Origin of the sequence: Noviherbaspirillum sp., assembly GCF_035254685.1 — a bacterium.
GTDB lineage: Bacteria > Pseudomonadota > Gammaproteobacteria > Burkholderiales > Burkholderiaceae_D > Noviherbaspirillum.
The window spans coordinates 112,434-213,392 of sequence record NZ_DATFAI010000045.1; the positions used below are offsets into that span (position 1 = coordinate 112,434).

General features: G+C 60.1%; 92 protein-coding genes, 1 tRNA gene and 2 pseudogenes (1 of these 95 cut by a window edge). 65 read left to right on the forward strand and 30 right to left on the reverse strand.

Annotated elements, in window-relative coordinates:
• From VJ698_RS21475 to lpxC, 6 genes are all read left to right on the forward strand, one after another.
• On the forward strand, positions 1-454 hold the 3' portion of the coding sequence (locus VJ698_RS21475) for a sugar ABC transporter permease (protein ID WP_324104853.1). 416 nt of this gene lie to the left of the window's left edge; the window shows 454 of its 870 coding nt (coding positions 417-870); its start codon lies off the left edge, out of view; it ends in the stop codon at positions 452-454.
• A complete protein-coding gene (locus VJ698_RS21480) occupies positions 454-1,257 on the forward strand; it encodes a carbohydrate ABC transporter permease (RefSeq protein WP_324104942.1) in 804 nt (267 codons plus the stop codon). The genes VJ698_RS21475 and VJ698_RS21480 overlap by 1 nt, the downstream gene beginning before the upstream one ends.
• Position 1,258: 1 nt before the next feature.
• On the forward strand, positions 1,259-1,543 hold the full coding sequence (locus VJ698_RS21485) for a DUF2160 domain-containing protein (protein WP_324104854.1): 285 nt from the start codon (positions 1,259-1,261) through the stop codon (positions 1,541-1,543).
• Between the two features lie 81 nt (positions 1,544-1,624).
• Positions 1,625-3,352, forward strand: a complete 1,728-nt coding sequence (locus VJ698_RS21490) for an ABC transporter substrate-binding protein (RefSeq protein ID WP_324104855.1) — start codon at positions 1,625-1,627, stop codon at positions 3,350-3,352.
• Between the two features lie 203 nt (positions 3,353-3,555).
• A complete protein-coding gene (gene glpK / locus VJ698_RS21495) occupies positions 3,556-5,040 on the forward strand; it encodes a glycerol kinase GlpK (protein ID WP_324104856.1) in 1,485 nt (494 codons plus the stop codon).
• Between the two features lie 109 nt (positions 5,041-5,149).
• Positions 5,150-6,085: a UDP-3-O-acyl-N-acetylglucosamine deacetylase gene (gene lpxC, locus VJ698_RS21500; RefSeq protein WP_324104857.1), complete on the forward strand. Its 936-nt coding sequence runs from the start codon at positions 5,150-5,152 to the stop codon at positions 6,083-6,085.
• A gap of 20 nt (positions 6,086-6,105) precedes the next feature.
• Here the strand turns inward: lpxC and VJ698_RS21505 are convergent, their stop codons facing one another.
• Entirely contained in the window at positions 6,106-6,630 is a 525-nt protein-coding gene (locus tag VJ698_RS21505; RefSeq protein ID WP_324104858.1) for a DciA family protein, read from the reverse strand.
• A gap of 51 nt (positions 6,631-6,681) precedes the next feature.
• On the opposite strand from VJ698_RS21505, the gene VJ698_RS21510 reads away from it, so the two are divergent.
• From VJ698_RS21510 to VJ698_RS21545, 8 genes are all read left to right on the forward strand, one after another.
• On the forward strand, positions 6,682-7,626 hold the full coding sequence (locus tag VJ698_RS21510; RefSeq protein ID WP_324104859.1) for a M23 family metallopeptidase: 945 nt from the start codon (positions 6,682-6,684) through the stop codon (positions 7,624-7,626).
• Positions 7,627-7,918: 292 nt separating this feature from the next.
• A complete protein-coding gene (gene secA, locus VJ698_RS21515) occupies positions 7,919-10,684 on the forward strand; it encodes a preprotein translocase subunit SecA (RefSeq protein ID WP_324104860.1) in 2,766 nt (921 codons plus the stop codon).
• Between the two features lie 158 nt (positions 10,685-10,842).
• Entirely contained in the window at positions 10,843-12,081 is a 1,239-nt protein-coding gene (gene argJ, locus VJ698_RS21520; RefSeq protein ID WP_324104861.1) for a bifunctional glutamate N-acetyltransferase/amino-acid acetyltransferase ArgJ, read from the forward strand.
• 1 nt (position 12,082) lies between these two features.
• Positions 12,083-12,958 carry an ATP-binding protein gene (locus VJ698_RS21525; RefSeq protein ID WP_324104862.1) on the forward strand — a complete coding sequence of 292 codons (876 nt, stop codon included), beginning with the start codon at positions 12,083-12,085 and terminating at the stop codon, positions 12,956-12,958.
• Positions 12,959-12,965: 7 nt separating this feature from the next.
• Positions 12,966-13,376, forward strand: a complete 411-nt coding sequence (locus VJ698_RS21530; RefSeq protein WP_324104863.1) for an NUDIX domain-containing protein — start codon at positions 12,966-12,968, stop codon at positions 13,374-13,376.
• A gap of 351 nt (positions 13,377-13,727) precedes the next feature.
• Positions 13,728-14,843 (forward strand): alanine dehydrogenase, encoded by a 1,116-nt coding sequence (gene ald, locus VJ698_RS21535; RefSeq protein ID WP_324104864.1) that lies wholly within the window; start codon positions 13,728-13,730, stop codon positions 14,841-14,843.
• Between the two features lie 233 nt (positions 14,844-15,076).
• The gene (locus tag VJ698_RS21540) at positions 15,077-15,634 is read left to right on the forward strand and encodes a hypothetical protein (RefSeq protein ID WP_324104865.1); all 558 of its coding nucleotides are present in this window, start codon (positions 15,077-15,079) and stop codon (positions 15,632-15,634) included.
• A 185-nt stretch (positions 15,635-15,819) separates the two neighbouring features.
• On the forward strand, positions 15,820-17,388 hold the full coding sequence (locus tag VJ698_RS21545) for a sigma-54-dependent transcriptional regulator (RefSeq protein WP_324104866.1): 1,569 nt from the start codon (positions 15,820-15,822) through the stop codon (positions 17,386-17,388).
• 12 nt (positions 17,389-17,400) lie between these two features.
• On the opposite strand, the gene yacG is transcribed toward VJ698_RS21545, so the two are convergent.
• From yacG to ispB, 9 genes are all read right to left on the reverse strand, one after another.
• Entirely contained in the window at positions 17,401-17,586 is a 186-nt protein-coding gene (gene yacG / locus VJ698_RS21550) for a DNA gyrase inhibitor YacG (protein WP_324104867.1), read from the reverse strand.
• 8 nt (positions 17,587-17,594) lie between these two features.
• On the reverse strand, positions 17,595-18,350 hold the full coding sequence (gene zapD / locus VJ698_RS21555) for a cell division protein ZapD (RefSeq protein ID WP_324104868.1): 756 nt from the start codon (positions 18,348-18,350) through the stop codon (positions 17,595-17,597).
• 118 nt (positions 18,351-18,468) lie between these two features.
• On the reverse strand, positions 18,469-19,095 hold the full coding sequence (coaE, locus tag VJ698_RS21560) for a dephospho-CoA kinase (RefSeq protein WP_324104869.1): 627 nt from the start codon (positions 19,093-19,095) through the stop codon (positions 18,469-18,471).
• 22 nt (positions 19,096-19,117) lie between these two features.
• Complete coding sequence (locus VJ698_RS21565; RefSeq protein ID WP_324104870.1) at positions 19,118-19,984, reverse strand: A24 family peptidase; 867 nt, start codon at positions 19,982-19,984, stop codon at positions 19,118-19,120.
• The gene (locus VJ698_RS21570; protein ID WP_324104871.1) at positions 19,984-21,210 is read right to left on the reverse strand and encodes a type II secretion system F family protein; all 1,227 of its coding nucleotides are present in this window, start codon (positions 21,208-21,210) and stop codon (positions 19,984-19,986) included. Before VJ698_RS21570 ends, VJ698_RS21565 begins: the two co-directional genes overlap by 1 nt.
• A 14-nt stretch (positions 21,211-21,224) precedes the next feature.
• On the reverse strand, positions 21,225-22,958 hold the full coding sequence (gene pilB, locus VJ698_RS21575; RefSeq protein WP_324104872.1) for a type IV-A pilus assembly ATPase PilB: 1,734 nt from the start codon (positions 22,956-22,958) through the stop codon (positions 21,225-21,227).
• Between the two features lie 149 nt (positions 22,959-23,107).
• The gene (locus VJ698_RS21580; RefSeq protein WP_324104873.1) at positions 23,108-24,379 is read right to left on the reverse strand and encodes an HlyC/CorC family transporter; all 1,272 of its coding nucleotides are present in this window, start codon (positions 24,377-24,379) and stop codon (positions 23,108-23,110) included.
• A 34-nt stretch (positions 24,380-24,413) separates the two neighbouring features.
• A tRNA-Pro gene (locus tag VJ698_RS21585) sits at positions 24,414-24,490 on the reverse strand.
• A gap of 29 nt (positions 24,491-24,519) precedes the next feature.
• Entirely contained in the window at positions 24,520-25,509 is a 990-nt protein-coding gene (gene ispB, locus VJ698_RS21590; RefSeq protein ID WP_324104874.1) for an octaprenyl diphosphate synthase, read from the reverse strand.
• A gap of 228 nt (positions 25,510-25,737) precedes the next feature.
• On the opposite strand from ispB, the gene rplU reads away from it, so the two are divergent.
• The 4 genes from rplU (at position 25,738) to proB (ending at position 28,837) form a co-directional block, all read left to right on the forward strand.
• On the forward strand, positions 25,738-26,049 hold the full coding sequence (rplU, locus tag VJ698_RS21595) for a 50S ribosomal protein L21 (protein WP_057290114.1): 312 nt from the start codon (positions 25,738-25,740) through the stop codon (positions 26,047-26,049).
• 41 nt (positions 26,050-26,090) lie between these two features.
• Positions 26,091-26,348 carry a 50S ribosomal protein L27 gene (rpmA, locus tag VJ698_RS21600; protein WP_136413179.1) on the forward strand — a complete coding sequence of 86 codons (258 nt, stop codon included), beginning with the start codon at positions 26,091-26,093 and terminating at the stop codon, positions 26,346-26,348.
• A gap of 135 nt (positions 26,349-26,483) precedes the next feature.
• On the forward strand, positions 26,484-27,596 hold the full coding sequence (gene cgtA, locus VJ698_RS21605; protein WP_324104875.1) for an Obg family GTPase CgtA: 1,113 nt from the start codon (positions 26,484-26,486) through the stop codon (positions 27,594-27,596).
• Between the two features lie 122 nt (positions 27,597-27,718).
• Positions 27,719-28,837, forward strand: coding sequence for a glutamate 5-kinase (gene proB / locus VJ698_RS21610; protein ID WP_324104943.1), 1,119 nt, complete (start codon positions 27,719-27,721; stop codon positions 28,835-28,837).
• A gap of 42 nt (positions 28,838-28,879) precedes the next feature.
• Here the strand turns inward: proB and VJ698_RS21615 are convergent, their stop codons facing one another.
• Both VJ698_RS21615 and VJ698_RS21620 read right to left on the reverse strand, forming a co-directional pair.
• Positions 28,880-29,473: a CNP1-like family protein gene (locus VJ698_RS21615; protein WP_324104876.1), complete on the reverse strand. Its 594-nt coding sequence runs from the start codon at positions 29,471-29,473 to the stop codon at positions 28,880-28,882.
• Positions 29,474-29,483: 10 nt separating this feature from the next.
• Complete coding sequence (locus VJ698_RS21620; protein ID WP_324104877.1) at positions 29,484-30,068, reverse strand: RNA pyrophosphohydrolase; 585 nt, start codon at positions 30,066-30,068, stop codon at positions 29,484-29,486.
• A gap of 198 nt (positions 30,069-30,266) precedes the next feature.
• Between VJ698_RS21620 and VJ698_RS21625 the strand changes: the two genes are divergently transcribed.
• Both VJ698_RS21625 and VJ698_RS21630 read left to right on the forward strand, forming a co-directional pair.
• Positions 30,267-31,991 carry a proline--tRNA ligase gene (locus VJ698_RS21625; protein WP_324104878.1) on the forward strand — a complete coding sequence of 575 codons (1,725 nt, stop codon included), beginning with the start codon at positions 30,267-30,269 and terminating at the stop codon, positions 31,989-31,991.
• A gap of 16 nt (positions 31,992-32,007) precedes the next feature.
• The gene (locus VJ698_RS21630; RefSeq protein WP_324104879.1) at positions 32,008-32,616 is read left to right on the forward strand and encodes a lytic transglycosylase domain-containing protein; all 609 of its coding nucleotides are present in this window, start codon (positions 32,008-32,010) and stop codon (positions 32,614-32,616) included.
• 302 nt (positions 32,617-32,918) lie between these two features.
• Here the strand turns inward: VJ698_RS21630 and VJ698_RS21635 are convergent, their stop codons facing one another.
• Both VJ698_RS21635 and ffh read right to left on the reverse strand, forming a co-directional pair.
• Positions 32,919-33,416, reverse strand: a complete 498-nt coding sequence (locus VJ698_RS21635; protein WP_324104944.1) for an SWIB/MDM2 domain-containing protein — start codon at positions 33,414-33,416, stop codon at positions 32,919-32,921.
• A 543-nt stretch (positions 33,417-33,959) separates the two neighbouring features.
• Complete coding sequence (ffh, locus tag VJ698_RS21640; RefSeq protein WP_324104880.1) at positions 33,960-35,327, reverse strand: signal recognition particle protein; 1,368 nt, start codon at positions 35,325-35,327, stop codon at positions 33,960-33,962.
• A 355-nt stretch (positions 35,328-35,682) separates the two neighbouring features.
• Between ffh and VJ698_RS21645 the strand changes: the two genes are divergently transcribed.
• The 12 genes from VJ698_RS21645 to VJ698_RS21700 all read left to right on the forward strand — a co-directional run bounded on the left by VJ698_RS21645 (position 35,683) and on the right by VJ698_RS21700 (position 50,449).
• Entirely contained in the window at positions 35,683-37,512 is a 1,830-nt protein-coding gene (locus tag VJ698_RS21645; RefSeq protein ID WP_324104881.1) for a sensor histidine kinase, read from the forward strand.
• A 1-nt stretch (position 37,513) separates the two neighbouring features.
• Complete coding sequence (locus VJ698_RS21650; RefSeq protein WP_324104945.1) at positions 37,514-38,848, forward strand: sigma-54 dependent transcriptional regulator; 1,335 nt, start codon at positions 37,514-37,516, stop codon at positions 38,846-38,848.
• A gap of 71 nt (positions 38,849-38,919) precedes the next feature.
• Positions 38,920-39,729: a cytochrome C assembly family protein gene (locus tag VJ698_RS21655; protein WP_324104946.1), complete on the forward strand. Its 810-nt coding sequence runs from the start codon at positions 38,920-38,922 to the stop codon at positions 39,727-39,729.
• Entirely contained in the window at positions 39,726-39,980 is a 255-nt protein-coding gene (locus tag VJ698_RS21660) for a PP0621 family protein (RefSeq protein WP_324104882.1), read from the forward strand. The genes VJ698_RS21655 and VJ698_RS21660 overlap by 4 nt, the downstream gene beginning before the upstream one ends.
• An 81-nt stretch (positions 39,981-40,061) precedes the next feature.
• Positions 40,062-41,759, forward strand: a complete 1,698-nt coding sequence (locus VJ698_RS21665; protein ID WP_324104883.1) for a two-component system sensor histidine kinase NtrB — start codon at positions 40,062-40,064, stop codon at positions 41,757-41,759.
• A 14-nt stretch (positions 41,760-41,773) separates the two neighbouring features.
• The gene (locus VJ698_RS21670) at positions 41,774-43,219 is read left to right on the forward strand and encodes a sigma-54 dependent transcriptional regulator (protein ID WP_324104884.1); all 1,446 of its coding nucleotides are present in this window, start codon (positions 41,774-41,776) and stop codon (positions 43,217-43,219) included.
• Complete coding sequence (gene ampD / locus VJ698_RS21675) at positions 43,216-43,812, forward strand: 1,6-anhydro-N-acetylmuramyl-L-alanine amidase AmpD (protein WP_324104885.1); 597 nt, start codon at positions 43,216-43,218, stop codon at positions 43,810-43,812. Before VJ698_RS21670 ends, ampD begins: the two co-directional genes overlap by 4 nt.
• A gap of 390 nt (positions 43,813-44,202) precedes the next feature.
• Positions 44,203-47,121: a ribonucleoside-diphosphate reductase subunit alpha gene (locus tag VJ698_RS21680; protein ID WP_324104886.1), complete on the forward strand. Its 2,919-nt coding sequence runs from the start codon at positions 44,203-44,205 to the stop codon at positions 47,119-47,121.
• Positions 47,122-47,260: 139 nt separating this feature from the next.
• Positions 47,261-48,478: a ribonucleotide-diphosphate reductase subunit beta gene (locus tag VJ698_RS21685; protein ID WP_324104887.1), complete on the forward strand. Its 1,218-nt coding sequence runs from the start codon at positions 47,261-47,263 to the stop codon at positions 48,476-48,478.
• 521 nt (positions 48,479-48,999) lie between these two features.
• The gene (locus VJ698_RS21690) at positions 49,000-49,506 is read left to right on the forward strand and encodes a histone H1-like DNA-binding protein (protein ID WP_324104888.1); all 507 of its coding nucleotides are present in this window, start codon (positions 49,000-49,002) and stop codon (positions 49,504-49,506) included.
• A gap of 95 nt (positions 49,507-49,601) precedes the next feature.
• On the forward strand, positions 49,602-50,144 hold the full coding sequence (locus VJ698_RS21695; RefSeq protein WP_324104889.1) for a YggT family protein: 543 nt from the start codon (positions 49,602-49,604) through the stop codon (positions 50,142-50,144).
• Complete coding sequence (locus tag VJ698_RS21700) at positions 50,141-50,449, forward strand: DUF167 domain-containing protein (protein WP_324104890.1); 309 nt, start codon at positions 50,141-50,143, stop codon at positions 50,447-50,449. Before VJ698_RS21695 ends, VJ698_RS21700 begins: the two co-directional genes overlap by 4 nt.
• Positions 50,450-50,464: 15 nt before the next feature.
• Here VJ698_RS21700 and VJ698_RS21705 read toward each other — a convergent pair whose 3' ends face one another.
• The 10 genes and pseudogenes from VJ698_RS21705 to VJ698_RS21745 form a co-directional block, all read right to left on the reverse strand.
• The gene (locus VJ698_RS21705; protein ID WP_324104891.1) at positions 50,465-50,914 is read right to left on the reverse strand and encodes a glycine zipper 2TM domain-containing protein; all 450 of its coding nucleotides are present in this window, start codon (positions 50,912-50,914) and stop codon (positions 50,465-50,467) included.
• 49 nt (positions 50,915-50,963) lie between these two features.
• Complete coding sequence (locus tag VJ698_RS21710; RefSeq protein ID WP_324104892.1) at positions 50,964-51,896, reverse strand: carbohydrate kinase family protein; 933 nt, start codon at positions 51,894-51,896, stop codon at positions 50,964-50,966.
• A 63-nt stretch (positions 51,897-51,959) separates the two neighbouring features.
• The gene (locus VJ698_RS21715) at positions 51,960-52,760 is read right to left on the reverse strand and encodes a DUF3426 domain-containing protein (RefSeq protein ID WP_324104893.1); all 801 of its coding nucleotides are present in this window, start codon (positions 52,758-52,760) and stop codon (positions 51,960-51,962) included.
• Positions 52,761-53,012: 252 nt separating this feature from the next.
• Positions 53,013-53,078 (reverse strand): annotated as a pseudogene (locus VJ698_RS24650) (zinc-ribbon domain-containing protein); the annotation flags it as partial.
• Between the two features lie 5 nt (positions 53,079-53,083).
• Positions 53,084-53,995: a 50S ribosomal protein L11 methyltransferase gene (gene prmA, locus VJ698_RS21720; protein WP_324104894.1), complete on the reverse strand. Its 912-nt coding sequence runs from the start codon at positions 53,993-53,995 to the stop codon at positions 53,084-53,086.
• A gap of 13 nt (positions 53,996-54,008) precedes the next feature.
• The gene (gene accC, locus VJ698_RS21725) at positions 54,009-55,388 is read right to left on the reverse strand and encodes an acetyl-CoA carboxylase biotin carboxylase subunit (protein WP_324104895.1); all 1,380 of its coding nucleotides are present in this window, start codon (positions 55,386-55,388) and stop codon (positions 54,009-54,011) included.
• Between the two features lie 87 nt (positions 55,389-55,475).
• Positions 55,476-55,940 carry an acetyl-CoA carboxylase biotin carboxyl carrier protein gene (gene accB / locus VJ698_RS21730; protein ID WP_324104896.1) on the reverse strand — a complete coding sequence of 155 codons (465 nt, stop codon included), beginning with the start codon at positions 55,938-55,940 and terminating at the stop codon, positions 55,476-55,478.
• Positions 55,941-56,020: 80 nt separating this feature from the next.
• Positions 56,021-56,458, reverse strand: a complete 438-nt coding sequence (gene aroQ, locus VJ698_RS21735) for a type II 3-dehydroquinate dehydratase (RefSeq protein ID WP_324104897.1) — start codon at positions 56,456-56,458, stop codon at positions 56,021-56,023.
• An 82-nt stretch (positions 56,459-56,540) separates the two neighbouring features.
• Positions 56,541-57,062, reverse strand: coding sequence for a TlpA disulfide reductase family protein (locus tag VJ698_RS21740; protein ID WP_324104898.1), 522 nt, complete (start codon positions 57,060-57,062; stop codon positions 56,541-56,543).
• Positions 57,059-57,670, reverse strand: coding sequence for a hypothetical protein (locus VJ698_RS21745; RefSeq protein WP_324104899.1), 612 nt, complete (start codon positions 57,668-57,670; stop codon positions 57,059-57,061). Before VJ698_RS21745 ends, VJ698_RS21740 begins: the two co-directional genes overlap by 4 nt.
• A gap of 178 nt (positions 57,671-57,848) precedes the next feature.
• Between VJ698_RS21745 and mpl the strand changes: the two genes are divergently transcribed.
• From mpl to corA, 9 genes are all read left to right on the forward strand, one after another.
• Positions 57,849-59,225 carry a UDP-N-acetylmuramate:L-alanyl-gamma-D-glutamyl-meso-diaminopimelate ligase gene (gene mpl, locus VJ698_RS21750; protein WP_324104900.1) on the forward strand — a complete coding sequence of 459 codons (1,377 nt, stop codon included), beginning with the start codon at positions 57,849-57,851 and terminating at the stop codon, positions 59,223-59,225.
• Positions 59,222-59,803 (forward strand): YqiA/YcfP family alpha/beta fold hydrolase, encoded by a 582-nt coding sequence (locus VJ698_RS21755; protein WP_324104901.1) that lies wholly within the window; start codon positions 59,222-59,224, stop codon positions 59,801-59,803. Before mpl ends, VJ698_RS21755 begins: the two co-directional genes overlap by 4 nt.
• On the forward strand, positions 59,803-60,384 hold the full coding sequence (locus VJ698_RS21760; protein WP_324104902.1) for a chorismate--pyruvate lyase family protein: 582 nt from the start codon (positions 59,803-59,805) through the stop codon (positions 60,382-60,384). Before VJ698_RS21755 ends, VJ698_RS21760 begins: the two co-directional genes overlap by 1 nt.
• Positions 60,385-60,450: 66 nt before the next feature.
• Positions 60,451-62,451 (forward strand): ribonuclease catalytic domain-containing protein, encoded by a 2,001-nt coding sequence (locus tag VJ698_RS21765; RefSeq protein ID WP_324104903.1) that lies wholly within the window; start codon positions 60,451-60,453, stop codon positions 62,449-62,451.
• Positions 62,452-62,521: 70 nt separating this feature from the next.
• The gene (locus VJ698_RS21770; RefSeq protein WP_414691202.1) at positions 62,522-63,415 is read left to right on the forward strand and encodes a TonB family protein; all 894 of its coding nucleotides are present in this window, start codon (positions 62,522-62,524) and stop codon (positions 63,413-63,415) included.
• Positions 63,412-64,242 (forward strand): shikimate dehydrogenase, encoded by an 831-nt coding sequence (aroE, locus tag VJ698_RS21775; protein WP_324104904.1) that lies wholly within the window; start codon positions 63,412-63,414, stop codon positions 64,240-64,242. The genes VJ698_RS21770 and aroE overlap by 4 nt, the downstream gene beginning before the upstream one ends.
• Positions 64,239-64,934: a monofunctional biosynthetic peptidoglycan transglycosylase gene (gene mtgA / locus VJ698_RS21780; protein ID WP_324104905.1), complete on the forward strand. Its 696-nt coding sequence runs from the start codon at positions 64,239-64,241 to the stop codon at positions 64,932-64,934. Before aroE ends, mtgA begins: the two co-directional genes overlap by 4 nt.
• 25 nt (positions 64,935-64,959) lie before the next feature.
• Entirely contained in the window at positions 64,960-65,373 is a 414-nt protein-coding gene (locus tag VJ698_RS21785; protein WP_324104906.1) for a hypothetical protein, read from the forward strand.
• Between the two features lie 362 nt (positions 65,374-65,735).
• Entirely contained in the window at positions 65,736-66,701 is a 966-nt protein-coding gene (corA, locus tag VJ698_RS21790; RefSeq protein ID WP_324104907.1) for a magnesium/cobalt transporter CorA, read from the forward strand.
• Positions 66,702-66,740: 39 nt separating this feature from the next.
• On the opposite strand, the gene VJ698_RS21795 is transcribed toward corA, so the two are convergent.
• From VJ698_RS21795 to VJ698_RS21805, 3 genes are all read right to left on the reverse strand, one after another.
• On the reverse strand, positions 66,741-68,018 hold the full coding sequence (locus tag VJ698_RS21795) for a divalent metal cation transporter (protein WP_324104908.1): 1,278 nt from the start codon (positions 68,016-68,018) through the stop codon (positions 66,741-66,743).
• Between the two features lie 176 nt (positions 68,019-68,194).
• Positions 68,195-69,478 (reverse strand): glutamate-1-semialdehyde 2,1-aminomutase, encoded by a 1,284-nt coding sequence (gene hemL / locus VJ698_RS21800; protein WP_324104909.1) that lies wholly within the window; start codon positions 69,476-69,478, stop codon positions 68,195-68,197.
• A gap of 23 nt (positions 69,479-69,501) precedes the next feature.
• The gene (locus VJ698_RS21805; protein WP_324104910.1) at positions 69,502-70,332 is read right to left on the reverse strand and encodes a hydroxymethylpyrimidine/phosphomethylpyrimidine kinase; all 831 of its coding nucleotides are present in this window, start codon (positions 70,330-70,332) and stop codon (positions 69,502-69,504) included.
• 99 nt (positions 70,333-70,431) lie between these two features.
• Here VJ698_RS21805 and VJ698_RS21810 point away from each other — a divergent pair, with 99 nt between their 5' ends.
• The 6 genes from VJ698_RS21810 (at position 70,432) to VJ698_RS21835 (ending at position 80,633) form a co-directional block, all read left to right on the forward strand.
• Complete coding sequence (locus VJ698_RS21810) at positions 70,432-70,584, forward strand: rubredoxin (protein ID WP_040042419.1); 153 nt, start codon at positions 70,432-70,434, stop codon at positions 70,582-70,584.
• A gap of 161 nt (positions 70,585-70,745) precedes the next feature.
• The gene (locus tag VJ698_RS21815; RefSeq protein ID WP_324104911.1) at positions 70,746-71,147 is read left to right on the forward strand and encodes a response regulator; all 402 of its coding nucleotides are present in this window, start codon (positions 70,746-70,748) and stop codon (positions 71,145-71,147) included.
• Positions 71,148-71,170: 23 nt separating this feature from the next.
• Entirely contained in the window at positions 71,171-71,536 is a 366-nt protein-coding gene (locus VJ698_RS21820) for a response regulator transcription factor (RefSeq protein WP_324104912.1), read from the forward strand.
• A gap of 9 nt (positions 71,537-71,545) precedes the next feature.
• Complete coding sequence (locus tag VJ698_RS21825) at positions 71,546-72,121, forward strand: chemotaxis protein CheW (protein WP_324104913.1); 576 nt, start codon at positions 71,546-71,548, stop codon at positions 72,119-72,121.
• A 54-nt stretch (positions 72,122-72,175) separates the two neighbouring features.
• Positions 72,176-74,503 carry a methyl-accepting chemotaxis protein gene (locus VJ698_RS21830; RefSeq protein ID WP_324104914.1) on the forward strand — a complete coding sequence of 776 codons (2,328 nt, stop codon included), beginning with the start codon at positions 72,176-72,178 and terminating at the stop codon, positions 74,501-74,503.
• 100 nt (positions 74,504-74,603) lie between these two features.
• On the forward strand, positions 74,604-80,633 hold the full coding sequence (locus VJ698_RS21835; RefSeq protein WP_324104915.1) for an Hpt domain-containing protein: 6,030 nt from the start codon (positions 74,604-74,606) through the stop codon (positions 80,631-80,633).
• A 71-nt stretch (positions 80,634-80,704) separates the two neighbouring features.
• Here the strand turns inward: VJ698_RS21835 and VJ698_RS21840 are convergent, their stop codons facing one another.
• On the reverse strand, positions 80,705-82,189 hold the full coding sequence (locus tag VJ698_RS21840; RefSeq protein ID WP_324104916.1) for a deoxyribodipyrimidine photo-lyase: 1,485 nt from the start codon (positions 82,187-82,189) through the stop codon (positions 80,705-80,707).
• A 77-nt stretch (positions 82,190-82,266) separates the two neighbouring features.
• Between VJ698_RS21840 and VJ698_RS21845 the strand changes: the two genes are divergently transcribed.
• The 6 genes from VJ698_RS21845 to VJ698_RS21870 are packed head-to-tail and all read left to right on the forward strand — an operon-like array spanning position 82,267 to position 86,831.
• Positions 82,267-82,932: a YqgE/AlgH family protein gene (locus VJ698_RS21845; RefSeq protein WP_414691204.1), complete on the forward strand. Its 666-nt coding sequence runs from the start codon at positions 82,267-82,269 to the stop codon at positions 82,930-82,932.
• The gene (ruvX, locus tag VJ698_RS21850; RefSeq protein WP_324104917.1) at positions 82,916-83,317 is read left to right on the forward strand and encodes a Holliday junction resolvase RuvX; all 402 of its coding nucleotides are present in this window, start codon (positions 82,916-82,918) and stop codon (positions 83,315-83,317) included. The genes VJ698_RS21845 and ruvX overlap by 17 nt, the downstream gene beginning before the upstream one ends.
• A complete protein-coding gene (gene pyrR / locus VJ698_RS21855; protein ID WP_324104918.1) occupies positions 83,304-83,810 on the forward strand; it encodes a bifunctional pyr operon transcriptional regulator/uracil phosphoribosyltransferase PyrR in 507 nt (168 codons plus the stop codon). Before ruvX ends, pyrR begins: the two co-directional genes overlap by 14 nt.
• A complete protein-coding gene (locus VJ698_RS21860; protein WP_324104919.1) occupies positions 83,803-84,762 on the forward strand; it encodes an aspartate carbamoyltransferase catalytic subunit in 960 nt (319 codons plus the stop codon). The genes pyrR and VJ698_RS21860 overlap by 8 nt, the downstream gene beginning before the upstream one ends.
• A 3-nt stretch (positions 84,763-84,765) precedes the next feature.
• A complete protein-coding gene (locus tag VJ698_RS21865) occupies positions 84,766-86,052 on the forward strand; it encodes a dihydroorotase (RefSeq protein ID WP_324104920.1) in 1,287 nt (428 codons plus the stop codon).
• 11 nt (positions 86,053-86,063) lie between these two features.
• The gene (locus tag VJ698_RS21870; RefSeq protein ID WP_324104921.1) at positions 86,064-86,831 is read left to right on the forward strand and encodes a lysophospholipid acyltransferase family protein; all 768 of its coding nucleotides are present in this window, start codon (positions 86,064-86,066) and stop codon (positions 86,829-86,831) included.
• On the opposite strand, the gene VJ698_RS21875 is transcribed toward VJ698_RS21870, so the two are convergent.
• Positions 86,810-87,634, reverse strand: coding sequence for a symmetrical bis(5'-nucleosyl)-tetraphosphatase (locus tag VJ698_RS21875; protein WP_324104922.1), 825 nt, complete (start codon positions 87,632-87,634; stop codon positions 86,810-86,812). The genes VJ698_RS21870 and VJ698_RS21875 overlap by 22 nt on opposite strands.
• Before the next feature lie 228 nt (positions 87,635-87,862).
• Between VJ698_RS21875 and rfbB the strand changes: the two genes are divergently transcribed.
• The 10 genes from rfbB to VJ698_RS21925 all read left to right on the forward strand — a co-directional run bounded on the left by rfbB (position 87,863) and on the right by VJ698_RS21925 (position 97,878).
• Positions 87,863-88,936, forward strand: a complete 1,074-nt coding sequence (gene rfbB, locus VJ698_RS21880) for a dTDP-glucose 4,6-dehydratase (RefSeq protein ID WP_324104923.1) — start codon at positions 87,863-87,865, stop codon at positions 88,934-88,936.
• Positions 88,933-89,820: a glucose-1-phosphate thymidylyltransferase RfbA gene (gene rfbA, locus VJ698_RS21885; protein ID WP_324104924.1), complete on the forward strand. Its 888-nt coding sequence runs from the start codon at positions 88,933-88,935 to the stop codon at positions 89,818-89,820. Before rfbB ends, rfbA begins: the two co-directional genes overlap by 4 nt.
• Complete coding sequence (gene rfbC, locus VJ698_RS21890; RefSeq protein WP_324104925.1) at positions 89,820-90,371, forward strand: dTDP-4-dehydrorhamnose 3,5-epimerase; 552 nt, start codon at positions 89,820-89,822, stop codon at positions 90,369-90,371. The genes rfbA and rfbC overlap by 1 nt, the downstream gene beginning before the upstream one ends.
• Positions 90,368-91,249, forward strand: a complete 882-nt coding sequence (gene rfbD / locus VJ698_RS21895; protein WP_324104926.1) for a dTDP-4-dehydrorhamnose reductase — start codon at positions 90,368-90,370, stop codon at positions 91,247-91,249. Before rfbC ends, rfbD begins: the two co-directional genes overlap by 4 nt.
• Before the next feature lie 79 nt (positions 91,250-91,328).
• Positions 91,329-92,738: a mannose-1-phosphate guanylyltransferase/mannose-6-phosphate isomerase gene (locus tag VJ698_RS21900; protein ID WP_324104927.1), complete on the forward strand. Its 1,410-nt coding sequence runs from the start codon at positions 91,329-91,331 to the stop codon at positions 92,736-92,738.
• 11 nt (positions 92,739-92,749) lie between these two features.
• Entirely contained in the window at positions 92,750-93,535 is a 786-nt protein-coding gene (locus tag VJ698_RS21905) for an ABC transporter permease (protein WP_324104928.1), read from the forward strand.
• A gap of 106 nt (positions 93,536-93,641) precedes the next feature.
• Positions 93,642-94,685, forward strand: a complete 1,044-nt coding sequence (gene gmd, locus VJ698_RS21910; RefSeq protein WP_324104929.1) for a GDP-mannose 4,6-dehydratase — start codon at positions 93,642-93,644, stop codon at positions 94,683-94,685.
• Positions 94,669-95,589 carry a GDP-mannose 4,6-dehydratase gene (locus VJ698_RS21915; protein ID WP_324104930.1) on the forward strand — a complete coding sequence of 307 codons (921 nt, stop codon included), beginning with the start codon at positions 94,669-94,671 and terminating at the stop codon, positions 95,587-95,589. The genes gmd and VJ698_RS21915 overlap by 17 nt, the downstream gene beginning before the upstream one ends.
• Positions 95,586-96,728, forward strand: coding sequence for a glycosyltransferase family 1 protein (locus VJ698_RS21920; protein WP_324104931.1), 1,143 nt, complete (start codon positions 95,586-95,588; stop codon positions 96,726-96,728). The genes VJ698_RS21915 and VJ698_RS21920 overlap by 4 nt, the downstream gene beginning before the upstream one ends.
• 13 nt (positions 96,729-96,741) lie before the next feature.
• Complete coding sequence (locus tag VJ698_RS21925) at positions 96,742-97,878, forward strand: glycosyltransferase (protein WP_324104932.1); 1,137 nt, start codon at positions 96,742-96,744, stop codon at positions 97,876-97,878.
• A 10-nt stretch (positions 97,879-97,888) separates the two neighbouring features.
• Here VJ698_RS21925 and galE read toward each other — a convergent pair whose 3' ends face one another.
• The gene (galE, locus tag VJ698_RS21930) at positions 97,889-98,914 is read right to left on the reverse strand and encodes a UDP-glucose 4-epimerase GalE (RefSeq protein ID WP_324104933.1); all 1,026 of its coding nucleotides are present in this window, start codon (positions 98,912-98,914) and stop codon (positions 97,889-97,891) included.
• Between the two features lie 187 nt (positions 98,915-99,101).
• Between galE and VJ698_RS21935 the strand changes: the two genes are divergently transcribed.
• Positions 99,102-100,196: a glycosyltransferase gene (locus tag VJ698_RS21935; RefSeq protein ID WP_324104934.1), complete on the forward strand. Its 1,095-nt coding sequence runs from the start codon at positions 99,102-99,104 to the stop codon at positions 100,194-100,196.
• Between the two features lie 34 nt (positions 100,197-100,230).
• Positions 100,231-100,959 (forward strand): annotated as a pseudogene (locus VJ698_RS21940) (phosphomannomutase/phosphoglucomutase); the annotation flags it as partial.

A 100,959-nucleotide genomic window follows, 5' to 3' on the forward strand; every position in this document is an offset into this window, starting at 1 on the left:
CAACTACAACTACACAGGTGAATCCATCGACGCCTGGATCACGGTGCTGGTGATGGACATCTGGCACTGGACGCCGCTGGTCGTGCTGCTGTGCTACGCCGGCCTGCGCGCCATCCCCGATGCCTACTACCAGGCCGCGCGCATCGATGGCGCCTCGCGCTGGGCGGTGTTTCGCTTCATCCAGCTGCCGAAGCTGCGCAACGTCCTGATGATCGCCGTGCTGCTGCGCTTCATGGACAGCTTCATGATCTATACCGAACCCTTCGTCCTGACCGGCGGCGGGCCGGGCAATGCAACGACCTTCCTGTCGCAATACCTGACGCAGAAAGCGGTCGGCCAGTTCGACCTCGGACCGGCGGCGGCCTTTTCGCTGATCTACTTCCTGATCATCCTGCTGTTCTGCTTCGTCCTCTACAACTGGATGCAACGCCTCGGAACGGGAGACAAGAAATGATGAGCAAACGCCTCACGGCGCCCATCCTCGCGATCTATCTGCTGCTATCGCTGCTGCCGATCTACTGGATGCTGAACATGGCGCTGAAGACGAACGAAGAGATCATCGGCGTGCTCACCCTGTGGCCAAGCCATCTGACTTTCGACAACTTCAAGACCATCTTCACCGATGCCTCCTGGTATGACGGCTACATCAATTCGATCATCTACGTCGTGATCAACATGGTCCTGTCGGTCACCGTCGCCTTGCCGGCAGCCTACGCGTTCTCGCGCTATTCCTTCCTCGGCGACAAGCATCTGTTCTTCTGGCTGCTGACCAACCGCATGACGCCGCCCGCGGTGTTCCTGCTGCCGTTCTTCCAGCTGTACTCGACGGTCGGCCTGATGGACACGCACCTCGCCGTCGCACTGGCGCACATGGTGTTCAACGTGCCGCTCGCAGTGTGGATCCTGGAGGGTTTCATGTCCGGCATCCCGAAGGAAATCGACGAGACCGCTTACATCGACGGCTACAGTTTCCCGCGCTTCTTCATCCGCATCTTCCTGCCGATGATCAAGTCCGGTGTTGGCGTCACGGCTTTCTTCTGCTTCATGTTCAGCTGGGTGGAACTGCTGCTGGCGCGCACGCTGACCTCGGTGAATGCCAAGCCCATCGCGGCCACGATGACGCGCACGGTGTCCGCAGCGGGCATGGACTGGGGCGTGCTTGCGGCAGCCGGCATCCTGACCATCGTGCCCGGCGCGCTGGTGATCTGGTTCGTGCGGCATTACATCGCAAAAGGTTTTGCGATGGGGAGGGTGTGACATGGATAGCCTGTTCGGATGGATGGCGTGGACGCCGCCTATCGCCATTTTCTTTTCCGCGATCGTGCTGATGCTGCTCGTCATGACCTTCTGGGAACTCAAGTCGCCGACCACGGAGCGCAAAGGCTTCCTGCCGATCAGCACGACGCGTGGCGACCGGCTGTTCATCGGCCTGCTCGCCGCTGCTTACCTGAACCTCGCCTGGGCCGGACTAACGGAACTGGACCAGGCCATTGGCGCAGCCATCGGATTCATGCTGATGTTGATCGTGATGCGTTGGGGTTGACCCGCGTTTCGATGCGCGGCGGGAAACCTTCCCCTTCGTCGCGCACCACTGTCCGTGGGAAGGCATAACAAAGGTGGAGATATGAGACTTAAACTGACAGCGTTGGCCGCTGCTGCGATGCTCGCTTCAGGATCGTCCTGGGCCGACATGAAAGCGGCGGAAAAGTGGGTAAGCCAGGAATTCCAGCCATCCAGCCTGAACAAAAAGCAGCAGCTGGATGAAATGAAATGGTTCATCGACGCCGCGGCCAAACTTAAGGCCAAGGGCATCAACGAAATCAACGTGGTATCGGAAACCATCGATACCCACGTCTACGAATCCAAGACGCTGGCCAAGGCCTTTGAGGAAATCACCGGCATCAAGGTCAACCACGACATCATCCAGGAAGGTGACGTGGTCGAAAAACTGCAGACCTCGATGCAGTCGGGCAAGAGCATCTACGACGGCTGGATTTCCGACTCCGACCTGATCGGTACCCACTATCGCTACGGTGCGATCCTCCCGCTGTCGGATTACATGGCTGGCGAAGGCAAGGAATTCACCAACCCCGGTCTCGACCTGAAAGATTTCATCGGCACCAGCTTCACCACCGCTCCCGACGGCAAGCTCTACCAATTGCCTGACCAGCAGTTCGCCAATCTGTACTGGTTCCGTGCCGACTGGTTCGCGCGCAAGGACCTGCAGCAGAAGTTCAAGGCCAAGTATGGCTACGATCTCGGCGTTCCGGTCAACTGGTCCGCCTATGAAGACATCGCAGACTTTTTCACGAACGATGTGAAGGAAATCGATGGCAAGCGTGTCTATGGCCACATGGATTACGGCAAGAAGGACCCGTCGCTCGGTTGGCGCTTCACGGATGCATGGCTGTCGATGGCGGGCAGCGCGGACAAGGGCATCCCGAACGGCATGCCGGTCGACGAGTGGGGCATCCGCGTCGCCGACGACAAGTGCACGCCGGTCGGTGCCTCGGTTGTGCGTGGCGGCGCGACCAACTCGCCGGCGGCTGTCTACGCCCTGACCAAGTATGTCGATTGGATGAAGAAGTATGCTCCGCCGCAGGCATCCGGCATGACCTTCTCCGAAGCCGGTCCGGTGCCCGCGCAGGGCGAGGTCGCGCAGCAGATTTTCTGGTACACCGCCTTCACCGCGTCCTACATCAAGAACGGTCTGCCGGTCGTCAACGCCGACGGCAAGCCGAAATGGCGCATGGCACCGTCGCCGCACGGCCCTTACTGGAAGGACGGCATGCAGAACGGCTACCAGGACGTCGGCTCCTGGACCTTCTTCAAGTCCACCCCGCCGGAGCGCCGCGCAGCGGCTTGGCTGTACGCGCAGTTCGTGACGTCGAAGACCGTGTCGCTGAAGAAGTCGATCACCGGCCTGACCTTCATCCGCGACTCCGACATCCGTCATGACTATTTCACCAAGCATGCGGACCAGCTCGGCGGCATGATCGAGTTCTACCGCAGCCCGGCGCGCGTTGCGTGGACGCCGACCGGGACCAACGTGCCTGATTATCCGAAGCTGGCGCAGCTGTGGTGGAAGAACGTCGCGACTGCCGTCACGGGAGAGAAGACGCCGCAGTCCGCCATGGACAACCTGGCCGACGAAATGGACCAGGTGATGGCACGCCTGCAGCGCGCCGGCATGAAGAACTGTGCGCCGAAACTCAACGCGAAGGGCGATGCGGGCAAGTGGCTGTCGGACAAGGGCGCGCCGTGGAAAAAGCTGGCCAACGAGAAGCCGAAAGGCGAGACGATCGCCTACGAAAAGCTGCTGCAGGCATGGAAGGAAGGCCGCGTGAAGTAAGGCAGATCCAGCGTGTTTCTCCTATGCGGACAAGCGCGGTGAAGGCCGCGCTTGTCCGTTTTCGCGAAGACAATGATTTTCTTCGATAGAATCCGTACAGACCGGTCGCAGCGGGCCGCACGCCCAATGCATCTTGCCGACGCGGCCGGCATTGATCTTTCGGGCTGTGCATGTGGCGCAGCCCTTGTTTTGGAGGCGTTCCGATGACCCAATACATCCTCGCGCTCGACCAGGGAACGACAAGCTCACGCGCCATCCTGTTCGACCGCGCCGGGCGCCAGCATGGCGTCGCGCAACAGGAGTTCACCCAGATCTTTCCGCAGTCCGGCTGGGTCGAACACGACGCGATGGAGATCTGGCGCACCCAGCTCGCGGTCGCGCAACAGGTGCTGAAGGACATGAATGTCGCGCCGGTCGACATCGCTGCGATCGGCATCACCAACCAGCGTGAAACCACGGTGCTATGGGACCGCGCCAGCGGGGAGCCGATCGCCAATGCCATCGTCTGGCAGGATCATCGTACCGCCGATATCTGCGATGCCTTGCGCGAACAGGGCAAGGCGGCCGTTTTCCAGCAGAAGACCGGCCTCGTGCTCGATGCCTATTTTTCCGGCACCAAGGTCAAGTGGCTGCTCGACAATGTGCCCGGCGCCCGCGCGAAGGCGGAGCGTGGGGAGCTGGCATTCGGCACCATCGATTCCTGGCTGATCTATCGCCTGTGCGGTGCGCATGTGATCGACAGCAGCAATGCTTCGCGCACGCTGCTGTTCAACATTCACAGCCTGCAATGGGATGAGGAACTGCTCGCACTGCTGGACGTTCCCGCCAGCTTGTTGCCGCGCGTCGTCCCGAGCAGCGGCATCGTTGGCAAGACTGATCCCTCGCTGCTCGGTGCATCGATTCCGATCGCGGGCATTGCCGGCGACCAGCAGGCAGCCACGTTCGGGCAAGCCTGCCATCAGCCGGGCATGGCCAAGAATACCTACGGTACGGGATGCTTCATGCTGATGAACACCGGCAGGCAGGTGATCGCCTCGAAGAACAACCTGGTGACGACTGTCGGCTGGACCATCAACGGGCAGACCGACTACATGCTGGAAGGCAGTGTGTTCAATGCCGGCGCGGCAGTGCAATGGCTGCGTGACGGCCTGGGCATCATTCAGACTTCGGTCGAGGTCGAGGCGCTTGCCGCCAGCGTGCCGGATACGGGCGGCGTGTTCTTCGTGCCTGCCTTCTCCGGGCTGGGTGCGCCTTACTGGGATGCCTACGCGCGCGGCACGATGGTCGGCATCAGCCGCGGCACCACAAAGGCGCATATCGCGCGCGCGACTCTTGCTAGCATTGCCTACCAGAGCGCGGATGTACTGGACGCCATGCAGAAGGACGCAGGCATGCGATTGACCGAGCTGCGGGTCGACGGCGGCGCGGCGCGCAATGACCTGCTGATGCAGTTCCAGGCGGATGTGCTTGGCGTGCCGGTGGTGCGTCCGGTCGTGACCGAAACAACAGCCCTCGGAGCGGCCTACCTCGCCGGGTTGGCCGTCGGCTATTGGAGTTCCCAGGAAGAGATCGTGGCGCAATGGCAAGTGCAGAAGCGGTTTGAGCCGGACATGGACGAAGAGGAAAGGCAACATCGCCTGGCTGACTGGCGTCGCGCCGTGCAGCGGGCGCAGAAGTGGCTCGAATAGCCAGACCGGATTGGCAAAAGCTTTCGATGGTGCGAATTACGTGGTGTTACCCCAACAGGGGTTACATTTCAAAACAACTGACTCGCGGGTTAGTTGCTATAATTCCACAATGCTTAAGCAACGCACCGTCAAACAGCTCGTCAAGACCATCGGCGTCGGACTGCACTCCGGCACCAAGGTCGAACTCACCCTTCGCCCGGCCGCTCCCGACACCGGCGTCGTTTTTCGCCGCGTCGACCAGACGCCGCCAGTCGACCTGCCGGCGACAGCCACCGGGGTGGGTGACACGCGCATGGCCTCCGTCCTGGAAAAGGATGGGATACGGGTGTCGACCGTCGAGCACCTGATGTCTGCCTGCGCCGGACTCGGCATCGACAACCTGTATGTCGATGTCACCGCCGAAGAAATTCCGATCATGGACGGTTCGGCATCCTCCTTTGTGTTCCTGCTTCAGCAGGCAGGCCTGCAGGAACAGAACGCGCCGAAGAAGTTCATTCGCGTCAAGAAGCCGGTGGAAATCCGCGAAGGCAAGGGTGAGCAGGAGAAGTGGGCGCGGCTGGAACCATACAACGGCTTCAGGCTGAAATTCTTCATCGAATTCAAGCATCCTGCCGTGGATGGGACGGGCCAGGTGGCCGAGGTCGATTTCGCCACGGATTCCTACGTCAAGGAAATCGCACGCGCGCGCACCTTCGGCTTCATGCAGGATGTGGAAACCTTGCGCGGGATGGGGCTGGCGCGCGGCGGCTCGCTGGAAAACGCGATCGTGATGGACGAATACCGCATCCTGAATGCTGACGGCCTACGCTACGACAATGAGTTCGTCCGCCACAAGATCCTCGATGCGATTGGCGACCTGTACTTGGTCGGGCATCCCTTGCTCGCCAGCTACGTCGCGCACAAGTCCGGCCACACGCTCAACAACCTGCTGCTGCGCGAACTGCTGGCGCATCCAGAGGCATACGAAATCGTCACTTTCGATTCGATCGAAGCCGCGCCAGGTGGCTACGGTCGTCAGGTTGGCACGGAATGGGCTTTCAACTAAGCCCGTCGGATCAGTTTCCCTTACTTCTTCTTCTCATTGCGATGGCGCTCCAGCATAGTGCTGATTGCCGCTTTCAACGCCTTGTTGTGAGGCGTGTCTCCCAGGGATTCATGCAAGGACGCGAGCGCTGACATCGCCTTCCCGGGCAATGTCAGTTGCTTCTGCGGAGTTTTCTTTTCGGCAATATTGCTTACTTGCACTTTAATTCGTATTGCGTTAACCTGCCATCCCCGCTTCAGTAGTCCGTCCTGCAATTTTGGCAACTGCTGTTTCAGCTTTGTCGCAAGGGCTGCATTCGGTGTCGCGAGCACCAGATGCCCCGCCTCGAACTGAATAACGGAACACATTTCGAACAGTGCCGGAAGAATCGTCGCGCATTCTTTCTGCAGCGCGTTGATGCGTGTGACAGCCGGCAAGAGGACGGCCATCTTGTCGTGTGCGCGCAGAAAATCTGTAACACCTGTAACAGTGCTACGGTTTTTTGCGGAGGCGCGGGTAGACTTGAAGTCTTGCTTAGAAGAAATAAATGAGGGCGAGCGAACCATGCTCGAACCTTATCACAGACCGCCCGCGATAGACGAGTCGTAGGAGTTGCGATGCAAATCATTCTGCTGCACCCACGCTTCAGCGCAAAGACAGTCACCCTGACGCATTGGCACCTTCTTTCACTGGTGCTGCTTTTCGCCGTATCGGTGATCGCAGTCGCCTCCTTTCTCTACTATTTCACCGTACGCTACGCGACCGAGCTCAACATCCCCCTGATGCGCGACATGGCTGCAGGAACTTCCCAGGATGACAGTTCTCGCAAGGACCGGTACATCAAGGAAAATCTTGCTGCCATGGCGATGAAGCTGGGCGAAATGCAGGCGCAGCTCATGCGTCTTGATGCCCTCGGGGAGCGGGTGCAAGGCCTGGCCGGCATCAAGCCACAGGAATTCAATTTCAAGGAACCGCCGGGTCGCGGCGGACCGGCCCCTTCCGCGAACAGCCAACCACTCAGCATGGAGGAATTCCAGACGGCCCTCGACAGCGTGGCCAGGGACGTGGAACAGCGCGCCGATTACATGAATGTGGTGGAAACCACGCTGATGAGCTACAAGATCAAGTCCAAGCTGCTGCCGACGATCCAGCCGGTCAATGTAAGCTACAACGCCTCCGGTTTCGGCTGGCGCCTCGATCCGTTCACGGGACGCAATGCCTTCCATGAAGGCATCGATTTTGCCGGAGCCGTCGGAACGCCGATCGTCGCCGCTGCCGGCGGCGTGGTGATTTCCGCGGAATACCATCACCAGTACGGCAATATGATCGACATCGACCATGGGAACGACATTGTTACGCGGTACGCACACACCTCACGGGTCTATGTAAAGGTCGGTGACATCGTCAAGCGTGGGCAACGCATTGCCGACATCGGCTCCACCGGGCGCTCAACGGGTGCGCACCTGCATTTCGAAGTCCTGGTCAAGGGCATTCCCCAAAATCCGCACAAGTTCCTCGCTGCCGGCGCGGATCAGGCAAGGATGATCGCGCTCGTCAAATAGACGCTAACGGCCATTTTGTTGTCTTCCCGAGCGTGCCTGCCGGAATTTCCGGCCATGGCGTATTGTTTCCTCGCCCTCAGCCCCCAATTGAATGGATGATCGGGCCGATGGCACGGCGAGGAATCTTTCCCTCCGTGCAGCTCGCGTTCAATCATTTTGCCCTGGCCATTCAGTGGCAGGCAGTCCGGCCCGGGGTGCGTGATAAAATCTTCAATTTAGCCAAAGTCCGGCCATCGAGACAGGCAGCGGCCCGGTCCGTATTCTTGTCATGGCGCTATTTTAGAAATCAAGCATGTCATTACTGACCCAGATTTTCGGCAGTCGCAACCAGCGACTGATCAAGCAATATCAAAAAACTGTCCGCGAAATCAATGCGCTCGAACCGGCGATGGAAAAGCTGTCCGACGCGGAACTGCAGGCGAAGACGCCCGAGTTCAAGGACCGCATTGCCAAGGGCGCCGCGCTGGACGACATCCTGGCTGAAGCCTTCGCCGTTTGCCGCGAGGCCAGCCGGCGCGTCCTGAAGATGCGCCATTTCGACGTGCAGCTGATCGGCGGCATGGTTCTGCACTACGGCAAGATTGCCGAAATGGGCACTGGCGAGGGCAAGACGCTGATGGCAACGCTGGCCGCCTATCTCAACGCGCTATCCGGCAAGGGCGTGCATGTGGTGACCGTCAACGATTACCTGGCGCAGCGCGACGCGGAATGGATGGGCAAGCTGTACGGCTGGCTCGGCCTGACCACTGGCGTCAACCTGTCGCAGATGGAGCATGACACCAAGCAGGCCGCGTATGCTTCCGACATCACCTACGGCACCAACAACGAGTTCGGCTTCGATTACCTGCGCGACAACATGGTCTACGAATCGGGTGACCGGGTGCAGCGCAGCCTCAATTTCGCGATCGTCGACGAAGTGGACTCGATCCTGATCGACGAAGCAAGAACCCCGCTGATCATTTCCGGCCAGGCCGAAGATCATACCGATCTTTACGTCAAGATGAATGCAGTCCCGCCGCTGCTGACCAAGCAGATCGGCGAAGAAACACCGGACGGCAAGGGCAAGGTCGAAGTCCCGGGCGATTACACCGTGGATGAAAAGGCACACCAGGTGCTGCTCACCGAAGCCGGCCATGAAAAGGCAGAACAGATCCTCGCCCGCATGGGCCTGCTGCCCGAGGGCGCATCACTCTACGACGCGGCCAACATCACGCTGATCCACCACCTGTATGCCGCGCTGCGTGCGCATACGCTGTACCACAAGGACCAGCACTATGTGGTGCAGAACGGCGAAGTGATCATCGTCGACGAATTCACGGGCCGCCTGATGACGGGGCGTCGCTGGTCCGACGGACTGCATCAGGCAGTCGAAGCGAAGGAAAATGCGCGGATCCAGAATGAGAACCAGACGCTGGCCTCGATCACTTTCCAGAACTACTTCCGCATGTACACCAAGCTGGCCGGCATGACCGGCACGGCCGACACTGAAGCTTACGAATTCCAGGAAATCTACGGCCTCGAAACCGTGGTGATCCCGCCGAACAAGCCCAGCCAGCGCAAGGACCGCCAGGACCAGGTATACAAGACCGCACAGGAAAAGTACAACGCGATGCTGATTGACATCAAGGATTGCTACGAGCGCGGCCAGCCCGTGCTGGTCGGCACCACCTCGATCGAGAACTCCGAACTGTTGTCGCAGATCCTGACCCAGAACAAGCTGCCGCACAATGTGCTGAACGCGAAGCAGCATGCGCGCGAAGCGGAAATCGTCGCACAGGCCGGTCGTCCGAAGATGATCACCATTGCCACCAACATGGCGGGTCGAGGCACGGACATCGTATTGGGCGGCAATGTCGACAAGCAGATCCAGCTGATTGAAGCCGATACGAACGTAGGCGATGCGGAAAAGGAGGAGCGCGCGAAGAAGCTGCGCGATGAATGGCAGTCTCTGCACGACCATGTTGTTTCGGTCGGCGGCCTGCACATCATCGGCACCGAGCGCCATGAATCCCGCCGCGTCGACAACCAGCTGCGTGGACGTTCCGGCCGTCAGGGCGACCCGGGATCATCACGCTTCTACCTGTCGCTGGACGATCCTCTCTTGCGCATCTTCGCCGGTGACCGTGTGCGCGCCATCATGGATCGCCTGAAAATGCCGGAAGGTGAGCCGATCGAAGCCGGCATCGTCTCGCGTTCGATCGAATCTGCGCAGCGCAAGGTCGAAGCCCGCAACTTCGACATCCGCAAGCAATTGCTCGAATATGACGACGTCGCGAATGATCAGCGCAAGGTGATCTACCAGCAGCGCAATGAACTGCTGGAAGCCGCAGATATCTCCGAACTGATCGCTTCCCTGCGCCACGGCGTGTTTACCGACCTGTTCCGCGGCTTCGTGCCGGAAGAATCGGTGGAAGAACAGTGGGACATCAAGGCGCTGGAAGGTGCGCTGGCCAACGAATGGCAGCTCGATGTGCCCTTGTCCACTATGCTGGAAGCCGAACCCAACCTGACCGACGAGGAGTTGCTGGAACGGGTGCTGAAAGCGGCGGACGATGCGTACAACGCCAAGGTCGACCTGATTGGCAAGGAAGCCTTTGCCGGCTTCGAGCGCAGTGTCATGCTGCAGAGTATCGATAGCCATTGGCGCGAGCATCTCGCCGCACTGGACCACCTGCGCCAGGGCATTCACCTGCGCGGCTATGCGCAGAAGAACCCGAAGCAGGAGTACAAGCGCGAGGCGTTCGAACTGTTCGGCCAGATGCTGGACATGATCAAGAATGAGGTGGTGCGCATCGTCATGACCGTGCGCATCCAGTCGCGCGAAGAGATCGATGCAGCCGAGGAGCAGTTGGCGCAATCGCATGTCGAAAACGTGCATTACCAGCATGCCGATTTCAATCCGAATGCCGCGCCCGAGGAATTGCTGGCGCCTACCGCGACCGCAGAAGACGCACGCCAGCAACCGGTGGTGAACGCGGTCCCGAAGGTGGGGCGCAACGATCCTTGCCCGTGCGGCAGCGGAAAGAAATACAAGCAGTGCCACGGCAAGCTGGCGTAAGCACGCCGAGCTGATCCAGCAAAGGGCAGGGTGACACCTGCCCTTTGTCTTTTCTGGCGCGAAAACACCGCCAATCGATGCATGCTTCCAAGCCGCATCGGAATCCCGATACGTTTACAATATCGGTCTTACTGAACCGTCACTCACGCAAAAAACATATGGCCGTCAATCTTCCACTCCCCGTTGCCGCCAACCTGAAACCCGTCGCCGGAATCGAACTCGGCCATGCCGAGGCAGGCGTACGAAAAGCCAATCGCAAGGACTTGCTGGTCATGAAGCTTGCGCCGAGCGCCAGCGTTGCCGGCGTATTTACGAAGAACCGTTTCTGCGCTGCGCCGGTGCAGGTCTGCAAGGCACACCTGGAAGGCTTGCACATGGCTGGTGGCCCGATCCGCGCGCTGGTGGTCAACACCGGTAACGCCAATGCAGGCACGGGCGACACTGGGCTGGCCAATGCCAATGAAACCTGCGTGGCGCTGGCCGACCTGCTCGGCTGCGAACCTTCGCAGATCCTGCCTTTTTCGACCGGCGTGATCCTGGAGCAGTTGCCGGTGGATCGCATCAAGGCAGGACTGCCGCAGGCGATCACAAATCTGAAAGCGGACAACTGGCTCAACGCCGCCGAAGCCATCATGACGACCGACACCCAGCCGAAGGCAGCGTCGCGTACAGTCACGATCGCCGGCAAGACCGTCACGATGACCGGTATCAGCAAGGGCGCCGGCATGATCAAGCCGAACATGGCGACGATGCTCGGTTTCCTGGCGATGGACGCCAAGGTCGCGCAACCGGTGCTGGAACACCTGGTGAAGGAAGTCGCAGACAAGTCCTTCAACTGCATCACGATCGACGGCGATACCTCGACCAACGATTCCTTCATGCTCATCGCGACAGGTTCCGGCGCGCTGGAGGTCAACGAGATTGGCTCACCGGAATATGCAGAGCTGTCCGCAGCTGTCATCTCGCTGTCCCAGGAGCTGGCGCAGATGATTGTGCGCGATGGCGAGGGCGCTACCAAGTTCATTACGATCACGGTCGAAGAAGGCGCCGGTGTCGAGGAATGCCGCAAGATTGCCTATTCCATCGGCCATTCGCCGCTGGTCAAGACCGCGTTCTATGCATCCGATCCCAACCTTGGCCGCATCCTCGCCGCAATCGGTTATGCCGGCATCGACGATCTGGACGTGGGCAAGCTGGACCTCTATCTTGATGATGTGTGGGTGGCGAAGAACGGTGGCCGCAATCCCGACTACAAGGAAGAGGACGGCCAGCGCGTCATGCAGCAGAGCGAAATCACTGTCCGCGTGAAGCTTGGGCGCGGCGCTGCGGCAGCAACCATCTGGACCTGCGATCTGTCGCACGACTACGTGAGCATCAACGCCGATTACCGCTCCTGACATGGCACAACTCGAACAGTTTCTCGATCGCGCCGAGACCCTGCTGGCGCGCCTCGAATCTATCCTGCCGCAAGCCCGGACGGTGCCGGACTGGAATGCTGGTACTGCATTCCGCTGGCGCAAGCCGGGCGGGAAGGGCGTCCACGGCTACCTGCAACCGGTTGCGCACATTGCCCGCATCACGCTCTCCGATCTGCACAACATCGACGCACAGAAGCAGCAGATCGACCAGAACACGCGCCAGTTCGTCAATGGGAAGCCTGCCAACAACGTGCTGCTGACCGGCGCGCGTGGCACCGGAAAATCCTCGCTGATCAAGGCTTGCCTGAATCAATATGCGCCGCAGGGCCTACGCCTGATCGAGGTCGACAAGGACGATCTGTGCGACTTGCCCGACATCGTCGACATGATCGCGGGCCGGCCCGAGCGCTTTGTCATTTTCTGTGACGACCTTTCCTTCGAGGAGGGAGAGAGCGGCTACAAGGCGCTCAAGGTCGCACTCGACGGCAGCATCGCCGCCCAGTCGGACAATGTGCTGATCTACGCCACGTCCAACCGCCGGCACTTGATGCCAGAGCGCATGTCCGACAATGCAAGCTATGTGCATACAGAAGACGGCGACCTGCATCCGGGTGAAACTGTCGAGGAAAAGATCTCGCTGTCGGAGCGCTTCGGTCTCTGGGTTTCGTTCTATCCGTTCAAACAGGACGACTATCTCGACATCGTCGCACACTGGCTGCGTCACTTCGGCTGCGATGCCGCGCAGATCGACGAATCGCGCGCCGATGCATTGCGCTGGGCCTTGCAGCGCGGATCGCGCTCAGGGCGGGTCGCGTGGCAGTTCGCGCGTGATTATGCCGGCAAGACGAAGCAATAAGTCCCGCATGTCCCCATCCGCAGCATCACCTATCGACGTGGCCGTCGGCATCCTCTTGAAGCCGAACGGCGACGTCCTGCTCGGGCAGCGCCCGGACGGCAAGCCCTATGCGGGCTATTGGGAATTCCCCGGCGGCAAGGTGGAGCCGGGAGAACTGATCATTGATGCACTCAAGCGCGAGTTCGTCGAGGAACTCGGTGTGCAGGTGATCTCCGCCGAGCCCTGGTGCGGCGTCGAGTATGTCTACCCGCATGCCCATGTACGCCTGCATTTCTACATCAGCCGCGACTGGCAGGGCGAGCCGCAAAGCTTGGAGGGGCAGGCGTTTGCATGGCAGGGCAGCGTCGATGTCGAGCCGCTGCTGCCGGCGACCATCCCATTGCTCGAGTGGCTGAACCAGTTGCGTTATTGCAAATAGCGGCTAATGGCGCAGCGGCCGGCTTCCATTTCACACGGCTGTATTTAATTAAATACACTGTATTTAGATATTTACAGCGACCGTTTATATTGATGAGTACAAGGTGTTTTGCCAATGCAACGCATCGGAACGGTCAATCTGTATTTATTTGTATACAGTTGATTGCTCGCATTACACCATGCTCTTCCGTGCAAGCCCTTGATTTTGCACAGATCTCCGTTTTGGCACGACCATTGCTAACTGCTACTTGAACCCGCCGGTAAAGGATGACGCCGCCACAAGCGACGATTCCGCGCACACCCGGCGGTATATCAGAGTGCGCTTCCATGCGCGAAAAACAGGAGAGTTCAGATGTTAGTCGGCGTCCCAAAAGAGATTAAAAACCATGAATATCGTGTCGGCCTGACCCCGGCCAGCGTACGCGAGCTGACTTCGCGCGGCCACCAGGTGATCGTGCAGAAAAACGCAGGAACCGCAATCGGTCTGTCCGACGAACAGTATGCCGCGGCGGGCGCCTCGCTCGTCGATACTGCCAAGGAAATCTTCGACCGCGCGCAGATGATCGTCAAGGTCAAGGAGCCGCAGCCGCAGGAGTGCGCCATGCTGCGCGAAGGACAGATCCTCTACACCTATCTGCACCTCGCTCCTGATCCGAAGCAGACTGAGGCGCTGGTCAAGTCCGGTGCCACCTGCATTGCCTATGAAACGATCACCGGCCCCGGCGGTGGTCTGCCGCTGCTGGCACCGATGAGCGAAGTGGCCGGTCGCATGGCGATCCAGGCTGGTGCGGCGCATCTGGAAAAATCGAAGGGCGGCCTCGGCCTGCTGCTGGGCGGCGTGCCGGGCGTGGAAGCAGGCCATATTGTGATCATTGGTGCCGGCGTGGTTGGCACCAATGCGTTGCAAATGGCAGTCGGCGTCGGCGCGCGCGTCACGGTATTGGACAAGAACGTCGATCGCCTGCGTCAGCTTGACCTCGTGTTCGGCAACCGCATTTCGACGCTCTATTCGAACGCCCACGCCATCGAAGAATCCGTGCTGACGGCGGATCTCGTCGTCGGCGGCGTGCTGGTGCCCGGCGCTGCGGCGCCGAAGCTGGTCAGTCGGGAAATGATCTCGCGCATGAAGAAGGGCGCCGTGGTCGTCGACGTCGCGATCGACCAAGGCGGCTGCTTCGAAACCTCGCATGCCACCACGCATGCCGAACCCACCTATGTCGTTGATGGGGTCATCCACTACTGCGTGGCCAACATGCCCGGCGCCGTCGCGCGTACCTCCACATTTGCCCTGAACAACGCCACGATCGGCCACGCCGTCGCGCTGGCCGACAAGGGCTGGAAGCAGGCGTTGAAGGATAACCCGCATCTGAAGAACGGATTGAACGTCTGTCAGGGCAAGGTGACCTACGAAGCCGTTGCACATGATCTCGGGTACGAATATGTTCCCGCAGATTTCTTTCTTCAGTAATTGAACGTGCGCGGCGGGCCGGGATCCGGTTGGCCGCAGCCACCCGCGTCTGTACTGGCGCGATATCCATAATCAAGACAGGCCGACTGCCATCCAGCGCATGTATCCGAAGCCTGGATGGCTGATCAGGTCGCGAGCTTGCTGCAGTCCGCGGCGACCGGTTTGGAGAGACAGCAAATGAACCGCACTATCGAGGCCGATCGGCCATCTTCCGCAGCGCATGAGGCTGCTGCATGAACCGCGGTGTCACTGAGCTGCCTGCCATGGATGAGTTCATTCTCGGCGACCAGCAACTGCACACGCGTTTTTCCATGGCAATTGAAATACTGGCGCGCAGCGTGATCGTCAACCCGCGGCCGGTAACGACGTCTTTCCTCTCGCAGGCACTCGGGCAGCCATCGCGTACGGTACGCGCCTTGCTGGCCGGCCTGCATCAGTCGGGCTTGGTGTGGCAGGACGAGAATGACAAGGACGCGTGGTACTGCACGTCGACGCCGGGAGCGATCACGCTCGCCGATATCTTTCGCAGCGTCTGCAGCGCCGCATCGGAATCCGTCTCCTCGCGAAGAAAGCCAGCGACTCCTGACACAGAAGAGCCGCGCAACGCGGCGCAGCAAAATGTCGAACTGCTGTTGATGCAGGCCACGATGGAAATCAACCAGATGGTACTGCAGCATCTCCAGGCCTTTGATCTCGGCAGGCTGAAAGCGATTGCGTCACCTGGTATGCGGCACAGCGTCGAATCCAGTGTGCGCACCTACATTCCAGAGCCGTTGCAGGAGCTGATGTGACTCCCGGCCGCATGATCCATCTCGTATTTCCGGCGGGTGGCGAGAGCGCTCTTGTCCCGTTCGCGGTGCGCAGGTAAAGTGGGCATGATTTCCAGGCCTGCATGACAGGTTTGTGGCGGCGCACCGGCGCTGGCGCGGATTGCCTGGAAGGTTACAGACACCGATTCCGAAGACACTCTGACACCATGCGGATAGACGTCCAGTTCGCCGACCGCGTCGGCATCGCACATGAAATTCTCGCGGTGCTGGCACGCCGGAACATGAATGTAGTGGCTGTCGAGGTAGTGACGCTGGAGCCAGGCTCGTCGGATGTCTTTATTGATATCCCCGGCCTCACCGAAAACCTGCTGCCGTCGTTGCGTAATGATTTCATGCATGTTCCCGGAGTGCGCGAGGTCAAGGTGGTGGATGTGCTGCCGGGAGCACGCCGCCGCCTGCATCTCGATACCCTGATGGCTGCAATGGCCGATCCGGTGATGGCCGTCGATGCCGGCGGGCGGGTCGTCGCGGCCAATGCCGCTGCGGCGATGGTGGCCGACATGACCGAAAGCGAGCTGCAAGGCAAGACACTGCGGGACCTCTTCGGCGAGGCCGGCCTGCAGGACGAATTGCTGGAGGGAGGATTCCGTGCCCCCGCCAGGGAAGTGCGGCTGCAGGGACAGCCGTTCCTGCTGGAAGTGACGCCGGTATCCGAGCCGCTCGATTCCGCGCTGGGCCAGACTGTTGGCGGCGTGATCACTTTGCATGCGCCTCGACGTCTGGGTGGCCGGATCCATGCCCTCCAGCACGCCAGCAGCGGATTCGATTCCATCATTGGTGATTCCGAGGCGATTCGCGCGCTGAAGGCGCGTGCCGCGCGCGTGGCGATGGTCGACGCGCCCCTGCTGATCGCCGGCGAAACCGGTACCGGCAAGGAACTTGTCGCGCAGGCGTGTCATGCGGTCAGTCCACGGGGTAGCGCACCGTTTCTTGCGCTGAATTGCGCTGCGCTGCCGGAAAGCCTGGCTGAGAGCGAGTTGTTCGGTTATATGTCCGGCGCTTTCACTGGGGCGCAGCGCGGTGGCAGACCGGGCCTGATTGAAATGGCGGAAGGCGGCACGGTTTTCCTGGATGAGATCGGGGAAATGTCGCTTTATCTGCAAGCCAAGCTGCTGCGCTTCCTGAACGACGGAAAATTCCGTCGCATTGGCAGCGATCGTGAAATCAAGGTGAATGTGCGCATCATCAGCGCCACGCACCGCAACCTGCGCAAGATGGTCGCCGACGGAAGCTTCCGCGAGGATCTGTTCTATCGCTTGAACGTGCTGCAGCTCGAGGTGCCTTCGCTGCGTGAGCGGCCGGACGATATCCTGCTGCTCGCGCGCCATTTCATCGAATGTGCCTGCGCCCAGGCACAAAAGCCGATCTGCCGCCTTAACGCGCATGCCTGTGCTGCGCTGGTCGCAAACCACTGGCCGGGCAATGTCCGCCAGTTGCAGAATGTAGTCTTCCGTGCGATCACGATGACCGACCAGCAAGTCCTCAATGCATCAGATCTCGATCTGGCCGAAGGCAGCATATCGACGGAAGAGTCCGCACAATTCCAGGAGGCGGAAGACTGGGACAAGACTGTTGCGAGATTCGAGCGGGCGGTGCTGGAGCGGCTCTATCCGCAGTACCCATCCAGCCGCAAGCTGGCATCACGCCTCAAGACTTCGCATTCCATGATTGCGAACAAGCTGCGCAAATACGGCATACCGGGCTCGAGCCGTTAAAGGCTGCGCCGATCAATGCGGGGGAAGATCGTCGTCCAGGTCCTTGGGCGGCGTGGTGGCGGGAATCGCGTATTTTTCTTCAGCCCAGGCGCCCAAGTCGATCTGCTTGCAGCGCTCGGAGCAAAAAGGCCGGTACTTGTTCTTCTCGGTCCATTCGACCTTCTTGCCGCAAGTCGGGCAATTCACTGCGGTCGGCATAACGTACCTCAGAAATTACAAAGGGTCAGATCAAACGGAACATCATTCTCGAAGGACTTCGGCTTCATGTCACCGTCCTGGGAAGTAAAGCGTACCCACAGCATATACTTGTTGGCCGAAATTTCAGGGATTGCGCCCAGGTTCTCGTCAATACCAAGGCGTAACATCTGATAGACCTTGCCCTGCAGCATTTGCTGGTAGCTTCCAGCCTGTGCAATGGTCTTGGCCGAGCGGCCCGATTCGCGCAACAGGCGCAGTACCACGCCGATGGCATCGAACAAGGGAACAAGCGGGGCAAACCAGTTGGAAATGTCGTTGAAGCGCTGCTGCGCCGAATGGTGCTGCCACGCGTAATAGGACGGCAGGTCGAATTCACAGGCGCCGCCGGGGATGATGGTCCTGCCGCGAATGCTCATGAGCCATTCGTTGTCGCGAATATTTTGGCCGGTCTTGCCCTGCGAGGCCATCAGCGCCGCGCTGCTGCGGTCCACATCCGCAAGCACTTCGTCTAGCCGCTCCGGCAGCACATTGGGATTGGACTTGAATCCGATCAGCGTCTGCTTTTGCCGCTCGAGCTCCTGCAACAGGTCCGACTTGAGATCCGCCCGACCGGCGACTTCCAGCATTTCGAAAATCGTCGACAGCGCGATGTGATGCTGTTGCGGATGTTCCTGGTGGAGGAAAAAAATGAACTTTTCGTAAAGATCTTCCAGCCGCAGCAGCGTGCGAATACGCTCATTGAAAGGGTATTCGTAAATGATCAAAATAGCGTCCCTTTAGCTGTAAAGCACGTGCTGGAAATAATTACGTGATTCTGAACGAAGCCATGAAAAATTACAAATATTGTCGACCAAATACCAGTGATTTTCCATGTCTCGGCAGTCAATCACTTGCACGTTGATCATGTGCCGCGGCGAGAGAGACATACATGGCATGAAGCTTGTCGACCTGCGGCACCAGCGCCAATGAATCGCCATCGTTATCGATCACGTCGTCCGCTGCGGCAAGCCTCTCCTGTCGTGATGCCTGCGCCGCGATGATGGTGCGCACTTGTGCTTCAGATAATCCGCTGCGGCTCATCACCCGGCGTACTTGTGTCTGCTCGGCGCAATCCACCACCAGTACGCGTGACACACGTTGCTTCCATGAACCGGATTCAACCAGCAAAGGAACAACGAAGACCAGGTATGTTCCTTTTGCCCGTGCCGCGGCAAGCTCCGTCTCGACGCGTATCAGGGGATGCAGAATGGCTTCCAGCCGCGCCTTGGCAGTCGACTCCGCAAAAACATATTCGCGCATCCTGGCGCGATTCATCGCGCCTTCGGCAGTCAGGAATGCATCGCCGAATTGTGCGCGAATATCCGGAATCGCGGCACCTCCCGGAGCGGTCAACTGATGTGCAATCCGATCAGTGTCGACCAAGGCTGCGCCGCGCGCCTGCAGCATGTCCGCGACGGTGGTCTTGCCACTGCCGATGCCGCCGGTGAGGCCGACTGAAAATCTACGCATCGCACTCGTTGCTTCGGACATATTAGATCGGAAATCCCAGATAGGATTCCACCATTTGCTTGCCATATAGCAAAGCAATCAGGCCGGCGGCAGCCAGGTAAGGCCCGAAAGGAATAGGGTTATTGCGTCCATGCCGTGCGAAGACAATCAGAGCGATTCCAACGATCGCGCCGACCGCGGAGGAGAGGAGGATGATCACCGGCAGCAGCTTCCATCCAAGCCACGCGCCCAAGGCAGCCAGCAGCTTGAAATCACCGTAGCCCATGCCTTCCTTGCCGGTGGTGAGCTTGAATAGCCAGTACACGCTCCACAGGCTCACATAACCGGCTGCAGCGCCGATCACCGCGTCGCGCAGCGGAACAAAGGTATCGTTCAGGTTGAGCAGCAAGCCACACCACAGCAGCAACAGCGTCAGGTCGTCCGGAAGCAGTTGCGTGTCGGCATCGATGAAGGTCATCGCGATCAGCAGGTAGGCAAAGAGCAAGGTTGCCAATCCGGCCATGCCGCTTCCGAAACGCCAGACCAGCAGGCCGGACAGGACGCCTGTCAGGAGTTCGACGATCGGATAACGCGGTGAGATCGGTGTCTTGCATTCGATGCATTTGCCGCGCAGGAACAGATAACTCAGCACGGGAATGTTTTCGAGCGCGCCGATGTGATGGCCGCAATTCGGGCAGGCCGAGCGGGGAACCATCAGGTTGTAACGGTCTGTGTATGGCAGGGGTTCGCCGCGTTCATGCGCCACATAGTTATCCGATTCACGCTGCATCATTTTCGGAACGCGGTGGATCACCACGTTCAGGAAGCTGCCGATCAGCAGGCCAAGGATGACGGCGAAAACAGTCGGAATAGCGCTTGCCGGTGGTGCGGATACGATCAGATCAAGCATCAGACAACAGATCCCAGTTTGAAGATGGGGAGATACATGGCAATAACCATGCCGCCGATCAGTACACCCAGCACCGCCATGATCAGCGGCTCCATCAGGCTGGAGAGCGACTCGACCGCGTCATCCACTTCAGCCTCATAAAAATCCGCGACCTTGCCCAGCATCTGATCAAGGGCGCCGGATTCTTCACCAATTGCAACCATTTGCGTCACCATGCTGGGAAAGACGTTGGCGCTCTGCATGGCAACAGTCAGGCTCGTGCCGGTGCTGACCTCCGTCTGAATCTTCCTGGTTGCATCGGCATATACGGAGTTACCCGAAGCCCCGCCCACGGAATCGAGCGACTCCACCAGCGGAACGCCGGCGGCAAACATTGTCGCAAGAGTGCGTGTCCAGCGTGCGATGGTCGCCTTGCGGATGACATCGCCGAAGATCGGCGCTTGCAGCAAGGCCCTGTCCATGAAACGCTGCACTTTCACAGAACGTCTCCAGGACTGGAAGAGCAGGTACAGGCCCGCGAACAAGCCGCCGAAGATGATGTACCAGTTGGCGACGAAGAAATCGGAGATCGCCATCACCATGACAGTCGGTGCAGGGAGATCTGCACCGAAACTTTTGAATACTTCCTTGAATGCCGGAATAACCCAGATCATGATCACCGCTGTCACAACGAATGCGACAACGAGGATCGAAATCGGATAAAACAAGGCGGACTTGATCTTGCCCTTGATGGCTTGCGTCTTTTCCTTGTAAATCGCGAGGCGGGTCAGCAGATCTTCCAGGATGCCGGCCTGCTCGCCGGCTGCCACCAGGTTGCAGAACAGGTTGTCGAAATACAGAGGAAACTTGCGGAATGCCTGGTTCAGGCTGCTGCCAGTCTCGATGTCCGTCCGGATGTCCTGGACGAGCCGTGCGACCGCCGGATTCGAGTGTCCTTTGGCAACGATGTCGAACGACTGCAGGAGCGGAACACCCGCCTTCATCATGGTGGCCAGCTGGCGCGTAAAGAGAGTGATGTCCTTGTCGGTGATCTTCTTGCCGGTCGAAAAGGACTTCTTCTTGACCTTGGTGACCAGAACGCCCTGACGGCGCAAAGTCACGTTGACGATTGTTTCGCTGCCCGCGCGCAGTTCGCCCTTGACGGTTTTTCCCGCCTTGTCCTTGCCTTCCCAGGTGAATACCGTTTCCTTGATCGCACCTGAAGTTTTGCCGGCGGCAGTTGCCATAGATCGTCCCCTAGTTATTCATTGGTGCAGCCGAGCACTTCTTCCAGGCTCGTCAGGCCTTGCTTGACCTTGACCAGGCCGGATTCGCGCAAGGTTCGGACGCCATCACGCCTTGACTGCTCTTCGATTTCAAGCGCGGTACCGTGCCCCAGGATAATGCGTTCGATATCTTCCGAAATAGGCATGATCTGGTAGATACCCACGCGGCCCTTGTAACCGCTGCCACTGCAGCGTTCGCAGCCGACCGCCTTGTACGGCATCCAGCTTCCATCCAGGTCTTCTTCCTTGAAGCCGGCTTCAATCAGTGTGTCGTCGGGTATCGCGACGGGCTGCTTGCAGGTGCAAAGGCGGCGCGCCAGGCGCTGCGCAGTAATCATGATCACGGACGACGCGATATTGAACGGCGCTACGCCCATGTTCATCAGGCGCGTCAGCGTCGAGGGCGCGTCATTCGTGTGCAGCGTGGAGAACACCATGTGGCCGGTTTGCGCTGCCTTGATGGCGATATCGGCCGTCTCCAGGTCGCGGATTTCGCCGACCATGATGATGTCCGGATCCTGTCGCAGGAAGGCCTTGAGCGCCGCGGCGAAGGTGAGGCCTGCGCGATCGTTGACGTTGACCTGGTTCACGCCCGGCAGGTTGATTTCAGCCGGGTCTTCCGCTGTCGAGATGTTGATGCCCGGCTTGTTCAGGATGTTGAGGCAGGTGTAGAGCGAGACTGTTTTGCCCGAACCAGTCGGGCCGGTGACCAGCACCATTCCGTACGGTCGCTCGATCGCCTTCAGCAGCAGCTCCTTCTGGTCCGGATCGTAACCCAGCGCATCGATGCCCATCTGCGCCTGGCTCGGGTCCAGAATACGCATCACGATCTTCTCGCCGAATAGAGTCGGCAAGGTGCTGACACGGAAATCAATGGCGCGATTCTTGGAAACCACCAGCTTCATCCGGCCGTCTTGCGGCACGCGCTTTTCCGAGATGTCGAGCTTGGAAATCACCTTGATGCGCGATGCCAGCTTTTCCTTGATCGCCAGCGGCGGTTGCGCAACTTCTCGCAGGATGCCGTCGACGCGGAACCGGATGCGATAAAACTTTTCGAATGGCTCGAAGTGCAGGTCGGATGCGCCCATGTTAATCGCATCCATCAGGATTTTTTGCAGGAATTTGACGACTGGCGCATCGTCAATTTCCGCTGCAGCCGCCGCTTCGCTTGCGGCCGCGGCCGGCATTTCCTCATCATTGAGGCCAAGTTCGAAGTCGTCCCCGATCATTTCGGTGAGGCTTTCCTCCGTGCTTTGGCTGAGCTTTTCAACCAGCTTTAGGAGGACGGGGTGTTCGACAATGACCGGCTCGACGATAAGCTCGGTCTGGAACTTGATCTGGTCCAGCGCATGCGTATTGGTCGGATCGGAAATCGCAACCGAGACTTTGTTACCACGTTTTGCCAAGGCAACGACTCGCTGCTTTTGCATCAGCCGCGAATCGATAATATTTTCCGGGATGTAACTGGCATTGAATACCGCGAAGTCCAGCAGCGGGTATCCAAAAGTCTCTGAGCAGAATGCCGCGAGCGATCTGGCGTCGATACTGCCGCTGGCAAGCAGCACATCGATGAATGCAAGCTTGTCGTTGGCGGCCTGCTTGTTGATTGAATCAGCTTGCTGCGCCGACAGCCGTCCGGCCTGCACGAGTGCACGCGCAAGGCCGGATACTGTTGAATTTGAAGCCTGATTGGGGAGAACAGCCGCCATGAATTCAGCCGGGAATAGGGTCAGAATCGTCCAAGTTGCATTAGATGATGCCTATAGGCATCTGATTTGTAAAGATATTGTGACAAACAGGCATCACTGTTCGCTGTCAAGTGTGACTTCTTTGGAACGCGCGGAGTGACTTGGGGGATTCAGATCTTGATCAGCTTGACGATTTTGATGGCCTGGTTCTGGACCTGGATGATTTCTGCGACGCACTTTCCGATTTTCAGGCTGACGTTCGCTTCCGGGATGTCGCGCAGTTCTTCGAGGAGCAGACCGTTCAGGGTTTTCGGGCCGTCCAGGGGGAGATCCAGTGCGAGGTGCTTGTTGATTTCGCGCAGGCTGGTCGATCCTTCAAGCAGGCACTCTCCGTGTTCGTCCCAGCTGAAGCCTTCAGCTCGCGTCGCACCGGGCAGCGATGTTGTGAACTCGCCGATCATTTCCTCGATGATGTCTTCCAGGGTAACAAGGCCTTGCACTTCGCCGTATTCATCGACGACGATACCGAGGCGTTCATGGTTTTCCTGGAAGTATTGCAGCTGAGTGAACACGTCCGTATCTTCCGGAACGAAATAGGGCGCCGTGAGAAGTTCACGGAAATGCTCAACCGTCAGATCCTCTTCCTGGTTGATCAATGCAATGGCCTTTCGCACATGCAGGATGCCGACGATCCGATTGATTTCGCCTTCACAGACGGGGAGCTTGTTGTGATAGCAGGTCGTGAGCTGGTGTGTGATTTCCTCTACCGGCGCAGACAGGTTCAGCGCCTCGATCTGGGAGCGTGGTGTCATCACGTCTTCCACGGAGATCTTTTCAAGGTCGAACAGGTTCAGAAGGATGCTCTTGTGCTTTTGTGGAATGAAGGCGCCGCCCTCGAGGACGATAGATCGCAGCTCTTCGCGCGAGACGCGCTGTTCATGGGCGCCCTGGCCGGTCTTGATATGCAGGAGGCGCAGAAAGCTCGAGACGAACAGGTTGACGAACCAGATCGCCGGTTTCGCCAGGCTCATCAGCGGCTTCAGCACGAGACTGATAGGGAGTGCGATGCGTTCCGGGTAGGTTGCGCCAATCACCTTGGGGGAAATTTCGGCGAATACGATGAGCAGGAAAGCGACGGCAGCTGTCGCAATCGTGATCACGCTTTCCTGATTGCCAAACATGGAGATGGCGATTGCCGTGACGAGGGCGGTCGCCAGTGCGTTGATAAGCGTATTGATGATCAGGATCAGCGAGAGCAGCTTGTCTGTGCGCTCCAGCAGCCAAAGCGTGGTGGTGGCCAGCTTGTTCCCGCGCTTGGCCAGATGGCGCAAGCGATGTCGATTGGCGGCCATGAGCGCCGTTTCGGCCATCGCGAAAAACGCGGATAAAAATATCAGGAGAAAGAGTGCGAGCAACTGCACCCAAAAAGGTACGGCATCCAAAGGGTCACCGTAAGGAAGTTTGCGTATGCAAGATTGGTCGGGGTGAGAGGATTCGAACCTCCGGCCTCTACGTCCCGAACGTAGCGCTCTACCAGGCTAAGCTACACCCCGATTTGCAGTGATTGTGCGGTCAATGCCGCTCAATGGTTACGGTCTACTGCGAAAGCGCATAATTGTAGCAGAGAATCCTTGAATTGGCTATTCGTTAGCCGGGAAATTGAGGCCGCCGCGCGCTGGGCCGCTTTTTCTGCTTCGCGCTTGGTGTAATCAAGTGCGCCAGAACTGGTGATGGCGGCAAGAATTTCATCGAAATGCCGCTCGTCACCATTCTCGATACAGGTGCGTACCAGCTGGCGCTGCTCGGGAGTGCCATTCTGCATCAGGAAAATCAGCGGCAATGTGGGCTTGCCTTCTCGCAGGTCATCGCCGACGTTCTTGCCGATGTCCGTCGCATTGCCGGAATAGTCGAGTACGTCGTCGATCAGCTGGAATGCGGTGCCGAGCGAGCGTCCATATTCGGCTGCAGCGTCGATAGCATCGTCGGACGCGCCTGCGACGAGTGCGCCGAGTTGCGCTGCCGCTTCGAACAGCTTGGCTGTCTTGGAGCGGATGACCTGCAGGTAGCGTTCTTCGGTGACGTCAGGGTCATGCATGTTCAGCAGCTGCAGTACTTCGCCCTCGGCAATCACGTTGGTGGCATCGGCCAGGATCTGCATGACGCGCATGCTGCCGACTGACACCATGATCTGGAAGGCGCGGGAATACACGAAATCGCCTACTAGCACCGATGCCGCGTTGCCGAACATCGCATTGGCGGTCTGCCGGCCGCGACGCATGGATGATTCATCGACAACATCATCATGCAGAAGCGTCGCGGTGTGAATGAATTCGACAACGGCCGCAAGATCGTGGTGGTGCGTGCCGCGGTAGCCGCAGGCATTCGCCATTAGCAGCACCAGGACCGGTCGGATCCGCTTGCCACCAGCGCTGATGATGTATTCGGCGATCTGGTTGACGAGCGGGACGTCCGAATACAGCTGGCGGCGGATGACCGCGTTGACGGCATCCATATCGGAGGAAATCGGCTGGATGATGCTGTTCTGGGTGGCGGGTTGAGGGGCGGCAGACAAGATAAAACCTGCAAAATCGTGAATTTCAGGGATTATACGACGACAAACCTGCTATTCCATCATTGGCAAGCCGGACAAAAATCCAGAAAGCTTCTTGGGGGCAACCCAAATCAGGTTTTGACCAGGCCGCTAAGTCTATGTATAATCAGGGGTTTTCCCGATTCGCCGAGATGCATTAGCGGGTTTGAGGAAGAAAACGCTTATTTACAACACTCGATGAGGTTTCACATGTACGCGGTCATAAAAACCGGCGGCAAACAATACAAGGTTGCTGCTGGCGAAAAACTCAAAGTAGAACAGATACCGGCTGACATTGGTTCCGAAATCACTCTCGACCAAGTGCTCGCAGTGGGCGCTGGTGACACCATTAAATTCGGTGCGCCGCTGGTTGAAGGTGCCAAGGTCCAGGCTACGGTAGTGGCGCACGGTCGCCATGACAAGGTCAAAATTTTCAAGATGCGCCGCCGCAAGCACTACCAGAAGCGTCAAGGCCATCGCCAAAATTACACCGAATTGCAAATCGTCTCGATCAACGCCTGATTCATCGTTGAACGAGCTTACCGGATACCAAGGAGTCTGAAATGGCACATAAAAAAGGCGGCGGCACTACGCGCAATGGTCGCGATTCCGAGTCGAAACGACTGGGCGTCAAGGTTTACGGCGGCCAAACCATCAATGCGGGCGGCATCATCGTCCGTCAACGCGGTACCCGCATGCATGCTGGCGAAAACGTCGGTATGGGCAAGGACCACACCCTGTTCGCCCTGATCGACGGCAAGGTGCAGTTCACCACCAAGGGCGCATTGCAGCGTCATACTGTGATTGTCGTTCCTGCATAACGCGGACCTGACACAGCAACATCAGGCGAAAGCCATCCACGAAAAGGGCTCTGCCGTTGGTAGGGCCTTTTTAGTTTGTAGAATTGTCTTACCTCGTTCCTTATTCTTTTCCGCGCCATTTTTTGGCGGCAAATCATGAAGTTCATCGACGAAGCAAAAATTGAAGTCATTGCTGGTGACGGCGGTAACGGCGTCGCGTCGTTTTGCCGCGAAAAATTCCGACCGTTCGGCGGCCCGGATGGCGGTGACGGCGGCAAGGGCGGAAGTATCTGGGCCATTGCCGATCGCAATATCAACACATTAGTGGATTACCGCTATTCGAAGCTGCACAGGGCGCGTGACGGCGAAAACGGCCGTGGCTCGGACTGCTATGGCAAGGGCGCGGACGACATCGAACTGCGCATGCCAGTTGGTACGCTGATCACCGATATCAACACCGGCGAAAATATTGCTGACCTGACCGAGCACGGGCAGCGCATCCTGCTGGCGAAAGGCGGCGAGGGCGGATGGGGGAACATCCACTTCAAGTCGTCGACCAACCGCGCACCGCGCCAGAAGACAGACGGTAAACCGGGCGAGCATCGTGAATTGAAGCTGGAGCTGAAAGTCTTGGCGGACGTCGGCCTGCTCGGCATGCCGAATGCCGGCAAATCAACCTTCATCAGCGCGGTGTCCAACGCACGCCCGAAGATCGCCGATTACCCCTTTACCACCCTGCATCCGAATCTCGGCGTAGTACGTGTCAGCCATGAAAAAAGCTTCGTCATCGCCGATATTCCCGGCTTGATCGAAGGTGCTGCTGAGGGCGCCGGCCTCGGCCACCAGTTCCTGCGACACCTGCAGCGCACGCGCCTGCTGCTGCATATCGTTGACCTGGCGCCGTTCGACGAGAAGGTCGATCCGGTGAAGGAAGCCAAAGCCATCGTCAAGGAACTGAAGAAATACGACGAGACACTGTACGAGAAGCCGCGCTGGCTGGTGCTGAACAAGCTCGACGTGATCCCTGAAGACGAGCGCCAGAAGCGGGTGAAAGATTTCGTCAAGCGCTTCGGCTGGAAAGGGCCGGTCTTCCAGATATCCGCCCTGACCAGGGGGGGATGCGAGGATCTGATCATTGCCATCTACGAGCACCTTGCGCAGCAACGTCAGCATGAGCATCGCGCGGAGGAAACGCAGATGGTGGAAGAGGCGCGTGGTATCGTATCGATTGACCCGGACGATCCCCGTTTCAAGGTGATCGAAGAATAGAACAGGCCCGCGACCGATCGGTAAGGGCTGTGTATTGAATACTCCCGGTTCCGGCCGCTGCCGGAACAAACTACATGCGAGCCGCCGGCTTCTTCCAGCAGAGTGGCGGCATCCAGAAGAACATGAATTCCGTCATTCAGAAAGCCAAACGTCTCGTCATCAAAGTCGGTTCATCGCTGGTTACCAACGACGGCAAGGGGCTGGACAATGCCGCCATTGCGAAATGGGCTGAACAGATTGCCCACCTGCGTTCGCTCGGCAAGCAAGTCGTTCTCGTCAGTTCCGGGGCAATTGCAGAGGGTATGCAGCGTCTCGGGTTCGACAAGCGGCCGACCGGCGTCCACCAGCTTCAGGCGTGCGCCGCCGTGGGGCAGATGGGCCTGGCGCAAATCTACGAAACGAGTTTCCGGCAGCATCATTTGCGTACCGCGCAAGTGCTCCTGACGCACGCCGACCTGGCAGACCGTGAACGCTACCTGAATGCGCGCTCAACACTGTTCACGTTGCTTCATCTCGGCGTGGTGCCGATCATCAATGAGAACGACACGGTAGTCACTGATGAAATCAAGTTCGGGGACAACGACACGCTTGGTGCGCTGGTGGCCAACCTGATCGAGGGCGACGCGCTCATCATCCTGACCGACCAGAAAGGTCTCTACACCGCCGATCCACGCAAGAATCCGGAAGCGGAATTCGTGCATGAGGCAAAGGCCGGAGATCCGGAGCTGGAAACCATGGCGGGCGGAGCGGGCACCGGCATAGGTCGCGGTGGCATGCTGACCAAGATCATGGCAGCCAAACGCGCGGCGACGTCGGGTGCGCATACGGTGATTGCCTGGGGGCGGGAAGACCGGGTGTTGACCCGTTTGGCATCGGGGGAGGCAATCGGTACGCAGCTCGTGGCGCAGACGGCGCAATTGACGGCCCGCAAGCAATGGATGGCCGATCACCTGCAAACAGCCGGGAAAGTGACGCTTGATGCCGGTGCCGTACAAAAGGTGAGTGCCGAAGGAAAGTCACTGCTGCCGATCGGCGTTGTCGAAGTGTCCGGTGATTTCGGCCGCGGCGATGTCATCACCTGCGTAGACCAGAAGGGTCTGGCGATTGCCCGGGGCATCAGCAATTATTCCAGCTCCGAGGCGCGGCGCATCATGCGTCATCCTTCAACGGAAATCCTCCCCATCCTGGGTTTCGTGGAAGAACCGGAGCTGATTCACCGTGACAACATGGTGCTGCTCTGACAAGAGGCATGGTTGCCCGGACAACTTCGGGCACGACCTCTTCTAGCGAACCTCGTTCGGTGACGTCAGGGGCTTGTCGTAACGGATCCTGTTGATCATGTCCTTCGCGTTGCCGGCGACCGTCACACCATCGCAAAAGTAATCCTTGTACAAAACCGCATGTTGCCGGTTGGCGGCATTGCTGTCGATCCGCTCCCACTTGTCGCGACGCGAGCGCGACCATGTGCCATTCGCTTGGCCGAATGCGTACAATTTTCTCTCGAATGAGGCACAACGGATGCCTTCATAGCTGATGTTGCGCGCACCTGCTGCGCTGGTGGCAACCAGGGTGTAGCGGATGACACCGTCGGAGCCGACCGTCAGTGAACCCGCATCAATGGCGAAGTTCTGCGTCGCTGTCGGGCTGACATAGAAAGGCAGGAGGTTTTCCTGTTTCGGTGCACGTGGCAGCTGAAGCGCAACTTCCTCCCACGGTTTTTCCGTGTCGTCGAAATCCTCTTCAAACCGCGACTGCGCGCTGGCGGCGAGGCTTGCGGAAAGCAGGCAGATAGCGGCAGCTGCGTGGAAAAGCCGGTTCCGGCATTGTTGCCGGTGCAAGTTGCCGACCTGCGGGCGTGTCCGGATTCTTTGCAACATGGGCATGCCCTTATGCTTCATTCTTCGGTTTGGCCGTTGGTGACGGGGTTTCACCCAGTCCCTTTCCGGGGTGGTTCTGGCGCAGGTAACGCGCTCCATGCCGATTGGGATTGTTCGGCGTAGCGCGGCTCAGGAAGCGTGATAATTCCTGCAATGCCTTCTGATAAACGTCGCGCTTGAATTCGATGACCACGTCCAGGGGAACCCAGTAGTCGTGCCAGCGCCATGCGTCGAACTCGGGATGGTCCGTGCCGCGCAGATTGATGTCGCAGTCGCGACCTACCATGCGAAGCAGGAACCAGATCTGTTTCTGGCCGCGGTAATGGCCACGGACCTCGCGCTTGATGAAACGGTCCGGAACTTCGTAACGCAGCCAGTCCCGGGTGCGCCCGATGATCTTGACGTGTTCGGCCCGCAGGCCGATCTCTTCTTCCAGTTCCCTGAACATGGCCTGTTCGGGCGTTTCCCCGAACTTGATCCCACCTTGCGGAAATTGCCACGAATGCTCGCGCACCCGCTTGCCCCACCACACCTCGTTATGGGTGTTGAGCAGGATAATGCCGACGTTCGGGCGGAAGCCTTCACGATCCAGCATGTTGCACCTCAAAACTTTCTGCGGCGAGGCGCCCCTTCCCGTTACAAATTTCTCATGCGCCCGCAGGCGCAGGCGTCATGCTCCTGCCCCCGGAGGGCGTCAGCGTGAATCAAATATGTGAGGAATGGGTGCATCAGCCAGCTAATCCTTTAAAATTGGGTTGATTATAACTCTCTCTTTTTAAAAAGAATTACCGCCATGCGCGCATCACGATTTTTTATTTCTACACTTAAAGAAGCTCCGTCCGACGCCGAGATCATCAGCCACAAACTGATGATGCGGGCCGGGATGATCAAACGTCTCGGGTCAGGGATTTACACCTACATGCCGATGGGCCTGCGCGTGATCCGCAAGGTGGAAAACATCATCCGTGAAGAGATGAACCGGGCAGGCGCCGTCGAGCTGCTGATGCCGGTCGTGCAACCGGCCGAGCTGTGGCAGGAAACCGGTCGCTGGGAAAAGATGGGGCCGGAACTCATGCGCGTCAAGGACCGTCACGGCCGCGACTATGCGATCCAGCCGACATCCGAGGAGGTGATCACTGACGTCGTGCGCACCGAGATCAAGTCATACCGCCAGCTGCCGATCAACTTCTACCACATCCAGACCAAATTCCGCGACGAACGCCGCCCGCGCTTCGGCCTGATGCGCGGCCGCGAATTCACGATGAAGGATGCTTATTCCTTCGACCGTGATGTGGAAGGCATGCAGAAGTCATACAAGATCATGTACGACGCCTATGTGAAGATCTTCGATCGCTTTGGCCTCCAGTTCCGTGCCGTGGCGGCTGACAACGGCGCGATCGGCGGATCCGGTTCGCATGAATTCCACGTGATCGCCGATACTGGCGAAGATGCGCTGGTGTACTGCCCGGCTTCCGACTATGCCGCCAACATGGAAGCGGCCGAGGCACTGGCTCCGACCACGCCTCGAGGACCGGCAAACCAGGCATTGACCAAGACACCAACCCCTGGCAAGGCCAAGTGCGAGCATGTGGCGGAACTGCTGGGCCTGCCTTTGTCACACACCGTCAAGTCGATCGTGCTAACTGTCGACAAGGAAGGCGCCGAGAAGGAAGTCTGGCTGTTGCTGCTGCGCGGTGACCATGAATTGAACGAGGTCAAGGCGAGCAAGGTTTCCGGACTGGGTACCTACCGTTTCGCCAGCGAAGCCGAGATCATGGATTGGTTCGGCACGAAGCCGGGCTACCTTGGCCCGATCGGTACGAGAAAGCCGGTCAAGGTGGTTGCTGATCGCACCGTGGCCAACATGAGCGATTTTGTGTGCGGCGCGAACGAGGAGGATTTTCACTTCACCGGCGCCAACTGGGGCCGTGACCTGCCCGAGCCTATTGTCGCCGACCTGCGCAACGTCGTTGCGGGCGATCCTTCGCCGGACGGACAGGGCGTACTGGCTATCCAGCGAGGGATCGAGGTCGGGCACGTGTTCCAGCTCGGCACGCGCTACTCCGAGGACATGAAGGCGACCTACCTGGACGAAACCGGCAAGCCGCAGCTGATGCAGATGGGCTGCTACGGGATCGGCGTGACTCGCATCCTGGGCGCGGCGATCGAGCAGAACTTCGACGACAAGGGCATCATCTGGCCGACCGCGATCGCGCCTTTCGAAGTGGTGCTGTGTCCTATGGGCTACGATCGGAATGAAACGGTCAGAGCGGAAACCGACCGGCTTTACGATGCGCTGCTGGCGGTCGGCGTCGACGTGGTTCTCGATGACCGCGGAGAGCGTCCGGGTGTCATGTTCGCGGATTGGGAACTGATCGGCGTGCCGCACCGTGTTGTGATTGGCGATCGTGGACTGAAAGAAGGAAAGCTTGAATACCAAGGCCGTCGCGATACCGCAGCGACCGCAGTGGCGGTCACCGAAATGGCAGAGTTCATCAAGGCCAGGCTTGCGGCCTGATGTCTCCGGGGCCGTATTGAGCCGGGCCGCCAGGAGCGCCCTCGCAGCGATTGCAGCGCTGGTATTTTGCTGTAGCGCCGCGGCGGGCAATCAGCAGGAAGAGGCATTGGCGGATTCAGTCCGCCTGGCCCTTTCCAACACCATCGCCGACACCCGCCCGCCCAAGCCGCACTTCGGCACTATCCAGGATCGCCTCCAGTACCTGCGCTGGCTCGGCGAAATGTCCGAGCGGCTGAAGAAACGCCTACCGGACTGGCAGGTACGGCGCGAATTCCTCCAAACCGCCTGGTACGAGGCCACGCGCGCCGGCCTCGACCCGGCATTGGTACTCGGACTGATCCAGGTCGAATCGGCGTTCCGCAAGTATGCAATCTCTTCAGTGGGTGCGCAGGGATACATGCAGGTAATGCCGTTCTGGACGCGCGTGATCGGCGATGGCGACCGCAGGAAGCTGTTCAATATGCAGACCAACCTGCGTTACGGCTGCTCGATCCTGCGCCTGTATCTCGACATGGAAGGCGGGAATCTCTTTTTGGCCCTGGGTCGCTACAACGGTAGCCGCGGGCGGCCGGAATATCCGCATGCGGTGCTGGCTGCATGGAGGTTGTGGGAGTACAGCAAGTGAGCGACTGCAGCATTCGTGCCGGAGAAAGGTGCCGCCGCGGGATTGTCGAGCGGGAATAGAGCGCGGGAAGCGACTTGTGCTGAGAGGTGGCGCATGATCAGATGCACAGGACAGGCCGGCATCTATCGCAAGCCTCTAAGGAGGGGCGTCGGTGAGAGTCGCCGAAGGCGATTCGGAGCATGCGTCATCACACCCTGGCTTGGCCATTAGGGGAGATCCGCCAATCCGGATCGACACATTCCGCACGCACCAACAAAAACGCCCGCGCGATGCGGGCGTTTTTGTTTGGCCTTCGGAACGAACTATTGCAGGTGATTGGAAATGAGCTTCGTCATTTCGAACATCGACACTTGCTTCTTTCCGCCAAACACGGCTTTGAGCTTGTCATCCGCATTGATCATGCGCTTGTTGGCTTCATCTTGCAGCTTGTTCTTCTTGATGTAATCCCAAACCTTCTTGGTGACTTCAGTGCGCGGCAGCGGATTCGCACCGATCACTGCACCCAGGGTTGCGGACGGCGTCAGCGGTTTCATGAACGCTGCGTTGGGCTTACGCGGAGTCTTCGGCTTTGCTACCTTCTTTGCGGCGGGCTTCTTGGCTGCGACTTTCTTTGCGGGCGCGGCCTTCTTTGCTGCCGGCTTGGCTGCGGCCTTCTTTGCTACGGGCTTGGCTGCTGCCTTCTTTGCCGGAGCTGCTTTCTTTGCCGGAGCTGCCTTCTTTGCTGCAGGTTTGGCTGCGGCTTTCTTTGCAGCCGGCTTCTTGGCGGCTGTCTTGGCCGCGGGTTTTTTGGCTGTTGCCATCTTCAAGCCTCCTTCACGAAATGTGTTGGGAAAATGCGTCATATCACGCAACGCTAATAGTGGTGCGCTTTTCATGGGGATGCAAGTGTTTTTTATACGTAGATACGTGAATCTGTGTGCTGCGTGCCACGCGATCTTCATAGGAGAAAACGGAGTTTGCACGGCTTGCGTCCCTCTGCACACGCACGCGCGCATCCTCGAATCTCCCTATGAAACCACCTGTGCGACAGGGCTGAATGCGCCGGATACCTTGAGCGGAAAGAAATGAGACCGGCCGCAAAGCCTTGTGTGGTGCGGCTTTGCGGCTGATGATGGGTTAAGGGGGAGGAGTCGGGCTCGTCGGCGTCAGCTGCCTTCGGTGCGGTGGGAATGCACTTGATGAAGGTCGCGAAAACGCGCAATAGGCTTTGAAACAGGGGAGGGGGGAGCTGAAGATGAACGTGGATCGTGGATGGTCTACGCACTCTTGCATCGGCATTTCGGCAGGCGTCCCCTGGAGGAGGGGGGGCGCCACCCGCGTAGGGGCGGCACCATGGGACGGTCTTAGCGCGCGCCTGGCAGCATGCCCTTCATGCCCCGCATCATCTTCATCAGGCCGCCGCCTTTGAGCTTCTTCATCATCGATTGCATCTGCTCGAACTGCGACAGCATGCGGTTGACGTCCTGCACTTGTACGCCGGCGCCGGCAGCAATGCGGCGCTTGCGGGAAGCCTTGATGAGCTCCGGCTTGGCGCGCTCCTGCGGTGTCATCGAGTTGATGATGCCTTCCATGCGGCGCACCTGCTTTTCCGCCTGGCCCATGTCGGCATTGCCGGCGGCCTGCTGGAACTGGGCGGGCAGCTTGTCGACCAGGCCGGAAAGACCGCCCATCTTCTTCATCTGGCTGAGCTGCGACTTGAAATCGTTCAGGTCGAACTTGCCGCCGACCTTGATCTTCTCGGCCAGGTCCTTCGCGGCGGCCATGTCCACGCCTTTTTGCGCTTCCTGGACCAGCGCGAGAATGTCGCCCATGCCGAGGATGCGGCTGGCCATGCGTTCGGGATCGAAGGCTTCGAGGCCATCCAGCTTTTCCGCGACGCCAGCGAACTTGATCGGCTTGCCCGTCACATGGCGTACCGAGAGCGCTGCGCCGCCGCGGGCATCGCCGTCCAGCTTGGTCAGCACCACGCCAGTCAGGGGCAGCGCATCGTTGAAGGCCTTGGCGGTGTTGATGGCGTCCTGGCCGAGCATGGCGTCGACCACGAACAGGGTTTCAATCGGCTTGATGGCGGCATGCAGGGCGGCGATTTCCTGCATCATCGCTTCATCGATACCGAGCCGGCCGGCAGTGTCGACGATCAGTACATCGTGGTAATGCTTCTTCGCGTAATCCAGTGCGGAAAGGGCGATATCGACCGGCTTGTCGGAAGGGGACGAGGGGAAGAAGTCGGCGCCGACCTGGGTGGTAACGGTCTCCAGCTGGCCGATGGCGGCCGGACGGTACACGTCGGTGGAGACGGTCAGCACTTTTTTCTTTTTTTGTTCCTTGAGGTACTTGGCGAGCTTGCCGACGGTGGTGGTCTTGCCGGCGCCTTGCAGGCCGGCCATCAGGATGATCGCCGGGGGCTGGGTGGCGAAGTTCAGCTGCGAGGCTTCCGGGCCGAGGTCGGCGCCCATGATGGCGGCCAGCTCGCGCTGCACCACGCCGACCAGTGCCTGGCCGGGGGTGAGCGAGCCGACGACTTCCTCGCCCATTGCTTTTTCCTTCACGCGGGCAACGAATTCGCGCACGGCGGGCAGCGCGACGTCGGCTTCAAGCAGCGCCAGACGTACTTCGCGCAGCATTTCGGCGGTGTTGGATTCGGTCAGACGCGCTTCGCCGCGCATCGTTTTGACGACTTTGGCAAGCCGTTGGGTCAGGTTGTCGAGCATGGATGGTGATGTATCAAGAAATGGGGTGATGCGATGCGGATGGACAAGGCATCGGGAACAGGCCCCATTTTACCCGATGCCGCTGCCGGTCCCCGTACGTCGTAATGAGGCGGGAATCCGGAAAATTCCGGCGCACGCTTGCGATTATCCGGACTGGCGCAGGGGCTCCGGCCGGTCAATCAAGGGCTTGGCACGCGCTTGCCGGGTGGCACGGAGGCTGCATCGTCTCTGGATAGCCACTTGTCCATGTTGCCGATTTGTAGGGGGTAATATTACGTTTTTATCGAAACCTGCCGTTGCGCGTCGTCGGCCTCACAAGATCGCGGAACTCGCGACAGCGCGCTTCGACGATTGCATGGCATCCAGCAAACGACCCGCTCTCATCATTGCCGCCCTGGCCTGTGCGGCCGCGCTGGTATTCGGCGTCTACCTGATCGCGGCCGGCAAGGCGCGCAGCGACATTCGTGCAGCGGGCGATCGCCAGCTGCAGATCATCGCACTGGACCTTGAATCTGTACTTGAAAAGTACGAAAGCCTGCCGTTTGCGCTGGCGTTCCATCCTGATATTGCGCAGCTGCTGGCACACCCCGACGACCGGGCGATGATCGCGCGCCTGAACCTGACGCTGCAGACAGTGCAGGTCCAGTCCAGGGTGAGCGCTATCTATCTCATGGATCGCGATGGCAACACGCTGGCTTCGAGCAACTGGGACCAGCCGACGAGTTTTGTTGACAAGAATTTCGGCTTCCGTCCCTATTTCCGCGACGCGATTAGTGGCAGCGCAGGTCGGTTCTATGGCATCGGTAGCGTTACCAGCGAACCGGCCTATTTCATCGCGCAGCCGGTATATCCGCCCGGTATGCATGGCAACGCTGCGCCGATCGGTGTCATAGCGGTGCGCATCAGCCTGTCCGACTTCGAACAGACATGGCAGAGCAGCGAGGACCCAATCGCACTCGTCGACGACAGCGGTGTGGTATTCCTGAGCAACCGGCCACAGTGGCGCTATCGCAGCCTGAAGCCGCTCGGCGATGCTGCCCGGAAGAACCTTGCCGGAACCCTGCAGTACGCGGGGCAGGCCATCCAGCCGATCTCCTCGTTGCCCAAGGCGCAGCGGGCCGGTTTCGGCGAGTATGTCGGCAAGCCGGTGGCGCGCCTCGGCTGGCAGCTCATGCTGTTCCCGTCGCAGGCGAGGGTAGTACGCATCGCCACTTCGGCGGCACTGGTCGCGACGCTCCTGCTTGCGGCTGTCGCACTCTCGCTCTGGGCGGCCTACCAGCGCAGACGTCGCCTGGAAGAGCGGCTCGCTTCGCGCAAGGCGCTGCAGCAGGCTGCGGAGGATCTGGATCGGAAAATCGCGCAGCGCACCCAGGAACTGCTCGAGGCGAACCGGCGCATCGAAACCAAGTATGCGACGCTCAAGGAAACCGAACAATTGTTGCGGTCGACCCAGACGGAACTGGTGCAGGCCGGCAAGCTGGCCTTGCTGGGACAGATGGCCGCCGGCATGACGCATGAGCTCAACCAGCCGCTGGCGGCAATCCGGGCCTTCGCCGACAATGCCGTCACCTTCCTGCACCGCGGACAGGCCGAGAAGGCCGGCGAGAACCTGACGCACATCAGCGCCGCCGCCGCACGCATGGGAGCCATCATCGGGCAGCTCAAAGGCTTCGCACGCAAGAGCCATGACACGGTCTCCATGGTGGATCTCACGCAATCGATCCAGGCGTCGACCTTGCTGCTTGAAAACGAATTTCACCGGCATGGCGTCGCGCTGGAGGCGGATATCCGCGAGCCGCTGCAAGTGGTCGGCGACAGCGTGCGCATGGAGCAGGTCCTCATCAACCTGCTGCGCAATGCGCTCGACGCCGTCGAAGGCGCACCGATGCGAAAGGTGACGATCACGCTGGAGCGCGACGGGGAGGAGGCGGTGCTGCGCATCCGGGACTGGGGCGCCGGCATTCCCGACCAGGTCGCACCGCACCTGTTCGAGCCGTTCTACACGACCAAGCCCTCGGGCAAGGGGCTGGGACTCGGCCTGGCGATTTCCTCATCGATCGTGCAGGCAATGAACGGCCAGCTCACTGCTTATAATCATCCCGAGGGCGGTGCGGAGTTTGCGATGCGTCTTCCGCTCGCGCCCGCCTTGACCCATTCCGACGGAGGAAAAATTGCCGGTGACTGACATGCCCGAAGCGGTGCTGATCGAAGACGAACAGGCGGTGCGAATGGCCACTGCGCAGACCCTGGAACTCGGGGGCTTCACCGTGCATCCATGCGCCAGCGCGGAGCAGGCGCAGCCCTGGCTGACGGCCGGATTCGGCGGGGTCATCGTGACCGACGTGCGGCTCCCCGGCCGCTCCGGGCTGGACCTGCTGGCGCAGGTGGTCGCGCTGGATCCGGACTTGCCGGTCATTCTCGTTACCGGGCATGGCGATGTCGGCATGGCGGTCGATGCGATGCGGGCGGGCGCCTACGATTTCATTGAAAAACCCTTTGCCGCCGAACGCCTGATGGAGACCGTGCGGCGGGCCCACGAGAAGCGCCGCCTGGTCATCGAGAACCGGCGTCTGAAGGCGGCCTGGAGCGCCGATCCGGATGTGCCGCCGCTGATCGGCCAGTCGCCGGCGATCGAACAGGTGCGAAAGCTGATCCGCTCCATCGGCCCGGCGGCGGTCGACATCCTGATCAACGGCCAGACCGGCACCGGCAAGGAAGTCGTGGCGCGCCAGTTGCATGCGGCCAGCGGTCGCAAGGGACCGTTTGTCGCGATCAATTGCGGCGCCTTGCCGGAAGCCGTGTTCGAGAGCGAAATCTTCGGGCATGAAGCGGGCGCCTTCACCAGCGCGCAGAAACGACGCATCGGGAAATTGGAATATGCCAATGGCGGCACGGTCTTCCTGGACGAGATCGAGAGCATGCCGCTGGCGCTGCAGGTAAAGCTGCTGCGCGTGCTGCAGGAGCGACGGCTGGAGCGGCTGGGCGGCAATGAGCCGATCCAGATCGACTGTCGGGTGATTGCGGCCAGCAAGGCGGACTTGCTCCAGTTGAGCGCGCAGGGGCGCTTCCGGGAGGATTTGTACTACCGCATCGGCGTCGTCAGCATCGAACTGCCAACCCTCGCCGACCGGCGCGATGACATCCCCTTGCTGCTGGCGTATTTCGTGCAGGGCGCCGCGCTCCGCTACCAGCGGCCGGTGCCGCAATGGACTGCCGCGCAGATGGCGCAATGGCAAGCCCGCGACTGGCCGGGCAACGTGCGGGAGCTGCACAATTTCGCCGACCGGCTGGTACTCGGCGTGCTTGAAGGCGCAGGCATGTCAGCGGGCGAACAGGCTGGGGCCGCAACGGCAAGCCTGCCCCAGCGGGTCGACGCCTATGAGCGTACGCTCATCGCTGATGCACTGGCCGCCAATGAAGGCAATGTCGCGGCGACGGCGGACAGCCTGGGCTTGCCGAAAAAGACTCTTTATGACAAGTTGAAGAAGTATCAGCTGCCGGCCGGCCGAGCGGCCGAATAGATGCCCTTGCGCACGGTCGCTGGAGGCGGCCATGGTGTAAACTCGGGGTGTGCCAATAATGATCGCGCGTGATGTACACCTCTTTCTTCGTTCTTGCAGCACTGCTCTACGTCGCTTGCGCCGTCCTGCCTTCGCGGCATCGCGCCGCCATCTCCGCCGGAACCGCAGCCGGCTGGCTGCTGCACGGGGGCGCGTTGTGGGCAGACATGATTGCGCCAGGTACGCTGCGCATCGGTTTTGCCATCATGCTGTCGGCAACGCTGTGGATCTCGGTGGCGGCGTACTGGCTTGAAAACCGCAATTTTTCCCTGGACGGGCTGCGCATCCTGATACTGCCGTCGGCCGCCGTCGCGGTCGTCCTGCCGGTGCTTTTCCCCGGCAGCGTGGTTCCGCTCGAAGGCAAGACGGCGTTGTTTCCCTGGCATGTCGCCATTGCCATCCTTGCCTACAGTTCCCTGACGATTGCCGCATTCCATGCAGTGCTGATGGCCTTGCAGGAATCCCGCCTGCACACTCCACCCGGCGCTGCCGACAGTGGCTGGCTGGCACACGCGCTCGACCGCCTGCCTGCCTTGCTGACCATGGAGAAGCTGCTGTTTCGCCTGATCGGGTTCGGTTTCTTCCTGCTGACCCTCACCGTCCTGTCCGGCATCGTGTTTTCGGAGGAATTGTTCGGCAGGCCGCTCAAGTGGGATCACAAGACCATTTTCACGCTGCTTTCCTGGCTGCTGTTCGGTGCCTTGCTGGCCGGCCGCGCCTGGCGCGGGTGGCGCGGCAAGACGGCCCTGCGCTTCACGCTGACGGGTTTTGCAACCTTGCTGCTCGCTTACGTCGGCAGCCGCTTCGTGCTCGAAGTGGTGTTGCACAGGGGGCTGGCGTGAAGTTGCTGCTATGGTTGGCGATCGCGGTATTCGTGATCTGGGTGATCCGTAGCAACAAGAGCAGCAACAAGACTTCCGCGGCTGCTGGCACCGGAAGGCCGGACAGGTCGAACAAATCGAACAGGCAGATCGAACCGATGCTGCAGTGCGCGCATTGCGGCGTGTACGTTCCGGTCTCGGAAACCGTGACCGACGCTTCCGGCAAGGTATTCTGCAGTGACGATCACCGGCTGCAGCATGCGCGGTCCTGACCGTTGCGCTGCCTCCGCATGCCGGCAGTGCCCGGTTGCGGCAATATCATTGATCCTTATCCGCTCCGTAGGTGACGTGCGATGATGCAGGTGGCGCAAATCGTCGGCCGTGAAGACCGCGAAACCCTGTGGCGTCCGCTGCAGACCTTCACTGTCACGCGCATCGTGATCGTTCTGGTGCTGCTGGTCTACCTGGGTTTCAACACGACCAAAGGCGCCGATGAGATGGGTTTCCACTTCGACTGGGAAACCGGGGTTGCCTATCTCGTGCTGTCCGCCGTCTTCGCGCTCCTGTCGGTATACCTTCAGTCGCGTTTCATGCTGCAGTTACTGGCACAGCTGACGGTGGATATCGTCGCCATCACCATGCTTTACATTGCGGCCGGCGGCGCCAGGAGCGGGCTGGCAATCCTCTACCTGTTTCCGCTCGCCGGTTGCGCCATCCTGGCGCCATTGCTGCTTGCCCTGTTCTTCGTCTCGATGGTCACGCTGATCCTGCTGGCGGAAAGCGCCTACCAGGTCCTGCATTCCACGTCCGATGCCTCGTCTTCGCGTGCCGGGCTGTATGGTGCAGCGTTCTTTGCCGCGATCTACGTCGTCAACCGCCTTGCCGCCAAGCTGATCAAGCAGGAAGAGCTGGCCGTTCGGCGCGGACGGGAGTTGCAACTGCAGGAGGCAATCAATCGGCTCGTGATTGCCGACATGGGCGACGGCATCCTCGTGGTGAGCAGGAACAGCGAGGTCCTGGCGGCCAATCCGGCGGCGGAGCGCATGCTCGGCCTGTCGTTTGCATCCAGGCAAGCACTGGCCAAGCTGGTCGAGATCCCTGCACTCGTGCCGATTGCCGATGCCTTCTTCGCATGGATGGCCCGGCCCGCCGAAACGTCCGGTGCCGACGCTTCCGCCTTTGTGTTGATCAGGCCGGGCGACCATCTCGCAGAAAACTCGGGTTTGACGTTTGACGGCCGGCGGGACCTGTTCACGCATCTCAAGCTGCGCTTCGCCAAGGTCACTTCCGAGGATTTGCCGGAGGGGAGGACCGTGATTTTTCTGCAGAACGTCAGCGAGATCGAAAACCAGGCGCAACAGCTCAAGCTGGCCTCGATGGGGCGCCTGACAGCCAGCATCGCGCATGAAGTGCGCAATCCGCTGTCCGCCATTTCCCACGCGGCATCGCTGCTCAACGAGGATATCACCCACCCGACCCAGTCACGGCTTCTGAAGATCGTCAGCGACAACGTGGTCCGGCTGAACCGGATGATCGAGGATATTCTCAAGCTGTCGCGCAGGGCGCATGTCAATCACGAACCACTGCAGCTGAGCTCCTTTCTTGCCGATATTGTCGAGGAGTTCAGGGAGGGCCACTCGATCGCGCCAGAAGCCATCGAGCTGGTGTCGATGAGGAATCACCGGGTGCGCTTCGATCCGCTGCACCTGCGGGAAGTTGTACTCAACCTGCTCTCGAATGCGGTGCGTTATGCCAGCGGCCGCGACGGCAGTATCCGTATACATGCTTTCTCCCCGGTAGCGGGGCGGATCGAGCTGCACGTGCAGGATGACGGGCCGGCCATCACCCCGAAAGTCAGGTCGCATCTGTTCGAGCCGTTTTACACGACGTCCAGCAAGGGCACCGGCCTGGGACTCTACGTGGCGCGTGAATTGTGTTTGAATAACGATGCAATGCTCGATTACGAGTACCGCATGGACATGTCGAGCGAAGGGATGGAGCAGCCAATCGGCCGCTTCGTCATTACCTTCGCCGTGGACAACCCGCTTTAACCCTGATTCTCCAGATGACTGCACCCCGTATCCTGGTCGTTGACGATGAAGCTGATTTACGCGAGCTGCTCGAGATCACGCTCGTCAAGATGGGCCTGGACGTCGACTGCGCGGACACGCTCGGGTCCGCCCGCGCGTTGCTGGCGCAGCATGAATACGCCCTCGTGCTGACCGACATGCGCCTTCCGGACGGGCTCGGCATTGAGCTGGTGCGCGAAGTCGCGACCAACCACAAGAATACGCCGATCGCCGTGATCACCGCGTTCGGCAGTGCCGACAACGCCGTGGCCGCGCTCAAGGCCGGCGCGTTTGATTATTTATCCAAGCCGGTTGGGCTGGACCAGCTGCGGCTCATGGTCCAGTCCGCACTTCGCACCCAGAAGACGGACGGCGCTGCCAGCCCGGCCGACAGCCCGCGCGGAGAGGGCGCCTCGCGCCTGACCGGGCGATCCGTCGTCATGCAGGACCTGCGCGCGCAGATCGTGCGCCTGGCGCGCAGCATGGCGCCGGTGGCGATCACCGGCGAATCCGGCAGCGGCAAGGAGCTGGCCGCGCGCGACATCCACGCCCACAGCGCGCGTGCCGAGAAACCGTTCATCGCGGTCAACTGCGGCGCCATCCCGGAAGCGCTGATGGAAGCGGAGTTCTTTGGTTACCGCAAGGGCGCCTTCACCGGCGCCAACGACGACCGCGATGGCTTCTTCCAGGCGGCCAACGGCGGCACCCTGATGCTCGACGAAGTGGCCGACCTGCCCTTGCCGATGCAAGTGAAACTGTTGCGCGCGATCCAGGAGCGTCGCGTGCGCAAGGTGGGCGCTACCGTGGAAGAGCCGGTGGATGTGCGGCTGATCAGCGCGACACACCAGAACCTGTCCGAGTGCGTCGAAAAGGGTAGCTTCCGCCAGGACCTGTTTTACCGCCTGAACGTGATCGAGCTACGCCTGCCGCCGTTGCGCGAGCGCTTGGAAGATATCGGTGAAATGGCGGAGACACTACTCGAGCGCCTGTCGCCGGACGGCAGGGTCATTCTGTCACCGCAGGCATTGCAGGCGCTGCAGTCCTATCCGTTCCCTGGCAATGTGCGTGAGCTGGAAAACATCCTCGAACGGGCTTTGGCTTTCGCGGGCGGCGGGGTGATCGAGGTCAGCGACCTTGCGCTGAAACCGGTGACCATGGGCGAGCAGCCGCGTGTGCAGCTGGAAGCGAAGACCGTGGAGCCGCCGCTGGCTGCGCCCACCATACCAGTACTGCAACCCGACCCTGCGCCGCAAGCGGTCGCGGACAATGACCTGCCGCGCTCCCTGCCCGAGCATCTCGATAACGTCGAACGCGAGATCATTCGCCGCGCGCTGGCGAAGACCCATTTCAACCGGACGCAGGCCGCCGAATTGCTCGGCATCAGCTTCCGCCAGCTGCGCTATCGGATGCAGCGGCTTTCCATTCACGAACCGGACTCATGAGCCGATTCGACATAGGCGAGGACGGCTGGAGCCGGGGCGTGCGCCGGGTGCCTTCGCCCAATTTCGACGTGCGTGCCGCAGACACCCTGATCGACCTGCTCGTCATCCACAACATCAGTTTGCCACCCGACCAGTTCGGCGGACCATATATCGCCGACCTGTTTACCAACCGGCTTGACTGCGACGCGCATCCATACTTTGACCGGTTGCGCGCGCTGCGCGTATCTGCGCATTTCCTCATTCGCCGCGACGGTGAAGTCATCCAGTTCGTCTCGGCCAACGACCGCGCATGGCACGCGGGTGTGTCTTCGTTTTGCGGCCGCGAGCGATGCAATGATTTTTCGATCGGCATCGAGCTGGAAGGTACGGATTTCGTGCCGTTCGAGGAGGCGCAATATGATGCGCTGGCTGAACTCACCTGGGCGCTGCGCGCCCGCTATCCCCTCACCGATGTTGCGGGACACGAACACATCGCTCCCGGACGCAAGACCGACCCCGGTCCCTTCTTCGACTGGGCGCATTTCCGCAAGTGCTTGATTCAAAAAGAAGCCGTCGCGTCGGCTCTTCCGATGCTGCGGTTTCTGCATGGATAGAGCAAAAAGTCAACGGCGGAATTTTTAAAAAAATTAATGTAAATCAAGTAAAAAAGATATTGCGCCCTTCTTAAGCTCGCACTAGAATTAGTTCAAATCGCAGCGCTGACCACTACATATAGTAGTTACGGGATTCCTGCTGCGATTTCCCTAAGCGGATTATTTCCCCGTAATGGGCTGTTCGGGTAGTTCCTCGATTTACCGATTGTGATGATGGGCGAGCCGAGAACAGCTCTCCCTTTTGGATGTGCCTTGTACGGCGTGTTCGCTGCGAATCGCCGTCGGCGCTTGCCATCCGCATTGGCGTGCGAACACCGGCCCGTCCGCGTGCTCCGCTTCATACATAACCATAAGCAGCAACGCTGCCAGCAACAAGTCCTAGGAGGATAGATGCACACTACTCAAGACGTTTCCCACAAGTCCCCTGCAGAACTCGGGATGGTTTCGCCGCAAGCCGGCACGCCTTCTGTCTCCGCGAATCTCTCCGTCAGCCTGGGCGATTACAAGATCATCCGCCGCAATGGCGCGGTCGTCGGTTTCGAACCCTCGAAGATTTCCATCGCCATGACCAAGGCCTTCCTCGCCGTGAATGGCGGGCAGGGCGCGGGTTCCGCGCGCGTGCGCGAACTGGTCGAACAATTGACGTCCAACGTGGTTGCGGCTCTGGTGCGTCGCCAGCCGGCCGGCGGCACCTTCCACATCGAAGACGTGCAAGACCAGGTGGAACTGGCGCTGATGCGTTCCGGCGAGCACGACGTCGCACGTGCCTATGTGCTGTACCGCGCCAAGCGCATGGAAGAGCGTGCGCAGCAGCAGGCAGTCAAGGCATCTGATGCGCCGCAACTGCACGTGGTCGAAGACGGCCAGCGTCGCCTGCTCGACCTCAACCAGGTACGCGCGCTGATCACCTCCGCCTGTGTCGGCCTGGAAAAGCATGTCGATGCGGAAGCGATCCTTGCCGAGACCGTGAAAAATCTCTACGACGGCGTTCCGGTTGAAGAGCTGCACAAGTCCGCCATCCTGGCTGCCCGCGCGCTGATGGAAAAGGACCCGGCCTACAGCAGGGTGACTGCGCGCCTGCTGATGCACACCATCCGCAAGGAAGTCTTCGGATGCGAGGTCGCCCAGGCCGATGCGCAGCACCACTATATTGATTACTTCCCGAAATTCATCAGGAAGGGCATCCAAGCCGACCTGCTCGACACAAAGCTGGCGCAGTACGACCTGAAGCAGCTGGCCGAAGCGCTCCAGCCGGAGCGTGACCTGCAGTTCGGCTACCTCGGCCTGCAGACCCTCTACGACCGCTACTTCCTGCACATCGACGGCACCCGCATCGAGATGCCGCAAGCCTTCTACATGCGCGTCGCCATGGGCCTGGCGCTGAACGAAATCGACCGTGAAGCCCGCGCCATCGAGTTCTACAACTTGCTCTCGTCGTTCGACTTCATGAGCTCGACGCCGACCCTGTTCAATTCCGGCACCCAGCGTTCGCAGCTGTCCTCCTGCTACCTGACCACGGTCTCGGACGACCTGGACGGCATCTACGAAGCCATCAAGGAGAACGCACTGCTGGCCAAATTCGCTGGCGGGCTCGGCAACGACTGGACGCCGGTGCGCGCGCTTGGCGCCCACATCAAGGGCACCAACGGCAAGTCGCAAGGCGTGGTTCCGTTCCTGAAAGTGGTAAACGACACCGCCGTCGCGGTGAACCAGGGCGGCAAGCGCAAGGGCGCAGTCTGTGCCTACCTGGAAACCTGGCACATGGACATCGAGGAATTCCTCGACCTGCGCAAGAACACCGGCGATGACCGCCGCCGCACCCACGACATGAACACCGCGAACTGGATTCCCGACCTGTTCATGAAGCGCGTGATGGAAAAGGGCGAGTGGACGCTGTTCTCGCCGTCCGACGTGCCGGACCTGCACGACAAGGTCGGTCGTGCCTTCGAGGAAGCCTATACCGGCTATGAAGCCAAAGCCGCCCGTGGCGAACTCAAGCTGTTCAAGAAGGTGCAGGCAATCGACCTGTGGCGCAAGATGTTGTCCATGCTGTTCGAAACCGGCCATCCCTGGATCACTTTCAAGGACCCGTGCAACATCCGTTCCCCGCAGCAGCATGTCGGCGTCGTCCACAGTTCCAACCTGTGCACCGAGATCACGCTTAATACGAACGACTCCGAAATCGCGGTCTGCAACCTCGGCTCCGTCAACTTGCCGGCCCATCTGAAGGATGGCAAGTTGGACCACGCCAAGCTGCAAAAGACCATCCGCACCGCGATGCGCATGCTGGATAACGTGATCGACATCAATTATTACGCGGTGAAGAAGGCGCGCGACTCCAACCTGCGTCACCGTCCGGTCGGCCTGGGCATCATGGGTTTCCAGGACTGCCTGCATCTGATGCGTGTCCCGTACGCCTCCATGGAAGCCGTCGAGTTCGCGGATCGTTCCATGGAAGCTGTCTGCTACTACGCCTATTGGGCCTCTACCGAGCTGGCGGAAGAGCGCGGTCGGTACAGCTCCTACCGCGGCTCGCTGTGGGATCGTGGAATTTTGCCGCAGGACTCGCTCAAGCTGCTGGCCGAGGAGCGCGGCGGCTACCTGGAGGTCGATACCAGCGAAATCATGGACTGGGCTTCCCTGCGTACCCGGATCAGGGAACACGGCATGCGCAATTCGAACTGCGTGGCGATCGCCCCGACGGCGACGATCTCCAACATCATCGATGTCTCCGCCTGCATCGAGCCGACGTATCAGAACCTGTATGTGAAGTCGAATCTGTCCGGCGAATTTACCGAGATCAACGAACACCTGGTGCGCGACCTGAAGGCGCGCGGCCTGTGGGACGAGGTCATGGTCGCCGACCTGAAGTACTTCGACGGCAGCCTGGCCAGGATTGACCGCATCCCGCAGGATCTGCGCGACATCTACGCCACCGCCTTCGAGGTCGATCCGAAGTGGCTGGTCGAAGCGGCCTCGCGTCGCCAGAAATGGATTGACCAGGCTCAATCCCTCAACATCTACATGGCGGGTGCGTCCGGCAAGAAGCTCGACGAGACCTACAAGCTGGCATGGCTGCGCGGACTGAAGACCACGTATTACCTGCGCACGATGGGTGCTACGCATGCCGAGAAGTCGACCACCAAGGCCGGCGTGCTCAACGCGGTATCGGCCCACGGCGGCGCTGCCGGCATGAACGCGGCGGAGGTATCGAGTGCCGCACTGGCGATTCCGACCGAGGTCGCCGGCCCGGCGTGCACGCTCCGTCCGGGCGACCCCGGCTTCGAAGAGTGCGAAGCCTGCCAGTAATTCGACTCGTACCCGGTGCGGCGAATGCTCGCACCGACATGTTCAATCCGTGCCTTGTCCTGCGAAATCGCATCGTGCGGCTCATGCCGGCTTGAACATCACGCAACTATCACTACAATACTCACAAGGAAGAACTGCCATGCTCAGCTGGGATGACGAAGTAACTCCTGCCACAAGACCTGTTCAAGCTCCGCAACCGCAATTGCAGCCGGCGCTGGCCGCCGTGACGCCATCGGTTTTGCGTTCCACCCAATTCCACGATGTCGCTCTGGATCCCGCGCTGGTCAGCAAGCCCCAGCCCGCTGTTTCCGCTGCTTCCGCCGATTCTGGCGCCTCCACGCGCCGCGTCAACGCTGCCGACAAGCGCATCATCAATGGCCAGACCGACGTCAACCAGCTCGTCCCGTTCAAGTACAAGTGGGCTTGGGACAAGTACCTCGCCGGTTGCGCAAATCATTGGATGCCGCAGGAAATCAACATGCAGCGCGACATCGAGCTGTGGAAGAACCCGAACGGCCTGACCGAGGACGAGCGCCGCATCATCAAGCGCAACCTCGGCTTCTTCGTGACTGCCGACTCTCTTGCTGCCAATAACATCGTGCTGGGCACCTATCGCCACATCACCGCGCCGGAGTGCCGCCAGTACCTGTTGCGCCAGGCGTTCGAAGAAGCCATCCACACCCACGCCTACCAGTACATCGTCGAATCGCTCGGCCTGGACGAAGCCGAGATCTTCAACGCCTATCATGAGGTCGCCTCCATCCGAGACAAGGACGAGTTCCTGATCCCGTTCATCGACGTGCTGACCAATCCCGAATTCAAGACAGGCACGCTCGAAGCAGACCAGACGCTGCTGCGATCGCTGATCGTGTTCGCATGCTTGATGGAAGGTTTGTTCTTCTACGTCGGCTTCACGCAGATCCTTGCGCTGGGCCGTCAGAACAAGATGATGGGCGCGGCGGAGCAGTACCAATACATCCTGCGCGACGAGTCCATGCACTGCAATTTCGGGATCGATCTGATCAACACCATCAAGCTGGAGAACCCGCACTTGTGGACTGCGAGCTTCCGCGATGAGATCAAATCGTTGTTTTTACGTGCGGTGGAGTTGGAATATCGCTACGCAGAGGATACAATGCCGCGTGGAGTACTCGGTTTGAATGCGCCGATGTTTAAAGGGTACCTGCGATTCATCGCAAATCGGCGCGCGCAGCAGATCGGTCTCGATCCGATGTTCCCTCAGGAAGAGAATCCCTTCCCGTGGATGAGCGAGATGATCGATCTGAAAAAGGAGCGCAACTTCTTCGAGACACGCGTGATCGAATACCAAACCGGTGGTGCGCTGAGCTGGGAATAAAAGAAGCAGAAAAAGCACACGGCGATTAGCGAGGTGGAGAGACGGCGGCAAGCACAAATCGCAAAGATTGGCGGCTGCAAAACTGAAGGGCTATAACCAATTTGATGGACAGTAGACGAACGCATCGATCTTCTACGTTTTTTGCGCTGACCCCGACGAAGTCGGGCAAGGCAGCGTTTGCTCTCAAAAACCTGTTGGTGTTTGAGAAACTGTATTCCGACGCCGGCATTGCTGCCGGCGTTTTTTTTGGCTACGACTGCCGCAGCGCTGTTTGAGTGCGTGGCTTTATACCTCCTTCACTGCCGACGCGCGGCAGTGATTATCAGAAGAGAGGCGTAGTCAGATGAGGCTGAAGTGCTGCATGAATGAGGTGATGCAGCAGTTCAGCTGGTGCCGAATTCATTAGCGCAAACAGAAGTTTGCTTGTGCCGATGAATAATCCGCCAGGCCCATCGCGATGGGCGGGGCGGGTTTCAAAAACCTCGTAGTTTGAACTTTCTCATCACGTGAAGGAGAAACAAATGGCAACAGCAAAGAAAGCAGCAGCGAAGAAACCCGCTGCAAAGAAAGCCGCGGCGAAGAAGCCGGTCGCTAAGAAAGCAGCAGCCGCCAAGAAGCCGGTAGCCAAGAAAGCCGCCGCTGCCAAGAAGCCGGTAGCGAAGAAGGCAGCAGCTGCCAAGAAGCCGGCAGCCAAGAAAGTCGCAGCGAAGAAAGTCGCAGCCAAGAAGCCGGTAGCCAAGAAAGCCGCCGCCGCCAAGAAGCCGGCAGCAAAGAAAGCCGCAGCGAAGAAGCCGGTAGCCAAGAAGGCTGCAGCTCCGAAAAAGGCAGCCGCCAAGAAGCCGGCCGCCAAGAAGGCGGCCGCGAAGCCTGCTGCGAAAAAAGCAGCTGCTCCCAAGAAGGCTGCAGCTCCGAAAAAGGCAGCTGCCAAGAAGCCTGCAGCCAAGCCTGCAGCAGCGCCTGCGCCTGCTGTGAAGACCGTGCTGAACCCGGCAGCGGCTTGGCCGTTCCCGACCGGCACTCGTCCGTAATCGGCGAGCTCGCTTGGATGCCTGATTAAGTTCAGGCAAAATGCCCGTTGTGTGGCTCAGGCCGTGCGACGGGCTTTTTCTTTGGAGATCAGATAGTGCTGAACAGCATTCTTACCTTGATTGTCGATAGCGTGGCCGGTGTGCTCGGCGGCGTGCTGCTGCTGCGATTCTGGATGCAAGTGGTGCGTGTGCGGCCGCCGCTTGCCCTGGGCCAGTTCACCTTCCAATTGACCGACTGGCTGGTGCGCCCGCTGCGCCGCGTGCTGCCCGGCGTCGGCGGCTACGACTGGGCCAGCCTGATTGGTGCGGCACTGGTCATCATTCTCGCAGTAGCGATCGATCTCGCGCTGTTCTCACGTTTCTCACCACAAGTTCTCGTCCTGCTCTCCCTGCTGCGCTTCTTTGAGTGGGTGTTCTACGGCTTCATGGGTCTCATCATTATTGAAGCCATCTTCAGTTGGGTGAATCCGCATGCGCCACTGGCGCCGTTCATCCGCGCGTTGAACGAGCCCCTGTTGCGTCCGCTGCGCCGCGTGATTCCGCTGGTCGGGAACATCGACCTTACGCCGCTGGTGGCCTTGATCCTGCTGCGCATAGGATTGATGCTGGTGACGACAGTGCTGGGCTCGCTCGCATGAGCAAGGACTGGTGCAGCCCCGCGCCGCGAGGCGTGCGGGTCACGGTGCAGATCACGCCGAATGCGAAGAAGAGTGAAGTTATCGGCGTGCTGGAAGATGCCCTGAAAATCAAACTGCAGGCGCAGCCGATCGAGGGCAAGGCCAATGAAGCATTGATACGTTACCTTGCGGACAGGCTCGACGTGCCCAAGAGCGCGGTCACCATCACGCACGGCCAAACCAGCAAGCGCAAGATCATCGAGATTTCACATCCGAAGCTGGCTGCGGAGGATGTGAAGCGAATCCTGGTCCCTGCGGACGCATAGCGCCTCCGGCCGCTGTCAATGCGTAATTCGCGTCACGCCGCGGTTGGTTGTGACCTTCACCTGATCACCCACCTGGAATGTCTCACTCGTGCCCACCTGATAGGTGTGGACATCCCCGTTGGGGAAGCGCAGCGTCAGTTCGACGCTGGAACGGCTTGAACTCTTCTGCTCAAGATCCTGGCCGGCCAAGCTGCCGCCCACCGCACCTGCCGCGGTCGCGATCGCCTGGCCATCACCACCGCCTATTGTATTGCCCGCGACACCACCGACGATGGCACCGATGATCGAACCGATACCCGTTGCGCGACCTTCATGGACCTTGATATCCCGCACATCGGTCACTTCCGCAGTCTGCACCACGGTCGTGCCTTCTGTGGATGACATGCCTGACCGGGGCGGCTCCGAGGCGCATGCAGCCACCAGAGTTGCGGCCATCAACGTCAGGATCGGGAAACTAGCGCGCATATGATTCTCCTTGAACCGGCACTTTCGCGGCAGCCGCGGATGGATACGCTCAGAAGCGATATCCGAACGCCTTGTGGAACCGCTCTTCGATTTCTTCACGTGAAGGCTGGTGGTTTTGCCCGCCCTCGTAAGCGATCTTGATGGCGCCCATCAAACTTGCCAGTCGGCCGGTGGTGACCCAGTCCATACCGTTGGTCAGGCCGTACAGCAGGCCGGCACGGAATGCGTCGCCGCAGCCGGTAGGGTCAATAACCTTGTCGGCCGTCACGCAGGGAATGTCGATCTGCCTGCCTTCTGCATAGATCTCCGCACCTTGCTCACCACGGGTAACGATCAGCGCCGAGACGCGCTTGGCGATCTGCTCCAGCGACAGTTTGGTGCGCTCGGTCAATAGTTCAGCCTCATAATCATTGACCGCCACATACGTTGCCAGTTCAATAAAATGCTCCAGCTCCGCGCCGCTGAACATCGGCAATCCCTGGCCCGGATCGAAGATGAAAGGGACGCTCTGGTCGACGCAGTCAACGGCATGCTGCACCATCCCGTCACGTCCGTCAGGGGCAACGATCGCCAGCTTGACGGGACCCGCGTCGGCAATCCTGTTCTGGTGGGAGAAAGACATGGCGCCGGGATGGAATGCCGTGATCTGGTTGCTGTCGGCATCCGTCGTGATGAAGGCCTGTGCCGTGTACGAATTCTCGACCGTCCGGATGCAGCGCCGCGAAATCTGCAGCCGGTCCAGGCGGTCCAGGTAGGGGCCTCCATCCGTGCCGATCGTCGCCATGATCAGCGGATCACCTTGCAGCAACTTGAGGTTGTAGGCAATGTTGCCGGCGCAGCCGCCGAATTCACGACGGATCTCTGGCACCAGGAATGCGACGTTGATCTTGTGAAGCTGCTCCGCGAGCAGTGCTTCGGAAAAGCGACCGCCGAACAGCATGATGGTGTCGAAGGCGAGCGAACCGCAGATGAGAGAAGTCATGAATGGCAGCCAGTCTGAAAATGTTGGAATTGTACGGCGAACCGCCGTGGCCGAAGTGAAATCTCAAGGATAAAACAGGTACAGCCGGTATCCCGAAGGTTTCAGTTGCGATACTTCAAAAAACAGCTTGATCGCCTGCTCCGATTTCGGCGCGAAGCCCTTTTGCGCATCCTGTAGCGTTGACAGGTAATCCCGTGCGGTGAACACGCGTCGCACGATCGGCTTGTCATTGGCATCGTTGAGCGTCAGTTCAAGGTAGGGCCATGCTTCTTCGGTTGCGCCGCGGTTGCGCAGGAGCGCCGACAGGGTGAAGACATTGGTCTCCGGGCTGAGCACCTGCAATTCACTCGACTCGATCGATACATAATCAATCTGCGACGGTAGCGCGACCTGGCACCCGAGGTAGGCGCATGCTTCGGTCAGCAATGGCTTCGTGCCCGGGAAATGCACCGCGATCTGGTTTCTGAAGACATAGACGCCCTGGCCGATCAATCCGAACAGCAGGAGCACGGACCCGGCGGACATCACGACCCGCAGCACGCGGCCGATACGCTGCCGGCGACGCCCCTGTCGAACGAAGGCCGGTTCCACATATTCGGCGGTATCGGCAGCGTCAAGCGCATCGGTCTCGGTGAATACTGCTTCTTCCTTGTCGCGCCATGGCTTGTTCTGGAGGTCGTCAATCGCCCGCTCCACCTCGTCGGACTCGCCGGTGCCGGCAGTTTCTCTTTCGATGCTTTCCTTGCCCTGCACAGGCTGCACATGCTCATGCGTGAAATCCATCAGCGTCATGCGGAGCAGCGGATCGTTCACGGTCTCCGGCTTGGCGACAGCATCCTCTGCAGGCGCGGCGGATTCCTGCATGTGCTCGTGGCGGGGTTCTGGCGGCAGCGGTGTTTCCTCGCTGTCCGCCTGCAGTTGTTCCGTGGCGGCAGGATTTCCGCTTGTGCGGGGTATTCGGGATTCGGCCTCTTGAGCTGGCTGTTGCGGCGGGGCAGATGCAGGCGTTGGCGCTGTCGCGCTTGCGGGCGGCTCCTCTCCTTCTGGCCGCAGCAGGTTTTCGATACCGTTGAAGATCTGCTTGCACGCACCGCAGCGAACCAGGCCGGCGCGCAGTTTCAGTTGGTCATGCGCGACCCGGAATGTCGTATGGCAATGTGGACATTGGGTTGCGAGCGCCATTGCGTTTATGCGGGGCCGGTCGCCTGGCCGGAGAGTGCGATCCAGCCATCATGTTCCGCCCAGACGGACATCTTGATGAAGGGAGCATAGGCGGCAGCGACTTCGTCCGCCTGGCGGGCGAGAATGCCGGACAACACCAGCCTGCCGCCCGCGGCAACGCGCGAGGAAAGCATCGGCGCCATCAGTTTCAGCGGGCTGGACAGGATATTTGCGACCACGATATCGAAGCGTTGCGGATGGGGAGAACCGGCAAACTCTTCCGGCAGATAATAGTCGATTTCGCAGCGGTTACGCTCGCTGTTGTAGCGCGCCGATTCGATCGCCTGCGGGTCGATATCGACCCCGATCACCTCCACCGCGCCGAGTTTCTTCGCCACCATGGCAAGGATGCCGGAGCCGCATCCGTAGTCGAGGACGGTCAGTCCCTGCGGCGCATGTGCTTCGAGCCATTCCATGCAAAGTCGCGTGGTCGGGTGGCTGCCGGTGCCGAACGCAAGGCCGGGATCCAGCTCGAGAATCAGTGCACCGGGATCGGGGGCATCATGCCAGCTCGGCACAACCCAGATGTTCGTGCCGATATGGATCGGCGCGAATTGCGATTGGGTCAGGCGCACCCAGTCCTGCTCTGCTACGGGGCGCAGGGAATAAGACGGCGTGGCGATGCCGCAAGCCAAGGCCGCCTCGGCGACAATCGCAGCATGGTCAGCGTCTTCCGCGGCAAGTGCCACGACGCGGCTGTGCTCCCATGCCGCTTCCGTCGGCTCCATGCCGGGTTCGCCGAACAGCGGCCGCTCGGCAGCGGTGCCTTCATCAGCGTCTTCCACCGACACCGACAGCGCGCCTGCATCCATCAATGCATCGGATAGGGCTTCTGCCTGATCGCGCGCGACTTCGATGACGATTTCGGTCCAGCTCATGGTGATACCTTATTTACTTGGAGGTCTTGCCTGCTGCTTTCTGCAGGTCCGGCTTGTCCGCCAGTTTTTGTTCCAGATAGTGGATGTTGGTGCCGCCTTCGATGAAGCGGGCGTCCACCATCAGCTCGCGATGCAAGGGAATGTTGGTCAGAATGCCTTCGACTACCATTTCCGACAGGGCGATCTGCATGCGGCGGATCGCCTGATCGCGCGTGGCGCCATAAGAAATCACCTTTCCGACCATGGAGTCATAGGTCGGCGGCACGAAATAGCCCGCATAGGCATGCGAATCGACGCGAATTCCGGGGCCGCCCGGCGCGTGCCAGGCGATGATCTTGCCCGGCGAGGGCGTGAACTTGAACGGATCTTCGGCATTGATGCGGCATTCGATGGCGTGGCCGGACAACTCGATGTCGCGCTGACGGAAGCGCAGTTTCTCGCCGGCTGCAACGCGAATCTGCTCCTGCACCAGGTCGACGCCAGTAATCATCTCTGTGACCGGGTGTTCCACCTGGATGCGGGTATTCATTTCGATGAAATAGAATTCGCCGTTCTCATACAGGAATTCAAAGGTGCCTGCGCCGCGATAGCCGATCTTGCGGCAGGCTTCCGCACAACGATCGCCGATGCGCTCGATCAGTTTGCGCGGAATGCCCGGCGCCGGTGCTTCCTCGATCACTTTCTGGTGGCGGCGCTGCATGGAGCAGTCACGCTCGCCGAGCCAGACGGCATTCTTGAATTCGTCGGCCAGCACCTGGATTTCCACATGGCGCGGATTCTCCAGGTACTTCTCCATATAGACTTCGGGGTTGCCGAACGCCACACCGGCTTCAGTCTTGGTCATCGTGACAGCGTTCAGCAGCGCAGCCTCGGTATGGACCACGCGCATGCCGCGTCCGCCGCCGCCGCCGGCAGCCTTGATGATGACGGGATAACCAATCTTGCGCGCAATGCGGATGATTTCCTTCGGATCTTCAGGAAGGGCGCCGTCGGACCCGGGCACGCAGGGCACGCCGGCCTTGATCATTGCCTGCTTGGCCGACACCTTGTCGCCCATCAGGCGGATGGATTCGGGACGCGGGCCGATGAAGACGAAACCGGACTTCTCGACACGCTCGGCGAAGTCGGCATTCTCGGACAGGAATCCGTAGCCCGGGTGGATCGCTTCGGCATCGGTCACTTCTGCCGCGCTGATGATGGCGGGCATGTTGAGGTAGCTTTGCGCGGAAGGTGCGGGGCCGATGCAGACCGATTCATCGGCCAGCTTGACGTATTTTGCTTCGCGGTCGGCTTCGGAGTGCACGACCACGGTCTTGATGCCCATTTCGCGGCACGCGCGCTGAATGCGCAGCGCAATTTCGCCACGATTGGCAATGAGGATTTTTTCGAACATGGTGGAAGGGTCGATTCGTAAAGGGGCAGCGGTACCGGAAGTGCGCGACGGGGCTATCTAAATAAATAGCGGCCGCACGCGCAGCGCTTAACCGATCACAAACAGCGGCTGGCCGAATTCTACCGGCTGGCCGTTTTCCACCAGGATTTGCTTGATCACGCCGGACGTATCGGCGTCAATTTCGTTGAGCAGTTTCATTGCCTCGATGATGCACAGCGTGTCGCCGTCCTTGACGGTAGAGCCGACTTCGACGAACGGAGGATTGCCGGGAGCCGATGCGCGATAGAAGGTGCCGACCATCGGCGATTTCACGACATGGCCTTCCGGTTCGGCCGGTGCCGCCACCACGGGGGCCGCCTGGGGTGCTGCGGAGGCGGCCGGTGCCGCCATTGGCTGCTGCATCGCGTGCGGCTGCATCATGACGACCTGGTTTTGCGGTGCTGCGGAGGATTTGACGATACGGACTTTGCTTTCGCCTTCTGTGACTTCCAGTTCGGCGATATCTGATTCGGCGACGAGGTCGATCAGCGTTTTGAGTTTTCGTAGATCCATATGAAATCCCTCTGAATTATGTATTTATTGCAATTGGAGTACGCCACAATTATAAGTGGGTTGCAGCGAGATAATGAAAATTACAGCTTTTTGAGTGCGAAATCGATCGCTGCGCCATATCCTTCGACCCCGAGGCCGCAGATCACGCCGACGGCGATCCCTGACAGGAATGAGTGATGGCGAAAAGCTTCGCGCTTGTGAATGTTCGAGATATGTACTTCAACAAATGGAATCGCCACACCGGCCAATGCATCGCGCAGCGCCACGCTGGTATGCGTCAGCCCGCCCGGATTGATGACGATTGCATCCACGCCTTCGATCCTGGCAGCCTGGATACGGTCGATCAGCACACCTTCATGGTTGCTCTGGAAACAGCTGAGCGTCGCGCCAGCGGCACTTGCCGCTGCTGCCGCCGCACGCTCGATATCGGCGAGCGTGGTCGATCCGTACACCTCCGGTTCACGTGTGCCCAGCAGATTCAGGTTCGGGCCATTGACCAGAAGAAGTTTTTTTGCCATGGAGATATGACTCCGTTTGACGAGGATGCCGCATTTTGCCGCCAAAAGATGCTGACTGGCAAGGGGAAAGATTTTTCGTTACTTATAGAGAGGCCAATTCCTTTTTCAACTCATTCATCTTCAGGCGGCCAAGAAATGTCTTTTTTACCTTACCGTCATGACCTATCAGGACGGTGAATGGCAACCCGCCCGCGGTGTTGCCGAACTGACGCGACAGTTCGGTTCCGCTTACGCCTGCTACGAAAAGAGGGTAGTCGATTTTGTACTTTGACGAAAATTCGGCGATGTTCTTCGCGGAATCGATGCCGATGCCAAGAATCTGGATTTCCCGTGGTGCGAGTTCAGGTTGCAGGGCTGACAATTCGGGCATTTCATCCACGCAGGGATTGCACCATGTTGCCCAAAAATTAACAACCAGTGTCTTGCCCTTCCACTGCCCCAGCGCCTGAGGCTTGCCTGCCGCATCGGGCATCGACTGTGATAGCAGATTGTCAACGGCGGACGCTTCAGGGGCAGGCAGCGCCGTCTGGCGATAGCCCATGAATACGCCAAGCAATACGAATACCACGGCGACCGCGCCAAATATAACAATATTTTTCTTCATGTTCCTTCTGATTCCGCAATGAGCGTGCGCACTGTTTCAGTGCCTGCGCGGGCGAGCTTGCCTTCCGGCGTTGCCTTTACGGCGCCGCGCAGGTCGTCTGTTTCATACAATGCAAGATGAACGCCTTCGTTCTGCCACATGAAACTGACCGTTTCCACTGGTTCCCCGCGCTTGAAATGTGAGGTTTCGGAGACTTCGAAATCGACATTCTTGTTGATCAGGAAAATTTCCACATCCTTGGCGCTGTCCGCAAACAGCTGGAGGTGAATGTCGGAATGTTCGCCTGCCGTTCCGTTTAGGACAGCGCCGGTCAGGTGGGGTGAAAAGTGTGCCAGCTCCTCCATCAGGCGCAAAGCGATTTTGCGCAAATGCAAAAGTCGCGCTGGTTGTGTGTCGGCAAAAAAGACCTCATTGTAACGTCGCACTTCTTCTTCGACCTGTGCGTTATCCGGCATGATTTCCCCGCGCACTCGTGCATTTCCAAGGATCTGTCTGGCGGCTTTGCGCTTGGCTGTGGCATAGTCGGCACCGTCCTCCGCAATCAGGCGCGCCGCCGCAGCGGCAATTTCGGCGCGCAGCAGATCCGTGGTGCTTGCGTAATTACTCATGGTGTCGATGATACTCCGTCAGGCTGGGACGAATTCCGTTGGATACGTCGTGGATGGGGAACAGTTTCGATGCGCGTGGCTCAGGTAAAATCTCGGATCGGCTGAAATCGGTGTGTCTTCTTCTTTCGACCTCTCGTCACGCATTTCAGTCAGTTTTTATCTCTTTTGAAACAGCACAATGCATATCCATATTCTCGGCATCTGCGGCACCTTCATGGGCGGCCTCGCAGTGCTGGCCAAGGAGGCGGGCCACAAGGTCACCGGTTGCGATGCCAACGTTTATCCTCCGATGAGCACACAGCTCCAGGCCCAAGGCATCGAGCTGATTGAAGGCTTCGGTCCCGAGCAGATCAACCTGCAGCCGGACCTGTTCGTGATCGGCAACGTCGTCTCGCGCGGCAATCCGCTGATGGAGGAAATCCTGAATCGTGGCCTGCCCTATACTTCCGGACCGCAATGGATTGGCGAGTATATCCTGCGCAACAAATGGGTGCTTGCCGTTGCCGGCACCCATGGCAAGACGACGACCTCCTCCATGCTGGCGTGGATCCTGGAAGAAGCCGGCTACCATCCGGGCTTCCTGATTGGCGGCGTACCAATGAATTTCGGCATTTCCGCACGCCTGTCGGGCAAAGCCGCGGACTCGAATTTCTTCGTGATCGAAGCGGATGAATACGATACCGCCTTCTTCGACAAGCGCAGCAAGTTCGTCCATTACCGCCCACGAACCGCCATCCTGAACAATCTCGAATACGACCACGCCGACATCTTCCCCGATCTCGGAGCGATCGAAACCCAGTTCCACCACCTGGTGCGCACCATTCCCGGCGTCGGGCGCCTGGTCACCAATGCCCGCGAAGAATCGCTGCAACGCGTGATCGCCCGGGGATGCTGGAGCGAGAACGAATGGTTCGGCATCTCCGGCGGCGAGGGCTGGTCGCTCAAGGACAATGAGGACGGCAGCTTCGACGTGCGATTCAATGGTGACATCCAGGGCACAGTCGACTGGTCGCTGACCGGCGAACACAACCGGCTGAACGCCCTGGCGTCGATTGGCGCCGCACGCCATGCCGGTGTGCCGCCGGCGCTGGCGATCGAAGCGCTGTCGAAATTCGAAAACGTCAAGCGGCGCATGGAAGTGCGCGGCGTGGTGAATGACATCACCGTGTACGACGACTTCGCCCATCATCCCACCGCCATTGCGACAACGGTCGCGGGCTTGCGCAAGAAGGTCGGACTCACGCGCATTCTCGCCGTGCTGGAACCGCGCTCCAATACGATGAAGCTCGGCACGATGAAGGATGCCTTGCCAGGCAGCTTGGCCGAGGCCGACCTCGTGTTCGGCTACGGCGCAAAGGCGGGCAAGGACGCTCTCGGCTGGAATCTGGGCGAATCGCTCGCGCCCCTTGGCGAGAAAGCCGCAGCGTATGACGACCTCGATGCGCTCGTAAAGGCGATTGTCAATGCGGCGCGGCCGGGCGACCATGTCCTGGTGATGAGCAACGGCGGCTTTGGCGGTGTGCATCAGAAGATTCTCGACGCACTCGCGCCATGATTCTCTACCTGCACGGCTTCCGCTCTTCGCCGCTCTCGTTCAAGGCGCGCCTGCTGGACAAGCGGTTGCAGGAACTCGGGCGTGCGAGCGAGTTTCACTGTCCGCAACTGCCCGCGTCGCCGCGCAATGCGATTGCACTCGCCAGCGAGATTGCTGCCAAGGCGGATCCGGAACGGTTGACGCTGATCGGTTCCTCGCTGGGCGGCTATTACGCCACCTGGCTCGTGGAAAAATTCGGCTGCCGCGCGGTGCTGCTCAACCCCGCCATTACGCCGCCTGCCGACCTGGAAAAATACGTCGGCGTGATGACCATGTTCCATACGAATGAACCGTTCGAGTTCAAGCGTGAACATGTGGACGAGCTGAAAGCATTTGCGGTGAAAAGAATCACGCGGCCGGAGCGCTATTTCCTGCTGGCCGCGACCGGCGACGAGGTGCTCGACTGGCGCGAGATGGTGGTGCACTATCCGGGCGCGACGCAGCATGTGATCGAAGGCAGCGACCATGGCATCTCGGAATTTGCCGAGTACGTGGATGAAGTCCTTGCGTTCTGCGGCATCCTGCCGGATTCAGATTAATGAAATTGCATTCGATTGCCTACGCGCACTGGTGCGACCACGTCAATGGCGTCAATCCGACTCCCTCGATGCGTGGCTGGCTTACCGACACCATGTCGCTGACAAAAAAACTGACGTTGCGCAGCAGCCATTTCCGTGTCCGCCGCCTTCATCAGGAGCACGGACTTTGCCTGCCGGATGAAGCCGCGATAGTGAAGTTGCCCCGACGCACTTGCGTCCAGGAAAGGGAAGTATTGCTGCAATGCGACGGGCGTCCGATCGTGTATGCGCACACCATCGTACCCTTGAGCGCAACTGCATCGGACTGGCCTTTTTTCGGTACGCTGGGAGAGCGTTCTCTGGGCACCACACTGTTCGGCGATCCGCGCGTGCTGCGCGGCCATCTCCAGTACGCCCGCCTGCGCGGCAGGCATCCGCTGGCACGACGTGCATGCGCAGCACTTGGCGGTGAGGAACTGGCGTCACCGCTGTTCGCGCGCCGTTGCCTGTATCGGCGCAGGAACGGCGTGTTACTCGTCACCGAACTATTTTTACCGGCGATTGCCGAGCTCGGAACGCCTCGGCGCACACAGGCGCAATAAGCAAAAAGACGACTGCGCATGGCGCTGTTCCTGACTACTTAACCCGCTGGAAAGTACAAGCAAGCAATGAATTTATTTTTCGAAGAATCAGGCGACTTCAAGGCCGGCACTGTCCTGCAACAGCAAGGCGAGGCTTATCAGGTCGAACTGCAGACCGGCAAGCGCACCAAGGTCAAGGCGCGCGACGTGCTGCTGCAGTTTTCTTCGCCTGAGCCGGTGCAGCTAATGAAGGAGGCGCAGGAGATCGCGGACGACATCGATCTCGATTTCCTGTGGGAAGTGGCAGGCCAGGAAGAATTTGGCTACGCGGAGCTTGGCGCCGAGTATTTCGGCCATGAGCCGAAGCCGCAGGAAGCGGCGGGGCTGCTGCTGCGGCTGCACAATGCGCCGATCTATTTCTACAAGAAGGGCAGGGGACGCTACAAGGCGGCTCCCGAAGCATCGCTGAAAGCGGCGCTGGCCGGCATCGAGAAGAAGAAGCAGCAGGCAGCGATCCAGGCACAGTATGTGGACGAGCTGAAAGCCCGCCGCTTGCCGGAGGCATTCAAGCCGATTGCGATGCAGTTGCTCTTCAAGCCGGACAAGAACAGTATCGAATACAAGGCTCTGGATGTCGCGTGCTCCGAACTGCAAACGACGCCACAACGACTGATGCTGGAAGCGGGTGGCATTGGCTCGCCCAGGCAGCTTCACATGACCCGGTTCCTGCACGAGTATTTCCCGAAAGGGACGGGCTTCCCGTCGATTTCGGTGCCGGCCATATCATCCTTGCCGGTCGCCGACGTGCAGGCATTTTCCATCGATGATGTGACGACGACGGAAATTGATGATGCGCTCTCCGTTGTTCATCTGCCCGATGGCAAGGTGCGGATCGGTATCCACATCGCAGCGCCGGGACTCGGCATCAAGCGCAGTGATGCGATCGATGCCATCGCGCGGCAACGCCTGTCGACGGTCTATATGCCCGGCGACAAGATCACGATGCTGCCGGACGAACTGGTCGAGTCGTTCACGCTGGCGGAAGGCAAGGCCTGCCCGGCATTGTCGCTGTACGCGACGCTCGATCCTGCGGACTGGTCGGTGGTGACGACGGAGACCAGGGCGGAAGCGGTGCCGATCGCAGCGAACTTGCGTCACAACGATCTCGACGAAATCGTCACCGAAGAGAACCTCGCTGCCGGTGCGGGAGAGTATCCGCACAAGGCGGATATCGCATTGCTGTGGCAATGGGCGCAGGTCCTGGAAAAGGGGCGCATGGCCAAGCGCGAGAGCTTCGGCCTGAAACCGGAACAGACCAATCGCGTCGACTTCAATTTTTATGTGGAAGACGATGTGGTCAGCATCGTGCGCCGCAAGCGCGGCGCGCCGCTCGACAAGATCGTCGCCGAACTGATGATTTTCGCGAACAGCACCTGGGGAAAGCTGATGCACGACCATGGCGTGCCCGGCATCTATCGCAGCCAGGGCGCCGGGGGCGGCGGCTGGGCAGCCAGGATGCAGGTGCGCATGGTGACGCACGCCGCACCGCACCAGGGGCTGGGCGTCGACCAGTATGCGTGGAGCACTTCGCCGCTGCGACGCTATACCGATCTCGTCAACCAGTGGCAGATCATTGCCTGTGCCGAGCATGGCGTTACCGCGCCGCTCGTCGCACCCTTCAAGCCGAAGGATGCCGATCTGTTCGCTATCGTGTCGGCCTTCGATGCGGCCTATGCCGCCTATGCCGACTTCCAGAGCAATATGGAGCGCTACTGGTGCCTGCGCTGGCTGTCGCAGGAAAATGCGAAGCACGTCGATGCCGTGGTTTTGAAAGACGAAGTGCTGCGCCTGGTTGACATTCCGCTCATCATCCGCCTACCGGGCATGCCGCAGGCGCCGCGTGGCACGCAGGTCAAGCTCGATCTGATTCGCTGGGACGAGGTTGATCTCAGCGTTGAGACACGACTGATCGAAATGACAAGCGAACATACGGAAGAAATCGATGCCGCTGTCATCGAAGATGAAGAAATTGCCATCAGCGAGACGGAGGCTGATGCAGAATCCGTCCCGCAGCAAGCATCCATGTGAAAAGTTCGCATGGCGGTGCAAGCCTTTATCGTAAAATTCAAAGCTTCTGCAATTGCTGGATTGTCTGGGCGTGATGCTACTTTCTGAAAACCGCACCTTGTCCATCGCTATCGCGGCGTCAGTGCTGGTGCATGGCGCGATGCTGGCGGTGCGATTCGCGCCTCCGGATGCATTTCAATTCAAGCCGATGGATCCGGGCCTGGAAGTCATTCTTGTCAACGCCAAGCATGACAGGAAACCGGTCAAGGCCGAGGCGCTCGCGCAGGCCAATCTCGACGGCGGCGGCAATGCCGATGCAGGCCGTTCGAAATCTCCCCTGCCGGATATGCACAAGAGCGAGAACGGCGAGGGCCTGCAAGCCATCCAGCGGCGCATCGAAGAGCTGGAAAAGCAGCAGCGCATGCTGGCCCATCTCAACAGGAAATCGACGTTCTCGGCGACTAAGGACCCGGTAAAGCCGAAAGAGACGCAGGCGAAACAGGACGCCACCGATCTGTCCGACAGCGAGAAAGCCATCCTGCGGCGCGAGGCGGAAATCTCGCGTCGCATCGAGGACGAGAACAAGCGGCCGAAGAAGACCTTTATTTCACCCAGTACGCGCGAAGTCGGCTATGCGATGTATTTCGACAGTGTGCGTCAGCGCATCGAAAAGTTCGGCACCTTGAATTTCCCGCAGAAGGATGGCAGGAAACTCTATGGCGAGCTGACGATGTCGATCTCGATTTTCCAGGACGGGAAGATCTATGCCAATGATCGCGACGAAGGCATTACCATCGAGCGTTCATCCGGCAACCCGGCGCTCGACGAAGCGGCGCGTCGCATCGTGCGCCGCGCCGCGCCCTTCGGCGCCTTCGCCAAGAACATGCGGTCATCCGACAGGGACGACGTTTGGGTGATGACGACGCGTTTCAAGTTCACGCGGGACGATGCACTGGAGGCGCAACTGCAGGGGGGAATCAATTGAACGCCACACCGGACCGCTACACGGTCATCGGCAATCCGATCGCGCACAGCAAGTCGCCGGAGATCCACGCGCGCTTTGCCGCGCAGACCGGGCAGAACCTGGTCTATGAGCGTATCCTCGCGCCACTGGATGGCTTCGAGCGGACCGTGCAGGACCTGATCCGCGAGGGCGTCAGGGGCAGCAACGTCACCGTGCCGTTCAAGCTGGAAGCCTATGCCCTGGCAGATTCGCTTACCGAACGCGCGAAGGCGGCGGGTGCGGTCAATACCCTGAGCTTCGAGAACGGGGCGATCACGGGCGATAATACTGACGGCATCGGCCTAGTGAACGACATCGTGCGCAATGCCGGCGTTGTGCTGGCCGGCCGGAAGGTCCTGCTCCTGGGAGCGGGCGGCGCCGTGCGCGGTGTCCTGTTGCCGATTCTCGAGCAGCATCCGGCGGAACTGGTGATCGCCAACCGCACTGTGGAAAAGGCGGATGAACTCGCGGCGCAGTTCGCAGGACACGGCTCGGTGTCTTCCAGTGGATTCGCGTCCTTGAAACAGCCGTTTGACATCATCATCAATGGCACCTCGGCCAGCCTCGCGGACGACCTGCCGCCGCTTGATCCCGCTATCTTCGGCAACGCATCATTCGCCTATGACATGATGTACGGGAAGGCGCCGACAGTCTTCATGCGATTCGCACAGAAGCACGGCGCGCGAGCGCGTGACGGCCTCGGCATGCTGGTCGAGCAGGCGGCGGAATCCTTCCGCATCTGGCGTGGCGTGTTGCCGGATACGGCGCCAGTGTACGCGGACCTGCGCGCAAAGCTCCAGGCGGAATGAAGGTCCTGCGCAGGTTATTGCTCTGGCTTGTGCTTGCGCCGATCGCTATCGTACTGGCGATGCAACTCTACTTCTTCGCGCAGATCTGGTGGTGGGTCGACCACAACCCGAGCTCCACCAGCTTCATGGATCGCCAGCTTGCGGTCCTGCGCGAGAAGGATCCCAAGGCCCAGCTAAAACATAAGTGGGTGCCGTACAACCGCATCTCCAGCAATCTCAAGCGCGCCATCATTGCCTCCGAAGACTCCCGCTTTTCCGAGCATGAGGGCGTGGACTGGGAGGCCATGGAAAAGGCATACGAAAAGAACACCAGGAAAGGCAAGGTGGTCGCCGGCGGCTCCACCATCACGCAGCAGCTTGCCAAGAACCTCTTTCTCTCCGGCGAACGCAGCTATGCGCGCAAGGCGCAGGAAGTCGTCATCACGTACATGCTCGAATACATGATGGACAAGGAGCGCATCTTCGAGATCTATCTCAACGTGGTCGAGTGGGGCGTCGGCGTATTCGGTGCGGAAGCGGCAGCGCAGCATTATTACGGCGTGTCGGCAGCCAACCTGAGCGCGCCGCAGGCCGCCCGGCTGGCAGTGATGCTGCCCAAGCCTCGCTTTTATGACAAGAATCGTGGATCATCCTATCTGGCGCGCCGCACCGATCTGATCCTGCGGCGCATGGCAGCGGCAGAACTGCCTTGAAAACAAGAGAAAAAAGGGAGCGCGCATGCATCGGAAATATCAGAAGGGGGCATTGAGCCTGTTCTGGGCAGCCGTGTTCGTCGGCGTCGTGGCACTTGCCGCAATGGTGGCGCTGATGTCGGCACGCCACGAGCGCAATTATTTCTCCGAAGCCCTGGGCCGGTTCACCAAAACCGATGCAGGCCAGATGATCCAGCAGACCTCCCAGGCCGTCGAAAAGGCGGCAAAACCGGAGGCGACCGCGGTCCGCAAGTGCACGGTGAATGGCAAGGTGGTCTATACCAACGTTGAGTGCGATGTCGCCAATCCGACCAGCCGCAAGGTCGAGATGCATGACACCGCCGGTTTCGAGGCGCCGAAGATTCCCGCCCCGGCAGCATCGCAGGTCGACAGCCCGCCAACGATGGAAGAACGGGCCATCGAAAAGGCAACGCGTTAAGGGTTTGCCGCGCAGATTTCTGTCCTGCACGGATGGCTCTTCCTCATGCGCGGGCTCATTTCGACATACCGGCATCCGGCGCTTGCCTGCTGCCATCGATATCAGTAAACTTGCGCTGTTTTTGTTTCTGGAGACCCGTCTTGGGTAGTTCTGGTACACACAGTCCGCCGTCAGACGACGGCCAACCGGCGAGATAGCGCTTTTCCCATTCCTTGCTTCCCCAAGCGCCTCTCGCCATGACACGGTGGGTGGGCGCGCTCTGGCCATGTTCATGGCCGCGTTCCCCGTAATTCAATTGACCTGCGGCTATCCGCCGCGGGGGTGGCTGCGCCATTACAATACTGGCATGGCCGGGAGAGCACATGATTAATGTATTCGTCTTGCAGAACGGGCGGCTGAACCAGGTCAATATTGAAACCAGGAACGATCTGGAGAATGTTGCGCCGGTCTGGGTCGACCTGACCGACCCGAACGACGATGAACGTGCGTGGGTGAAAAGCATCTACGGCGTGACGCTGCCGGGCGAAGACGAAGTCAAGGATATCGAAGCCTCCGCGCGTTACTACGAAGCGGAAAACGCCGACCTGCACCTGCGCACCGATTTCCTGCTGGAGGAAGACAACGGTCCGTCAAGGGTGGTAACGGTGGCATTCATTCTTGCTCGGGATATGCTGTTCTCGGTGCATACCGACGACCTGCCCGTGTTCCGCCTGGTGCGCATGCGGGCACGTTCGCGGCCCGGATCGATCGGTGACTACAAGGATGTCTTGCTGGATCTGTACGCGACTGATGCCGAGTACTCGGCGGACGCGCTGGAGGGCATCTATCAAAGCCTGGAAGACGTGAGTCGGAGGGTGCTGCAGAAAGAGCTGACCGACCAGGACGCCGCCGATGCGCTGAATGCGATTGCGCAGGAAGAGGACTTGAACGGCCGCATCCGCCGCAACATGATGGATACGCGGCGTGCGGTGAGCTTCCTGATGCGTGGGCGTCTGCTCAGCGGCGAGCAGTTCGAAGAGGCGCGGCAGATCCTGCGCGATATCGAATCGCTCGACGGCCACACCGCCTTCCTGTTCGACAAGATCAACTTCCTGATGGATGCCACGGTCGGCTTCATCAACATCAACCAGAACAAGATCATCAAGATTTTCTCCGTGGCGTCTGTCGCATTCCTGCCGCCGACACTCATTGCCAGCATCTACGGCATGAACTTCAGGATCCTGCCGGAACTGCAATGGGACTTGGGCTATCCCTTCGCGCTCGCTCTGATGGTGGGCAGCGCCATCGCACCCTTCTGGTATTTCCGCCGTCGCGGCTGGTTGAAATGACACCGACATGCCGAGCGCTTCAAGCGCCCGGCATGTGCATCACATGGTGACAAACATCGCGATCACCGCAACCAGCATGATCGCGACACCGAGCCATCCGACCACGGTATGCCGGCGCGACAAGGTGAACTCGCCCATGATGCGCCCATCATGCGCCAGCAGCATCATGACGATCATGATAGGGACCGCAATCACACCATTGATCAACGCTGCCCAGAACAGCTCCTTGATCGGGTCGGACGGCGTGAAATTGAGCAGCATACCGCCGATCGTCGCCAGGGAAATGATGGCATAAAACTCGCGCGCTTCCAGCACTTTTAGATCCATCCCGTTCGGCCAGCGGAAGCTTTCGGTCACTGCATAGGCTGCCGAACCGGCGAGTACTGGAATGGCGAGCATGCCGGTTCCGATGATGCCGAGCGCGAACAAGGCGAAGGCAAAATCGCCCGCCACCGGACGCAAGGCCTCGGCCGCCTGTGCCGAAGTCTGGATGTTCGTGATGCCATGCGCAGCCAGCGTTGCGGCGGTGGTCAAGATGATGCAGAACGCGACCAGATTGGAAAAGCCCATGCCGATGATGGTATCGAGCTTGATCCGCCGCATGTGTGCGCCGTAATCTTCCGTCTCCGTCTCGGGAGCCTCGCTGGCGGCACCCAGTCGCAATTCCTCCACCTCCTGCGATGCCTGCCAGAAGAACAGGTAAGGGCTGATCGTGGTGCCGAAGATGGCAACGATGAGCGTGACCGAGTCGTTGTTCCAGGCGAAGTTTGGCAGTATTGTCCGAAGCACCACTTCATTCCAGTGCACGTGGATGGCGAACATGGTCGCCACGTAGGCCAGCAGGCCAAGGGTCAGCCATTTCAGGTATTTCACGTACTTGCGGTAAGGCAGGAAGATCTGCAGCGACAGGCATAGGAAGCCGAATCCAAGGGAATAGAGGTGTACCGAGCCGCCCCCGACCATCAAGCGCATGGCTTCGCCCATAGCGGCCACATCAGCGGCGATGTTGATAATGTTTGCGATGAGTAGCAACAGCACGATGCCATAGAGCATCCATGGCGGGTACACGCGCCGGATGTTCGCTGCGAGTCCCTTGCCCGTTACGCAACCGATGCGCGCTGATACCATCTGGATGCCGACCATGAACGGGTAGGTCAGCACCACCGTCCACAGCATGTTGAAGCCGAACTGCGCGCCGGCCTGCGAGTAGGTGGCGATGCCGGATGGATCGTCGTCCGCCGCGCCGGTGATCAGGCCGGGGCCGAGCGCCTTGAAGGCGCCGCTTTTCTTGAAACGGAAATAGAGTTTGCTGACCATGCCGGCCTCCGCAAAAACATCAGCGGCCAGCCGGTAGTGGGGGGCGCCGCGATTATGTCTGGTGGGGTAAAGGGTAACTGTCCATTGCGGGCGGAGTTTACCAGTTTATGCGGCCGGGGAGGCGCAAAATTTCTGGCGCTCAGGAAGATCCGCGCGTGCGGATCTTCCTCTTTCATTTACTTTAACTCGGCAAATGCCTTGCGCGCTGCGCCGATGGTTTCATCGATCACCGCATCGTTGTGCTGTGCCGATACGAAGCCGGCTTCGAACGCCGACGGTGCAAGGTAGACGCCGAGGTCGAGCATCGCGTGGAAGAACGCATTGAACTTGTTCTTGTCGCACGTCATCACGTCTGCGTAGCTGTCGGGAACACGGTCATTGAAATACAGGCCGAACATGCCTCCGACAGAATCGGCCGAGAAGGCGACGCCGGCATCCCTGGCCGCAGCCGACAGGCCTTGGACCAGCTTGCTGGTCTGCGCCGACAGCGATTCGTAGAAGCCCGGTTCCTGGATCAGTCTGAGGCTTGCCATGCCGGCAGCAACTGCGACCGGGTTGCCGGACAGGGTGCCCGCCTGGTAGACCGGGCCGAGCGGCGCGAGATGCTTCATCAGGTCCTTGCGGCCGCCGAATGCGGCAACCGGCATGCCGCCGCCGATCACCTTGCCCATGACGGTCAGGTCCGGCGTGATGCCGTACATCGCCTGGGCGCCACCGAGACCGACGCGGAAACCGCACATAACTTCATCGAAAATCAGCACGGCGCCATGCTGTGAGCACAGGCGGCGCATGGTCTGCAGGAATTCCGGCGTGGCACGCACCAGGTTCATGTTGCCGGCAACCGGTTCGACGATCACGCAGGCGATCTGCTCGCCCATGCGAGCGAACACGTCTTCGAGTTGCTGCGGGTTGTTGTAGTCAAGCACCAGCGTATGTTTGGCGAAGTCTTCGGGCACGCCCGCAGAGGTCGGATTGCCGAACGTCAGCAGACCGCTGCCGGCCTTGACCAACAGCGAATCCGCATGGCCGTGGTAGCAGCCTTCGAACTTGATGATGGCATCACGGCCGGTCGCGCCGCGCGCGAGGCGCAATGCGCTCATGCCGGCTTCGGTGCCGCTGGATACGAGGCGCACTTGCTCGACCGAAGGCATCAGCCTGCAGATTTCCTCGGCCATCTCGATCTCGCCTTCGGTTGGCGCGCCGAAACTGAGACCGCGCACCGCCGCGTCCTGCACCGCCTTGATGACCGCCGGATGGGCATGGCCCACGATGGCTGGCCCCCAGGAACCGATGTAATCGATATAGCGCCTGTCATCGGCGTCCCAGAAATACGGTCCTTCTGCGCGGGTGATGAAGCGGGGCGTGCCGCCGACCGAACGAAACGCGCGAACAGGCGAATTCACGCCGCCCGGCGTGCTGATTTGCGCCCGGGCAAACAGGGTATCGTTTTTCGAAGTCATATATACAGTAGGTGAGGAGTGGGTTATTGGTTTGAGCCCGGATCGGGTTCCCGTGCCCAGAAATAGCGATCGGGCGTCAGTTTCCCCATGCCCAGGCGGTGCGCATTGGCCAGTGCCGCGTTGGTGAATTCCTGAGCCTCGAAAACAGCCGCCGGCACGTCCACCCCGTTGGCCAGCATGGCGGCGATGGTGGCCGAGAGCGTACTGCCGGCGCCGCTGAAGGATCCGGGGAGGCGCGGCCATGCATCATTGCGCAGCATGCCGGATTCGTCGAAGAGCATGTTCGATACTTCATGCACGTCGCCCGGCGTTCCGGTGACGAACAGGTACTCGCAACCCATGTCGATGATGCGCATGGCATCCAGCGCCAGCATGTCCTCGGTAGACGGTTCGCGCCAGGTCTCGGCCAGGCGCGCCAGTTCTACCGCAGAAGCGAGAAACAGCGTAGTTTGCGGAATCAGCAGTTCGCGAATTGCCAGCAGCATGTCTTCACTTTCCTGTCCCTGGTCGGGTAACGAGGAAATGAAGGGATCGAGGATCAGCGGAACGTCGGGGTAATCGGAAACGATTTCCGCGATGGCGGAAACATTCTCGATGCTGCCGACGGTGCCGACCTTGAAGGCTGCAACCGGCATGTCCTCGAGCAGGACACGCGCCTGGTCGGCGACCCAGTCGGCGTCCGTCACCTGCATGTCTTCAACGCGCGCGGTGTCGCCGATCAGGATCGAGGTGATGACGGACAATCCATAGCATCCCATCGCGGCGAACGAGGCAAGATCAGCCTGTATGCCGACAGCGCCGACAGGATCTGCTGCGCCGAAAGTCAGAATCAGTGGGGAGGTTTGGTTTTGCACGGCCGGTAGATTAAGATATTCGACTTTGCATTTTACTTGATTGAAGGGCAGCCAACTGTGAGTAATAACGATACGTCGCGCGGAGAATTCAAAACCTGGATGTGCCTGATCTGCGGATGGGTGTACGACGAGGCCGCCGGCCTGCCGGAAGAGGGGATTGCACCGGGCACGCGCTGGGAAGATGTGCCGATGAACTGGACCTGTCCGGAATGCGGCGCACGCAAGGAAGACTTTGAAATGGTTGCCATCTGATTACGACAGAGAGGCATGATTCCAAGGGTAGATGTTGCGATAAATCAATTTTCGCAGAAATACCACGTAGGCCAAAAACTGTACCAACTGTTGTTCTAAAGCACCTTGCTTTTTGTTACAGTAGCGCCGTATAGTGGGCGGAAGTTCATAGAGATAACGTCATGACAACATCCCTGGATAACAGCAGCCTCAAGATCATGGTGATCGACGACAGCAGTACGATTCGTCGTTCCGCAGAGATTTTCCTTGGGCAGGCTGGATACCAGGTCGTACTTGCCGACGATGGCTTCGATGCCCTTGCCAAGATGAATGATCACAAGCCGGCCTTGATTTTTTGCGACATCCTGATGCCCCGGCTCGACGGGTATCAGACATGCGCGCTGATCAAGAAAAGCGCGAAGTTCCATTCGACGCCGGTCATCATGTTGTCGTCCAAAGACGGACTTTTCGATCGTGCGCGTGGCGCCATGGTCGGTTCTGACGCCTATCTCACCAAGCCGTTTACCAAGGACAGTCTGCTCAAGACCGTACGCGAATACACCGCCCAGGCACTTTCCAAGTAATTTCTCTGCGTTAAAGGTTCAAGATGCCCATTCAAAAAATCCTTGTGGTGGACGACTCCCCAACGGAACGTTATTTCCTGACAGATATCCTGATCAAGAACGGTTATTCCGTGTCGACCGCCGAGAATGGCGAGGAAGCGCTCCTGAAGATCAAGGCTGACAGGCCTCAACTGATTCTCATGGATGTCGTGATGCCCGGGCAGAATGGCTTCCAGATCACGCGCGCCATTGCGCGCGACCCTGAAACGCAGGACGTGCCGATCATCATCTGCACCAGCAAGAACCAGGAAACTGACCGTATCTGGGGCCTGCGGCAGGGCGCGCGCGACTATATCGTCAAGCCGGTTGATCCGCAGGAACTGCTGTCGAAGATCGCGGCACTTGGCTAAGTGCACGACATGACCACGTCCAATCTTGATGTCGCATCGGGCGCCGGGCTGAAAGAGCAAGACAATGGCACGCGTCGTACGCGCCTGCGTGAATTTCAGGCGCGCCTGGTCGAACGCATGCATGCCGCGAGTGCAGGCGCCCAGGCTTCTTCGAGTCAGCTTGGCGTCATGGTCGGGCAAACCCGCTGGCTGCTGAAACTGCAGGAGGCGGGCGAAATCGTGTCGGTCGGAAGCATTACCAAAGTGCCGCTGACCCAGGACTGGTTTCTCGGATTGACCAATATCCGGGGAAATCTCATCAGCGTGATCGACCTCGCGCATTTTCGCGGCCTGCCCCCTACCCCGATTGATAAGGAAAGCCGCATCATCGCCTTCGCGCCTTCCCTGTCGTTCAACAGCGGCTTGCTCGTTTCGCGTGTCATGGGATTGCGCAACGTGGCCGAAATGGAACCCCAGGCCCGTTCCGAAGAGGATGGCGCACCATGGGCGTCACAGCGTTATCTCGATCGGGAGTCGCAGGTCTGGACTGAACTCGACCTTTCTTTGATCGTGCAAGACCCGCATTTCTTGCATGTAGGCTTATAGGCCGCCGGGGCAGACTCCCCGGCCGGACCCCGTAATTGATGAGGAGACTCAGTAATGGCGTTTAACCTTCCGTTCCTGTCCAAGAACAACGAGACCGGGCTCGCCGAGCTGGGCGACACAGTCGCGCGTGCGACGGCAGCGGCTGATAGCCAGGCCGACGCGGCCAACACCGTGCTTGTCCGGAATGGCGCATCGGTGGCAGGGGCGGCGACCGCAACGCTCGCCCACGCGGCGTCCGAACGCAACCTGAATGCGACCTTCATTGGCGACGCCCTGCAAAAGTCGGGCGACATACGCTTGCCGCTGATTGGCCATCTTCCCCTTCAGCAGCAGGTGCGGGTCCTGCTGGGAGCGCTGGGCGTGTCGCTGGTGGTCGGCGGCGGTTTCGTTTACCTGAACTCCTCGCACTCTATCCTTGCTTCGACCCAAACCCAGATCGCCGGTGAGGTGCTGATGCACTCCCAGCGTATCGGCAAGGCGACGCCAAACGCGATTCAGGGCAATCCCGAAGCGTTCAAGCAGCTGGAGGAGAGCCGCAAGGAGTTCAACCGCGACCTGCTGGTGCTCTCCCGCGGCGGCGACTACCACGGCCGCACAATCGACGCGCCAAGCGCGCAGATGGAAGCTTTGCTGAAGGATACGCAAAAGATCTGGAACAACACGGACAAGGCTTCCGAAACCATCCTGAAGCTCAAGAAGGAATTGACCGGCTTCGGGTCCACGCTGCAAAAACTGAACTCGCTGTCCCCGGTCTTGCTGGAACTGACCGAACAGATTGCGACGCTGAAAGCACAGGGCGGCGCCACGCCACGCGAGATTTCTGCGGCCGGCCAGCTCGTCATGCTGACCCAGCGCCTCGGTCGCAGCGCGAATGAATTTCTGACGTCAGAAGGCGTTAACCCGGAAACCGCCTTCCTGCTCGGCAAGGACACCAATACCTTCCGCGACATCACCGAAGGCTTCCTGAACGGCAGCGACGTGCTCCGCCTGTCGGCAACGAAGGATCAGGATACACGCGACAAACTGAATGAGCTGCAAAGTGCATTTGCAGAGTACCAACAATCGGTTGCGTCGATTCTCGGCAACCTGCAAAACTTCATTGCGGCGAAACAGTCCGAGCAACTGATTTTCGCCGAGAACGAAACCCTGAAGCTGCGGATATCGAACCTCCAGCAAGCCTATCGTGACGAGGAAGATTCGCGGCCCTGGTCATTCTGGATGATGGGCGTCAGCGCCCTGGCCGCTCTCCTTTCCGCCGTCGGTATCGCGCTCGTGCTGCTGCAGGATAGCCGCAATCGCACCAAGGAAGCCGACCAGCGGCGCCAGGAAGCGGAAGAGCAACGTCTGATGGCGCTCCAGAAAGAGGAAGAGGCGAAGCGCGCGAACGACCAGAACCAGGCTGCGATTTTGCGCCTGATGAACGAATTGCAGGAAGTGGCGGATGGTGACCTGACGGTGCAGGCAACGGTGTCCGAAGATATTACGGGTGCGATTGCCGACTCGGTTAACTACACGGTGGAAGAACTGCGCGGCCTGGTAGGCCGTGTGACGAAAACCGCCGAGCAGGTTACCGCCGCATCCGACCAGGCGCAGAATATCTCGAACGAACTGCTGTCGGCATCCCAGAAGCAGTCGCGCGAAATCCAGGAAACCGGCCAGGCCGTGCTGGAGATGGCTGTGCAGATTACCGACGTGTCGAAATCCGCGAATGAGTCGGCCGAGGTGGCGCGCCAGTCGGTGACCGCCGCAGAACAAGGCGCGAAGGCGGTGGAAGATGCGATCAAGGGCATGAACGAAATCCGCGAGCAGATCCAGGAAACTTCGAAGCGAATCAAGCGCCTTGGCGAATCGTCGCAGGAGATCGGTGAAATCACCGAACTGATTTCCGACATTACGGAGCAGACCAACGTGCTGGCGCTGAACGCGGCGATCCAGGCAGCGTCGGCGGGCGAGGCGGGCCGTGGCTTCTCGGTGGTGGCGGAAGAAGTGCAGCGCCTCGCGGAACGTTCCGGCGAAGCGACCAAGCAGATCGGCGCGCTGGTCCGCACAATTCAGACCGATACCCACGACGCGGTGGCGGCGATGGAAAAATCGACGCAGGGTGTGGTCGAGGGAGCCAAGTTGTCCGATGCTGCCGGTGCTGCGCTGGCCGAGATCCGCAGCGTGTCGAATCGCCTGGCTGACCTGATTCAGAGCATCTCCGCGGCGACCGAGCAGCAGGCGACGTCGGCCAACGGCGTGGCGCAGAACATCCAGAACATCCTGACCGTGACGGAGCAGACCCAGCAGGGTACGCAGCAGACGGCGCAATCGATTCGCGAACTCTCCAAGTTGGCCGAAGAACTCAAGAACTCGGTGTCCCGTTTCCGCGTGGCTGCTTGATGCGCTCCAACCTGTCGGCAACCCGCCTGATGACCCATTAGTGATGCCTGGCGACGGGCTGTTTAGACGGCGCGCCGCCATTTGATCCCGCGAGGCAGTCATGACCACCTCTTCTTCCACCTCATCGCAGGGCGCCGGATCCGGCTTCGACACCGGTCCGCTGTCCTGGGTGATTGGTGAAATCCGCGAAGCACTCAATCGTTCCAGATCTGCGATCATCGAGGCACTGGGCCAGGATGCAGAGGCGCAGATGACGTCGCTGCGCCACGCGAAGACTTACCTGCATCAAGCGCATGGCGCATTGCAGATCGTCGATGTGGACGGAATCGCCATCATCACCGAGACAGTGGAGGACCTGCTTGATCGCGTCGATGCCGGTCAGCTGTCGCTGAACCAGGGCCTGACGGATGCTATCGGCGGCGGCTACCAGGCGCTAATCGAATATCTCGATGAATTGATGTCAGGCATGCCGCACCAGCCAGTGCGCCTGTTTCCGTATTACCGGGCACTGCTCGAAGCGCGCGGCGCCGAGCGCATCCATCCGGCCGACCTGTTTTTCCCCAATCTGGCCATACGCCCGCAACTACCGGGCAACGGGCCTGCAACGCCGCCCTCGCCGGCGCAGTTCGCCAGCCTGCGCAAGCGATACGAGCAGGCGCTACTGCCTTTCCTGAAGAGCTCCGACCGTCCCGCCGAATTGAAGAATGCCGATGTCATGCGCGGCATCGTCGGAGAGATCGAAAGCCTGCAGGGCAACCAGCAGGCACGGGTATTCTGGTGGGTCATGCATGGACTTGCGGAAGCCGTGGCTGCCGGCCAGATCGCGAATGAAATCTACGTCAAGCAACTGTTTGCACGCATCAACCTGCAGATTCGCAGGCTTTGCCAGGGTTCGTCCAGCATCGCCGAACGACTGCTGCGCGACGCGCTCTTCTTTATCGCAAAGACCGAGGATCCGTCGCCACGGGCGCGGCAGATCCGCGCTGCGTATCAACTCAACGGGCTGGTGCCAAGCGATTACGACACCAAGCGTTACGGGCAGATCGATAGCGATGCACTTGCCGACGCGAAGGAGCGGCTGTCGCAGGCGAAGAATTTCTGGAATCGGATTGCGAGTGGCGATGCGAGCGTCGCGGAATCGTTCGAGCATGAAATGCGGGTTCTCGCGGATGCCGGGGCCAAGCTCAACTCCGCGCCGCTGACCAAGCTGTTGCGCGAACTGAAAGGCATTGCGCGACACGCCGCGCGCGCCAAGCCGGGCGACATGCTGGGACTGGAGATGGCCACCAGTCTGCTGTTTGTCGAAAATTCGCTGAACCATATTGGCCGCCTCTCGGACAATTTCGCCGACCGTGCGGACGCGATGACGGCGCGCCTGCTTTCCGTGGTTTCCGGCGAAGCGCCGGAACAGGCTGCAGAATGGCTCGACGACATGTCGCGCGAAGCGCAGCAGCGGCAGACCATGATGGCGCTTGCCGGCGAAATGCAGGCGAGCCTGCGCCAGGTCGAGAAAATGCTCGATGAGTTTTTCCGCGATCCGACCCAGCGTACGTCGCTCGGACAACTGGACCTGATCCTGCACCAGATCGAAGGCGCCCTGGCAGTGCTCGACCAGGACGATGCCGTTCGGACCATCCAGCATACGCGGGAGGCCGTGCGCCGCTTCATGGAAGGCGACCCGGATAACGCGGCGGAGGTGCAGGAGTTTCAGCAGGTGGCGCAGAACGTGGGTGCCCTGAGCTTCTTCATTGAAACCCTGGAGCATCAGTCGCACAATGCCAAGCAGCGCTTCGCGTTCGACGAAATGAGCGGCATCTTTCATGCGAGGCTGGTCGAAAAAGATCCAGAACCCGACCCTTTTGTCGTTGACGCCGTCGTGGAAACGGCGTCCGTCGAAAGCCCCGATCTTCCGCCGGCCGGAGCGACGCCACACGAGTTGCCAACGGTGGAAGACGAGCTGGCGATATCCCAGCAGCAGTCCGCTGAACTGGCGATGTCCTTGGCCATTGAGCCGGGTAATCCTGCATTACAGGAGCAACTGAAGGAATCCCTGGAGCAGATCCGCCTCGATGCGGCCCTGGTCGACAATCCAGAGGCAAGCGACCGCGCCAAGGCAGGGATTGAAATCCTCGGGCGCCCGGACTTTCCTGCTTCACAGGAGGCGCTGGCACAGATCATCACGGCCACCGTGCCGGTGATGACGACCGCCGAAAGCCTGCCACCCGTCGTCGCGCCGGCGAGCGATGAGGCGATCGATGCGGAACTTCTCGAGATTTTCCTGTCCGAGGCAGAAGAAGTCCTTGAAACCGTCCGGCAAACGATGCCCGAGTCATGCCAGCAGCCGCATAATCAGGAACATCTCACCACCCTGCGCCGCTCCTTTCATACCTTGAAGGGGAGCAGCCGCATGGTCGGCCTGATGGCGTTTGGCGAGGCCGCCTGGAGCATCGAACAGGTGCTGAACCTGAGACTTGCAGAAGCGCGCAGTGGCGACGCCGAGCTCTATGCCTTGCTGGGCAAAGCGGCCGAAGTGCTGGGCGCCTGGGTGCAGGATCTCAAGCGCGAGGGAAGTTCGCAAGAGACGCCGCACGCGCTGATTGCAGCGGCGGAGCGGGTCAAGGCTGGCGGGCAGTTCGTCTACGAGGAAGAGGTGCCGACCCAGGCGGAGCCTGGATTGGAGGTCCCGCATCCCGCCACCGTAGAGGCGGCACCGGCCGCACCATTGCTGGAGAGCGGGGAGTCCGACCCGATCGGATTGAATGACCTGCCTGACATCGCTGATGTGCCAGCAAGCCTCGACGCGGATGTGGCGACGGAGATGTTGCTTCCGGACGGGAGCAATGAGGAGCCGGCCAGTGAGCTCGACATGCTGCCGGAACTTGGAGCCGCCTTGCCGCAAGCGGAAGAAGTCAGCCTGTCGGATGCCGACCTTGCGATGTTCAGCGCGGGACACGATGAGGTTCTACCTGCGGAGCCTGTGCATGGCATTGCCGAGGCTGACCAGCCGTCCATGCCGAAAGTGTCGATCGCGGAAGTCATCGAATTCCCGACGATGCACGCGCCGGAGGTCAAGCACAACGATAACGTCAAGCGTATCGGCGACCTCGAGATCAGCGTTCCGCTCCATAACATTTACCTCGCCGAGACCGACGAGCTGGTGCGCGCGCTGGCACAGGACATGGCGGAGTGGCGCCACGAGCCGGATCGCCTTGCGAATGTGCATTCCGTGCATGCTGCGCATTCGCTGGCCGGCAGTTCAGCGACGGTCGGATTCACGCCGCTCCAGGAGGTCGCCCACGCGCTTGAAATGACGCTTCAGTCGCTGTCGCGCAAATCCGCGCACATTACGCCGAACAACTTCGACACGCTGGAGCAAAGCGTCGAATGGATGAGGCTGATGCTTCAGAAATTCGCGCTGGGCGAGATGCCGCTCCATCAGCCCGAATATGTGCGGCTCCTGAATGCACTGATGCATGATATCGAGGCGCGGTCCGCGCATGACGAAACCTGCACGGCAGATGCAGTGCCTGAGTTTTGCCAGGATGGGCCGCGGGAAGACACACAGGAGGAGGCGCACGCGAACGAAGTGCAACAGCCGGAAGTCGAACCTCCTGTGATGCATGAGGCGGCTGGGCAGATGTCGCCGGGGCAGGATCAGGCGGAATCCATGCCGCCGCTCGCCGGAGCCAAGAGCGTGGCGCCATTGGCCGAGCCCGCCTTCGCAGCGGAACATGACGCGGCCGCAGATTCTGCGTTGGCGCTGAAAGACGAGCTCGACGCGGACCTGATGCCCGTCTTCCTGGAGGAAGGGCGCGACATCCTGCCGCAACTGGGCGCTGCGTTGCGCGGCTGGCAGGAACAACCAGCCAATGCAAGCCTGCCGCATTCGACCTTGCGCTCCCTGCACACCCTCAAGGGCAGCGCGCGGATGGCAGGTGCAATGAGCCTCGGCCAGCACTTGCATGACATGGAGACGCGCATTGAGAACATCATGCGCCTCGGCGCGCCGTCCTCGCTGGCCATCGAAGACCTGCTGATCCGCTACGACCAGGGCCTGCAGATGTTCGAGCAGCTGCAGAATCCCCAGGCAGCAACGGCCGAACCCGTCCGGCGCGAAGATTCCGGATCGCCCGGCGCACCGGCGCCTGCACAGGAACCCGTCGTCCTGGCGCCGCTGATGCCCGTTCGGACCTCGGGCCAGGACACGATCAAGACGCCAGTCCAGCCGTCTGCGATGCCGGCCAGCCAGTCACCGCTGGTACGTGTGCGCGCCGACATCCTGGACCGTCTCGTCAACCAGGCCGGTGAAGTTTCCATTTCACGTTCGAAACTGGAGACGGAGGTCGGCACGCTGAAGCAGTCGTTGTCGGAGCTGACCGAAAACGTGACGCGCCTGCGCGACCAGTTGCGTGAAATCGAAATGCAGGCAGAGACGCAGATCACTTCGCGCATGGCGCATTCGGCAGACCGAGAATTCGATCCGCTTGAATTTGACCGGTTCACGCGCCTGCAGGAGCTCACGCGCATGATGGCCGAGAGCGTGAACGACGTCGGCTCGGTGCACCAGAACCTCGTGAAGACGCTCGACAATGCGACAAGCGACCTGACAATGCAGGCACGCCTGACACGCGACCTGCAGCAGGACCTGATGCGCGTGCGCATGGTGCAGTTTGCGAGCATTTCCGAGCGCCTGTTCCGTGTCACGCGCCAGGCCGCGAAGGAAATGGACAAGCGCGTCAACCTCGACATCCGTGGCGCCGCGGTGGAAATCGACCGTGGCGTGCTGGAGCGAATGACCGGGCCGTTCGAGCATCTGCTGCGCAACGCGATTGTACATGGCATCGAACAGCGCGAAGTGCGTCGTGCCGCAGGAAAGGATGAGGTCGGCGAACTGCTGGTGGAAATCCGGCAGGACGGTAACGAAGTCGTGATCGACTTCTCCGACGACGGACAGGGCCTGAACCTGGGGCGCATCCGCGACAAGGCACGCCGCATCGGTCTTCTGGCGAATGACAGCGACATGTCGGACGAAGAAGTGACCGGCCTGATTTTCCACCCGGGCTTCTCCACGGCGGAGGAGATCACCGAACTCGCCGGTCGCGGCATCGGCATGGACGTGGTCCGTTCGGAAGCCGCCGCGCTGGGCGGGCGCGTCGCGACCTGGTCCGAACCGGGCAAGGGAACGCACTTCACCATCCACCTCCCGCTGACGCTCGCGGTCACGCAAGTGGTGCTCCTCACCACGGGCGGCAAGACCTATGCCGTGCCCTCCGTACTCGTGGAACAGGTGCAGCAGCTCAAGACCAATGCGCTGGCCTCGGCCTACAACGATGGTGCGGTGGTCTGGCAGGGGCAGCGGGTGCCGATGTACTACCTCTCGGCATTGCTCGGTGATACGAACGCCTCGCCGGTTGCGCAGCAATACTCACCCTTGATGATCCTGAAGAGCGGCCACGACCGCGTAGCCGTGCACGTCGATGAAATCGTCGGCAATCGCGAAGTGGTCGTGAAGAACATTGGCCCGCAACTGTCGCGCCTGATCGGCATCGCTGGCGCGACCGTGCTGGGTTCCGGTGACATCGTGCTCATTCTCAATCCGGTACCGCTGTCGCAACGCACCTTCCACGAGAACATGCGCGCGCCGCGCCTCACTCCCTCCGAGGCGCCGTCATTGATGGGAGCGGTCGCCGAGATGGCGGGGCAGTCGCCTTCGGCGCCGGCTTCTGGACCGGTGCAAGGGCTCCGAATGCAGAACATCGTGATGGTCGTCGACGATTCGCTCACCGTGCGACGTGTGACGCAGCGGCTGCTGGCGCGCGAAGGCTATCAGGTTGTGCTCGCGAAGGATGGCGTGGATGCGCTCGAACAGCTGCAATCGGTCACCCCTGACGTGATGCTGGTCGACATCGAGATGCCGCGCATGGACGGTTTCGACCTGACGCGCAACGTGCGCGACGATGAACGGACACGCCGCATCCCGATCATCATGATCACCTCACGCACGGCGGCCAAGCATCGCAACTATGCACTGGAACTTGGCGTCAACGAGTATCTCGGCAAGCCCTACCAGGAAGACCAACTGCTTTCCTTGATCGCTGGCTTCGTTAACAAGGAAACGCCGGTTGCCTGACGCAGAAAAGGTGTTTGCATGTAAAAAACCCGCGGAAATCGCGGGTTTTTTTGTGCCTCACTCCTTATATCTCACTCCTTGTGATGCGCGGAGTGAGATGGCGGCTTGATGATGGCATAGCGTGCCAGCGTGCGCTTGCGGGCCTCGTCGTGCTGCACTATGGGAAAGGGGTAATCGGCGCCGTGGCGCAACCCGGCCTGCTGCGCTTCCATCGAGGGCGCCAGCCATGGGGCGTGGATGAACTTCGCCGGCATTTTTGCAAGTTGCGGCAGGTAGCGCCGAATGAACCTGCCTTCCGGGTCGAATTTTTCCGACTGCGTTACCGGGTTGAATATCCGGAAGTAAGGTTGAGCGTCGCACCCGGTTGAGGCCGCCCATTGCCATCCGCCATTATTTGCGGCGAGGTCGTAATCATTCAGCTGTTGCGCGAAATAGCGTTCGCCCCAGCGCCAGTCGACGCCAAGGTCTTTGACGAGAAAGCTCGCGGTTACCATGCGCAGGCGATTGTGCATGTAACCGGTCTGGTTCAGTTGCTGCATCGCCGCATCGACCAGCGGATAACCGGTGCGGCCCTCACACCACGCGCAGAAAAGACTTTGCGCATGTTCACCTGATTCCCATCGGATCAGGTCGAACTCCGGCTTGAATGCACGCTCCGCAACGTGCGGATGATGATGCAGGATCATGAAATAGAATTCGCGCCAGACAAGTTCCGACAACCAGCTTGCCGCGCCATTACCGTCCTCCAGGCTTCGCATCGCGTTGAGTGCCTCGCGCACCAGGCCGCGGATTGAGGTCGTGCCAAAGCGCAAATGGACGGACAGGCAGGACGTGCCGCGTATCGCGGGGAAGTCCCGCATGCGGGCGTAGGCGCCGATGCGGCCGCGAAAATCATCAAGGAATGCCTGGGCGCCGGACATGCCGCCAGCGATGCCAAGTTCTGACAGATTTGTTTTTTCGAAGCCAAGTTGCGCAAGTGACGGAATCCTTTCCGCCGCGTCGATGGCCGCAAGGTTCGTTGCGTAAGGCTCGACAGGGAAGGCGTTGAGATAATGTACCTCGTCGGCTTGCAGTTCCTTCAACCAGGCATTCTTGTACGGCGTGAATACCGAAAACGGCTTGCCCGCCTGCGAGAGGACCTCGTTTTTTTCAAGCACCACCTGGTCCTTGTGGCTCGACCACGCGCTTCCATCAGCGTGCAGCGCGCGTGCAACCGCAGCGTCACGGGCAATCGCCAGCGGCTCATAATCATGGTTCCCGAACACCGCGTCGACTTCCAATTGTGCGGCAAGGCGCGGAATCTCCTCCGCTGCAAAGCCATGCCGTACGATCAGCCCTCCGCCGAGCCTGCGCAAGGCCGCATCAAGCTCGACCACGCTGGCGTGGATGAACTCGACGCGGCGATCCTTGCGCGGCAATGCATCCAGGATTTCCTTGTCAAAAATGAAAGCGCAATGCACGCTGCGGCTTTGCTTCAGCGCATGATGCAGGGCCGCATGGTCGAAGTTGCGCAGGTCGCGGCGGAACCATACAAGAGACTTGTCAAACCGTGTCATGAATCACCTTGAATCCAGATCATGCTTTCTTTACCTTGATCTTTTTCCTGGCGGGGATCGCCGCCAAAACTGCTAAAATGCTCATTATGGTGAAACCAAGAAAGACTCGCTCGTTTTCCTCGACGCCTGGGTCGCCCCAGGCCACTCCCGATTTTCCCGAATCTTCCGAAACCGCAGCCGTTTCCGAACTGAATCTCGCTGATCATTTTCTCATCGCCATGCCATCGATGCTCGATCCCGTCTTCGGCGGAACCGTCATCTACTTGTGTGAGCACAATCCCGGCGGCGCGCTGGGCGTGATCATCAACAAGGCGACCGACATGACCATGGATGTGCTGTTCGAGCGCATCGACCTGAAGCTTGAGATCGCCGCGTCGTTCGAGAAGAAGCCCGTGATGTTCGGCGGCCCGGTGCAGGTGGAACGTGGCTTCGTTCTACATTCGCCGCACGGCGGGTTCTCGTCGATGATGAAGGTGACGGACGACATCGCAATGACCACGTCCAAGGATGTGCTGGAGGCTGTCGCGGCCGGTGACGGCCCGCGGCGGATTCTCGTCAGCCTGGGCTGCTCCGGATGGAGCGCCGGGCAACTGGAAGAAGAGATCGCGCGCAATGGCTGGCTGACGGTTCGCGCCGATCCGGCGATCATTTTCGATTTGCCGATCGAAGAGCGTTTTTCCGCTGCAGTGAAATTGCTTGGTTTCGATCCGGCCATGCTGGCGGGTGATGCGGGGCATGCCTGAGACAGTCCTCGCATTCGATTTCGGCCTGAAACGCATCGGCGTCGCCGTCGGCAACACATTGCTGAAACAGGCGCAGCCGCTGACAGTCATTTCGGCTGCCACCAATGACGGGAAATTCGCAGCAATTGCCGAACTGATGAAGGAATGGCAGCCCTCGCGCTGCATCGTGGGCCTGCCGCGCCATCCTGACGGTACCGAACATGAAATGACGGTGCGATGCCGCCGCTTCGCGAATCAGCTGAATGGCCGCTACGGCGTGCCCACGGTGCTGGTGGACGAACGCTATTCGTCCGTGGTGATTTCACAGCAGCGCGGCGAGATGATCGACGCCGAGGCTGCCGCAATTATTTTGCAACAATACTTCAATGACCATGCCGAATCCTAATTTCGATGCCGAAGCACTATACAAGGTGCTCGCGGAGCGCGTGAAAGCGGGCCTCGCGAATGCCAAGGACGTTGCGATCGTCGGCATATATTCCGGCGGCGCCTGGCTGGCCGAGAGGCTGGCGGCCGAGCTGAAGCTGCAGGATCGCCTCGGTTTCATCGACGTGTCGTTCTATCGCGATGACTACGCGGAGAAGGGCCTGCACGCCGAAGTGAAGCCGACCCATATCCCGTTCGAGGTGGAGGGCGCGACCGTCCTGCTGGTGGACGACGTCCTCTACACCGGGCGTACCACCCGCGCCGCGATCAACGAGCTGTTCGACTATGGACGACCGGCGAAGATCATGCTGGCTGCGCTGGTGGACCGCGGCGGGCGCGAACTGCCGATTGCCGCCGATTTCATTGCCGAGGCGGCGACGCTCGCCCCCGATCAGCAACTTGTCCTGCAACGCGCCGACGACGGCCGATTCTCCCTGACGGTGGACCATGCTTAATCCCCAACTCAACAAGAATGGCGAACTGCAGCACCTTCTCACCATTGAAGGTCTGCCGAAATCCATCATCGACCACATCCTCGACACGGCTTCCTCCTTCGTCTCGGTCAGCGACCGCGAAGTGAAGAAGGTGCCGCTGATGCGGGGCAAGAGCGTGTTCAACCTGTTCTTCGAGAACTCGACGCGCACCCGCACGACCTTCGAGATCGCATCCAAGCGCCTGTCGGCGGACGTGATCAACCTGAACATCGCCGCATCGAGCACGACAAAAGGCGAATCCCTGCTCGATACCATCGACAACCTTGCCGCCATGCATGCCGACATGTTCGTGGTGCGACATTCGCAGTCGGGCGCGCCCTACCTGATCGCCAAACACCTTGTCGACACCCAGCGGCCGCACGTGCACGTGGTGAATGCTGGTGACGGACGCCACGCGCATCCGACGCAGGGCTTGCTCGACATGTACACCATCCGGCATTACAAGAAGGATTTCAGCAACCTGACGGTGGCGATCGTCGGCGACATCCTTCATAGTCGCGTGGCGCGTTCCGACATTCACGCACTGACCACGCTCGGCGTGCCGGAAGTGCGCGCGATCGGACCGCAGACCCTGCTGCCGGGCGGCCTGGAGCAGATGGGCGTGCGCGTGTTCACAGACATCAACGAAGGCCTCAGGGGCGTCGATGTTGTCATCATGCTGCGCCTGCAGAACGAGCGCATGAGCGGTGCGCTGCTGCCTTCCGCGCAGGAGTTCTTCAAGAGCTACGGCCTGACGCCGGAACGCCTTGCCCTGGCAAAGCCGGATGCCATCGTGATGCATCCGGGACCGATGAACCGCGGCGTCGAGATCGATTCGGCGGTGGCTGACGGCGCGCAGGCGGTGATCCTGCCGCAGGTCACATTCGGCATTGCGGTGCGCATGGCGGTGATGAGCATTTTGGCGGGAAACTAAACAATGAAAATCCATATCAAGAATGGTCGCGTCATTGATCCGGCCAACGGCATCGACGCGCAGCAGGATCTGTACATCGCTGCCGGCAAGATCGCTGCAATAGGGAAGGCACCCGAGGGATTCACAGCTAGCAGGACCATCGATGCGAACGGCATGATCGTGGTTCCTGGCCTGGTTGACCTGAGCGCACGGTTGCGTGAGCCGGGCTACGAATACAAGGCCACGCTCGAATCCGAAATGCAGGCCGCCATGCAGGGCGGCGTGACCAGCCTGGTTTGTCCGCCGGATACCGATCCTGTACTCGACGAACCGGGCCTGGTGGAAATGCTCAAGTATCGCGCCAAGAGCCTGAACCAGGCGCATGTCTATCCGCTTGGCGCACTGACCGCCGGCCTGAAAGGCGAGGCATTGACCGAGATGGCCGAACTGACGGAAGCAGGATGCATCGGTTTCTCGCAGGCGGATGCGCCGATCCTCGATACCACCGTGCTGCTGCGCGCGATGCAGTATGCGCAGACTTTCGGCTATACCGTCTGGCTGCGGCCACAGGATCCGCACCTGGGGCGCAGCGGCATTGCCCATAGCGGCGCGGTCGCTTCGCGCCTTGGCTTGCCCGGCGTGCCCGTGATGTCGGAAACAATCGCCCTGCACACGATATTCGAACTGGTGCGCGCCACCGGAGCGCGGGTGCATCTCTGCCGCATCTCGTCGGCAGCGGGACTGGAACTGATCCGCGCGGCGAAGAAAGAAGGCTTGCCGGTCACCTGCGACGTCGGTGCGCACCATGTGCACATGATCGACGTCGATATCGGCTTCTTCGATTCCAATGCACGCGTCAACCCGCCTTTCCGCGCACAGCGTGACCGCGACGCGATCCGCCGCTGCCTGCTGGACGGGACGATCGACGTCATCTGCTCCGACCATACGCCGGTCGACGATGACGAGAAACTCCTGCCGTTCGGCGAGGCATCACCCGGCGCGACCGGGCTCGAATTGCTTCTGTCGCTGGCACTGAAGTGGGCCGAGGAATGCATCGACAAGTCGCAGCAGCCGCTCGCGACGGCCATCGCCAAGATCACCGCCGATCCTGCACGCGTGGTCGGACTGCCCTCCGGGCGCCTCAATGTCGGCAGCGTCGCCGACGTCTGCGTGTTCGATCCCGCGGCGCGCTGGAAGGTGGAAGCGAAAACCTTGGCCAGCCAAGGCAAGCACACGCCGTTCCTCGGCTATGAAATGCCGGGCCAGGTGAAGGCAACCATCGTTGGCGGGCATATCGCCTTCGAACGCTGACCGCTGCGCGCATGCTTGCGTTTCGCCTGCTGCGGGTGGTGCTTCACCTGTTCAAGGGGCTGGCGATTTGCGCGTTGGTCTTTCCGCGGATTGATGCGGCTGACAAGCAGCGGCATGTGCGGCGCTGGTCGCGCGGGCTGCTCGACCTGTGCCGCATCCATGTCGAGATCAGCCACGGCCGGGACGTGAGGGATGCGCCGCGTGCGCTGATCGTCGCCAACCATATTTCCTGGCTGGACATTTTCGTCATCAATGCCTTTCATCCCTGCCGCTTCGTCGCGAAGTCGGATATCCGCGACTGGCCGCTGATCGGCTGGCTGTGCGAGCAGGTCGGCACCATCTTCATCGCACGCGGCAAGCTGAGGGAGGTGCGAAGGATCTACCAGGGGCTGGTGACGAGTCTTCACGCCGGCGAGCATGTCGCCTTTTTCCCGGAGGGGACGACGGCGCCCCAAGGCACGCTGCTGCCTTTCCATGCCAACCTCTTCGAGGCGGCCATCGAGGCGAAGGTGCCGGTGCAGCCCTACGCGCTGCGTTATCTTGGCAAGGACGGCCAGTTCCATCCGGCGGCAGATTTCGTCGGCGAGATGACTTTCATGCAGAGCATGCTGACTGTCCTGAAGGCGGGCGGCATGACGGTGCAGCTAAGCCTGCTGCCGACCATCGACACAGGCATGCATTCGCACCGCCGCGAACTGGCGGATGCCGCGCGCCGCGCCATCGCGCTGGCACTGGGCCCCGACGAAAAGGTGGTGGATCAGATCGATCCAGGCTTCTGAAACTGCGGGCACTCGACTTGCACCACGCGCCGGTCTTCGAGGCAGACCGCGCTGAGCTGTCCACCCCAGAGGCAACCGGTGTCGAGGCTGATCAGGTTCGGGCGCATGATCAACCCCAGGGTCGACCAGTGGCCGAACACCACGGTCGCATCTTCCGTTTTTCTGTCCGGCACCTCGAACCAGCGCAGGTAGCCCGGCAATTGCGTTTCGACGCCTTTCGATACGGCAAGGTCCATGCGGCCCTCGGGGGTGCAGAAGCGAATGCGGGTCAGTGCATTGATGATGCAGCGGATGCGGTCGGCGCCTTTCAGGGAATCGCTCCATTGCGCAGGCTCGTTGCCATACATCTGCGCCAGGAAATCCACCCAGTTTGGCCCGCGCAGCACCTCTTCCACCTCTGCCGCGAGATCCATGGTCTGGGTCGCGGTCCATTGTGGCACGACACCGGCATGGACCAGCAGATGTTCGCCGTGGCGCAGTGCCAGCGGACGCCGACGCACCCAGTCGATCAGCTCGTCGCGATCGGGCGCATTCAGGATGTCGTCGAGGGTGTCCGACCGGTGCAGCTTGCGCAGGCCGCATGCCACTGCGAGCAGGTGCAAGTCATGGTTCCCGAGCACAACCTCGGCGCGTTCCCCGAGGGCGATCACTTCGCGCAGGGTTTCCAGCGAATTCGGCCCGCGATTGACGAGGTCACCGACGAAGATCAGATGAGCATCGGGGGAGACGGCGTGGATGCGTTCAAGGAGTTCATTGAGTTTCGGGCAGCAGCCCTGCAGATCGCCAATGGCGTAAGTGGTCATAAACGTGAGGTTCTGGACTGAAATACCGCGCGAGGTTGCTTTTACGCAAGATGCTCGGCGCGAAGGAAGATTATATAAGCACGGTAAACCTTTTTCCGGATGCCAGTCGTCGTAACAAATCCTTACCCATGGATGGCGCGAATCCTGATGTAATTGGCATCGTAAGTTTTTATTAATTAATTTCGAGTAAAATCATAGGTTTACCGTTTTTACTGGATGCAGGTATAAATGATCTTGGTAACTGGTGGGGCGGGCTTCATCGGCTCGAACTTTGTTCTGGACTGGCTGGCGGGGTCTGACGAGCCGGTCGTGAACCTGGATAAACTGACCTACGCCGGTAATCTGAACAACCTGTTGTTGTTAAGGCAAGATTCGCGCCACATTTTCGTGAAGGGCGATATCGGCGACACGACACTGGTCGCTGGCCTGCTGAACAGGCACCGGCCGCGTGCCATCGTGCACTTTGCGGCGGAGAGCCATGTTGACCGCTCCATTCTCGGTCCGGGCGAATTCATCACGACCAACGTCAACGGCACCTTCAGCCTGCTCGAAGCAGCGCGCGCGTATCAACGGGATTTGAGCGATGCTGAACAGGCTGGTTTCCGCTTCCTGCATGTGTCCACCGACGAGGTGTACGGCTCGCTCGGGCCGGACGACGCGCCGTTCAGCGAGACGACCGCCTATGCGCCGAACAGCCCGTATTCCGCCTCCAAGGCCGCGTCCGACCACCTGGTGCGCGCCTACCATCACACCTACGGCCTGCCGACGTTGACCACCAACTGCTCCAACAACTACGGCCCCTACCATTTCCCGGAAAAGCTGATTCCATTGGTGATCACGAATGCGCTGGCCGGCAAGGACCTGCCGATCTACGGCGACGGGCAGAACGTGAGGGACTGGCTGTATGTAGGCGACCACTGCGCCGCCATCCGGCGCGTGCTGCTGGACGGCAGGCCGGGTGAAACCTACAACATCGGCGGCTGGAACGAAAAGACCAACCTCGATGTCGTGCACACACTGTGCGACATCCTCGACCGGCTGGCGCCGAAGGCGGCGGGCAGCTATTGCGACCAGCTCAAGTTCGTGAAAGACCGGCCGGGGCATGATCGCCGCTATGCGATCGATGCGCGCAAGATCGAGCGCGAGCTCGGCTGGAAGCCGGCCGAAACCTTCGAGAGCGGCATTCAAAAGACCGTGCGCTGGTATCTCGACCACCAGGAATGGGTACGCGACGTCCAGTCCGGCGACTACATGAAGTGGGTCGAGCAGAATTACGGGCAACGCGAGGGGAGCCGCGCATGAACAACCAGCGCAAGGGCATCATCCTCGCCGGCGGCTCCGGCACGCGGCTGTACCCGGTAACGATGTCGATCTCCAAGCAGTTGTTGCCGGTGTACGACAAGCCAATGATCTACTATCCGCTGACGACGTTGATGCTGGCCGGAATACGCGACATCCTCCTGATTTCGACCCCGCAGGACACGCCGCGCTTCACCGAACTGCTAGGCGACGGCAGCCAGTGGGGCATCAGCATTCGCTACGCGGTTCAAGCGGCGCCCGAAGGCCTGGCGCAGGCATTCATCATCGGGCGTGAATTCATCAACAATGCCTTGTCGGCGCTGATCCTTGGCGACAACATCTACTACGGCCACGACTTCGATGCGCAGCTGCGCACGGCTGCCTCGCGCGCGGAAGGGGCGACCGTGTTCGCCTACCACGTGCAGGATCCGGAACGCTATGGTGTGGTCGAGTTCGACAGCAGTCGCCGCGCCATCAGCATCGTGGAAAAACCGCAGGATCCGAAGTCGAACTACGCGGTGACGGGACTCTATTTTTACGACGGGCAGGTGTGCGACATAGCGGCCGGCATTCGTCCCTCCGCCCGTGGCGAACTCGAAATCACCGACGTCAACCGGGCCTATCTCGAGCGCGGCAACCTGAATGTCGAAGTGATGGGGCGCGGCATGGCATGGCTCGACACCGGCACGCATGAATCGCTGATGGATGCCGGCCAATTCATCGCCACGCTCGAAAAACGTCAGGGCCTGAAGGTGGCCTGCCCCGAGGAGATCGCGTTCCGCAAGGGCTATATCAGTGCCGGGCAGCTCGAAGAACTGGCGCGCCCGCTGTGCAAGAACGGTTACGGCCAATATCTGCTGCGCATCCTCAGCGACAAGGTGTTCTGATGCTGACGCTGATACCGACTGCCATTCCCGACGTCGCCATCCTCGAACCGCAGGTGTTCGGCGACTCGCGCGGCTTCTTCTTCGAAAGCTTCAACGAGCGCGAGTTCATGGAACTGACCGGCGCGAAGAACCTTCACTTCGTGCAGGACAACCATTCCCGCTCCGCGAAGAATGTTCTGCGCGGCCTCCATTACCAGATCCGGCAGCCGCAGGGGAAGCTGGTGCGCGTGATCGCGGGCGAGGTGTTCGATGTGGCGGTCGACGTCCGCAAAGGCTCGCCGACATTCGGCAAATGGGTTGGCGCCATCCTGTCCGCAGAAAACAGGCGGCAGATGTGGATCCCGCCCGGCTTTGCGCATGGTTTCGTCGTGACCAGCGATGCTGCGGAGTTTCTCTACAAGACGACAGATTACTGGGCGCCCGGCGACGAGCGCTGCATCGCATGGAACGACCCGGCGATCGGCATCGAGTGGCCCATCGACAGGGCGCCGGTACTTTCCGACAAAGACCGCAACGGCAAGCCGCTCGCTGACGCGGAGGTATTCGCATGAGGATCCTCCTGACAGGCAGGACCGGCCAGGTCGGCTACGAGCTGGAGCGCAGCCTGCAAGGACTGGGCGAGATCGTCGCGCTGGACCGTGCGCAGATGGATCTGTCCGACCTTGCCGGCGTGCGTGAAGCTGTGCGAACTGTGCGCCCGCAGCTGATCGTCAATCCTGCAGCCTACACGGCGGTGGACAAGGCCGAGGACGAGGCGGAGATGGCGTTCCGCATCAACGGCGAGGCGCCGGGCGTGATGGCGGAAGAGGCCAGCAGGCTGGGGGCGGCGATGATCCACTATTCGACCGATTACGTATTCGACGGCCGCAAGAACGGCGCCTACACCGAGGAAGACCCAACCTGTCCGATCAATGTCTACGGCCGCAGCAAGCTGGCCGGCGAACACGCGATCCAGGCAAGCGGGATCCCGCACCTGATCCTGCGCACCAGCTGGGTGTACGGCCTGCGCGGCAGGAATTTCCTGCTGACGGTGCGACGCCTGGCCGAGGAACGCGACGAGCTGCGTATTGTTGCTGATCAACATGGTGCGCCCACCTGGTGCCGCACGATTGCCGATGCAACGGCGCATGCCGTGGCTTTTCTCGGCGCCGGAAAAAAGCTTCTTGGGATGGATCAGGATCTGTGGCGCGAGAAGTCCGGTCTTTACCATCTTGCTGCGCAAGGTCAAACCACCTGGCACGGGTTTGCTCAGACTATTGTTGCGCATTGGTCAATAGACCGGAAACCGGTCGTGACCCCGATCTCGACCGGGGACTATCCGTTGCCCGCGCGGCGGCCCGCCAATTCGGTGCTGTCGTGCGAGCGTTTCATGAACACGTTTTGCGGCTTGCCCGAATGGCGCAGTGCCCTGCGCCTGTGCCTGGAGTGATGACGGCAATGCGGAATCGAGACAGCTTGTCTCCGCCCTGTGCAGGGCGCCCTAACAACTCAAACAGTGAGATAGCATCATGTTGATCCCCATTATTCTCTCAGGCGGTGCTGGAACCAGGCTGTGGCCGGTATCGCGTGAGGCCTACCCGAAACCGTTCATGCGCATTGGCGACGGCAAGAGCCTGCTGGCGCAGACCCATGAAAGGGCGCTGGCAGTATCGGGCAACACGCCGCCGCTGGTCGTCACCAATCGCGACTACTACTTCCTCTCACATGATGAGCTGGCCGACCAGGAGGTCAAGCCGACCTACCTCCTTGAACCCGTCGGGCGCAATACCGCGCCGGCCATTCTGCTCGCCGCGCTATGGGCGGTGGAGCAGAAGAGTGACGCCTGCATGCTGGTCATGCCAGCCGACCATCTGATCAAGGACACGCCGTCGTTTTACACGGCTGTGCGCCATGCGGAGTCGCTTGCCAAGGACGGCTTCCTGGTCTTGTTCGGCATCAAGCCGAACGCCCCCGAGACCGGGTTCGGCTACATTGAAATGGGCGACAAGGTCAGCCAGCATGCGCAGGTCGTGCAGCGCTTCGTGGAGAAGCCGGACGCCGCTACGGCCGCGCGTTATCTTGCGCAGGGCAATTACGTCTGGAACAGCGGCATGTTCTGCTTCAAGGCCAGCGCGATCATCGACGCCTTTGCTGCCTACAACCCCAACCTGCTGGACGCGGCGCGCGCAGTATGGGCAAGCACCAAGGTCTGCGGCGACAAGATGGAACTGCCGGCCAGCTTCTCGGCGCTGGAAAACATTTCCGTCGACTATGCCGTGATGGAAAAGGCAAAGAATATTGCCGTCATTCCCGGCGACTTCGACTGGAGCGACATTGGCGCATGGAGCGCGGTGGCGGATGCGATTCCGGCCGACGAGGACGGCAACACCAGCAATAACTGCCAGACCATTGTGATCGACAGTCGCAATACGCATATCGAAACCAAGGACCGCCTCGTCGCGATCATCGGCCTGGACAACCTGCTGGTGATCGACACGCCCGATGCGCTGCTGGTGGCCGACAAGTCGAAGAGCCAGGATGTGAAAGAGGTGGTCAACCGCCTCAAGGCCAGCGGGCACGAAGCACACAAGGTGCATCGCACCGTGGTGCGTCCATGGGGTACCTATACCGTGCTGCAGGAAGCGCCCGGCTTCAAGATCAAGCGCATTGCCGTCAAGCCCGGCGCATCGCTGTCGCTGCAGATGCATCATCACCGCAGCGAGCACTGGGTGGTGGTCTCGGGCAACGCCGAGGTCGTCAACGGCGACCAGGTCATCAAGCTGGAAGCGAATCAGTCGACCTACATCCCGGCCGGGAACAAGCATCGCCTGACCAACGTTGGAGATACGGAACTGGCGTTGATAGAGGTACAATGCGGGTCTTACCTGGGCGAGGATGACATCGTCCGTTTTGAAGATGTTTATGGCAGGGTTCAATAATGGCAGTAGGCATGTTGCGCTCGATATGGAGCTATCGCGGCTTCATATCCGGCAGCGTCAAGCGCGAGTTCCAGTCGCGCTACCGTAATTCGCTGTTGGGCGCGGCATGGACCGTCCTGAATCCGCTGGCGATGATCGTGGTCTACACCGTGATCTTTTCGCAGGTGATGAAGGCCAAGCTGCCAGGCGTGGACAACGGCTACGCCTACAGCATTTATCTCTGCGCCGGTGTCCTCACCTGGGGCCTGTTCGCGGAAATCGTCGGACGCGCGCAGAATGTTTTCCTCGAGAATGCCAACCTGATCAAGAAGATCAGCTTTCCGCGCATCTGCCTGCCAGTCATCGTGGTACTCAACGCGGGGGTGAATTTCGCCATCATTTTCGGCCTGTTCATCCTGTTCCTGGTGTTTTCCGGAACCTTTCCAGGGGTCAGCTTTCTCGCTATCTTCCCGGTGCTGGCGATCCAGGTCGTGTTTTCGATCGGCCTCGGTATTTCGGTCGGCGTACTGAATGTGTTCTTCCGCGATGTCGGGCAGGCATTTGCGGTCCTGCTGCAGTTCTGGTTCTGGTTCACGCCGGTGGTGTATCCGGCCTCGATCCTGCCGGCTATGGTGAAGCCGTACATCAACTGGAATCCGATGGTGCCCCTGATCACGGCATACCAGGACATATTGGTGCACGGAAAATGGCCGCAGTGGGAGAACCTGCTGATGCCGGCGGCGCTGGCCCTGTTGTTCTGCATGATAGGCATGCACCTTTTCCGCAAGCGGGTAGGTGAAATCGTCGATGAACTTTGATGCGCTGCGTCAATATCGTTGACGCTCGCACGCGCTACAACATCGGCTGGTTACGCACAACGCGGCGGCCAAGTCTTTATAATTCCTTCAAGAATTCCTGCTAACAATGAATAAACCAACGACAGCGATTATTACCGGCATCACCGGACAGGACGGTGCCTATCTCGCCGAACTCCTGCTGGGCAAGGGCTATCAGGTATACGGCACCTATCGCCGCACCAGTTCGGTCAATTTCTGGCGCATCGAGGAACTGGGTATCGACAAGCATCCCAACCTGCACCTGGTTGAATACGACCTGACCGACCTGAGCGCGAGCATCCGCCTGCTGCAATCGACCGGCGCAAGCGAGGTCTACAACCTGGCCGCGCAGAGCTTTGTCGGCGTGTCCTTCGACCAGCCTGTGACGACGGCCGAAATCACCGCCATCGGACCGCTCAATCTCCTGGAAGCGATTCGCATCGTCAATCCTGCGGTGCGCTTCTACCAGGCATCGACTTCCGAAATGTTCGGCAAGGTGCAGGCTATCCCGCAGGTGGAAACAACGCCGTTCTATCCACGCAGCCCCTACGGCGTGGCCAAGCTGTATGGACACTGGATTACGATCAATTACCGCGAGTCCTACAACATCTTTGGCTGCAGCGGCATCTTGTTCAACCACGAATCCCCGCTGCGCGGCCGCGAGTTCGTCACGCGCAAGATCACCGATACCGTCGCCAAGATCCGCCTCGGCAAGGCCAGCGTCCTGGAACTCGGCAACATGGATGCCAAGCGTGACTGGGGCTTTGCGAAGGAATATGTGGAAGGCATGTGGCGCATGCTGCAGGCAGCCGAGCCGGACACTTACGTGCTTGCCACCAACCGCACGGAGACGGTGCGTGACTTCGTCACGATGGCCTTCAAGGCCGCCGATTACCAGCTCGAATGGCGCGGCAAGGGCGAGCAGGAAGTCGCGGTGGATGCGGTCAGCGGCAAGACGCTGGTGCGCGTGAATCCAAAGTTTTACCGTCCGTCGGAAGTCGATTTGCTGATCGGCGATCCCGCCAAGGCCAAGGCCAAACTCGGCTGGGCGCCGTCGACCACGCTTGAGCAGCTTTGCCAGATGATGGTGCAGGCAGACGTGCGCAGAAACGAGCGTGGCTTCTCTTTCTGAAAAGGCATATGTGACTGAACAGCGTCGTGTACTGCTGACGGGCGCGAACGGCTTCACCGGCAAATATGTCCGGGCGGAGCTGGAAGCGGCTGGTTATACCGTGATCGGGGCCGTGGTGGGCGCGCCCTCCGGGCCGCACGAGGTGATCCTCGACATCACCTCGCCAGACAATTGCCGCCGGGTGATGGAAACAGTGCGTCCGGATTACCTGGTCCACCTCGCGGCGATCAGCTTCGTGCAGCATGCGGATGTGGAGGCGTTCTATCGCGTTAACGTCATCGGCACGCTCAACCTGATGCAGGCGGTGGCGGATGCAAAGCTCTCGCCGCAACGCGTGCTGGTAGCGAGCAGCGCCAACATTTACGGCAATGCCCGTGTGGGTGTGATCACGGAAGAGCAGCCGCCTGAGCCGGTGAACCATTACGCGACCAGCAAGCTGGCAATGGAATACATGGTTCGGACCTGGTGCGACCGCCTGCCGATCGTCATCACTCGGCCGTTCAATTACACCGGTGTAGGGCAGGCGCCGCATTTCCTGATTCCGAAGATCGTGTCGCATTTCCGGCAACGCGCAGCGATGATCGAACTCGGCAACCTGGATGTACAGCGCGATTTCTCCGATGTGCGCATGGTGGCGCACGCCTATCGTTGCCTGCTGGAGCGCGACAGCGCCGGCGAGGTGGTGAACATTTGCAGTGGCCGACCGTATTCGATCCGCGACATCCTCGACCTGATGCGTGACATCGCTGGCTACGAGATCGATGTGCGGGTCAACCCGGCATTCGTGCGGCAGTCCGAGGTGAAGACACTGGTCGGGTCCGTCGACAAGCTGCGCCGCCTGATCGGCGACTTCGAGACGATTCCGCTGGAAGAGACGCTGCGGTGGATGGTCCGGGAAACATGAGTTCCATCCGGGTAGGCTTGAGCACGACGACGATTGAGCCGCGTTTGACAGGAGGATTCCTGGATGGGATTGGCGTCTATTCCAGCGCATTGATGCGAGGACTGCCTGCGGCCGGGTGCGGGGTTACCGGATATTCTTTCCCGCCGTTGCCCAGCAAAAATTCAGGCAGCAGGCTCAAGCTGGGCCAGGTCATGCCGCACTCGTTCGCCATGCTGGCCATGCGTGATTTTCTGACTGGCGGTGCGATTCGATGCGATATGCCGGTGGACATCTTTCACGCGACCGACTATCGCATCGTCAGAATGAATTGTCCGGTTGTGGCGACATTGCATGATGCCGTCCCCTTGACGCATCCTGAGTGGGCCAGCCGGAAGCTGCGACGCATCAAGAACTGGGTGCAGAAAAATGTGGCAGGCAATGCGGATCATGTGATCGCGCTCTCGCGCTTCACCGTCACTGAACTGGTCGAAGCGTACGGCGTGGACGAGCGCCGGATCACGGTGGTGCATTGCGGCGTGGATGCCAAATGGCTGGAGCGCCCGCCTCAACGCGCTATCGACGAAACCCTGCGTGCGCTGGGCGTGCGGCCGGGCTATTTCCTGTTCGTCGGCACGTTGCAACCGCGGAAGAATGTCGAGCGCATCGTCGAGGCTTATCTCGGGTTGCCCGAGGCGATGCGCCGCGAACGGCAACTGGTGATTGTCGGGCGCGCCGGGTGGGAATGCGACGAACTATTGAACCGGATGCGGGCGGCAGTCCAAAATGGCGAGGCCATCGTGTGGATCAATGACCTGAAGGATGAGGAACGCTTGCGGCATGTGTACGCCGGAGCGGGCGTCTTCGTGTTTCCCTCGCTGTACGAAGGCTTCGGCATTCCCGTGCTCGAGGCGTTCGCATCGGGCGTACCTGTCGTGACAGCCAACACCACATCCTTGCCGGAAGTATCCGAAGGCGCGGCGCTCGAAGTGAATCCCCTGGACGTCGGGGCGATTCGCGACGCGATGCACAGACTGGCGAGTGACGAGTCCCTCAGGAACAAGTGCATCGATGCCGGCCACGTTCGCGCGGCCCGATTGACCTGGGAGCGTACGGTCGACGAGACGGTGGCCGTGTATCGCACGGTCCTGGGGCGGCAGTGAAAGGCTGGCAATCGTGAACATCCTCCACGTCTTCAAGACCTACTACCCGGATTCCATGGGCGGCGTGGAGGCGGTCATCCGGCAACTGACGGCGGCCACCGCGCCGATGGGCGTATCGAACCGGATATTCACCCTGAGCTGGCAGGCAAACAGGCAACCCGTGCTGCATGAGGGCAGCGTGGAGATCGTGCGCGCGCAAACCCATCTCGAAGTCGCGTCCACGCCGATCTCGCTGAATGCCTTGCGGATGTTTCGCGATGAAGTCGCGCGCGCCGAACTGGTCCACTACCACTATCCCTGGCCGTTCGGTGACGTGCTTGATCTCCTGTCCCGCCGCAACAGGCCAGCGATTCTGACCTACCATTCGGACATCGTGCGGCAGCGTCTCCTGATGCCCGCTTACCGCCCCTTGATGCGGCATTTTTTCGCCGGCGTTGATGCGATCGTGCCGACTTCGCCGAATTACCTGCAGAGCAGCGAGATATTGCAGGAATACCGGAGCAAGGCAACCGTCATTCCGATCGGGCTGGACGAAAGCTGCTATCCCCAGCCGCTGCCGGAACGTATGCGCCACTGGCGCAACGCAGTCGGGGAGGGCTTTTTCCTGTTCGTCGGCGTGTTGCGCTATTACAAGGGCCTGCATATCCTGCTCGATGCATGCGCCAACAGCAGCAGCCGGGTCGTGATCGTCGGTGCCGGCCCGGTCGAGGCGAGCCTGAAACAGCAGGCTGCGCAGCTCGGTCTGACGAATGTGCATTTTGTCGGTGCCGTGCCGGATGAAGACAAGGTCGCATTGCTGAAATTGTGCAAGGCGGTCGTCTTCCCGTCGCACCTGCGTTCCGAGGCATTCGGCGTGACCCTGCTGGAAGGGGCAATGTACGGCAAGCCGCTCATCTCCTCGGAGATCGGCACGGGCAGCAGCTATGTCAATATCGATGGCCTGACCGGGCTGGTTGTTCCTCCAAGCGATCCGGATGCGCTGCGCAAGGCTATGCAGCGCATGGACGCGAATCCGGCCTTGGTCGAGCAGATGGGGCTGCGGGCGCGGGAACGTTTTGTGAACCTGTTCACGGCGCAGAAGATGGCCGAGTCCTATGTCGAACTGTATGAACGGGTGCTCGATCAGCGGCAGTTGATGCGCGCCGCGTAATCAGGCTGTATCAAGCCGCGTAGCCAAGCGGATTTGTCTTCTGCCAGCGCCAGTGGTCTGCGCACATTTCATCGAGGCCCTTGCGTGCCTTCCAGCCGAGGAGCGATTCCGCAAGCGACGGGTCGGAATAGCACTCGGCGATGTCGCCCGGGCGTCGCGGTGCCATCTCGTGTGCGATCGCAACGCCGCTGGCCGCTTCGAACGCGCGCACTACTTCAAGCACGCTGTAGCCGCGGCCGGTGCCGAGGTTCACGGTAAAGCTGCCGCCGGTTGCGAACAGTCCCGCCAGTGCTGCCACATGCCCTTTAGCGAGGTCTACGACATGGATGTAATCGCGCACGCCTGTGCCGTCAGGCGTTGGGTAATCGTCGCCGAACACTTTCAGGCGCGGCATGCGCCCGACGGCGACCTGCGCGACATAAGGCATGAGATTGTTCGGAACGCCGCGCGGGTCTTCGCCAATCAGCCCGCTGGGGTGGGCGCCGACCGGATTGAAGTAGCGCAGCGCGCCGATTGACCAGGATGGATCGGATTGCCCGAGGTCGTGCAACATCTGCTCGACAATCAGCTTCGAGCGGCCATAAGGATTGGCGGGAGCCAAGGGCGCCGTTTCGGTGATCGGGACCGATTGTGGTGCGCCGTAGACGGTCGCCGACGAGCTGAAGAGAAAATGCCGGATACCTGCGTCGGACAAGGATTGCAGGAGGTTGATGGAACCCGTGACGTTGTTGTCGAAGTAGTCAAGCGGCTGTCTGACGGAATCGCCAACCGCCTTGAGCCCGGCGAAATGAATCGCGGCGTCGATGCGATGCTGGCGCAGCAGGGAATCGATTGCCTTCCTGTCCCTGACGTCGGCCTCGACGAAGGTCAGCGGTCTGCCGGCGATTTTTTCCACGCGGACCAGTGATTCGCGCGCGCTGTTGCACAGGTTGTCGAGGGCGACGACCGAATAGCCGCTGGCAAGCAGTTCAACGCAAGTATGCGAGCCGATATAGCCGGCCGCGCCGGTGACGAGGATGGTTTTATTGTGGTGCATGCATTGCCTGCTGTCTGGTGGAGATTTCTTTCCTTGCTGTCAACTTGCCGGCGGAATTGTGGGAGAAAACCTGCGCCTGCGCGCTTATAGGACAAGCATTTCTCCTATATTATAGAGAGTTGGCAATTTTAAAACCAAGCAAGATCCAGCGTGCCGGTAATCGCTTGAGAGACTGAAAAAAGCATACATGCATTCCATCATAGTCAGTTTTTTCGTGGCGTTGTTCGTCGGCATCTTCATCATCAAGCTCGCGACTATCCACGAAAAGACCCTCGATTCCGAGCTGGAAGGCGCGCAGAAATTCCACTCCCATCCCGTTCCCCGCATCGGCGGACTGGCCATTTTCCTTGCCGTGGCGGCGGGTGCCGGCCTTGCCTATTTGCGGGCCAGAGCCATCGGCGAATGGATCTTCCTGTTGCTGCTGTCGTCGGTGCTGGCGTTCGGCGCCGGCATCCTCGAAGACTGGACAAAGAATGTTTCAGTCATGTATCGCCTTGTCTTTACGCTGCTGTCCGCCGTCGTCGGTTACTTTCTGCTGGATGCGGCGATCGTGCGGGTCGACGTATCCTTCATCGATCCCTTGCTCACGTTCATGCCGCTGTCGCTGTTCTTTACGGTGCTTTGCGTCGCCGGCATCGCAAACGGCATCAATATCATCGATGGCTTCAACGGCCTTGCCGGCGCTATCTCGATCTTCATTTCGCTGTCGCTCGCGTACGTGGCCATGCAGGTCGGCGATGCCTACGTTTCCACGGCCGCGCTGGTGCTCGCAGGATCCACGGCGGGTTTCCTTGTCTGGAACTATCCTTACGGTCTCATTTTCCTCGGCGATGGTGGCGCCTACTTCCTTGGATTCATGCTGGCCGAACTTGCCGTGCTGCTCATCGCGCGCAACCCCGAAGTGTCGGCATGGTATGCGGCCTTGCTGATGATCTATCCCGCATTCGAAGTGATCTTTTCGATTTACCGCAAGAAATTCGTGCGCGGCATTTCCCCCGGCATACCGGACGGCGTGCATTTGCATATGCTGGTGTTCAAACGTCTGGTACGCTGGACGCTGGGCGCGCAGGGCGCCCGCGCGAAGACCCGGCGCAACGCACTGACTTCTCCGTATCTCTGGCTCCTGTCATTGACTGCCATCATCCCGGCGACCTTGTTCTGGCAACACAAATGGGTGCTCGTCGGCTTCGGGGTGCTCTTTGTCGCCGGTTATACATGGCTGTATGCGCAGATCGTGCGCTTCAACGCGCCGCAGTGGATGATCCTGCGCAAGAAGAAATAGGTTTCGATGTTTGTTGATTGAGAGGTTTCGTTTCATGTCTGTACCATCACCGAGCATTTTCAAGGCATACGACATCCGCGGTATCGTGGGCAAGACGCTGGACATCGGCGTGGCGCGCCAGATCGGCCAGGCCTTCGGCACTGCGGTCCGAACAAAGGGCGAACAAAGCGTGGTCATCGGCCGCGACGGCCGCCTGTCCGGTCCCGAACTGGCCGATGCGCTCGCTTCCGGCCTGCGCCGCGCCGGCATCGACGTCATCGACCTCGGTGTGGTCGCCACCCCCATGCTCTATTTCGCGACCCATGCGCTCGACGCCGCCTCCGGCATCATGGTCACCGGCAGCCACAATCCGCCCGACTACAACGGCTTCAAGATGGTGCTGGCCGGCGAAGCCATCTACGGCGACGCCATCCAGGACCTGTACCGCACCATCACCCGCGGCGATTTTGCCAGCGGCAACGGCGGCTACCGCACACACGACATCAGGGCGGCCTACCTCGAACGCATCATCAGCGACGTCAAGCTCGCGCGCCCGATGAAGATCGCGGTCGACTGCGGCAACGGCGTGGCCGGCGCTTTTGCCCCCGAGCTGTACCGTCGCATGGGTTGCGAGGTGATCGAGCTGTTCTGCGAAGTCGATGGCCACTTTCCCAATCACCATCCCGATCCGGCCCATCCGGAAAACCTGCAGGACCTGATCCGCTGCCTACAGCAGACCGATGCCGAAATCGGCCTGGCCTTTGACGGCGACGGCGACCGGCTC

Excerpts from the sequence above, each read along its gene's own strand:
- VJ698_RS21480 (WP_324104942.1), top strand. The coding sequence starts at position 454 with ATGAGCAAACGCCTCACGGCGCCCATCCTCGCGATCTATCTGCTGCTA.
- VJ698_RS21485 (WP_324104854.1), top strand. The coding sequence starts at position 1,259 with ATGGATAGCCTGTTCGGATGGATGGCGTGGACGCCGCCTATCGCCATT.
- VJ698_RS21490 (WP_324104855.1), top strand. The coding sequence starts at position 1,625 with ATGAGACTTAAACTGACAGCGTTGGCCGCTGCTGCGATGCTCGCTTCA.
- glpK (WP_324104856.1), top strand. The coding sequence starts at position 3,556 with ATGACCCAATACATCCTCGCGCTCGACCAGGGAACGACAAGCTCACGC.
- lpxC (WP_324104857.1), top strand. The coding sequence starts at position 5,150 with ATGCTTAAGCAACGCACCGTCAAACAGCTCGTCAAGACCATCGGCGTC.
- VJ698_RS21505 (WP_324104858.1), bottom strand. The coding sequence starts at position 6,630 with ATGGTTCGCTCGCCCTCATTTATTTCTTCTAAGCAAGACTTCAAGTCT.
- VJ698_RS21510 (WP_324104859.1), top strand. The coding sequence starts at position 6,682 with ATGCAAATCATTCTGCTGCACCCACGCTTCAGCGCAAAGACAGTCACC.
- secA (WP_324104860.1), top strand. The coding sequence starts at position 7,919 with ATGTCATTACTGACCCAGATTTTCGGCAGTCGCAACCAGCGACTGATC.
- argJ (WP_324104861.1), top strand. The coding sequence starts at position 10,843 with ATGGCCGTCAATCTTCCACTCCCCGTTGCCGCCAACCTGAAACCCGTC.
- VJ698_RS21525 (WP_324104862.1), top strand. The coding sequence starts at position 12,083 with ATGGCACAACTCGAACAGTTTCTCGATCGCGCCGAGACCCTGCTGGCG.
- VJ698_RS21530 (WP_324104863.1), top strand. The coding sequence starts at position 12,966 with ATGTCCCCATCCGCAGCATCACCTATCGACGTGGCCGTCGGCATCCTC.
- ald (WP_324104864.1), top strand. The coding sequence starts at position 13,728 with ATGTTAGTCGGCGTCCCAAAAGAGATTAAAAACCATGAATATCGTGTC.
- VJ698_RS21540 (WP_324104865.1), top strand. The coding sequence starts at position 15,077 with ATGAACCGCGGTGTCACTGAGCTGCCTGCCATGGATGAGTTCATTCTC.
- VJ698_RS21545 (WP_324104866.1), top strand. The coding sequence starts at position 15,820 with ATGCGGATAGACGTCCAGTTCGCCGACCGCGTCGGCATCGCACATGAA.
- yacG (WP_324104867.1), bottom strand. The coding sequence starts at position 17,586 with ATGCCGACCGCAGTGAATTGCCCGACTTGCGGCAAGAAGGTCGAATGG.
- coaE (WP_324104869.1), bottom strand. The coding sequence starts at position 19,095 with ATGCGTAGATTTTCAGTCGGCCTCACCGGCGGCATCGGCAGTGGCAAG.
- VJ698_RS21565 (WP_324104870.1), bottom strand. The coding sequence starts at position 19,984 with ATGCTTGATCTGATCGTATCCGCACCACCGGCAAGCGCTATTCCGACT.
- VJ698_RS21570 (WP_324104871.1), bottom strand. The coding sequence starts at position 21,210 with ATGGCAACTGCCGCCGGCAAAACTTCAGGTGCGATCAAGGAAACGGTA.
- pilB (WP_324104872.1), bottom strand. The coding sequence starts at position 22,958 with ATGGCGGCTGTTCTCCCCAATCAGGCTTCAAATTCAACAGTATCCGGC.
- rplU (WP_057290114.1), top strand. The coding sequence starts at position 25,738 with ATGTACGCGGTCATAAAAACCGGCGGCAAACAATACAAGGTTGCTGCT.
- rpmA (WP_136413179.1), top strand. The coding sequence starts at position 26,091 with ATGGCACATAAAAAAGGCGGCGGCACTACGCGCAATGGTCGCGATTCC.
- cgtA (WP_324104875.1), top strand. The coding sequence starts at position 26,484 with ATGAAGTTCATCGACGAAGCAAAAATTGAAGTCATTGCTGGTGACGGC.
- proB (WP_324104943.1), top strand. The coding sequence starts at position 27,719 with ATGAATTCCGTCATTCAGAAAGCCAAACGTCTCGTCATCAAAGTCGGT.
- VJ698_RS21615 (WP_324104876.1), bottom strand. The coding sequence starts at position 29,473 with ATGTTGCAAAGAATCCGGACACGCCCGCAGGTCGGCAACTTGCACCGG.
- VJ698_RS21620 (WP_324104877.1), bottom strand. The coding sequence starts at position 30,068 with ATGCTGGATCGTGAAGGCTTCCGCCCGAACGTCGGCATTATCCTGCTC.
- VJ698_RS21625 (WP_324104878.1), top strand. The coding sequence starts at position 30,267 with ATGCGCGCATCACGATTTTTTATTTCTACACTTAAAGAAGCTCCGTCC.
- VJ698_RS21635 (WP_324104944.1), bottom strand. The coding sequence starts at position 33,416 with ATGGCAACAGCCAAAAAACCCGCGGCCAAGACAGCCGCCAAGAAGCCG.
- ffh (WP_324104880.1), bottom strand. The coding sequence starts at position 35,327 with ATGCTCGACAACCTGACCCAACGGCTTGCCAAAGTCGTCAAAACGATG.
- VJ698_RS21645 (WP_324104881.1), top strand. The coding sequence starts at position 35,683 with ATGGCATCCAGCAAACGACCCGCTCTCATCATTGCCGCCCTGGCCTGT.
- VJ698_RS21650 (WP_324104945.1), top strand. The coding sequence starts at position 37,514 with ATGCCCGAAGCGGTGCTGATCGAAGACGAACAGGCGGTGCGAATGGCC.
- VJ698_RS21655 (WP_324104946.1), top strand. The coding sequence starts at position 38,920 with ATGTACACCTCTTTCTTCGTTCTTGCAGCACTGCTCTACGTCGCTTGC.
- VJ698_RS21665 (WP_324104883.1), top strand. The coding sequence starts at position 40,062 with ATGATGCAGGTGGCGCAAATCGTCGGCCGTGAAGACCGCGAAACCCTG.
- VJ698_RS21670 (WP_324104884.1), top strand. The coding sequence starts at position 41,774 with ATGACTGCACCCCGTATCCTGGTCGTTGACGATGAAGCTGATTTACGC.
- ampD (WP_324104885.1), top strand. The coding sequence starts at position 43,216 with ATGAGCCGATTCGACATAGGCGAGGACGGCTGGAGCCGGGGCGTGCGC.
- VJ698_RS21680 (WP_324104886.1), top strand. The coding sequence starts at position 44,203 with ATGCACACTACTCAAGACGTTTCCCACAAGTCCCCTGCAGAACTCGGG.
- VJ698_RS21685 (WP_324104887.1), top strand. The coding sequence starts at position 47,261 with ATGCTCAGCTGGGATGACGAAGTAACTCCTGCCACAAGACCTGTTCAA.
- VJ698_RS21690 (WP_324104888.1), top strand. The coding sequence starts at position 49,000 with ATGGCAACAGCAAAGAAAGCAGCAGCGAAGAAACCCGCTGCAAAGAAA.
- VJ698_RS21700 (WP_324104890.1), top strand. The coding sequence starts at position 50,141 with ATGAGCAAGGACTGGTGCAGCCCCGCGCCGCGAGGCGTGCGGGTCACG.
- VJ698_RS21705 (WP_324104891.1), bottom strand. The coding sequence starts at position 50,914 with ATGCGCGCTAGTTTCCCGATCCTGACGTTGATGGCCGCAACTCTGGTG.
- VJ698_RS21710 (WP_324104892.1), bottom strand. The coding sequence starts at position 51,896 with ATGACTTCTCTCATCTGCGGTTCGCTCGCCTTCGACACCATCATGCTG.
- VJ698_RS21715 (WP_324104893.1), bottom strand. The coding sequence starts at position 52,760 with ATGCAGGAATCCGCCGCGCCTGCAGAGGATGCTGTCGCCAAGCCGGAG.
- prmA (WP_324104894.1), bottom strand. The coding sequence starts at position 53,995 with ATGAGCTGGACCGAAATCGTCATCGAAGTCGCGCGCGATCAGGCAGAA.
- accC (WP_324104895.1), bottom strand. The coding sequence starts at position 55,388 with ATGTTCGAAAAAATCCTCATTGCCAATCGTGGCGAAATTGCGCTGCGC.
- accB (WP_324104896.1), bottom strand. The coding sequence starts at position 55,940 with ATGGATCTACGAAAACTCAAAACGCTGATCGACCTCGTCGCCGAATCA.
- aroQ (WP_324104897.1), bottom strand. The coding sequence starts at position 56,458 with ATGGCAAAAAAACTTCTTCTGGTCAATGGCCCGAACCTGAATCTGCTG.
- VJ698_RS21740 (WP_324104898.1), bottom strand. The coding sequence starts at position 57,062 with ATGAAGAAAAATATTGTTATATTTGGCGCGGTCGCCGTGGTATTCGTA.
- VJ698_RS21745 (WP_324104899.1), bottom strand. The coding sequence starts at position 57,670 with ATGAGTAATTACGCAAGCACCACGGATCTGCTGCGCGCCGAAATTGCC.
- mpl (WP_324104900.1), top strand. The coding sequence starts at position 57,849 with ATGCATATCCATATTCTCGGCATCTGCGGCACCTTCATGGGCGGCCTC.
- VJ698_RS21755 (WP_324104901.1), top strand. The coding sequence starts at position 59,222 with ATGATTCTCTACCTGCACGGCTTCCGCTCTTCGCCGCTCTCGTTCAAG.
- VJ698_RS21760 (WP_324104902.1), top strand. The coding sequence starts at position 59,803 with ATGAAATTGCATTCGATTGCCTACGCGCACTGGTGCGACCACGTCAAT.
- VJ698_RS21765 (WP_324104903.1), top strand. The coding sequence starts at position 60,451 with ATGAATTTATTTTTCGAAGAATCAGGCGACTTCAAGGCCGGCACTGTC.
- mtgA (WP_324104905.1), top strand. The coding sequence starts at position 64,239 with ATGAAGGTCCTGCGCAGGTTATTGCTCTGGCTTGTGCTTGCGCCGATC.
- VJ698_RS21785 (WP_324104906.1), top strand. The coding sequence starts at position 64,960 with ATGCATCGGAAATATCAGAAGGGGGCATTGAGCCTGTTCTGGGCAGCC.
- corA (WP_324104907.1), top strand. The coding sequence starts at position 65,736 with ATGATTAATGTATTCGTCTTGCAGAACGGGCGGCTGAACCAGGTCAAT.
- VJ698_RS21795 (WP_324104908.1), bottom strand. The coding sequence starts at position 68,018 with ATGGTCAGCAAACTCTATTTCCGTTTCAAGAAAAGCGGCGCCTTCAAG.
- hemL (WP_324104909.1), bottom strand. The coding sequence starts at position 69,478 with ATGACTTCGAAAAACGATACCCTGTTTGCCCGGGCGCAAATCAGCACG.
- VJ698_RS21810 (WP_040042419.1), top strand. The coding sequence starts at position 70,432 with ATGTGCCTGATCTGCGGATGGGTGTACGACGAGGCCGCCGGCCTGCCG.
- VJ698_RS21815 (WP_324104911.1), top strand. The coding sequence starts at position 70,746 with ATGACAACATCCCTGGATAACAGCAGCCTCAAGATCATGGTGATCGAC.
- VJ698_RS21820 (WP_324104912.1), top strand. The coding sequence starts at position 71,171 with ATGCCCATTCAAAAAATCCTTGTGGTGGACGACTCCCCAACGGAACGT.
- VJ698_RS21825 (WP_324104913.1), top strand. The coding sequence starts at position 71,546 with ATGACCACGTCCAATCTTGATGTCGCATCGGGCGCCGGGCTGAAAGAG.
- VJ698_RS21830 (WP_324104914.1), top strand. The coding sequence starts at position 72,176 with ATGGCGTTTAACCTTCCGTTCCTGTCCAAGAACAACGAGACCGGGCTC.
- VJ698_RS21835 (WP_324104915.1), top strand. The coding sequence starts at position 74,604 with ATGACCACCTCTTCTTCCACCTCATCGCAGGGCGCCGGATCCGGCTTC.
- VJ698_RS21840 (WP_324104916.1), bottom strand. The coding sequence starts at position 82,189 with ATGACACGGTTTGACAAGTCTCTTGTATGGTTCCGCCGCGACCTGCGC.
- VJ698_RS21845 (WP_414691204.1), top strand. The coding sequence starts at position 82,267 with ATGCTCATTATGGTGAAACCAAGAAAGACTCGCTCGTTTTCCTCGACG.
- ruvX (WP_324104917.1), top strand. The coding sequence starts at position 82,916 with ATGCGGGGCATGCCTGAGACAGTCCTCGCATTCGATTTCGGCCTGAAA.
- pyrR (WP_324104918.1), top strand. The coding sequence starts at position 83,304 with ATGCCGAATCCTAATTTCGATGCCGAAGCACTATACAAGGTGCTCGCG.
- VJ698_RS21860 (WP_324104919.1), top strand. The coding sequence starts at position 83,803 with ATGCTTAATCCCCAACTCAACAAGAATGGCGAACTGCAGCACCTTCTC.
- VJ698_RS21865 (WP_324104920.1), top strand. The coding sequence starts at position 84,766 with ATGAAAATCCATATCAAGAATGGTCGCGTCATTGATCCGGCCAACGGC.
- VJ698_RS21870 (WP_324104921.1), top strand. The coding sequence starts at position 86,064 with ATGCTTGCGTTTCGCCTGCTGCGGGTGGTGCTTCACCTGTTCAAGGGG.
- VJ698_RS21875 (WP_324104922.1), bottom strand. The coding sequence starts at position 87,634 with ATGACCACTTACGCCATTGGCGATCTGCAGGGCTGCTGCCCGAAACTC.
- rfbB (WP_324104923.1), top strand. The coding sequence starts at position 87,863 with ATGATCTTGGTAACTGGTGGGGCGGGCTTCATCGGCTCGAACTTTGTT.
- rfbA (WP_324104924.1), top strand. The coding sequence starts at position 88,933 with ATGAACAACCAGCGCAAGGGCATCATCCTCGCCGGCGGCTCCGGCACG.
- rfbC (WP_324104925.1), top strand. The coding sequence starts at position 89,820 with ATGCTGACGCTGATACCGACTGCCATTCCCGACGTCGCCATCCTCGAA.
- rfbD (WP_324104926.1), top strand. The coding sequence starts at position 90,368 with ATGAGGATCCTCCTGACAGGCAGGACCGGCCAGGTCGGCTACGAGCTG.
- VJ698_RS21900 (WP_324104927.1), top strand. The coding sequence starts at position 91,329 with ATGTTGATCCCCATTATTCTCTCAGGCGGTGCTGGAACCAGGCTGTGG.
- VJ698_RS21905 (WP_324104928.1), top strand. The coding sequence starts at position 92,750 with ATGTTGCGCTCGATATGGAGCTATCGCGGCTTCATATCCGGCAGCGTC.
- gmd (WP_324104929.1), top strand. The coding sequence starts at position 93,642 with ATGAATAAACCAACGACAGCGATTATTACCGGCATCACCGGACAGGAC.
- VJ698_RS21920 (WP_324104931.1), top strand. The coding sequence starts at position 95,586 with ATGAGTTCCATCCGGGTAGGCTTGAGCACGACGACGATTGAGCCGCGT.
- galE (WP_324104933.1), bottom strand. The coding sequence starts at position 98,914 with ATGCACCACAATAAAACCATCCTCGTCACCGGCGCGGCCGGCTATATC.
- VJ698_RS21935 (WP_324104934.1), top strand. The coding sequence starts at position 99,102 with ATGCATTCCATCATAGTCAGTTTTTTCGTGGCGTTGTTCGTCGGCATC.